General features: G+C 55.0%; 113 protein-coding genes and 1 tRNA gene (2 of these 114 cut by a window edge). 35 read left to right on the forward strand and 79 right to left on the reverse strand.

Annotated features, from left to right (window positions below):
• Window positions 1–241, reverse strand: partial view of a helix-turn-helix domain-containing protein gene (locus D5270_RS04025; protein ID WP_166542882.1) — the 5' portion only. It extends 509 nt beyond the left edge of the window; 241 of the gene's 750 nt are visible here — the first part of the coding sequence; it begins with the start codon at window positions 239–241; the stop codon falls past the left edge of the window.
• Between the two features lie 151 nt (window positions 242–392).
• Between D5270_RS04025 and D5270_RS04030 the strand changes: the two genes are divergently transcribed.
• From D5270_RS04030 to D5270_RS16570, 4 genes are all read left to right on the forward strand, one after another.
• The gene (locus D5270_RS04030; RefSeq protein ID WP_166542883.1) at window positions 393–608 is read left to right on the forward strand and encodes a hypothetical protein; all 216 of its coding nucleotides are present in this window, start codon (window positions 393–395) and stop codon (window positions 606–608) included.
• A gap of 109 nt (window positions 609–717) precedes the next feature.
• Entirely contained in the window at window positions 718–1290 is a 573-nt protein-coding gene (locus tag D5270_RS04035) for a hypothetical protein (RefSeq protein WP_166542884.1), read from the forward strand.
• Window positions 1269–2084, forward strand: a complete 816-nt coding sequence (locus D5270_RS04040; RefSeq protein WP_166543315.1) for a DNA primase family protein — start codon at window positions 1269–1271, stop codon at window positions 2082–2084. Before D5270_RS04035 ends, D5270_RS04040 begins: the two co-directional genes overlap by 22 nt.
• A gap of 368 nt (window positions 2085–2452) precedes the next feature.
• Window positions 2453–2776, forward strand: a complete 324-nt coding sequence (locus D5270_RS16570; RefSeq protein ID WP_207709294.1) for a plasmid mobilization protein — start codon at window positions 2453–2455, stop codon at window positions 2774–2776.
• A 241-nt stretch (window positions 2777–3017) separates the two neighbouring features.
• On the opposite strand, the gene D5270_RS04050 is transcribed toward D5270_RS16570, so the two are convergent.
• From D5270_RS04050 to D5270_RS04070, 5 genes are all read right to left on the reverse strand, one after another.
• Entirely contained in the window at window positions 3018–3587 is a 570-nt protein-coding gene (locus D5270_RS04050) for a hypothetical protein (protein WP_166542885.1), read from the reverse strand.
• 44 nt (window positions 3588–3631) lie between these two features.
• Complete coding sequence (locus tag D5270_RS04055) at window positions 3632–4183, reverse strand: zeta toxin family protein (RefSeq protein WP_166542886.1); 552 nt, start codon at window positions 4181–4183, stop codon at window positions 3632–3634.
• A 30-nt stretch (window positions 4184–4213) separates the two neighbouring features.
• On the reverse strand, window positions 4214–4627 hold the full coding sequence (locus D5270_RS04060; protein ID WP_166542887.1) for a helix-turn-helix domain-containing protein: 414 nt from the start codon (window positions 4625–4627) through the stop codon (window positions 4214–4216).
• 152 nt (window positions 4628–4779) lie between these two features.
• Window positions 4780–5124, reverse strand: coding sequence for a sigma-70 family RNA polymerase sigma factor (locus tag D5270_RS04065; RefSeq protein ID WP_166542888.1), 345 nt, complete (start codon window positions 5122–5124; stop codon window positions 4780–4782).
• A 126-nt stretch (window positions 5125–5250) separates the two neighbouring features.
• The gene (locus D5270_RS04070; RefSeq protein ID WP_166542889.1) at window positions 5251–6645 is read right to left on the reverse strand and encodes an MATE family efflux transporter; all 1395 of its coding nucleotides are present in this window, start codon (window positions 6643–6645) and stop codon (window positions 5251–5253) included.
• Window positions 6646–6884: 239 nt separating this feature from the next.
• Between D5270_RS04070 and D5270_RS04075 the strand changes: the two genes are divergently transcribed.
• The 5 genes from D5270_RS04075 (at window position 6885) to D5270_RS04095 (ending at window position 16383) form a co-directional block, all read left to right on the forward strand.
• Window positions 6885–8630 carry a site-specific DNA-methyltransferase gene (locus D5270_RS04075; protein WP_166542890.1) on the forward strand — a complete coding sequence of 582 codons (1746 nt, stop codon included), beginning with the start codon at window positions 6885–6887 and terminating at the stop codon, window positions 8628–8630.
• 54 nt (window positions 8631–8684) lie between these two features.
• A complete protein-coding gene (locus D5270_RS04080; protein ID WP_166542891.1) occupies window positions 8685–11744 on the forward strand; it encodes a type III restriction-modification system endonuclease in 3060 nt (1019 codons plus the stop codon).
• A 138-nt stretch (window positions 11745–11882) separates the two neighbouring features.
• Window positions 11883–14168 (forward strand): hypothetical protein, encoded by a 2286-nt coding sequence (locus D5270_RS04085; protein WP_166542892.1) that lies wholly within the window; start codon window positions 11883–11885, stop codon window positions 14166–14168.
• Between the two features lie 209 nt (window positions 14169–14377).
• Window positions 14378–15067 carry a response regulator transcription factor gene (locus D5270_RS04090; protein WP_166542893.1) on the forward strand — a complete coding sequence of 230 codons (690 nt, stop codon included), beginning with the start codon at window positions 14378–14380 and terminating at the stop codon, window positions 15065–15067.
• A gap of 17 nt (window positions 15068–15084) precedes the next feature.
• Window positions 15085–16383, forward strand: coding sequence for a sensor histidine kinase (locus tag D5270_RS04095; protein ID WP_166542894.1), 1299 nt, complete (start codon window positions 15085–15087; stop codon window positions 16381–16383).
• A 16-nt stretch (window positions 16384–16399) separates the two neighbouring features.
• Here D5270_RS04095 and D5270_RS04100 read toward each other — a convergent pair whose 3' ends face one another.
• The 6 genes from D5270_RS04100 to D5270_RS04125 form a co-directional block, all read right to left on the reverse strand.
• Window positions 16400–17179 (reverse strand): helix-turn-helix transcriptional regulator, encoded by a 780-nt coding sequence (locus D5270_RS04100; RefSeq protein ID WP_166542895.1) that lies wholly within the window; start codon window positions 17177–17179, stop codon window positions 16400–16402.
• Window positions 17180–17327: 148 nt separating this feature from the next.
• On the reverse strand, window positions 17328–18434 hold the full coding sequence (locus D5270_RS04105) for a Gfo/Idh/MocA family protein (protein WP_166542896.1): 1107 nt from the start codon (window positions 18432–18434) through the stop codon (window positions 17328–17330).
• 50 nt (window positions 18435–18484) lie between these two features.
• A complete protein-coding gene (locus tag D5270_RS04110) occupies window positions 18485–20038 on the reverse strand; it encodes an ABC transporter substrate-binding protein (RefSeq protein WP_166542897.1) in 1554 nt (517 codons plus the stop codon).
• Between the two features lie 83 nt (window positions 20039–20121).
• Complete coding sequence (locus tag D5270_RS04115) at window positions 20122–20967, reverse strand: AraC family transcriptional regulator (protein ID WP_166542898.1); 846 nt, start codon at window positions 20965–20967, stop codon at window positions 20122–20124.
• On the reverse strand, window positions 20967–21851 hold the full coding sequence (locus D5270_RS04120; protein ID WP_166543316.1) for a carbohydrate ABC transporter permease: 885 nt from the start codon (window positions 21849–21851) through the stop codon (window positions 20967–20969). The genes D5270_RS04115 and D5270_RS04120 overlap by 1 nt, the downstream gene beginning before the upstream one ends.
• A 24-nt stretch (window positions 21852–21875) precedes the next feature.
• Window positions 21876–22790: an ABC transporter permease gene (locus D5270_RS04125; RefSeq protein ID WP_442858594.1), complete on the reverse strand. Its 915-nt coding sequence runs from the start codon at window positions 22788–22790 to the stop codon at window positions 21876–21878.
• A gap of 192 nt (window positions 22791–22982) precedes the next feature.
• Between D5270_RS04125 and D5270_RS04130 the strand changes: the two genes are divergently transcribed.
• Both D5270_RS04130 and D5270_RS04135 read left to right on the forward strand, forming a co-directional pair.
• Window positions 22983–24305, forward strand: coding sequence for an MFS transporter (locus D5270_RS04130; protein ID WP_279286466.1), 1323 nt, complete (start codon window positions 22983–22985; stop codon window positions 24303–24305).
• Window positions 24306–24404: 99 nt separating this feature from the next.
• Complete coding sequence (locus D5270_RS04135) at window positions 24405–25337, forward strand: sugar phosphate isomerase/epimerase family protein (RefSeq protein WP_166542900.1); 933 nt, start codon at window positions 24405–24407, stop codon at window positions 25335–25337.
• 125 nt (window positions 25338–25462) lie between these two features.
• Here D5270_RS04135 and D5270_RS04140 read toward each other — a convergent pair whose 3' ends face one another.
• From D5270_RS04140 to D5270_RS04155, 4 genes are all read right to left on the reverse strand, one after another.
• Window positions 25463–25717, reverse strand: a complete 255-nt coding sequence (locus tag D5270_RS04140; protein ID WP_166542901.1) for a hypothetical protein — start codon at window positions 25715–25717, stop codon at window positions 25463–25465.
• Complete coding sequence (locus tag D5270_RS04145; RefSeq protein WP_166542902.1) at window positions 25714–26874, reverse strand: M56 family metallopeptidase; 1161 nt, start codon at window positions 26872–26874, stop codon at window positions 25714–25716. The genes D5270_RS04140 and D5270_RS04145 overlap by 4 nt, the downstream gene beginning before the upstream one ends.
• A 13-nt stretch (window positions 26875–26887) precedes the next feature.
• Window positions 26888–27316 carry a BlaI/MecI/CopY family transcriptional regulator gene (locus D5270_RS04150; RefSeq protein WP_166542903.1) on the reverse strand — a complete coding sequence of 143 codons (429 nt, stop codon included), beginning with the start codon at window positions 27314–27316 and terminating at the stop codon, window positions 26888–26890.
• A 204-nt stretch (window positions 27317–27520) separates the two neighbouring features.
• Window positions 27521–28630 carry a Gfo/Idh/MocA family protein gene (locus tag D5270_RS04155; RefSeq protein WP_166542904.1) on the reverse strand — a complete coding sequence of 370 codons (1110 nt, stop codon included), beginning with the start codon at window positions 28628–28630 and terminating at the stop codon, window positions 27521–27523.
• A gap of 291 nt (window positions 28631–28921) precedes the next feature.
• Here D5270_RS04155 and D5270_RS04160 point away from each other — a divergent pair, with 291 nt between their 5' ends.
• Window positions 28922–30208, forward strand: coding sequence for an MFS transporter (locus D5270_RS04160; protein ID WP_166542905.1), 1287 nt, complete (start codon window positions 28922–28924; stop codon window positions 30206–30208).
• Window positions 30209–30375: 167 nt separating this feature from the next.
• Here D5270_RS04160 and D5270_RS04165 read toward each other — a convergent pair.
• Window positions 30376–30449: transfer RNA gene (locus D5270_RS04165), tRNA-Gly, on the reverse strand.
• 385 nt (window positions 30450–30834) lie between these two features.
• On the opposite strand from D5270_RS04165, the gene D5270_RS04170 reads away from it, so the two are divergent.
• Both D5270_RS04170 and D5270_RS04175 read left to right on the forward strand, forming a co-directional pair.
• Entirely contained in the window at window positions 30835–31194 is a 360-nt protein-coding gene (locus D5270_RS04170) for a BlaI/MecI/CopY family transcriptional regulator (RefSeq protein WP_166542906.1), read from the forward strand.
• The gene (locus D5270_RS04175; protein WP_166542907.1) at window positions 31191–33488 is read left to right on the forward strand and encodes a M56 family metallopeptidase; all 2298 of its coding nucleotides are present in this window, start codon (window positions 31191–31193) and stop codon (window positions 33486–33488) included. Before D5270_RS04170 ends, D5270_RS04175 begins: the two co-directional genes overlap by 4 nt.
• On the opposite strand, the gene D5270_RS04180 is transcribed toward D5270_RS04175, so the two are convergent.
• From D5270_RS04180 to D5270_RS04200, 5 genes are all read right to left on the reverse strand, one after another.
• Entirely contained in the window at window positions 33459–33959 is a 501-nt protein-coding gene (locus D5270_RS04180) for a hypothetical protein (RefSeq protein ID WP_166542908.1), read from the reverse strand. The two genes, D5270_RS04175 and D5270_RS04180, sit on opposite strands and share 30 nt — an antisense overlap.
• Window positions 33960–34064: 105 nt before the next feature.
• A complete protein-coding gene (locus D5270_RS04185) occupies window positions 34065–34562 on the reverse strand; it encodes a hypothetical protein (RefSeq protein ID WP_166542909.1) in 498 nt (165 codons plus the stop codon).
• A 154-nt stretch (window positions 34563–34716) separates the two neighbouring features.
• Complete coding sequence (locus D5270_RS04190; protein WP_166542910.1) at window positions 34717–35265, reverse strand: hypothetical protein; 549 nt, start codon at window positions 35263–35265, stop codon at window positions 34717–34719.
• A 168-nt stretch (window positions 35266–35433) separates the two neighbouring features.
• Window positions 35434–37269 carry an ABC transporter ATP-binding protein gene (locus D5270_RS04195; RefSeq protein WP_166542911.1) on the reverse strand — a complete coding sequence of 612 codons (1836 nt, stop codon included), beginning with the start codon at window positions 37267–37269 and terminating at the stop codon, window positions 35434–35436.
• A gap of 48 nt (window positions 37270–37317) precedes the next feature.
• Entirely contained in the window at window positions 37318–39123 is a 1806-nt protein-coding gene (locus D5270_RS04200; RefSeq protein WP_243150137.1) for an ABC transporter ATP-binding protein, read from the reverse strand.
• Window positions 39124–39469: 346 nt separating this feature from the next.
• Between D5270_RS04200 and trhA the strand changes: the two genes are divergently transcribed.
• Complete coding sequence (trhA, locus tag D5270_RS04205; RefSeq protein WP_243150139.1) at window positions 39470–40159, forward strand: PAQR family membrane homeostasis protein TrhA; 690 nt, start codon at window positions 39470–39472, stop codon at window positions 40157–40159.
• Window positions 40160–40230: 71 nt separating this feature from the next.
• Here the strand turns inward: trhA and D5270_RS17230 are convergent, their stop codons facing one another.
• Window positions 40231–40437 carry a helix-turn-helix domain-containing protein gene (locus D5270_RS17230; protein ID WP_166542912.1) on the reverse strand — a complete coding sequence of 69 codons (207 nt, stop codon included), beginning with the start codon at window positions 40435–40437 and terminating at the stop codon, window positions 40231–40233.
• Between the two features lie 117 nt (window positions 40438–40554).
• Between D5270_RS17230 and D5270_RS04215 the strand changes: the two genes are divergently transcribed.
• Together D5270_RS04215 and D5270_RS04220 are read left to right on the forward strand one after the other, a co-directional pair.
• A complete protein-coding gene (locus D5270_RS04215; protein ID WP_166542913.1) occupies window positions 40555–40842 on the forward strand; it encodes a hypothetical protein in 288 nt (95 codons plus the stop codon).
• Between the two features lie 16 nt (window positions 40843–40858).
• On the forward strand, window positions 40859–41596 hold the full coding sequence (locus D5270_RS04220) for a hypothetical protein (RefSeq protein WP_166542914.1): 738 nt from the start codon (window positions 40859–40861) through the stop codon (window positions 41594–41596).
• A gap of 76 nt (window positions 41597–41672) precedes the next feature.
• On the opposite strand, the gene D5270_RS04225 is transcribed toward D5270_RS04220, so the two are convergent.
• From D5270_RS04225 to D5270_RS04255, 7 genes are all read right to left on the reverse strand, one after another.
• A complete protein-coding gene (locus D5270_RS04225; protein ID WP_330587383.1) occupies window positions 41673–42794 on the reverse strand; it encodes an aldo/keto reductase in 1122 nt (373 codons plus the stop codon).
• A gap of 77 nt (window positions 42795–42871) precedes the next feature.
• Window positions 42872–43969 carry an aldo/keto reductase gene (locus tag D5270_RS04230; protein ID WP_166542915.1) on the reverse strand — a complete coding sequence of 366 codons (1098 nt, stop codon included), beginning with the start codon at window positions 43967–43969 and terminating at the stop codon, window positions 42872–42874.
• Between the two features lie 127 nt (window positions 43970–44096).
• Window positions 44097–44564 carry a hypothetical protein gene (locus D5270_RS04235; RefSeq protein WP_243150141.1) on the reverse strand — a complete coding sequence of 156 codons (468 nt, stop codon included), beginning with the start codon at window positions 44562–44564 and terminating at the stop codon, window positions 44097–44099.
• 34 nt (window positions 44565–44598) lie between these two features.
• The gene (locus tag D5270_RS04240) at window positions 44599–47154 is read right to left on the reverse strand and encodes a hybrid sensor histidine kinase/response regulator (RefSeq protein ID WP_166542916.1); all 2556 of its coding nucleotides are present in this window, start codon (window positions 47152–47154) and stop codon (window positions 44599–44601) included.
• A gap of 98 nt (window positions 47155–47252) precedes the next feature.
• Window positions 47253–48788, reverse strand: a complete 1536-nt coding sequence (locus tag D5270_RS04245) for an ATP-binding cassette domain-containing protein (protein ID WP_166542917.1) — start codon at window positions 48786–48788, stop codon at window positions 47253–47255.
• Between the two features lie 257 nt (window positions 48789–49045).
• Window positions 49046–49291 (reverse strand): helix-turn-helix domain-containing protein, encoded by a 246-nt coding sequence (locus D5270_RS04250; RefSeq protein ID WP_166542918.1) that lies wholly within the window; start codon window positions 49289–49291, stop codon window positions 49046–49048.
• Window positions 49291–49521 carry a helix-turn-helix domain-containing protein gene (locus D5270_RS04255; protein WP_161472697.1) on the reverse strand — a complete coding sequence of 77 codons (231 nt, stop codon included), beginning with the start codon at window positions 49519–49521 and terminating at the stop codon, window positions 49291–49293. Before D5270_RS04255 ends, D5270_RS04250 begins: the two co-directional genes overlap by 1 nt.
• 109 nt (window positions 49522–49630) lie before the next feature.
• Here D5270_RS04255 and D5270_RS17025 point away from each other — a divergent pair, with 109 nt between their 5' ends.
• Window positions 49631–49843 carry a helix-turn-helix domain-containing protein gene (locus D5270_RS17025; RefSeq protein ID WP_161472698.1) on the forward strand — a complete coding sequence of 71 codons (213 nt, stop codon included), beginning with the start codon at window positions 49631–49633 and terminating at the stop codon, window positions 49841–49843.
• Here the strand turns inward: D5270_RS17025 and recD2 are convergent.
• The 6 genes from recD2 to D5270_RS04290 all read right to left on the reverse strand — a co-directional run bounded on the left by recD2 (window position 49840) and on the right by D5270_RS04290 (window position 56891).
• Window positions 49840–52056: an SF1B family DNA helicase RecD2 gene (recD2, locus tag D5270_RS04265; protein WP_243150194.1), complete on the reverse strand. Its 2217-nt coding sequence runs from the start codon at window positions 52054–52056 to the stop codon at window positions 49840–49842. The genes D5270_RS17025 and recD2 overlap by 4 nt on opposite strands.
• 35 nt (window positions 52057–52091) lie before the next feature.
• Window positions 52092–52403, reverse strand: coding sequence for a hypothetical protein (locus D5270_RS04270; RefSeq protein WP_166542920.1), 312 nt, complete (start codon window positions 52401–52403; stop codon window positions 52092–52094).
• Window positions 52404–52476: 73 nt separating this feature from the next.
• Entirely contained in the window at window positions 52477–53184 is a 708-nt protein-coding gene (gene nagB, locus D5270_RS04275; RefSeq protein WP_166542921.1) for a glucosamine-6-phosphate deaminase, read from the reverse strand.
• 51 nt (window positions 53185–53235) lie between these two features.
• Complete coding sequence (locus tag D5270_RS04280; protein WP_166542922.1) at window positions 53236–54165, reverse strand: DMT family transporter; 930 nt, start codon at window positions 54163–54165, stop codon at window positions 53236–53238.
• The gene (locus D5270_RS04285) at window positions 54152–55531 is read right to left on the reverse strand and encodes an MATE family efflux transporter (RefSeq protein ID WP_166542923.1); all 1380 of its coding nucleotides are present in this window, start codon (window positions 55529–55531) and stop codon (window positions 54152–54154) included. The genes D5270_RS04280 and D5270_RS04285 overlap by 14 nt, the downstream gene beginning before the upstream one ends.
• A gap of 37 nt (window positions 55532–55568) precedes the next feature.
• The gene (locus D5270_RS04290; RefSeq protein ID WP_166542924.1) at window positions 55569–56891 is read right to left on the reverse strand and encodes a peptidoglycan-binding protein; all 1323 of its coding nucleotides are present in this window, start codon (window positions 56889–56891) and stop codon (window positions 55569–55571) included.
• Between the two features lie 163 nt (window positions 56892–57054).
• Here D5270_RS04290 and D5270_RS04295 point away from each other — a divergent pair, with 163 nt between their 5' ends.
• Window positions 57055–58317, forward strand: coding sequence for an HlyC/CorC family transporter (locus tag D5270_RS04295; protein ID WP_166542925.1), 1263 nt, complete (start codon window positions 57055–57057; stop codon window positions 58315–58317).
• A gap of 154 nt (window positions 58318–58471) precedes the next feature.
• On the opposite strand, the gene D5270_RS04300 is transcribed toward D5270_RS04295, so the two are convergent.
• The 7 genes from D5270_RS04300 to D5270_RS04330 form a co-directional block, all read right to left on the reverse strand.
• Window positions 58472–59776 (reverse strand): FAD-dependent oxidoreductase, encoded by a 1305-nt coding sequence (locus D5270_RS04300; RefSeq protein WP_166542926.1) that lies wholly within the window; start codon window positions 59774–59776, stop codon window positions 58472–58474.
• Between the two features lie 123 nt (window positions 59777–59899).
• A complete protein-coding gene (locus D5270_RS04305) occupies window positions 59900–61177 on the reverse strand; it encodes a M28 family metallopeptidase (RefSeq protein WP_166542927.1) in 1278 nt (425 codons plus the stop codon).
• Between the two features lie 62 nt (window positions 61178–61239).
• A complete protein-coding gene (gene cysS / locus D5270_RS04310; RefSeq protein WP_166542928.1) occupies window positions 61240–62649 on the reverse strand; it encodes a cysteine--tRNA ligase in 1410 nt (469 codons plus the stop codon).
• A 4-nt stretch (window positions 62650–62653) separates the two neighbouring features.
• Window positions 62654–63307: a serine O-acetyltransferase gene (cysE, locus tag D5270_RS04315; RefSeq protein WP_166543322.1), complete on the reverse strand. Its 654-nt coding sequence runs from the start codon at window positions 63305–63307 to the stop codon at window positions 62654–62656.
• Window positions 63308–63364: 57 nt separating this feature from the next.
• Window positions 63365–64546 (reverse strand): ribose-phosphate pyrophosphokinase, encoded by a 1182-nt coding sequence (locus tag D5270_RS04320; RefSeq protein ID WP_166542929.1) that lies wholly within the window; start codon window positions 64544–64546, stop codon window positions 63365–63367.
• A gap of 198 nt (window positions 64547–64744) precedes the next feature.
• Entirely contained in the window at window positions 64745–66781 is a 2037-nt protein-coding gene (locus D5270_RS04325; RefSeq protein WP_166542930.1) for a beta-galactosidase, read from the reverse strand.
• 33 nt (window positions 66782–66814) lie between these two features.
• The gene (locus D5270_RS04330) at window positions 66815–67597 is read right to left on the reverse strand and encodes a flavodoxin family protein (RefSeq protein WP_166543323.1); all 783 of its coding nucleotides are present in this window, start codon (window positions 67595–67597) and stop codon (window positions 66815–66817) included.
• A 217-nt stretch (window positions 67598–67814) separates the two neighbouring features.
• Between D5270_RS04330 and D5270_RS04335 the strand changes: the two genes are divergently transcribed.
• Window positions 67815–68717: a transglutaminase domain-containing protein gene (locus D5270_RS04335; protein WP_166542931.1), complete on the forward strand. Its 903-nt coding sequence runs from the start codon at window positions 67815–67817 to the stop codon at window positions 68715–68717.
• A 126-nt stretch (window positions 68718–68843) separates the two neighbouring features.
• Window positions 68844–70340, forward strand: coding sequence for a S1C family serine protease (locus D5270_RS04340; protein ID WP_166542932.1), 1497 nt, complete (start codon window positions 68844–68846; stop codon window positions 70338–70340).
• 112 nt (window positions 70341–70452) lie between these two features.
• Here the strand turns inward: D5270_RS04340 and D5270_RS04345 are convergent, their stop codons facing one another.
• The 3 genes from D5270_RS04345 to D5270_RS04355 are packed head-to-tail and all read right to left on the reverse strand — an operon-like array spanning window position 70453 to window position 74445.
• Complete coding sequence (locus D5270_RS04345; protein ID WP_166542933.1) at window positions 70453–71616, reverse strand: MFS transporter; 1164 nt, start codon at window positions 71614–71616, stop codon at window positions 70453–70455.
• A gap of 16 nt (window positions 71617–71632) precedes the next feature.
• The gene (locus tag D5270_RS04350) at window positions 71633–72007 is read right to left on the reverse strand and encodes a hypothetical protein (protein ID WP_166542934.1); all 375 of its coding nucleotides are present in this window, start codon (window positions 72005–72007) and stop codon (window positions 71633–71635) included.
• Window positions 72007–74445 carry a cation-translocating P-type ATPase gene (locus tag D5270_RS04355; protein ID WP_166542935.1) on the reverse strand — a complete coding sequence of 813 codons (2439 nt, stop codon included), beginning with the start codon at window positions 74443–74445 and terminating at the stop codon, window positions 72007–72009. Before D5270_RS04355 ends, D5270_RS04350 begins: the two co-directional genes overlap by 1 nt.
• A 258-nt stretch (window positions 74446–74703) precedes the next feature.
• Here D5270_RS04355 and D5270_RS04360 point away from each other — a divergent pair, with 258 nt between their 5' ends.
• Window positions 74704–75336 carry an RICIN domain-containing protein gene (locus tag D5270_RS04360; protein WP_166542936.1) on the forward strand — a complete coding sequence of 211 codons (633 nt, stop codon included), beginning with the start codon at window positions 74704–74706 and terminating at the stop codon, window positions 75334–75336.
• 57 nt (window positions 75337–75393) lie between these two features.
• On the opposite strand, the gene D5270_RS04365 is transcribed toward D5270_RS04360, so the two are convergent.
• The 8 genes from D5270_RS04365 to D5270_RS04400 form a co-directional block, all read right to left on the reverse strand.
• On the reverse strand, window positions 75394–75549 hold the full coding sequence (locus D5270_RS04365; protein WP_161472153.1) for a rubredoxin: 156 nt from the start codon (window positions 75547–75549) through the stop codon (window positions 75394–75396).
• Between the two features lie 27 nt (window positions 75550–75576).
• On the reverse strand, window positions 75577–75795 hold the full coding sequence (locus D5270_RS04370) for a hypothetical protein (protein ID WP_166542937.1): 219 nt from the start codon (window positions 75793–75795) through the stop codon (window positions 75577–75579).
• The gene (locus tag D5270_RS04375; RefSeq protein WP_166542938.1) at window positions 75795–76334 is read right to left on the reverse strand and encodes an NADH peroxidase; all 540 of its coding nucleotides are present in this window, start codon (window positions 76332–76334) and stop codon (window positions 75795–75797) included. The genes D5270_RS04370 and D5270_RS04375 overlap by 1 nt, the downstream gene beginning before the upstream one ends.
• 76 nt (window positions 76335–76410) lie before the next feature.
• Window positions 76411–76887 carry a GNAT family N-acetyltransferase gene (locus D5270_RS04380; RefSeq protein ID WP_166542939.1) on the reverse strand — a complete coding sequence of 159 codons (477 nt, stop codon included), beginning with the start codon at window positions 76885–76887 and terminating at the stop codon, window positions 76411–76413.
• A complete protein-coding gene (locus D5270_RS04385; protein ID WP_166542940.1) occupies window positions 76877–77299 on the reverse strand; it encodes a Fur family transcriptional regulator in 423 nt (140 codons plus the stop codon). Before D5270_RS04385 ends, D5270_RS04380 begins: the two co-directional genes overlap by 11 nt.
• A 142-nt stretch (window positions 77300–77441) precedes the next feature.
• On the reverse strand, window positions 77442–78104 hold the full coding sequence (locus D5270_RS04390) for a potassium channel family protein (RefSeq protein ID WP_166542941.1): 663 nt from the start codon (window positions 78102–78104) through the stop codon (window positions 77442–77444).
• A complete protein-coding gene (locus tag D5270_RS04395; RefSeq protein WP_166542942.1) occupies window positions 78104–78721 on the reverse strand; it encodes a potassium channel family protein in 618 nt (205 codons plus the stop codon). Before D5270_RS04395 ends, D5270_RS04390 begins: the two co-directional genes overlap by 1 nt.
• A gap of 1 nt (window position 78722) precedes the next feature.
• On the reverse strand, window positions 78723–79310 hold the full coding sequence (locus D5270_RS04400) for an SH3 domain-containing protein (protein ID WP_166542943.1): 588 nt from the start codon (window positions 79308–79310) through the stop codon (window positions 78723–78725).
• A 375-nt stretch (window positions 79311–79685) separates the two neighbouring features.
• On the opposite strand from D5270_RS04400, the gene rpsB reads away from it, so the two are divergent.
• The 3 genes from rpsB to D5270_RS04415 all read left to right on the forward strand — a co-directional run bounded on the left by rpsB (window position 79686) and on the right by D5270_RS04415 (window position 82281).
• Window positions 79686–80441, forward strand: coding sequence for a 30S ribosomal protein S2 (gene rpsB / locus D5270_RS04405; RefSeq protein ID WP_161472147.1), 756 nt, complete (start codon window positions 79686–79688; stop codon window positions 80439–80441).
• Between the two features lie 35 nt (window positions 80442–80476).
• Window positions 80477–81391 carry a translation elongation factor Ts gene (tsf, locus tag D5270_RS04410; RefSeq protein WP_166542944.1) on the forward strand — a complete coding sequence of 305 codons (915 nt, stop codon included), beginning with the start codon at window positions 80477–80479 and terminating at the stop codon, window positions 81389–81391.
• A 65-nt stretch (window positions 81392–81456) separates the two neighbouring features.
• Window positions 81457–82281, forward strand: a complete 825-nt coding sequence (locus D5270_RS04415) for a GNAT family N-acetyltransferase (RefSeq protein WP_166542945.1) — start codon at window positions 81457–81459, stop codon at window positions 82279–82281.
• A 115-nt stretch (window positions 82282–82396) separates the two neighbouring features.
• Here D5270_RS04415 and era read toward each other — a convergent pair whose 3' ends face one another.
• The 8 genes from era to D5270_RS04455 all read right to left on the reverse strand — a co-directional run bounded on the left by era (window position 82397) and on the right by D5270_RS04455 (window position 88476).
• The gene (era, locus tag D5270_RS04420; protein WP_166542946.1) at window positions 82397–83302 is read right to left on the reverse strand and encodes a GTPase Era; all 906 of its coding nucleotides are present in this window, start codon (window positions 83300–83302) and stop codon (window positions 82397–82399) included.
• Window positions 83303–83436: 134 nt separating this feature from the next.
• Window positions 83437–83835 (reverse strand): hypothetical protein, encoded by a 399-nt coding sequence (locus D5270_RS04425; RefSeq protein WP_166542947.1) that lies wholly within the window; start codon window positions 83833–83835, stop codon window positions 83437–83439.
• Window positions 83836–83846: 11 nt separating this feature from the next.
• Window positions 83847–84314, reverse strand: coding sequence for a diacylglycerol kinase family protein (locus D5270_RS04430; protein WP_166542948.1), 468 nt, complete (start codon window positions 84312–84314; stop codon window positions 83847–83849).
• Window positions 84311–84811: an rRNA maturation RNase YbeY gene (ybeY, locus tag D5270_RS04435; RefSeq protein WP_166542949.1), complete on the reverse strand. Its 501-nt coding sequence runs from the start codon at window positions 84809–84811 to the stop codon at window positions 84311–84313. The genes D5270_RS04430 and ybeY overlap by 4 nt, the downstream gene beginning before the upstream one ends.
• Window positions 84812–84856: 45 nt before the next feature.
• Window positions 84857–85816 carry a PhoH family protein gene (locus tag D5270_RS04440; protein ID WP_243150147.1) on the reverse strand — a complete coding sequence of 320 codons (960 nt, stop codon included), beginning with the start codon at window positions 85814–85816 and terminating at the stop codon, window positions 84857–84859.
• A gap of 135 nt (window positions 85817–85951) precedes the next feature.
• Entirely contained in the window at window positions 85952–87148 is a 1197-nt protein-coding gene (locus D5270_RS04445) for a sporulation protein YqfD (protein WP_166542950.1), read from the reverse strand.
• A 10-nt stretch (window positions 87149–87158) separates the two neighbouring features.
• Window positions 87159–87401 carry a YabP/YqfC family sporulation protein gene (locus D5270_RS04450; RefSeq protein ID WP_166542951.1) on the reverse strand — a complete coding sequence of 81 codons (243 nt, stop codon included), beginning with the start codon at window positions 87399–87401 and terminating at the stop codon, window positions 87159–87161.
• Window positions 87391–88476 carry a hypothetical protein gene (locus tag D5270_RS04455; protein WP_166542952.1) on the reverse strand — a complete coding sequence of 362 codons (1086 nt, stop codon included), beginning with the start codon at window positions 88474–88476 and terminating at the stop codon, window positions 87391–87393. Before D5270_RS04455 ends, D5270_RS04450 begins: the two co-directional genes overlap by 11 nt.
• A gap of 137 nt (window positions 88477–88613) precedes the next feature.
• Here D5270_RS04455 and D5270_RS04460 point away from each other — a divergent pair, with 137 nt between their 5' ends.
• A complete protein-coding gene (locus D5270_RS04460) occupies window positions 88614–89033 on the forward strand; it encodes a hypothetical protein (protein ID WP_166542953.1) in 420 nt (139 codons plus the stop codon).
• A gap of 120 nt (window positions 89034–89153) precedes the next feature.
• Here the strand turns inward: D5270_RS04460 and D5270_RS04465 are convergent, their stop codons facing one another.
• Window positions 89154–90500 (reverse strand): MATE family efflux transporter, encoded by a 1347-nt coding sequence (locus D5270_RS04465; RefSeq protein WP_166542954.1) that lies wholly within the window; start codon window positions 90498–90500, stop codon window positions 89154–89156.
• 112 nt (window positions 90501–90612) lie between these two features.
• Between D5270_RS04465 and D5270_RS04470 the strand changes: the two genes are divergently transcribed.
• A complete protein-coding gene (locus D5270_RS04470; protein ID WP_166542955.1) occupies window positions 90613–91527 on the forward strand; it encodes a LysR family transcriptional regulator in 915 nt (304 codons plus the stop codon).
• A gap of 46 nt (window positions 91528–91573) precedes the next feature.
• Here the strand turns inward: D5270_RS04470 and D5270_RS04475 are convergent, their stop codons facing one another.
• The 4 genes from D5270_RS04475 to D5270_RS04490 form a co-directional block, all read right to left on the reverse strand.
• Window positions 91574–92575 (reverse strand): glycoside hydrolase family 18 protein, encoded by a 1002-nt coding sequence (locus D5270_RS04475; protein ID WP_166542956.1) that lies wholly within the window; start codon window positions 92573–92575, stop codon window positions 91574–91576.
• Window positions 92576–92588: 13 nt separating this feature from the next.
• Window positions 92589–94112 carry an arabinosylfuranosidase ArfA gene (gene arfA / locus D5270_RS04480; protein WP_166542957.1) on the reverse strand — a complete coding sequence of 508 codons (1524 nt, stop codon included), beginning with the start codon at window positions 94110–94112 and terminating at the stop codon, window positions 92589–92591.
• A 72-nt stretch (window positions 94113–94184) separates the two neighbouring features.
• Window positions 94185–94955 (reverse strand): heparan-alpha-glucosaminide N-acetyltransferase, encoded by a 771-nt coding sequence (locus D5270_RS04485; RefSeq protein WP_243150149.1) that lies wholly within the window; start codon window positions 94953–94955, stop codon window positions 94185–94187.
• On the reverse strand, window positions 94952–95449 hold the full coding sequence (locus tag D5270_RS04490) for a deoxycytidylate deaminase (RefSeq protein ID WP_166542958.1): 498 nt from the start codon (window positions 95447–95449) through the stop codon (window positions 94952–94954). The genes D5270_RS04485 and D5270_RS04490 overlap by 4 nt, the downstream gene beginning before the upstream one ends.
• Before the next feature lie 121 nt (window positions 95450–95570).
• Here D5270_RS04490 and D5270_RS04495 point away from each other — a divergent pair, with 121 nt between their 5' ends.
• From D5270_RS04495 to D5270_RS04505, 3 genes are read left to right on the forward strand one after another with little or no spacing between them, the layout of a single operon-like run.
• The gene (locus D5270_RS04495) at window positions 95571–97679 is read left to right on the forward strand and encodes a hypothetical protein (RefSeq protein ID WP_166542959.1); all 2109 of its coding nucleotides are present in this window, start codon (window positions 95571–95573) and stop codon (window positions 97677–97679) included.
• A gap of 14 nt (window positions 97680–97693) precedes the next feature.
• The gene (gene rsmA, locus D5270_RS04500) at window positions 97694–98575 is read left to right on the forward strand and encodes a 16S rRNA (adenine(1518)-N(6)/adenine(1519)-N(6))-dimethyltransferase RsmA (RefSeq protein WP_166542960.1); all 882 of its coding nucleotides are present in this window, start codon (window positions 97694–97696) and stop codon (window positions 98573–98575) included.
• The gene (locus D5270_RS04505) at window positions 98568–98750 is read left to right on the forward strand and encodes a hypothetical protein (protein WP_161472129.1); all 183 of its coding nucleotides are present in this window, start codon (window positions 98568–98570) and stop codon (window positions 98748–98750) included. The genes rsmA and D5270_RS04505 overlap by 8 nt, the downstream gene beginning before the upstream one ends.
• Before the next feature lie 46 nt (window positions 98751–98796).
• On the opposite strand, the gene D5270_RS17030 is transcribed toward D5270_RS04505, so the two are convergent.
• From D5270_RS17030 to D5270_RS04535, 6 genes are all read right to left on the reverse strand, one after another.
• Entirely contained in the window at window positions 98797–99792 is a 996-nt protein-coding gene (locus D5270_RS17030; protein ID WP_166542961.1) for a TPM domain-containing protein, read from the reverse strand.
• A gap of 19 nt (window positions 99793–99811) precedes the next feature.
• Window positions 99812–100516: a hypothetical protein gene (locus D5270_RS04515; protein ID WP_166542962.1), complete on the reverse strand. Its 705-nt coding sequence runs from the start codon at window positions 100514–100516 to the stop codon at window positions 99812–99814.
• A gap of 27 nt (window positions 100517–100543) precedes the next feature.
• Window positions 100544–101695 carry a toxic anion resistance protein gene (locus tag D5270_RS04520; RefSeq protein ID WP_166542963.1) on the reverse strand — a complete coding sequence of 384 codons (1152 nt, stop codon included), beginning with the start codon at window positions 101693–101695 and terminating at the stop codon, window positions 100544–100546.
• Between the two features lie 67 nt (window positions 101696–101762).
• Window positions 101763–102371, reverse strand: a complete 609-nt coding sequence (locus D5270_RS04525; protein ID WP_166542964.1) for a GNAT family N-acetyltransferase — start codon at window positions 102369–102371, stop codon at window positions 101763–101765.
• Window positions 102372–102381: 10 nt separating this feature from the next.
• Complete coding sequence (locus tag D5270_RS04530) at window positions 102382–103524, reverse strand: 5-bromo-4-chloroindolyl phosphate hydrolysis family protein (RefSeq protein WP_166542965.1); 1143 nt, start codon at window positions 103522–103524, stop codon at window positions 102382–102384.
• Window positions 103525–103602: 78 nt separating this feature from the next.
• Window positions 103603–104523: a 1-phosphofructokinase family hexose kinase gene (locus D5270_RS04535; RefSeq protein ID WP_166542966.1), complete on the reverse strand. Its 921-nt coding sequence runs from the start codon at window positions 104521–104523 to the stop codon at window positions 103603–103605.
• A gap of 148 nt (window positions 104524–104671) precedes the next feature.
• Here D5270_RS04535 and D5270_RS04540 point away from each other — a divergent pair, with 148 nt between their 5' ends.
• The 5 genes from D5270_RS04540 to D5270_RS04560 all read left to right on the forward strand — a co-directional run bounded on the left by D5270_RS04540 (window position 104672) and on the right by D5270_RS04560 (window position 108442).
• The gene (locus tag D5270_RS04540; RefSeq protein WP_166542967.1) at window positions 104672–105034 is read left to right on the forward strand and encodes a hypothetical protein; all 363 of its coding nucleotides are present in this window, start codon (window positions 104672–104674) and stop codon (window positions 105032–105034) included.
• A 120-nt stretch (window positions 105035–105154) separates the two neighbouring features.
• The gene (locus tag D5270_RS04545) at window positions 105155–106549 is read left to right on the forward strand and encodes an MATE family efflux transporter (RefSeq protein ID WP_166542968.1); all 1395 of its coding nucleotides are present in this window, start codon (window positions 105155–105157) and stop codon (window positions 106547–106549) included.
• Window positions 106550–106570: 21 nt separating this feature from the next.
• The gene (locus D5270_RS04550) at window positions 106571–106852 is read left to right on the forward strand and encodes a DUF1905 domain-containing protein (protein ID WP_166542969.1); all 282 of its coding nucleotides are present in this window, start codon (window positions 106571–106573) and stop codon (window positions 106850–106852) included.
• Between the two features lie 53 nt (window positions 106853–106905).
• A complete protein-coding gene (locus D5270_RS04555) occupies window positions 106906–107631 on the forward strand; it encodes a PHP domain-containing protein (RefSeq protein ID WP_166542970.1) in 726 nt (241 codons plus the stop codon).
• Between the two features lie 139 nt (window positions 107632–107770).
• Window positions 107771–108442, forward strand: a complete 672-nt coding sequence (locus D5270_RS04560) for a hypothetical protein (protein WP_166542971.1) — start codon at window positions 107771–107773, stop codon at window positions 108440–108442.
• A gap of 112 nt (window positions 108443–108554) precedes the next feature.
• Here the strand turns inward: D5270_RS04560 and D5270_RS04565 are convergent, their stop codons facing one another.
• The 6 genes from D5270_RS04565 to D5270_RS04590 all read right to left on the reverse strand — a co-directional run.
• A complete protein-coding gene (locus D5270_RS04565) occupies window positions 108555–109061 on the reverse strand; it encodes a GNAT family N-acetyltransferase (RefSeq protein ID WP_166542972.1) in 507 nt (168 codons plus the stop codon).
• Window positions 109061–111355, reverse strand: a complete 2295-nt coding sequence (locus D5270_RS04570; RefSeq protein WP_166543326.1) for an ATP-dependent Clp protease ATP-binding subunit — start codon at window positions 111353–111355, stop codon at window positions 109061–109063. The genes D5270_RS04565 and D5270_RS04570 overlap by 1 nt, the downstream gene beginning before the upstream one ends.
• Before the next feature lie 114 nt (window positions 111356–111469).
• Window positions 111470–112141 carry a Type 1 glutamine amidotransferase-like domain-containing protein gene (locus D5270_RS04575; protein WP_166542973.1) on the reverse strand — a complete coding sequence of 224 codons (672 nt, stop codon included), beginning with the start codon at window positions 112139–112141 and terminating at the stop codon, window positions 111470–111472.
• A 1-nt stretch (window position 112142) separates the two neighbouring features.
• The gene (locus D5270_RS04580) at window positions 112143–112736 is read right to left on the reverse strand and encodes a CDP-alcohol phosphatidyltransferase family protein (protein ID WP_166542974.1); all 594 of its coding nucleotides are present in this window, start codon (window positions 112734–112736) and stop codon (window positions 112143–112145) included.
• A 93-nt stretch (window positions 112737–112829) separates the two neighbouring features.
• Window positions 112830–113528, reverse strand: coding sequence for a CvpA family protein (locus D5270_RS04585; RefSeq protein ID WP_166542975.1), 699 nt, complete (start codon window positions 113526–113528; stop codon window positions 112830–112832).
• Between the two features lie 191 nt (window positions 113529–113719).
• Window positions 113720–114207, reverse strand: partial view of a DUF5711 family protein gene (locus D5270_RS04590; protein WP_166542976.1) — the end only. 835 nt of this gene lie beyond the right edge of the window; the window shows 488 of its 1323 coding nt (coding positions 836–1323); its start codon lies off the right edge, out of view — the gene reads right to left on this strand; the stop codon is at window positions 113720–113722.

Consider the following 114207-nt stretch of genomic DNA (forward strand, 5'->3'; position numbering starts at 1 on the left):
GATGCTCCGTAAGCCCCAACAGCCAATCAGAGGAAACCTGGTAATACGCGGCTATCTTCCTCAGCCCATTCACATCGGGGTAGCTTTGTCCGGTAGTATATAAACTAATTGTCTGAGGGCGAACTCCTACCGCCTCTGCCAATACCCTTTGGGTCGTCTTCCGTTCTTCCATGAGCTGGCGTAAGCGAGTAGGAAAGACACCTTGCTCAGTAACGCTGGCCGGTTGTTTTTTTCTTGGCATTGACATTCTCCTTCATAAAAAAGTCTGTTTCTGTTGTGCTTTGACTTTGTTAAACTGAAATGCTTGACAAATAGGCGGCTGATGTCTACAATAGAGTGTAGCAAGTAAATAGAATCTTGTCAAGATTAAATCAACAAAAAGGAGGATGCCAATGAACAAAGCTAGTCAGACCAACCAGGAGAAGGGAGCAACGCCATTCATGAAGATTAAGGATGCCTCCCGCGTCACCGGCCGCTCTATGTACTACCTTCGCAATGGCTGTAAGGACGGTACAGTACCTTGCATTAAGAGCGGCACAGTGTATTTCATCAACGTGCCTAAACTTATGGACAAGTTGAATGCCGCAGAAAGCGAGGTGGTGCAATGAGCGCAAAAAGGAAGGCCCTCTCCCGGCGCGGCAACGTCGGAAAAGAGCAAGAGCTTCATTCACAAGCATACTGTAGCATGAGCGGTCATGGAAGTCAAAGGGGGTGCCTATGAGCGAGAAAATGTCGGCTTTAGAAAAGCTAGCGCCCGAAAGCAATCCCCGCTACACCGTGACCGACATCGGCAACAGCAATCTATTTGCCGACTACTACCGGGATATTGCCCGCTATGTCCCCGAGCGGAAGATGTGGTACATCTTCACCGGTAAGCTGTGGGAGCCGGATATAGGTAATCTCCAGGCCATGGAACTGTGCAAAAAGCTGGCCGATGAGCTGGTGATTTACGCCTTATCCCTCCCCGATGGACGTGACCGTAACGAGTACCGCAAGGCTGTGGAGCGCTGGCAGATTCGCCATTATCGGGAGATAATTCTAAAAGACGCAATGGGCATTTACCCGGCAAAACTCAGCGATTTTGACAGCAAACCCTACCTGTTCAACTGCAAAAATGGCACGCTAAACTTACGCACTAGAGAGTTTCATGAGCACGACCCAGCCGATATGCTGGCAACAATTTCCTGCGTGAAGTATGACCCGGACGCTCGTTCCACCCTGTGGGAAAAGACAATTTCTGATGTTATGCAGGGTGACTTAAACCTCTCATCCTACCTCCAAAAGCCCTAGGCTACGGTCTCACTGGAGATACATCAGAGGAGTGTTTCTTCCTACTCTACGGCCCCACGACCCGCAACGGCAAAGGTACGGTTATGGAAACTTATATGAAGATGCTGGGTGGATATGGCAAGGCTGCGCGGCCAGAAACGATAGCTTTACGCCAAAACTACAACGCCAGCGGCCCCTCAGAGGACATAGCAAAGCTGGCCGGAGCGCGGGCCGTGAATATCTCTGAGCCGGATAAACAGATGGTTTTGAGCGCCGCGCTTGTAAAGACTTTGACCGGCAACGACACTATGAGCGCCCGGTTTCTGAATGAAAATAGCTTCGAGTTCAAGCCGCAATTCAAGCTTTTTATCAACACAAATCACCTACCAACGGCCACTGACGTGACGGTTTTCAGCTCCGGGCGAGTGAAAGTGCTGCCATTAAACCGTCATTTTGAGCCTGAGGAGCAGGATAAAACTCTCAAAAAGCGCTTGGAAAAGGAGCTGTCCGGCGTGCTGAACTGGTGCTTAAACGGGCTGTGGCTAATGCAGGAAACCGGTTTCGAGCCGCCCCAATCGGTGCTGAACGCTACCGCGCAGTATCAGCATGACAGCGATAAACTGACCCGGTTCGTGGAGGAAATGCTCACGCCCGACCCGTATGGTGAAGTCCGCACCGAGAACCTTACCGCGAATATCGGGACTGGTGTACGCAAAACGGGCAGTATGCAGACGCTTATCCCACATTCAAACAGGGTATGGAGGGGTACACTCAAATCAGAAAAAGCGTCCAAAGGGAGCCGGAAAATTTGTTAATCCAACGGCTATGTTCTGCGGCGTACAGCTTAAAATAGGTGGTGCTTTCACCCGGCAAACATGAGGGTGTTCCAAGTGTTCCAGGCCAAAACATTACCTCTTACGCGAGAGCAAATATATTTACCCCTATATTCCGTTGGAACACCTCTGTACTTTGACCTTTGAAAACGGCCCCGCAGGGGCCAAGTTCTGAAACTGAGTTTTTACGAGGTTTCAGTACGAGCCAGCATCGCATTTGTCCAGACACCCGTGTGGACACGTGTGAGGACAATACAGCTTGGGCAGGGAGAACCCTGCGACCCCCTTATCTTCAGAGTTATGACATAATGGAAAGGATGATTTTTATAGGCAATCAGAAGAAGTTTGACATGAGGATGACCGAGCAGGACTACAAGCGCCTTACCCGCAAGGCACGCAAATGCGGGCTGACCAGGTCTGGCTACATCCGGTTATTGATTCACGACTACAACCCCCGCGAGACTCCGCCTGCTGACTACTTTGGCATGACCCGGGAGTTGAAGGAGATTGGTAGCAATATGAACCAGATTGCGTTCATGGCTAACGCCACCGGCCTTGTGGACGAGGGAAAGTGTTACGAGGAAGTAATACACCTGCGGGATGCACTGCGTCGGATTGAGCAGGCGGTTACTGGAGTGAAAGATGCTCCAGTTGACTTCGATGAAGAAAGTTAAGGCATGGCACCATGAGCAAGCATATTGTACAAGCTATAAGACGTATGTGTTATTGAAATGGAGGTGCCGCCTTTGCCCAAGAGCCAGTCATTTAAGATTGTTATGCACTATCCCCAGACCGAAGATGGAATGCGCCAGTTGTCCCAGCGAGTAGCCCAGGCCCATGCGGATGTGGTAATACATAAAGTCAACTGCACGCGGGGCTCTGTCAGGGAAAGAATTGAGTTGATGAAAGCAGTAATCAACGCCGCGAAAAGCGAGCGTATCGTTCCTGCAAATGATGAACCAAGTCGCTAACAAAAATTAAAGCTATAACAAACATATAAACACAAATCAAAACAATGATAGGAGAAAATCTGTCCATGAAAAATTTCATACTGCGACTTAATATGTAAAAGTCCCAGAGAGTGTTTCTCTCCGGGACTTTTGCTTTACCGTTACGATTACGGTAAGAGGTCATTTTGGCCCCTTGGCTATCCGTAACGCTCCGGCTATAAGCCCGCTGGCGGCAGGCGCTGCAACAGTAGAGCGCATCTGACCGCTTCGGCGTGAAGACTTTCCCGCAACTCTTGCAGACCTGGTTTTGCCTTTTCTCCAAGCGCCGCTGCTTCAAATCTTTCTGATATCCCCGGTTTCCGCACAGGCCGTAATTGCAATACTTCATGCTGGCGATCTGCGTATAGAATACCCGCCCACAGCCCTTGCAGATGATTTTTCGCACTGCCGAGTCCGGCTTAGCTCCGGAGATCTTTTCCTCATACCACTGCTCCAGCGTCTCTTGATTTTCGTATTCCCAATCACAATTCCACATGGAATTTCCCCTCCTTTCATGAAATGGAGCGGGTCAATTTTTCGTTACAAAAGAGTCACGAGTTCTTTCAGCCACTCCGGCGGACTTTGAGTGATAGCCATCAGCTCTCCGTTCTCATACCGTGCCACCTCTACAAATCCGTTGCCATTGTCGAAGAACCGGGCCTCGTCACAGTAGGGCAGTACCTTTGTCAGAGCCTCAAACCGTCCTGCATACCGCCGCTCCACATCCCGCTGAGGGATATTGTGCCCGCCCTTTTTGACCCGGTTCTCAATGCGCAGCAGGCTTTCTTCCAGGCTGTCCAGGCCAATATAGTAGAGTCGGATAGTGTAGCCCAGCTCCTTAGCCTGCCGGATGGTGCGCTCGGTGCGGGCCCCTGAGAGGGTAGTCTCCTGAGTGAAGTTCAAGCCCTTTGTAAGACACTCGTTTATCTTTTCAACCGCCGCCCGGCCACCGGCCCCATAGTTGCCCAATTTTGCCGAGAGCTTGTCCGGGTCGATGATTATTCCCAAGTCGTCCCGCTCCGCTTTCAAGGCTCCGGTCAGGCTGGACTTTCCGCAGCCGTTTACGCCGCCGATGATGGTGTATAATTTCACAGTGTGTTCCTCCGTCACTCTGACTTTCTTTCATTCTACCACATCTTTTCCAGGATAAAAAGGGGAAAGATATTTTTTTAGCCTCTCCCAACTCTTCTTACTGACCTTCTTCCTCCCCATCTCCCAATCCCGCACTGACTTCTCCACGACTCCCGCCAACTCCGCAAACGCTTTTCGGCTAAGCCCCAACCTCTCCCGAGCGGCGCGTATCTGGTCAATCGGCCCGTCATAGAGGAACCGACTGTACTCATCCAACAAATCCTCAACCGGTACCTGATATAGTGCCGCCAGCTTGTCCACCGCATGAGCCGGGTACTCCTGGCAATCCCCGCGCTCCATTTCCTCGTATAGAGTTTGAGAGATACCCACCTGCTGGGCCACCTCTTTCTGCATTAGCCCCATCCGATACCGGCACCAGTGCAGGCGTTCCGATACGCTGTGCAAGTCCTCATAGGCACAAGAAAACTTCTGTGCATCAGCCGCACAATGGGCCGCTGGCAGGCGAAAGCTAAGAACATAAAGTGGCGCATAAACACCGTTCCGACACATCAGATACCAGCTTCCTCCCAGCGGCACACTCACCCGCCATGCAGAAGTCATGTGAGCATAGGTTTTTCAATACACCTGGAAGCATAGCTCGACAGCCTTATCCCCTTATCCGGGTCAAAGGTGTCCACTGCCTTAATAAGTCCGATTGTCCCGATGGAGATAAGGTCCTCCTGGTCGCTGCCGCCGTAGTATTTTTTGACGATGTGGGCCACCAGCCGCAGGTTATGCTCTATGAGCTTCTGCCGCGCTACTTTATCGCCCTTTGCCATCTCGTCCAGGGCCCGGCGCTCCGCCGCCGCGCTCAGCGCCCGGGGGAAGCTCCCCGCCCCCGCTACGTGCAGCAGCAGGTAGAACGCCTGGGAGAGCATATCTATGAGATTTGCTAAAAACATATGGGTCACTCCTCTATACAGTTAGCCTTTGTGGTTTATGTGTATGAGGAGCGGCGGGGATATTTGCTTGTCTGCTTTGTATTCGGTAAAATGTCCCGGCGGGCATTAAGAGGATTTAAGGAAAACTCAGTCATCCCCCATTTTCTTCGCCCGGTGAATCCACTTGCCGCTTTTCAGCCTGAACACCAGCCATACCGATTTAATGATAAAGTCCACGCGCAGGGCCACCAGCACCAGGGCCGGGGGCAGGTCCAGCACCAGCCCCGCCATGGCTCCCAGGGGTATGGACGCCAGCCACTGGAAGATGATGTCGGCAATCATGAGGAATTTTGTGTCCCCGCCGCCCCGCAGTATCCCCTTTGACAGGGCGCTCTGAATCGCCTGGAAGAATACTATAATGGCGCTTGCCTCCATCATGCTGACAGTTATATCCACCGTGGAGGGCTCTATCTCGTACAGGCCGATGGACCACTCCCCGAGAATTAGCACCAGCACCCCACCGATAACGCCTATTATTGCCGACAGTATGAGGAATGTCCAGCCCTCGGTCTGGGCCCGCTTGAACTCGCCCCTGCCCACGGTCTGCCCGATTACCACACCCGCCGCGCTGGTGGCCCCCTGTATCGCCACAGTCGCCATGCGGTCCATAACCGTGACAATGGCGTATGCCGAGACAATCTCCTTGCCCATATGCCCCAGGATTATGGATATCACGCTTGCGGCAAGGGCCAGCAGTGAGTCGGAGATTATCGCGGGCATACCAAGCCGCCTGAACTCCCCGAACAGCCCCCTGCCCGGAAGCTTGAGCAGGCCTGCCGCCTTATACTTCAGGGTCTTCTCATATTTCAGCAGGTATATGGCGCAGAACAGGAACTCCACCCCCCGGGCTATCAGGGTGCCTACCGCCGCGCCCATCACTCCCAGGGCAGGCGCACCCAGCTTGCCAAAGATAAATATGTAGTTGGCCCCGATATTCACAATAAATGAGGCGATAGAGACGTAAAGCCCAAGCTTTGCGTTTCCGATAGAGCGTATCACATTGGAGACCACCAGGCTGACCCCATGGGGCAGGTAAATAAACGCGGTAATGCGCAGATACTGGGCCCCCAGCTCTATCACGTCCTCCTCGGTGCTGAAAATGCGCATAATCGGCCTTGGCAGCAGGAAGGTTACAATGGCGAAGGCCGCCCCGCCGATAATGACTATCTGCAAAATAAGGTCGAACACCCTGCGCACTGTGCGCAGGTCGTTGGCCCCGAAATACTGGCTGGAGAGCACGAGCCCTGCCGCGCTGATGCCCATACACAGAAATGTAAATATATTATAAAACTGGTTTGCAAGGCTTGAGGCTGAAATAGACGCCTCGCCAAGCTTGCCCACCATCACCGTGTCCATCATGTTTACCCCTTGGTTTATGATGGACTGCAGCACTATTGGAATTAGTATCAGCAGGACGTTTCTGTAAAAGCCTCTGTCCCGCACCCAAAATTTGTCTATCCACTCGTTCTTCCCTGAACCCATCAGCTGTCTTCCTTTCTTGAATTTTATCCTGCATTCTCCGAAGATATCAATGGTATCAGTATAACATAATTTTGACAAATATTCAACTATTCTCCAAGCTTCCACAGGACAATACATTTAGACAGCACCCTTATATCAAATATTTGACCGGTATGCCGGTTTGTGATATAATATGAATCTAAACGCGGGGTTTCAACAGCGGCTGTCGGCGCTCCCGGCGTAATCTGGAGGTAGTAGTGATGGACAAACTAAAAATGCAAACGCCTGACCTGGCCCAAACCAATATTGAGAAGCTTGCCGCCCTGTTCCCCGCCTGTATCACCGAGGCCCGTGGTGAGGACGGCAGGCTGAAAAAGGCCGTCAACTTTGACCTGCTGCGGCAAATGCTGTCTGACGAGGTGCTTGAGGGCGGGGAGGCCTATGAATTTACCTGGGTTGGCAAGAAAGCTGCTTTCGCAGAGGCAAATAAGTCCATCTGCAAGACCCTTCGGCCCTGCCCGGCGGAGAGCACCGACTGGGACTCCACCGAAAACCTATACATCGAGGGCGACAACCTGGAGGTGCTGAAGCTCCTGCAGGAGAGCTATCTGGGCAAGGTGAAGATGATTTATATCGACCCGCCCTATAACACCGGCAGCGACTTTATCTATCAGGATGATTTTGCTATGAGCCGCAGGGAGTACAGCGAGGAGTCCGGGCATGTGGACAGCAACGGCGACCGGATGTTCCGCAACACCGACTCAAACGGGCGGTTCCACTCCGACTGGTGCAGTATGATGTATTCGCGGCTGCTGCTGGCAAGGAACCTGCTCTCTGATGACGGAAGCATTTTTATCAGCATTGACTTTAACGAGATGGCCAGCCTGAGAAAAATAATGGACGAGGTTTTTGGCCCGAAGAACTTCCAGCGGGAAATCATCTGGCGTATCGGGTGGCTTTCCGGTTATAAAACAACGGCCCCCAATTTCATCCGAAACCACGACACCATCCTGTTTTACTCCAAAAATTCCGCTGAGCTTGATTTTATTAAAAAATACATAGAGAATCAGGATTTCAAGCCCCTGGTCAAAAAGGATAAGGCCCTGACAGCCAAGCTCTCCTCCCTTGGACTGGACGCAAAGGGCCAGAAGGAGCTGCTGCATTTTATAAATCATGAAAACCGCCCTGAGCGCTACCCTATGGAGGACACTTGGAACGCCAATGAATATGACGACCTTAACAGCATTGCCATAGTTTCATTTTCCGGGGAAAAAATATCCAAGCTGCTTGAAATTGGGCAGGACTTCAAGGGCCAGAAATCCCTCGGGCTAATGCTGCGGCTGCTTGAGTCCGTGACCCGTCCGGGAGATATCATCCTGGATTTCTTTTCCGGCACAGCCACCACCGCCCACGCCGTCATGGAGTTAAACGCAAAAGACGGCGGGAATCGGAAATTTATCATGGTGCAGCTGCCTGAGCCCTGCGGCGAAAACAGTGAGGCATATAAATCCGGCTACCAAACTATCTGTGAAATCGGCAAGGAGCGCATCCGCCGGGCCGCGGATAAAATAGCCGCGGACAACCCGGGCTGTAAGTTTGACGGCGGGTTCCGCGTTTTCAAGCTGGACGACACCAATATGACCGACGTATACTACTCCGCCGGTGAGTACACCCAGGCAATGCTTGACCAGATGGTAGACAACATCAAGCCCGACCGCACGGATTTGGACTTGCTGTTCAGCTGCCTGCTGGATTGGGGGCTACCAATTTCCATGCCCTACACTTCAGAGCAGCTTGAAGGCTGCACCGTCCACACCTATAACGGGGGGGATTTGATTGCGTGCTTTAAAGAGAACATCCCTGATACGGTGATTAAGGAGATTGCGAAGCGCCAGCCCCTGCGGGCCGTGTTCCGGGACAGCAGCTTTGCAAACAGCCCGGCTAAAATCAATGTGGGTGAAATCTTTAAGATGCTGGCCCCCCATACCAGAGTGAAGGTAATATAACCGACACACTTAATTATAAATTTTAAGTATTTTAACCAAGGAAGTCTCGGATATATGAAACTCCAATTTAAGCACCAGAAATTCCAGGCCGACGCCGCCAAAGCCGTGGTGGATGTTTTCGCCGGGCAGCCCTGCCTGACCCACACCTATATGATGGACAGAGGCGATGGGAGCTATCAGGTAGGCTTCAATGAGGAAAGGAACTTTACAGGGTTCAGCAACCATAAAATTGTGCCGGAGCTTTCCGACAGGCAAATCCTGGAGCAGCTTAATAAAATTCAGCGTGCCAATCAGCTCAAGCCCTCTGAAAGGCTGGAGGGCAGGGAGAACGGCTATAACCTCTCCGTTGAAATGGAAACCGGCGTCGGCAAGACCTACACCTATATAAAGACCATGTTTGAGCTGAATAAGCATTACGGGTGGTGCAAATTCATTGTAGTTGTTCCCAGCGTGGCTATCAGGGAGGGCGTGTATAAATCCTTCGAGATGACTCAGGAGCATTTTGCCGAGGAATATGGGAAGAAGGCGCGCTTCTTTATCTATGACTCCTCCAGGCTGAGCGAAATTGACCGCTTTGCCTCTGACAGCTCCATCAGTGTGATGATTATTAACTCTCAGGCGTTTAACGCCAAGGGCAAGGACGCCCGCAGGATTTATATGAAGCTGGACGACTTCCGCTCGCGCCGGCCCATTGACATTATCGCAAAGACCAACCCCATTCTGATTATAGACGAGCCGCAGTCGGTAGAGGGGAAGCAGACCAAGGAGCGCCTGAAGGGGTTTCATCCGCTTCTTACCCTGCGCTATTCCGCTACCCATAAAAGCGGCAGCGCCTACAACATGGTGTTCCGCCTGGACGCTATGGAGGCCTATAACCGGCGGCTTGTGAAGAAAATCGAGGTAAAGGGGATTGCCCAAAGGGGCAGCACCGCCACCGACAGCTATATCTATCTTGAAAGCATTAACCTCTCTAAAAGCGACCCCACCGCCACCCTGCAGTTTGAGGTCAAGCTGAGCGGCAGCGCGCCCAAGAAAAGGAGCCGCATTGTAAGGGTTGGGGACAATCTTTACGACTGCTCCGGCGGCCTGGAGGAATATAAAGAAGGCTTTGTAATAAAGCAGATTGACGGTCACAATGACTGCGTAGAGTTCCTGAACGGAATCAGGATTTTTGCCGGAGACGTCATAGGTTCTGTGGATGAGGACCAGCTGCGGCGGATACAAATACGCGAGACAATACTCTCACATATTCTGCGGGAGCGCCAGCTGTTTTACAAGGGTGTCAAGGTGCTCTCCCTGTTCTTTATTGACGAGGTTGCAAACTACCGCGAATACGACGGTGCGGGCAAGCCTTCCAACGGCAAATACGCCGTCATGTTCGAGGAGGAATATAATGATGTTATAGCCAATATGCAGCTTGCCGCCGGTGGAGACGCCTATATTAGGTATCTTCAGTCTATCCCCACAGCTAAAACTCACGCCGGATATTTCTCGGTGGACGGCAAGGGAAAAATGGTAAACTCCAAGGTGGGCCGGAAGGAAAACATCTCCGACGATGTGAGCGCATATGAGCTGATTATGAAAAACAAGGAGCTACTGCTCGACTCTAACCCGGAGCGCTCCCCTGTGCGGTTCATCTTTTCCCATTCCGCCCTGCGGGAAGGCTGGGACAATCCCAATGTCTTTCAAATCTGTACCTTGAAGCAGAGCAGCAGCACCCTGCGCAAGCGGCAGGAGGTTGGGCGCGGCCTGCGCCTTTGCGTAAGCCAGAGCGGCGAGCGGATGGACACAAACGCCCTCGGCAATGATGTGCATAACATCAATATCCTCACTGTCATTGCAAACGAAAGCTATGATTCATTTGCAAAGGGCCTGCAGACAGAAATTGCCGAGGCCGTAGCCGACCGTCCCCAGGCCGTTACGGTTGAACTTTTTGTTGGCAAGGTCATTAGCGACGACGCGGGGAATGAGCAGGTGGTTGACTATAATACGGCCTTTGCCATCCAATTCGATATGATTTCCAACGGCTATATTGACCGCAATGGTATGGTAACTGACAAATATTACGAGGACAAGGCAAACGGAAATTTGAAAATAGCGGAAGAAGTCGCGGATTCCGCTGCCTCTGTGTTTGCAATTATCGACTCCATTTATGACCCCCGGAGCTTGCAGCCTGAAAATGCCCGCGGAAATAATGTGGAGCTCCAAATAGACAGGGCCAAGCTGGATATGCCAGAGTTCAAAGAGCTATGGTCAAATATCAAGACAAAAACCGTATATACCGTAGATTTTGACACCGAGGAGCTGATTCAAAAGGCAGTTGCCGCGCTGAACAGCAAACTGTTTGTATCCAAAATCCACTTCCAGGTGGAGAAGGGTGCGATGGACATAATCAGGTCCAAAGAAGAACTGCTCTCCGGGTCATCCTTTGTTAAAGAGGAATCCATCCGCTACAGCGCCGCAATTACTGCAAACTCAAATGTGAAATACGATTTGATTGGAAAGCTGGTAGACGAAACCGGCCTGACCCGTAAAGCCCTCGCCTCCATCCTGAAAGGCCTGCAGCCATCTGTATTCGGCCAGTTCAAGGATAACCCTGAGGAGTTTATTGTGAAAGCCGCCGCACTGATTAACGACGAGAAGGCACTGGCGGTGATTGAGCATATAACCTATGAGGTTCTGGACGACGCCTATAACACGGATATCTTTACCGGCCCGACTATCAAAGGCAGGCTTGACGTAAATGTGATGGAGACCAAAAGGCACCTGTACGACCATATCGTATATGACTCGGCTGTGGAGCGAAATTTTGCCGCCCAGCTTGACGCAAGCACAGATGTGGCGGTCTACGTGAAGCTGCCGGACAGCTTCTATATTGCAACTCCCCTGGGCCGTTATAACCCGGACTGGGCCATCGCGTTTTATAAGGATACCGTAAAGCACGTTTATTTTGTCGCTGAGACAAAGGGCTCCATGCACTCCATGCAGCTACGGCTGATTGAGCAGTCCAAAATTCACTGTGCAAGAGAACACTTCAGGGCCATCTCCGGCGGCAATGTAGTATATGATGTTGTGGACAGCTGCCAATCGCTGCTGGAAAAGGCTATGGGGTAACTGTTGGTTTATGCGGTAGTAGATTTTGTCAAGCTGTCAAAAGCTAAATCCCATTTTCGCTGGAAACCTAAAAATTTTAGAGCCTCCTTAGAGATTAAACTGTTATAATTAAAGTATCAAAAGGAAGGAGGCCTTACCATGAAACATTTTTTCACTAAAGCCATATCCCTGCTGATGGCAGGGCTCATGCTGCTAAGCCTTGCGGCCTGCAGCCCGGACCCGGAGATACAGGGCCCTGAAACAAGTGCCCAGGCCGAGGACCTTGGGGTTTCTGCCGGGCGGGGGAGGTTTGCAGAGTCTGCCCTACAACTGCCGCGGAATACCGGGAGAGTCTACGGCAGCCTTACTGAAGTCGGCGGGAAGCTCCGCTTTGGGAACTATGAATCCGGCGACTGCGGAGAGAGCTGGACAGAGCTGGCGCTTCCTGAGGAGCTGGAAAAGTTGGCGGAGCGGGAGGAATTTCATATTAACATCTCCTGGGGCACGGGAGGCGAAGCTTTTTATGTCTGCAACGAATACGACAGTGAGGATAATAAATTTATTGCCCACTACTATTATGCCGGCTCCGGCGGCGAAGTGCGTAAGCTCGATATAATCATACCCGAGGCCCCGGAGCAAATGGCGGCGAATTCCATATCATTCAACAACTGCCTGCTGCCGGACGGGTCAATAATCGCCCTGGACAGCTACAACTGCCTCATGCACATCGACCAGCACACCGGGGAGATTCTCCGTACCATGTATGATGACTATTTCGGTGATAGGCGCTATAATAACTTTTATATCACAGATGATACCCTCATTCTGAATTTATATTCAGATGATGAACAAGTTATCGAGCTCTACGACCTGGAGACCTGGGAACCCAAGGGCCGGGATGAGGTCCTGAACGGTTTCATAAAAGGGCCTGAGGGCGCTTACTCTGCCGATGAATTTTCCTATGACCCGGACGGCTTACCCGGCAGCTTCAGTGCCTCCATGCAGCACCTTTTCACCTGCCCCGGCGAAGAGGCTGTATATGCGGCCACCAGGCGCGGACTATACAGGCATGTGCTTGGCGGCACGGCTATGGAGCGGGTAATGGACGGCAGCAGGTATTCACTGGGGGACACCAGCCGGTATATAGACAATATTATAAAGACCTCCTCAGGGGATTTTTACGCTTTCTGCACGGATTACGACACTGATGAAAGCTTTCTGCTGCGCTGGCACTATGAGCCTGAACTGCCCGCCGAGCCGGAAACCGAGCTTCAGATATTCGCCATGTACGACAACTCAGAGCTGCGCCGGGCCATATCCCGGTACCAGCGCGATAATCCCGGGGTGGAAATCTCCGTTGAGATAGGCATCGAGAGCCACAGTGAGTGGAGCGAGGCCCAGATTTTCGAGGCTCGCTCAAAGACTCTCCGGGATGGCAGCGGCCCGGATATACTCCTCCTGGACGGTATGCCCTACCGTGAATTTATACGTGATGGGCTTCTGGAGGACATCACCGGCCTCACCGACGGCCTGGGGGTTATTCCAAACCTTATCTCCGCTTTTTGTCAAGAGGACAGAAGCTATGCGGTACCCATGAGATTTTCGGTGCCGGTGCTCATGGGGAACAGTGACGTCCTCGCCCGTATAACGGACCTTGAAAGCTTTGCAGAGCAAGCCGAGGCCATGCTTGAGGACGGCGTGGAAAAGAATATCCTGGGGCTTGACGAGTGGACGCTGCTGGGGAAGATGACCGCCGGGAGCTCTGCGGCGTGGTACCGTGAGGACGGCAGCATTGACCGGGATAAGCTGTCTGAGTTTCTGAAGCTATGCGTCAGGATATATAATGCCGACTTCAGCCGCCCGGACATACCAAAGCCCATGGCCTATTCCCCCGGAGACTGCGGCTCGCTGATAGCCGGCGGCTGGGCCCGCATAACAAAGGATACTGTATGCAACTATATGACCTTTACCAGTATGCTTGCCGTTGATGAAAAGTACAATGTGGGCCATACTCTTGTCAGCGGACAGTCGCCGAAGGTGTTCATCCCCCACTGTCTTCTTGGGATAAGCAGTTCCGGCGGCAGTAAAGAACTGTGCAGGGAATTCCTGCGGTCGGTGCTCTCTGAGGAAAATCAAAATGTGGACCACACCGCCGAAACCCTGCCGGTGAACGAGGCGGCGCTGAGGAAGACCCTTGCCATAGAGCAGATTAGCGCCCATGGCCTTCTCGGTGCCAACGGCAAGCAGATTTTCACCCAGTACCATACTGCCACGGATGAGCAGATAGACGAATTTGTGGACCTCATAGGCACTCTGGAGACCCCCGCCTATGGTAGCGAGGCTCTGTTCCGCGCGCTGAGCAGCATCGGCGCGGACTATCTTAGAGGAGAGATTGAGTTGGAGACGGCGCTGGATGAGATAATCTCGGCGCTGGATTATAGTTAAGGCAGTCCAAAAGAGGTGACGCCTCTTTTGGACTTAGCGGCACGGGTACACCCGCGCCGCTCTGCTTGGAAATCGGTATTTACCGATTTCCAAGTGCCTTTACTATAAGAAAAAGAAAACTTTTGGAGCTCGTGCATTTTATAATTAGATGTGCTATAATAGAATTTAGAAATATAAAATAGCCCCGGACCTAAAGAAAGGAAAATCCCATGCGTATTCTCCTGATTGAGGACGACCCGCGCCTTACCGAATCCCTCAAATATCAGCTGGGAAAGGAGGGCTTTGCCGTGGACGCCTGCTCCGACGCATTTGACGGCCTCCACTATATGACCGCCGGAGGCTATGACCTGGTGCTCCTTGACAGAATGTTGCCTGGGGCGGACGGAATCAGCCTGCTGAGGGACGCAAGGCTCCAGGGGGCCGCCACTCCGGTGATATTCCTCACTGCCATGGGGCAGCTGGACGACAGGATACAGGGGCTCGACGCCGGGGCCGACGACTACATAGTTAAGCCCTTCGCCTTTGGCGAGCTCATGGCCCGTGTCCGCAGCGTCTGCCGCCGCCCCCGTGCCTTGGGCCGGGACGACGGTGTTTCATATGGGGACTTGAGCCTGGAGCCCTCTGAGAAGCGCCTTTTGGGGCCGAAGGGAGAATGTGTGCTGTCAAAGCGGGAGTCGGACCTGCTGGAGGCATTTCTGCGCAGTCCCCGGAAGGTGCTCACCAGGGACGCCCTGTTCCTGAGGGTATGGGGCCCTGCCGCCCTGGTGGAGGACGGCAATCTGGACAACTACATACATTTCCTGCGCCGAAGGCTTAGGGCACTGGGCTCAGAGCTGGGGATATCCACAGTGCGCGGCGTGGGATATATGCTGGCGCCGGACAGAGGGGACGGGCAATGAAGCGGGCCTCTTTCAAAATGCAGTCGGAATTTAAAAAGCTCCGGCGGCAGATGACCTGCTTCTGCACACTTGTCACCGGGGCTATCTTCCTGCTGATGGCTGTATTTTTCCTAAAATTTTCAGAGGACTCCCTTAGAAGAAGCCAGCGCCAGTCCTTTCTCAGCGATGTAAACTCGCTTATATCCCATCTGGAGAGCCAGACGGACCTCTCCGAACAGTGGCTGGCGCGTATGGAGGGCGGCGGCAGGCTGAGGCTGTTCTTATATGACAACTCCGAGCCCCTTTTGCATAACCGGCTCTACAAGGAGGATTCCGCTGGGATGGAGGCCCTGTCCCGGCAGGCCGTCTCCACGGCGTGCAGTGAATACGGCTTGGATATCTTTAAGCCCCTGGACGGTATGCGCACAAAATCCGTGACCTTTACCCTGCTGGATGAATCCGGGCAGGAGCTCTATGCCGCTGCCGCCGTCTTCCCAAGGCCGGGCGGCAGCCTTGCAATGACGGCCATCTACCCACTGGAGGGCCTTGAGCGGCAGTTGTCCGGCCAGCGCTGGGGCTTTGCCCTTATGGGTCTCTCCGGACTGGCGGCCCTTGGTATATTTGCCTGGATATTCAGCGGCAGAATGCTCCGGCCCATTGCCGAAAGCCGCAGAAGCCAGGCCCAGTTTGTTGCCGCTGCCTCCCATGAGCTGCGCTCTCCCCTGGCTGTAATGCTCTCAAACCTATCGGCCCTGGACCTGGCTGGGCCAGAGGAGCAGCGGCGTTTTAAAGAAAATATTCTCTACGAAGGGAAACGGATGTCCCGGCTGATAGACGATATGCTGTACCTTGCCAGCGCCGACAGCCAGTCCTGGAGCCTGCGCCCTGCCCCCACAGAGCTTGACACCCTGGCCCTTGAGCTATACGACCGCTTCCTGGTCAAGGCCGGGGAGCTGGGTATAAAGCTCGACCTTGCTCTGCCGGACGGGGCTATGAAGCCCTGTATCTGCGACGGCTGGCGCATATCCCAGTGCCTGGAGGCGCTGCTGGACAATGCCCTCTGCTACACGCCCAGGGGCGGCAGCGTCCTGCTGTCGGTAGAGGAACTGCCCGGAGGCAAATACCAGTTCATCCTGCTCGACACCGGGCCCGGCGTGCCCAAAGAGGAGCGTGAGCGTATTTTCCAGCGCTTCTACCGGGCCGACCAATCCCGCACCGACAGGGAGCACTTTGGGCTGGGCCTCTCAATTTCCCGCGAAATAGCCAAGCTCCATCGGGGCAAGCTATGGGTACAGGAGGCTCCCGGCGGCGGGGCGGAGTTTCATCTGGTGATATGACTTTGCCGTGTACAGCTTACTTCTTATCCATCCGCGCCTTCCTGCGGAACATCCCGGGCGGCATTCCGTGGCGCTCCTTAAACACCCTGTAAAAGGATTTCTCGCTTTGAAACCCCGACTCCCTCGAGACCGCCGCTACAGGCATGTCTGTACTTTTCAGGAGCTTTTCGGCTCTTTTGAGCCGCATATTGATTACATAGCTGTGAAAGGATACCCCTGTCTCCTTTTTAAACTGGTGGGAGAGGTATGTCCTGTTAAAGCGCAGGGTGTCCGCGCAGCTGTCCAGGCTGATATCCTCCAGATAGTGCGCCGACAGGTACGCCAGAGCTTCGCGCAGCATTCCTGTCTCGCGGTTTGCCATCTTATTGTGTTTTGGAAGATTCCTGTGGGCATAAAGGGCTATGTCTAAAAGAGCCGCCAGGCAAATCTCCCTCCAGCCCGACTGCTTTTCCACGTACTCCCGCCATATATTGCCAACATATCCCCATATGCTTTTCACATCCTCAGCGCCCCAGCTGTCGCTGAAGCCCTCTATCCTGCTAAAAACTCCGGACAGCTCCGGGTCACTCAGCCTCTCGTCATGCAAAAACGCTGTGGAAAAATGTATCGCCAGCCTCTCCGCCTCCATGTCCCCGGGGAGTATGGAGTGGCTCTCCCCGGAGCCTATAATCAGTATCTTTCCGGGGCCAAGAGTCACGCCGCCGTTTCTTATTCCAACGGCTGTCTCACCCTTCAGGCCCAGCAGTATCTCCACTGCTTCATGCCAGTGGTACTGGAAGGCTGCCGAGCCATTCATTACCTTTAAGACAAGAGGAAATGTTTCATCAATGTCTCTCCGCTCATAATTGGACGGTGAGCACCCCGAAGGGGCCTTAGGCATATAAATCACCCCATTCCAGATAGAAAGGAGCCTGACGGCTTACGCCGTCAGGCTTCAATATGTTTTAGAAAACTATTTGCCTGCCTTCCCTTGCCGACTGATAGACCGCGTCAAGTATCTTGGTGACTATAAAGGCCTGCTCCGGCTTAACTACCAGCTCGCTCTTGCCCTCTATCGCGTCAAGCCAGACCTTGCATTCAATGTCCCCCGGCTTTACCGATTTTCCGGGGAAAAGGTCCACGCCTCCGGCGGAGGTATTCACCTCGCTCTGCACCTGCTTGTTCCCCATAATCTGGTTGATATACAGCTTCTGGTCGTTGGCCCCGCCGACTCCGGTGAGCTCCGCTCCGGCCTTCGTCCCGCAGAGAGTGGCTGCGGCACAGCGCTCCTCGGTGGAGTTCAGTATCCAGGTGGCGTCTATGGTTATAAGGGAGCCGTCCTTCATTGTGACAAATGCAAATGCCGCGTCCTCCACCTCATATGCAGCCGGGTCCCAGGCGCCCATGGGGTTCCCCTGCATATTCTTTGGCAGGGTGGGCCCCAGCTTTGCAAAGGTCACGCCGGTCACGGCGGCGGGCTCATAGTTGTTCATAAACCATAGGGTGAGGTCTAAGGAGTGGGTGCCTATATCAATCAGCGGGCCCCCGCCCTGCTTGGACTTGTCCGTGAACACCCCCCAGGTGGGGACTCCCCGCCTGCGCAGGGCATGTGCCTGGGCATAGTATATACCGCCTAAGGCCCCTTCGTCACAGAGGGTTTTCAGGGTCTGGCTGTCCGGGCGGTAGCGGTTCTGGTAGCCTATGGTAAACAGCCTGCCGCTTTTCTTATAGGCGTCCATCATGCGCTGAGCGTCGAACACGTTTGCAGCCATGGGCTTTTCGCAGAGCACATGCTTGCCCGCCTCCAGTGCCGCCACGGAAATCTCGCAGTGGGCCACATTCGGCGTCAGGACATAGACAATTTCAACGTCCGGATTACTGATAAGGTCATGGTAGTCGGTGTACACCTTCGCGTCCGGCTCCCCAACCTCTTGCACGGCCTTTTCAGCCCTTTCAGGTATAATATCGCAGAGGGCGATTACCTCCACCCTGTCCTTCACATTGTTCAGCGCGGGGAAATGCTTCTGGTGGGCAATACCGCCGCAGCCGACAATACCTATTTTATGCTTCATATTATGTTTTATCCTTTCCAAGTTATTTTGGTTTTATATTATCTAACCTGTTACTTTTTATCACTCCACGCGTCCAGCTGTGCCTGCTTCTCATCCAAAACCTTCTGCAGTCCGGCTTCATAAAGTGCGTCGTTGAACTCCTTGATGGCGGCATCCAAATCCGGCATGGTCCCAAAGCCCACCGTCTTATTGTACTTGTCGTAAACAGTCTGCAGTGTAGCCATTTCTGTTGCAACCGACATGGAGTTAAAGGCAAAGCCAAAAGCTGCCGACTCCTTTAAAGTTGAGTGCCAGGTCTCGTACTGCTCCCACTGGTCCTTTGGTGCGCCTGCCCACAGTGTACCGTTGAACTGGTTTGGATAGGAGAAGCCCTTGTCGTTGTGATAGCCCACTGTCGCCGCGGTTATCCCCTCGGGATAATCCGCCTGTCCGTCCTCGTTCAGCACCCAGTCCGTCCCGGGCACGCCCCAGTTGATAAGGTCCGTAAATTCCCCGCTCTTATATGTCCAGTCCAGGAACTCCGCGGCCTTTTCAGGATTTTCAGAGGAATTTGCAATGCTCCACAGGCGGGTGTTTACGTTATAGCTTGTCTTCGGCGCCTCGACCAGCTGTATCATCTCCACCTCGTAGCCGGTCTGGGACTTTTTCTCAATCTCAACGCCGGGCTTCCAGCTCTGGAAATAGGAGAAGCAGTTCCCGCCCTTCATCTTCACATCGCCGCCGTCTGTGTTCACGGCGATATCCTTGGAGCTGTACCCCTTGGTGTACCAGTCCGCGGCAATCTCGCAGAGACGGCGGTACATGTCGGTCTCAAACCAGTTCACCACGGTTGTGCTGTCAGGAGTCTCGAGAACGCCGAAGGAGCTTGACAGGTTGTCCACAAAGCAGAACGCGCAGGAGGCCGGGACAGCCGTGCCGTCAAAGCATATTATATCCGGGTATTTTTCCTTCACCTTGGCATACATTTCCGTTATCTGGTCCCAGACGCCCATATCCGGGAGCGTATAATCAAAGTCCTCTTTTTTGAAGCCCAGCTCGTCAAAAATGTCCTTGCGCACAACCATAGCTCCCGGAGTTGCGCGCTCAGCCATTGAGCCAAAGCCCGCAAGGAAATCGCCTATGTAGCAGGCCTGGATATCATCCCCCAGGGCGGCCTTGGCGTTTTCCATTTTATCAAGATATGGGGTGCAGTCCAGTATGTACTGGGACTCAATAAATGTGCCGACTTCTGAGGCGCGGCTGATAAATACGTCCATGGGCTCCCCCGCCGCCAGCATCATTGGAATCTGCTGGTGGTAAGTGCCCGAAGTCAGCGCCTGAAGGTCCACCTTCATATTCAGCTCATTCATGGTAAGCTCATTGACAGCATCTGAAAGGGCGCCCATATTGGGGCTTTCCTTTGCTATATAATAGGCGAAATGCACCGTATACGGCTCCTCGTCTGTCTTATCCTTTGCGGCATCGCTGCTCTGGGGTTCCGAAGCAGAGCTGCTGCTCTCCGGCTGGGAGCTTTCTGGTTTGGAGCTTTCCTGCTTCCCGCAGCCCGCAAAACATGAAGCTAAAAGCGCGAGGGCTAACACCAGACTTAAAATTTTCTTGCTCATTGAGAGTTCCTCCTGTTTTCATAGTTAAATCTGATTTTCGTCTGACCATATTTACAGAGCGGCCTCTGCATCTCCTATGGGTATCACCCCCCTTCCGTATAGTCGTCCCTGGAATCCTCCAGGGCTGTGCGCCGAAATTCTATTGGGGACATCCCATAAAACTTCCTGAAGACCCGGTAAAAGGTCTTCTCGTTTTGAAAGCCGGATTTATCCACAACCGCCGCTATCGGCTCAGAGGTGTACAGCAGCAGCCACTCTGCTTTTGAGAGCCGCAGCCTTAAAATGGTCTCGTGAAAGGATTCACCGGTCTCCTTCTTAAAAAGGTGTGAAAAATACGACCGGCCGAAATTCATGCTGTCCGCGCAGCTCCCCAGGGTAATCGGCTCAAGATAGTGCTCGGACATATATCTCAGTATCTCCGCCCCCTTGTTTCCAATCTGCCTGTAGTCCAGCTCGAGGCACTCCGGGAATGCCCTTATCAGCAGCGCCTGGATTTTCAGGAGCATTGACACTACAGCCATCCTGTATCCGCATTTCCTCTGGGTATACTCCCTATAGATGTTCAGAATATAGGACTTTACCTCTTCCCTCAGCTCCTCAGGCCAGCCGGCGCTATGCCTTTCCGGCAGCCTAAAGCTGAACTGCTCCGTGGCAGCCAGAAAATGCAGGATACCGGGGTCGAACACCATTGAGTAATAGCTTATGGGACATATAACCGAGTTGAAATTGTGGCTTTCACAGCAGCCTATGACAATGATGTCGCCCTTTTGCATTTGGTATACTGCGTCCTCTGACTGTATGGAAAAGCTGCCGTCCACGCAGTATACTATTTCGACACTGGGGTGCCAGTGCGTGACAAAGGGCATGATCCTATGTGTCGCGTAGGCCATCAGAAAGCTGTCCCTCTCCAAGCGAAGCGGCGATTTCATTATCCCTTTACCGCCCCCAGCATAATGCCGCTGGCAAAGTACCTCTGTAAAAACGGGAATACCAGCAGAATCGGAAGCACCGCCACAAATGAGATTGCCATACGGATGGAGACCTGGGGTATTGCCAGCACGTCCGTGCCCGAGGCTGAGCCGGCGTTGGCGTTAAGGGCCTGGATGTCCAGAATCATCCTGTTCAGCAGCGCCTGTATGCTCAGCATTTCAGACTTGTTTATGTAGTAGAGCCCGTTAGTCCAGTCATTCCAGTAATGCAGCCCGGTAAAGAGCCCCACTGTCACGATTATCGGCTTTCCCAGCGGCAGCACCATCTTCCAGTATATCTTCAGGTAGCCTGCTCCGTCTATTTTAGCCGCCTCGTAGATATCCTCGGGAATCGAGCTCTTGAAATAGGTGCGGGCGAGGATAATATTAAAGGCACCTAAAAGCAGGTTTGGTAAGACATAGGCCCATATGGTATTTTTGATGTGAAAGCTGTTTGTCCACATGATATATGAGGGCACAAGCCCGCCGTTGAAAAGCATTGTGAAGAGCACGTAAAAATTTAAAAGCCTCTTACCCGGCAGCTCCTTCAGCGAAAGGGGGTATGCAAGCATAGTCACCAGCACAATGCTCGCCGAGGTCCCGATTATGGTGACAAGGATGGTAATGCCGTATGCCCTGAAAATCGTCATATAGTTCTGCAGGATATAGCGGTAGGCATACAAGCTGAACTTCTCCGGAAAGAAGGAGTATCCGTTTGCAATAAGTATGTTTTCATCTGTAATCGACGACATAAATAGCAGCACCAGCGGCAGTATCATTACCAGCGCCACCAGGAGCAGTATGACATTTATAACAATCTGATAGGCCCTGCGGCCATTGGACATAATCACGGAAATTCCCCCTTTAATTTAGAATATTGCGTTCTCGGAGCTTATGCGGCGTACAACCAGGTTTGAGACCATAACCAGCACGAAGCCCACCACAGATTGGATGATACCGGCTGCAGCGCTGCGGCCTATCCCTCCTGCCGCCATCAGCGCTCTATAGACGTAAGTGTCTATGGTATTTGTCACATTGTAGATTGCGCCGGAATTTTGGGGCACCTGGTAAAACAGCCCAAAGTCGGAGTAGAATATTTTCCCTATATGCAGGATAAGGAGGGTGACTATAGATGGGACCAGGCAGGGCAGGGTTATCCTGGTAATCTGCTGCCACTTGCTGGCCCCGTCCAGCTCCGCGGCCTCGTAAAATGCCTTATCAATTCCGGCTATGCCGGCAATATAAATCAGCGTCCCATACCCCACACCCTTCCAGCAGTTGGTGATTATCAGGATTGCGGGCCATGGTTTTTCGTCAAGGTACCACTGGACAGGCTCTCTCCCGAAAAGCGGCAGCAGGGAGTTATTCAGCATACCATTTTCGTGGCTTAAAAGGGCAAATACAATATAGCTTACCACGACAATGGAGATTAGATAGGGAAGCAGTATTGAGCTCTGGTAGAGCTTTTGCAGGCCTTTATTTTTAACGTCAGTTATGAAGATAGCCAGCATTACGCCTATCACCATATTCGTGATTATAAACGCGACGTTATACAGCAGGGTATTCCGGATAATGACAGCGGCGTCGCTGGTAGAGAAGAGGTATTCAAAGTTCTCGGCCCCATTCCATGGGCTTTTGAATATGCCGTCATTCACGTTGTACTTTTTGAAGGCAACAACGATTCCCGCCATTGGTATATAGTTGTTGATAAAAAGATAGACGACCCCCGGCAGCATCATCAAATAAAGAGGCAGAAACTGCACCCATTTTCGTACTTGACCCACTCTCTTCAAAATGTTTCCCTCCAGTCACAGATTTGATTTCTTGATGGATGTTGCATAGCCTTGCGGCTAAATTTTCAAATATTTTAGCATATTTTCCCGAGCAATGATACCTCAAACCGTCGGGAAAACATCTCAAAATGTTGGCTTTTTGGTCTGTTTGCTTACTTTTTGTCAGTTTCTGCCGGCCTGTTAATGAGAAAAACAAAATTTTTGAGAGTTTTATATGACGTTTTGATGTGTAAATTACAGCCGTGTTTTGTTAAGATGAATAAAAGCATTTTATTTGAAAGGAATGGGTGTATGAACAGAACGCAGAAAACCGCGCAAAACATGGGCAGGCTCTGGAACCGCGATTTTGTACTGGCAATGCTGGTCTCTTTTATTGTCGCCATGGCAAACGGGATGTTTAACCCTGTGCTTCCGGTTTACGCGGAGGGCTTCGGAATTGGCACCGACCTTATCGGCGCCATTGTAGCCGTTGCAACTTTTTTCTCCATGATAGCGCGCGCAGTTGTGGGGTGGCTCTCCGACAGCAGGAGCAAGAAAATGCTCATAGGGGTCTCACTTATCTGTATGATAGCCGCCTATGCCCTGTATCTACCGGCGAACGGCCCATGGCTTATCACCGGGGCGCGCATATTGCAGGGCGTGGGGCACGGCGCCCTCACTACGGTCCTTAGCACTCTGGCTATAGAGTACCTGCCGCCAAAGCGCATGGGCGAGGGCATAGGGATGTACAGCCTGGCGGGCTCCCTGGCCCAATGTATTGCCCCTGTGCTTGGGACCCAGTTTGCAAAGCATTCACAGTACCGCCCGGCGTTTATTCTGGCTCTGGCTACTATTATCGGGGCTTTTGCCGCTTTGCAGCTTATTAAGGACGCCCCAAGGCCCCTGGCGTCAGCTGAAAAAGTACCGGCCGTGGAATTAATGGGGCAAAACCCTATAATAAGATTCATCAATATGTTTATATATAAGGACGCCCTACTTGGGGCCATGCTGCTTTTATTTATGGGCATATTACACAGCGCCATCTCAAACTATCTTGCAATCTATGGCTTTAAGCAGGATTTAACACAGATAGGCCTCTTTTTTACGGTGAACTCTGTTGTGCTGATTCTCTTCCGGCCTGTACTTGGCAGGCTTGCGGACAAGACGCACCCAAGCCTGCTTATAGTCCCGGGCCTGGTATTTATGGGGCTGGTCTTTCTTATGCTCGGCAATCTGACGTCTGTGTGGCAGATATTTGCAGGGGGAACACTCTACGGCGCAGGCTTCGGCGCTGTCATGTCCATGAGCCAGATGATATCTGTAAAATCTGCCCCGCCTGAAAAAAGAGGTGTTGCCAACGGCACCTACTACGTTTTCGGGGATATCGGGCTATCTCTGGGTGCATATATTTCCGGGCTGCTCGCCAAGGAAATCGGTTATGGTGGGATGTTTCTTGTTATGGCAGGGGTAACTTCCTTTGCCATCGCCTTTTATCTCATATTCTCAAAAAAGCGCCAGCCAACATAATGAGAGTTTTACACCACCCTATGGGGTTGTTTCTCAATTTTAACGATGATATACTTTTTAATATAAAGCCCGTAATATGCAAAAGGAGGATTTGACAAAATGATTAAAGTAGGATTGATTCTGTACTCCGTCCGGGAGGAAATGGCTAAGGACCCTATAGCCACCGTTGAAAAGGTGGGGGCGCTGGGCTACAAAAATATTGAGGTCTGCAACCACAATGCCATCAGGGATTCCGGCTGCGGCTTCAATGTCCCCGCCGAGACGCTTAAATCTACCTTCGACAAGTTCGGCTCAAAGGTTGTGAGCGCCCATATCTTCCCCATGGAAAAGGCCAACCTGCCGGAGGTCATCGCCTATAACGAAACCTTGGGCAACCACAATATCGTGTGCCCCAACGGACGGTTTACAACATACGACGACCTGATGTACCAGTGCGAGCGCTTCAACAAGACCGGCAGGCTCTGCAAGGAGGCCGGTATGACCTATCTGTATCATAACCATTATCACGAGTTCTATACAATTAACGGCAGAACCATAATGGACCTGATGATGGAGAATACCGACCCCGAGTACCTCTCCCTTGAGCTTGACACCTTCTGGGTAATGCGGGCCGGCCTCGACCCGGTGGAGCAGCTCAAGCACTTCGGGAAGCGGGTAAAGCTGCTCCATCAGAAGGACTTCGCCTGGGACAGCATGGAGCCCCTCAATATGCGCGGGCTCACCCCTGAGGAGTGCATTCTGCCCGCTGAGGGGGCCGGTACTGACGGCGAAAGTGTATATGCGAAGACCGGCAGGCATGTTGACGCTGACGAGGCCGCAAAAAAGGCCCGTCGCATCCGCAACACCGCCTTTACGGAAATCGGCATGGGCATTATGAATATTCAGGATATCATCAACGCCGCAAATACATATACGGACGCCGAGTACATTATTCTTGAGCAGGATGCCACCAGGCTGGAGAGCCAGCTTGTAAGCGTTGAAAAGAGCATGGAGGCCTTTAGAAAGTACGACGGAATAAGCTGGGACAACTGACAGCGCACAAAAAATACACCCCCTGGTAAAACAGGGGGTGTATTTTTATATAAGCCATGAGAAAACAAAAAAACAGGCAATGCCTACATCGCGGCATTTGCCTGTTTATAATAGATAGTATAACATTACATATCAATCCAATCGGGGTCAACCCAGTAGGCCCTTGTTGCGTTCCAGCGTCTATACTGTTTTACTCCATTATGAGTCCTTACATATATAAGAATATGGTCTGCATATGGAACTGCTTCTGATTCTCCTGCACGTAATACAACCGCTTGTTGCTCTGATGGCGCAGCTGCCTTTGCTGGAGTTGCAAAGCCTGCTGTCAAAACTAATGCCATCATTAACACTGAAAGTACTTTGCAAATACGCAATTTCATTCTATCAATTCCTCTCTACAATCTATTCCCATCGATATAAAAACTTCCGCAGTTTCTTCCTTGATTTTGTACGGCTTCTCTCCAGGTGAATGTAAGATATAATCTCCGTTTATAGTTTTCACGATGAAACTCTCTATTACATACTCGGCAGTTCCATCCCCAGATACTATGTCTGTTTCTTGGGGATAATATATGGGCTGAATCACTGCCATATATGACATTCCGAAAGCAATCAAATACAGCGTCACTATCACCGGCAAAACCCATTTATGTACGCTTTGCGGCGGTTTCATCACCACTTGAAACCGCTCAACCAATGACTTGTTATTTCTAAGCTTAATCATACCCAACGCCCCGATAATTTTAAACTGCGGGCCATTTCCCTGGTCTTTCAGGAGATTCAGTATGATTCCCAGATATTCCTCTTTCTTGCGGTGGCTGAAATTCTGAGTTGCCGCCAGGTCACACTTTATTTCCAGAATCTGGGATATATCCCTAAGCAGCAGATAGGCGGCGGGATTCCACCAGAATATACAGCAGAATACGATTACGAGGAATTTCACGGTCAAGTCGCGGTTGTAGAAATGCGTATACTCGTGCTTTATGATATAGTAAAGCTCCTGGTCTGAGAATTTGCCGTATGGCAGCAGTATCCTCTTTTTCCACAGTCCAATTCCCATCGGTACTGCGGTTTCCGGGCAAATGAAAGCTTCGGCCTTTATCCTCCGCGGGTATTCAGACTGCACTTGGCTGAGTATGCGCTCAATTCTTTCTGAGGTGCATGTGGAGTATCTGCTAATCCTCAATAAATACAGACCATACTGGACAGCAAATATAATCACCAACAGCAGCGAAGCCGAACACCATACGCCAAGGAAAAGGGAGAAGTACGATGTTTCTTTCGACATGACATAGATGGGTTCGATGTAAACTTTCTCATAAAACCCATTAACAAGTTTTGGCAGTTCAATCGTCCTGGTAAAAGAAAACTCCGGGGTAAACAACATGCGCAGCAGGCAGAGCAAGTAGCCTATCAGCACGGACTTTACGCCGAATTTTCTTATGAAGCTTGGGTTCTTCCTGAGAAGGTGTACAGAAACGAGGATAAAAGTGCTAAAGATGAAAGCCGTAATAAAGGAGAAAATAGTAAAAGACATTTCGAGCATCTCCTTACTTCGAGTTCTTCAGTGAACTATCATCCTCCGATTCATCAGAAAACTCCTGTAGCATCTGCTCAAGTTGTTGAATCAATTCCTTCCTGTCATTGTCGCTTTCCCTGGCAAGCATTGTGACCGCGGCCTTGAAGAACATCCTTTTATTAAGATTCTTCCCCGCGGCTAAATTGACGAAGTATTCCTCCTTGGAAACAGTCGGCATAAACTGCCTGGCATACTGCTTTACATACCGCACTGTGCCAACCTCCTTTATCAGCCCCTTGCCCAGCAGGGAGCGGAGCATAATCTGGAGGTAGTTCTCTTTCCAGGAATGGGAAGTGCTGAGCTCAAGTATGTCGTTACAGGTAACAGGCTCGCCGTGCTCCCACATGAAATCCATCAATTCTTCCTCGCGCTTAGTCAGTTTGACTCCGTTTTGCACCATATCTCACCCCCTTCCGCTATTCATCGCTGTGTAATGCTATCATCTAACTCTTTGTGTTGTTGCTAGTTTATCACATATATTTCTAAATGTCAATAAATTTTTTCTCTCTAGGGAAATAAAATTAGTTTCGGTCAGCCCCGGGGAATTTATATATGAAAGTACGCCGGTGTCACATGTCACCGGCGTACTTCCCTACTCCGCTTATCAGAACTTAATCTCTTTGCCCTGGGCCGCGGACTGATAAATGCTGTCCAGAATCTTTGTGACGGTGAAAGCCTGCTCGGGTTTTACCAGGGGCTCGCCGTCATTTATAATGGCCTCAAGCCACTGCTTGCACTCCAGGTCCTTGGGGCTTTCAGAACTGGCGTGGAAGTAGGCTATGCTGCCTGCTGAGGAGAGGCTCTCCTCGGTGAGCTGGCCGTAATCGGTCTTATTGATTACCAGGTCATACTCCCCCGGGCCCTTACTCAGTCCGCCGATTATCTCAGCTCCCGCCTTTGTGCCGCAGAGGGTTGTAGCCGCCTCTCGGGACTCCTTCATATTTATTGCCCAGGCGGATTCCAGGAATATTGTAGCGCCGTTCTTCATCTTGATGAAGCCGAAGGCGGAGTCCTCCACCTCGTACTTCTCCGGGTCCCAGGGGCCGAACATGTTGCCTACGGTGGCCTCGGGCAGGTGGCCCAGCTTCTCAAACACGGAGCCGGTGACGCTCTCCACCTCATAGTTGTCCATCATCCACAGGGTGATGTCCAGGGCGTGGGTGCCGATGTCGATGAGGGGCCCGCCTCCCTGCTTGGACTTGTCCGGGAATACGCCCCAGGTGGGCACGGCACGGCGGCGGATGGCGTGGGCCTTGGCAAAGTAGATGTCTCCCAGGGCGCCCTCCCGGCAGGCCTTGTAGAGGGTCTGGGTGTCCCGGCGGAAACGGTTCTGATAACCGATGGTGAACTTTTTGCCGGACTTCTTCCAGGCGTCCATCATGAGCTTTGCGTCCTCGGTAGTGGCAGCCATGGGCTTCTCGCACATGACATGCTTGCCCGCTTCAAACGCCGCTATTGTGATGGGGCAGTGGGCCACGTTGGGGGTTAGCACATGTACCACGTCTATTGAGGAATCCTTAAGGAGCTCGTGGTAGTCCTCGTACACCTTTGCTCCATCAATGCCGTACTCAGCCGCGGCCTTCTGTGCCCGCTCCGGGATGATGTCACAGAAGGCCACCATCTCGCACTTGTCGTTCTGGGATTTAAGGGCCGGCATATGCTTTGAGTTTGCAATGCCGCCGCAGCCGATGATTCCGACTTTTAATTTTTCCATCTTTGTCCCTCCTGAGATGTTAATTGGGTTTAACAAAATTATACTACTTTTCCCATATATGTCAAGTGTGAATGCCGCCCTTGACATATCATAAATTGACATGCTATAATTTGCATGTAATAATTTAACCTGGAGGGTATCATGCAGAATATTTCACTTCCGCTATGTATTGCCTCCGCTCCATGCAGGGCTTGAGGACAATGCATGGAGCATAGAGGCTAAGGGCCCCCGCCCTGTAAGTCCTCGGGCTTTGCAAATTTGATAATATAAATATCAAAGGAGCGAAGTCTAATGAAAAAGTATAAAACATATAAGGTCCTGCGCCCGTACCTTTTGCTGTGGGGCACCCAGTCCCTCTCGTCCCTTGGCAGTTCCATGACCGGCTACGGGCTGATATTGTGGCTCTACCGGCAGAACGGCTCCGCGCTGGAGACCGCCATGCTCTCTATCTGTTCCTACGCGCCGTATGTGCTTGTGAGCATTTTCGCCGGGGCGCTCAGCGACCGCTGGAACAAAAAGCGCATAATGCTCGTGTGCGACCTGCTGGCGGCTCTCAGCACTGTCGTAGTGTTGATGCTGCTGAGAAGCGGCCTGCTGGTGCCATGGCATATTTACGTTCTCAATGCCATAAACGGCCTGATGAACACTGTCCAGCAGCCTGCAGGCGATGTGGCCGCCACGCTGCTTGTCCCTAAGGAGTATTACCAGAAGACCAGCGGCCTGAGGTCCTTCTCCCTGTCGCTGAACACCATACTGCACCCGGTGATAGCCTCAGCACTCTTTGCCTTTTTCGGCATGGATCTGGTGATTGCCGTTGATTTGGCTACCTTCGCCGTGGCCTTTGTCACACTTCTGTTTTTTATCCGTATCCCTGAAATCCCCCGGGAGAACAGGCCCCGGGAGAAGCTTCTAGCGGCTGCAAGGTCGGGGCTGGACTGGATTCGGGCCAACCGGCTGATTCTGGACCTTATTCTCTTTCTGGCGTTTATAAACCTGGTGGCGTCGGCCTATAATGCCGCCCTGCCCGCCATGCTGCTCAGCCGTGAAAACGGCGGCGAGACTGTGCTGGGCCTGTTGAACGCCGTGACCGGAGCCGCGTCCATGGCAGGGGGGCTTATAACCACCCTGATGCCCGAGCCAAAAAACCGGGTGCGGACCATCTGCCTCTCGCTGATGATGTCCATGGGCACGGAAAATTTCCTGCTGGCCTTTGGGCGCACGCCGCTAATATGGTGTTTGGGCTCCGTCTTGGGCTGGCTGCCAATTCCCCTGATGAATGCCAATATGGACGTTATCTTCCGCTCCACCATCCCCACGGACTTGCAGGGAAGGGTGTATTCCTGCCGCAATACGCTGCAGTTTTTCACCATCCCTGTGGGATATTTCCTTGGCGGCCTGCTTGTGGACCGGGTTTTTGAGCCCCTGATGGCTGCCGCTTCTCCGGAGAGCGCGCTGGTGTTTTTATTTGGCGCTGGGAAGGGCTCAGGGGCTGCGGCGATGTTTTTTGTGCTGGGAGTTGCTGGGGTTTTGGTTTGCTTGAGGTTTTATTGGGGGTTGCGTAGGTTTATGAAAAATTGAATATTTGGGATAGAAAAAATCCTTCGGAGTTTTCCGGAGGATTTTTTTGCGGATATTTTGTCGGGATGTATTGGGATGAGGATGGATATAGAAGGGGAGTGGGTGATGCGGGCAAAAGTGCACGCACTCGGCGTTGCCGAGTGCGCGGATTGGTTGTATAGAAAAGTTGGAGCGGGCGAAGGGAATCGAACCCTCGTATTCAGCTTGGGAAGCTGATGTTCTACCATTGAACTACGCCCGCAATTTTCTTTATTATACTCCTATAAATCAAAAATGTCAATGGGCAAATGAATTTTTTTCATGACTCCAACCGTCCTTGTGAACATCCGGTGCAATGGGCACTAACCCAGCAAGCGTTGAGGGTGCGGAATTACTCTCTACGCCTGTTTATTTTCTTGGTTTCTGTCGGGGCAAAACTACGCGTCCCGAAAAATCTTACCTGTTTTTTCAAAGCAGAGTCAGTGTCTAAGTGTCTGTCAGCCTGTAGTACCCGTTTGTAAAAAACTGCCGGTTGTTCACAAACTCTTTACATATAAACTACCGGAATAGTGTTGACACGCTTGCACTACTGTGATAGTATAGATGTATAAACTATTGCAGTAGTTTCAAAGAAAGGATTGAACTGCATGAAATTATTCGATTCTGAGCTCAAAGTGATGAATGTACTCTGGAGCAAGGGCAGCCGCACCGCCAAGGAGATTTCCGATATCCTAAAGGCCGAGACTGGCTGGAACATGAACACCACCTACACCGTAATCAAAAAGTGTATTGCCAAAGGTGCCATAGAACGCAGTGAGCCCGGTTTTCTCTGCCGCGCCCTCATACCAAAAGAGGCCGTGCAGGAGGCTGAGACTGACGAGCTCATTGGCAAGCTATACGACGGCTCAGTGGATAAGCTGTTTGCGTCACTTCTAGGGCGTAAAAAGCTTTCGGCAGAGCAGATTACCCGGCTGAAACAGCTGGTCGAAGGGGAGGTCGAGCAATGAACCTGCTGCAGATGAGCATTTCCGGCGGAGCCATGGCTGCAGCCGTCCTGCTGGTTCGGGCGCTGGCTCTGCACCGGCTGCCTAAACGCCTATTCCCCGCACTGTGGGCCATTGTTATGGTTCGTCTGCTTGTTCCCTTTTCACTGCCTGCATCGTGCAGCGTGTACTCCCTTTTGAGCAGGCCGACGCCGGTTGTAGTCTATAGCCCCCGCCCCACAAGCATACCTCTCTATCCGTCTGCTTTGGAGGAAGAAATTACTGAAGTGTCCGTTCTCACAGGCGGTGCTGCCCACTCGGCGAATCCATGGCACATGATTTGGCTGACAGGCTTGCTGGTATTTGCCGGATATTTTGCGATGGCCTACATCAAATGCCGCCTTGAGTTTCGGGAGGCTCTGCCAGTTCGCAACGCCTATATAGAGAATTGGCTGCTTGTGCACCAGCTGCTCCGCCCTATCGCGGTACGGCGGTCAGACAAAATAAGTGCGCCCCTAACCTACGGGATACTGCGTCCGGTTATACTTCTGCCAAAGTCAACTGACTGGACGGACATAGCGGCCCTTGGCTATGTGCTGGCCCACGAATGGACACATATACGCCGTTTTGACAGCCTGTTCAAGCTTATTTTGACCGCCGGGCTATGTGTGCACTGGTTCAATCCGCTGGTGTGGGTCATGGTATTTTTTGCCAACCGTGACATAGAGCTGGCCTGCGATGAGTCTGTACTCAGTCAGCTCGGCAGGGACACCAGGTCCGGGTACGCCATGGCACTTATCCATATGGAGGAGGCCAAAAGCGGGCTGGCTATGATGGGCAGTCATTTCAGCAAAACACCTATTGAAGAAAGGATAAAGTCAATCATGAAGATGAAACGAAATTCTATTGCCGCACTGGCTTTAGCTGTCAGCCTGATTGGTGGTACTGCCGCACTATTTGCTACCTCGGCTAAAGCGGAAGCCCCTGAAGAAGTTGCGCATGAATCCACTTATGACCTGGTAGACAAGGACTCACTTGTGTCATATACAGGCGCTGATGGTGTCCCCCGCTATAGCTGGGACGGTGGCGAAACCTGGAAGGCCATGACCGATGAGGAGTTCACCGCGGCCTTCCCCGGCACGGACGTGGAATGGTGGACTGCAGAAGAATATGCCGCCTGGCTGGAAGAGGAGAAAAAGAGCCTCCAGGACATAATCGGCTCCAAGGGCTGGACTCCCAGTACCGGATGGTTTACCTGGACACAGGAGATGGTGGCGGAAGCTATCTCCGAATATGAGGAGATACTTGCAATGATAGAGGACGGCTATCTGGTGTCCAAAACTGTGGACGGTGCGGAGGACACTATGTTGGTAATGAATCCCCTTGACAGGGTAGTTGGCAGCGCAGACTGGGAGGGCGTCATAGAAGAAAAGGAAGATTCCAATTCTTATGCCAATGATTTTGACTACACAAGCCTTTTCGACGACTATATGAGTTGCGGGCTGGATTTTAATAATAGTGACGGCAGCCTGTACTGGAGGGGCCAGCGCGTGAGAATCTTTGTAGACGGCGCAAAGTGCGGCGAGGGCTTTGTCTCAGTCTATGAGCACTATGACCCTGATGGCGCGATTGATGTGCACGCGGTCCGGGAGCGGGTAGATAACGGGGACGGCAGTTACAGTCTGATGGGGCCCTTGGTGCGGCTGGAGGAGTTCACTCCTGACCGGATGTTTTTGGACGCATTGGAGGGGCAAAAATATGTAGGCGCTGAAATCCAGTATGAGGCCGAGCAAACCGCTATTAGGCTGGAGCCCTACATTCCCTATGGCCTGACATACAAAACCGACACACGCACGGGAGAACTGGCTATGGAGTGGAACGGTAAGCCTGTGCGCAGCCTTTTTGACGCGGAGCGCCAGCTTTGGACTGCCAACAGCCTGGGCGGGAATGGCCTGAACCTGGAGGCGGTATATGAAAACGGCATGCTCACCGGCCTGAGGGAGAGTGAGGAGAAGGGCTTTGTTGAGAGTGGTGTAGCCATACATGCTGAAGCTGCCGCCGCTGAAGGTAGCGGTGGCAGCTCCGGGGAAACTATTGCCGGGCGTATGGAGCAGTATGCCCCATTTGGCGTGAGCTATAAGGAGCAGAACAGCAGGAAAACCATAGGCTTTAAGGGGCAGGCTGTCAATAGCTTTGCCGATATACGGCCTGACGGCAGTGTGTTTTCGGTGGAGGCTGATGATGGCGGAGAGATTGATTTAGTGACGGTTTATGACCGGCATGGCCGGCTAAGTGGGATAAAGGCAGCAGAGGCTTAGGGTGTAAATAAATTCACGCAGACGGTCGAAATATTCCCGGTCTCCGTAGTACCATATATTATTAACCAGCATACGATTATACGCGAAACATATTGTTACTGAGCTTTCATCAGCCCGTGGCTCTTTGAAATATATATGTATTATGTTGTACCAGCCTATCGGCAGAGCACTTTCGCCGTCTGGCTCAGGCAAACAATAATGGCATGTAAATGAATTTAGAAATTCGACAATCTCAGAAATCTCGTCATTGGATGAAAGCACATTCCAATGGGGGTCATACTCTTTTAGGCTGTTGATTTTAATCTCATATATCTGCCCCACATCGAAATTGAAACACCTGCCGGACATAAGTCCATACGTCAAATATGGAGCCTCAACTCTTTCCATTATGAACCTTACTTTCGATGCCAGGAAAAGGGTTATAGCGATGGTGAGAATTGAAAGTGCAGTGATAATCGTTTTATTTTTCATTTAAATTTTGAAAACAAATAATATTTTTATGAGATGACGGTGGGTTGTATGACACTATATTGGCTATACCTTATCACGCTCATGCCGGCTTTCAGCGCGCCTGGCCTACTCACCATACAACATAGTGAGAACAGCTTTTTGCGCCAGCCCTAACGTCCATTCAGCCCCTCTTACATACACCCAATACTCACCGCCCGGCCGGATACTCTCCACCAGGAGCTGCAGTGATTCCTCATCGCTGATATACCACACTCCATCTGCCAGAATACTGTCCGGGCCGAATCCATATCCGATGACCCCATCTTCACCAAATGAATTGGAATAAAGGGCTATCCCATAACCGCACCCCATCAAATCAGGGTCTCTAGGATGAGAAGCAGTGTATTCGAAATTATTGAGGATATCAATAATTTCAGCAATTTTCTCAGGGTCTTCGATTTCCTCTACTCGCCCACCGTCGCCGTCATCTAATCGGACTTTTGTTATCTCTGATTTATCGAAGTTGAATAGGCGGTTATTTGCGGCGATGGGCGTTATGGGGATTGCAAGAATCATTACAATGACGGCTGTTATCGAAAAAAGATATCGTGTTTTTCTACTCATTTTATTCAGTGCACCTCCTCGTATCTGTCTTTACTCAAACAGTTCATCAAAATACCAATATATTGTCACCTGTTTTCTTGCACGAGCAGGGACAACCCAGCGTGAAAAAACCGTTTAATTTTATCATATATTCTCTTCGCAATACCTACGACTTCTATTTTATCAGGTATTCCTCTGTAATGTATTTGTCTGTCCAAAGCTGTGCTTCTACATAATGCCTGCCCATCGCTTCCATAAAAGCATCAAAATCGTTATCATACTTCAGCAGTTGCTTCTTTATATCCTCCATTGTCAGTAATTTTATATTTCCGTATTTCTTGTAATCTGCCCCACTGTCCCCTATTGTGAAACTAATATGACAGGGCAGAATATCCCTCAAACGCAATCTTGATTCTATCACTTTTCCAAACCAATCAAGAAGATAATCGCTCCCTTCTATTACAAAAGAGAGTGGATGTTTTTCTTCCGGCGTACCACCTAACTCAATGAATCGTGAATATAAATATTCATCCTGGCTTTTTCGTAATTCATAATAATTTTCAAAATCTGCAAACCGATAAAAAGCTGTAGTTTCCGGATGTGATTCTGCAAATACGGAAGCCAACGCAAAGGCTTCTTTTTGTGGAAGCCTCATTATATTCTTTAGTGGAATACAATCCGGATAACAATAATTCACCAGAATTAGCTCCTCAAATGTCTTCACTCGTATCCTCCATAAAATACCGATTTGCTTATCTAATTATATCACTTTATAGTATTCTACCACGTTCGGCCATTATTGTCAATAGTTGCATTGTATCTTTGAAAAAATATATGCAATATAACTTTAAATTCAAAACCAAAGGGCCGCCTTCCGGCGGCCCTCAATTATTTATCCATTGAACACACTCTCCGCAGTCTCTGTCTCGAACTGCTTATTATAAAGGTCGGCATAGTACCCGCCCTGCTCCATGAGCTCGCTGTGGGTGCCGCGCTGGATTATCCTGCCGTCACGCACCACCAATATCATGTCGGCCTTGCGTATGGTGGACAGTCGGTGGGCGATGAGGAAGGAGGTGCGGCCCTCAAGCAGCGTGGAGATTGCCTCCTGTATCAGCGCCTCAGTCTTTGTGTCGATGGAGGCCGTGGCCTCGTCCAGCACGAATATCCTGGGGTCAGCCAGCACAGCCCTTGCGAAGCTTATGAGCTGCTTCTCACCTGTGGAAAGCTGTCCGCCGCCCTCGCCCACGTCGCTGTCATAGCCCTTCTCCATCCTCATGATGAAGTCGTGGGCGTTTACCAGCTTCGCGGCGGCCTCTATCTCCTTGTCTGTGGCGTCAAGCCTGCCGTAGCGTATATTGTCCTTGACGGAGCCCGAGAACAGGTGCGGCGTCTGCAATACGTAGCCTATGCTGGTGTGCAGCCAGAGCATACTGCGCTCCTTATAGTCCCTGCCGTCTATCAGTATACGACCGCCTGTGGGCTCGAAGAACCGGCAGGCGAGGTTTACCAGGGTGGACTTCCCCGCCCCGGTCTCGCCCACTATAGCCACCGTCGACCCCGCGGGCACCTGCAGGTTGAAGTGCTCCAGCACATTTTCGTCGCCGTCCGGGTACATGAAGGTCACATCTTCAAAGGTGATATCTCCGTTGATTGACTCCCAGTTTTCTTTCCTTGGCTCAAGGGAGGTGCCGTACTTCTCTATTACCTCGGGGGCGTCGGTTATCTCCGGCTCCAGCTCAAGGAGCTCTGTCACCCGCTCCACATTGGCCTGGGTTGAAACAAAGCGCGTGGCCTGATATGCCAGGCCCTGCACAGGGTCGGATATCCTCAGAGCGAAGTTTACAAAGATTGTGAGCTGGCCTATGCTTATGCCCCCCAACATAGCCATATTGCCCCCGCCGGTTATGACGAATGACACCGCCAGCGCCGTCAGGAAGCTTATCACCGGGATGTATATTGCGTCCAGCATAACGGCCTTAATGCTGGTGCGGCACATGCGCCCGCTTACCTCTTTGAAGGTATCCAGGTTTTTGTCCTCAATAACCAGGGTCTTTGAGGTCTTTGCCCCGGAGATACCCTCGTTATAATGCCTTGTGACCTCGGCGTTTATCTTTCTTGCCTTGCGGTTTACTTTAAGTATGCGCTTTTCAAAATACACAGTGAATGCCGCAATAAAGGGCACCACCGCCAGTACCATAAGCCCCAGCTTCCAGTTTATCACCATCATGGCTATAAGGCAGCCGATGATGTACACCCCGCAGTACACGCCGTCCACCATCATCCATGGGATACTCTCGGCAATGCGCGCCGGGTCGTTGAGAGCCCGGGCAACTATAGTGCCAACAGGCGTCTGGTTATAGTATGAGAAGCTGAGCGTTTGCAGGTGCACAAACAGGTCCCTCTTTAAGTCCCTGCCAACGTACATCTCCAGCCTTAGGGCCAGAGTTCCCAGCACTATCTGCACCAAAGTCCGCATAACTGTCATGCCTGCATATAGAACCACGAAGACGGATATCCCCTGGTGTGTACGCTGGGCAATGAAGCGGTCTACCACATAACCGGCAATAAGCGTGTCCATTACGGCAATAAAGGCTTCTACAAGCATCGCCGCCGCTATTGCCGCAACCCACTTGCGGTACGGCTTTATGTATGGGAGCATCTTCCCCCACACTTTAAACGTATGGAAGCGCTCCTTTGGTATGTTTTCAGTCCTATTTATATCCATATTTCACCTTGCCTTTGCTTTGGAAGAATTAACCTGTATATTTCATAATTAACTCTTCTGCATATCGTAAATACGCCTGTAAATGCCCTCCTGGGAAATAAGCTCCTGATGTGTCCCCAGCTGGGCTACCCTGCCCTTCTCCAGCACCAGTATGCAGTCGGCGTTCATCAGCGTGGTAATCCGGTGGGCTATAAGTATTGTGGTGCCGTGCACGTTCTCCTTTATGGACTGGCGTATTTTAGCGTCTGTCTCCATATCCACCGCGGAGAGCGAATCGTCGAACACCTTTATAGGCGTGTCCTGCATGAGCATGCGGGCAATAGCCACCCGCTGCTTCTGGCCTCCTGAAATCGTCACGCCACGCTCACCTATGGGGGTCTCATATCCCTGGGAGAAGCCCTCGATGGCGTCGTCAATAACCGCCATCCTTGCATACCTTCTGACGGTCTCCAAATCCTGCCGTCCGGAGCCGTCGGCAATGCTCTCCCGGAAGGTCTTGCTGAACAGGAATGGCTCCTGGAGCACCATGCCTATACCGTGGCGCAGGTGGGACAGCTTGATGTCCCGGATATCCACGCCGCCCACGGTTATCCTTCCCTGGCCCTCGGGCAGCTCATAGAGCCTGTCCAGCAGGTACATCAGGGTCGACTTGCCGCTGCCTGTGGCCCCCAGAATACCGAAGGTGCTGCCGGACTTTATGGTGAAGCTCACATCATTGAGCACCCCGGGCTCGCTGCCGTAGCCGAAGCTCACGTGGTCGAAGACGATATCCCCATCCATGGGAGGGGTGCGGGGGTGCTCCCGGTCCTGCTCCTCCCTGGCGTCCAGTATGTCGAAAAGCCTGGTGGAGCTGATTGACGTCTTGCTGAGCTCGCTTAGAACACGCCCAAGCTGGGCCACGGGCCAGGCCAGCATGGCGTTATAGGCGGTGAAGGCCAGGAACTCACCCTCAGTGAGGGAGCCTCCCTCCACAAAGAAAACGCCTATCACCATTATGAGCAGGGCCTGCAGCCCCGCGAACAGCTCCCCAAGGCCCCAGTCAACGCCCAGTATCTTCCCCAGGTGGGACCATAAATCCGCAAATTCCTGGTTTTTCTTATTAAACCTGTCAATCTCAAAGCGCTCCCGCCCGAAGGCCCGGACGACCCGCACGCCTGTCAGGTTTTCCTGTACCAGGGCCGTGAGCTGCCCCTCGGTCTGGTCGGCCTGGTCGAACTTCTTGCCCACCAGGACGAAGAATATCATGGAGTACCCCAGCACCAGGGGGATGAACCCCAGCACTACCAGAGATAGCTGCACGTTCATCATAAACATGAGCGTAAGGGAGATAATTATGGCTAGGAGCGTGCGTATTACTGTCATAAGCTGCTCGTTTACAAAGCGGCGTATAAGCTCCACGTCCTGGGTGCAGCGCTGGATAATATCGCCGGTCTGGTGGGAGTTATGCCAGGCGTATGGCAGGCGCTGGATATGCCCAAACAGGGTATTGCGCATACACTCCACCGTGCCCTCGCAGCCCTTTGCCAGGTTCATCCTGGAGGCATAGTTTGCAGCGCCGGATATCACCGCGAACAGCAGCGCCGCCCCCGCGCAGACTATAATATGGGAGCGCAGGGCCTCCCGCCCGCCGAAGCTGTCTATCCACGACAGCACAAAGCCCGGCAGGGAGAAGGGCTCGTCGTTTATCACCGAGTCCACCGTGACCCGGATTATCTGCGGGGTCATATAGCTTGCCGCCGAGGAGATTATCACCGTGAGCATGGCAAGCAGCAGGTTTCCGCGAAAGCCCTTTGTGAAGGGGTAAAACCGCAGGATGCTTGATTTTTTCTTTTTGCTTTTGTCTTTTTTCATCATAAGAAGTACCTCGTTAAGTGCTTAAAAATAGCGCAGCACGTCCCGGCCGGCAGGAGCCCTGGACACGGCGGGCTCTCTGGAAACTGGGGCGGTACTGCGCCTGAATCCGCGCAACGTACACGGACAGGGGCATATATTCCTAATTTTTTATGTAATGACGGTTGCTGGTATCATATCATAGGGCAAGTTAAAAGTCAAGGGATATCCGGATTTTTGTGAATTATTTGTGTCCAGGCGGTAAAAAATATTAGATACCCTATTGCATTTCAAACTCTCACGGTGTATAATATCGTTAGAAACGGTTTTTAAAACTATGTATGCAGTACGAGCGAAAGGAGCGTGTCATATGGAAAACACTATGCGTCTGAAAGCCGACCGACGGCGGGACCTCTGCGAGAGGATGGGCCTGCCAAGGTACTCCCTGGGTGAGGAGATATTCTCCTCGGTGTCCCACGGGGTGTCCGCGCTTATAGCTGTGGGGATACTGGCGCTGCTGCTGGTATTCGGTGGGAAGACCCCAATGAAGACAGCGTCAGTTGCCGTATACGGCGGGACCATGGTGGCGCTCTACGCCATATCCTCCATATACCACGGCCTGGGGCTCGGCAGGGCCAAGATAGTCTTCCGCTCCCTGGACCACTGCACCATCTTCCTGCTGATAGCCGGGACCTATACCCCCATAACCCTGGTGTGTATAGGCGGGCGGCAGGGCCTGTCTATGCTTATAGGCGTCTGGGCCGCGGCTGTGGTGGGCGTGATTCTCAACGCTATCAGCGTGGAGCGCTTTAAGGTGGTGTCCATGGTCTGCTATATAGCCATGGGCTGGGTTGTGGTGCTCTGCATGGGCACCCTGCGGCAAAACCTCAGCGGCGCCGGATTCTGGTGCTTATTGCTGGGCGGCATACTATACACCGTGGGCGCGGTGCTGTACGGCCTGGGGAAGCGGGTGCCCTATATGCACGCGGTGTTCCATCTGTTTGTGCTTATGGGGAGTGTGCTCCATGCGGCCTGTGTGTATCAGATAGTTGCCGGGTAGAGTTTTACCGTGAAAGCGTTCGGCTAAAAGCCGGGCGCTTTTTCTTTCATGAATTGTCTTATTCCCAGCTACTATTCTATTTTGATAAGGTCCCCTATCTCACAGTCTAGGGCATCACATATTCGCAATAGTAATTCACTGTCGTAACGTACGACTTTATTTTTATAGTATTTATCTATTATGTTATACTGTATACCTGTTCGCTTTGATAATTCATACCGTGTAATGCCATAGTTTGCCAATAGACTGTCCAGGTTTAGCCTAATACTCCTTTTCACGTTGTCACCTCCACTTAAAACTATAAAAGTAGTGAAAGGTCTTGACAATCTATCTATATAAGTATATACTTATATAGATAGATAACGGAGGTGAGAAAAGTGAAGCCACAATCCCCAATGGAAGAGTTTGAACAGCGAAAGCGGAAAATAACGCTTATAGGCCTGGGAATAATTGCCGCCCTGCTGGTAGCAGTGGTTGCAGCGGCCTCTGCAAAATCCGACCCATACTCTGAGTACAGCCACTTTAAATCTTTAAGAGACAGTTACTTAGGCGAGCTGGAGCAGGTCAATACAGATATGGAGCTTGTGCAATCTGAGCTTGAAGCGGTGCTTGACGATATAGCGCGCGCAGAGGAAGAATTGGAACAGCTCAGGGAGGCAATCAGTACAGCTACAGATAGCTGAGAAGGAAGGTGAGATTATGCAGAATGAATTTTTAGTCCGTCTGGAAATGAAAAAGGCTTTAAACCGCCGAAAGCTGCTGCTGGCAATTCCCATAGCAATGCTCATTTGCGCCGTTGTATCCAACCTTAATGAGATGGGCTCTGCCAGCTACAGCGCCGCACAAATGAAGGTGCAGGCGGACAATACCTGCTCACAGCTTGATGAAGCCAGGCAGGATTACGAGGAGACTTTAAGCCTGATAGATGAGAAGAAAGGCTACCTTGCCAGCTGCCAGAAAGAGATTGCAGCTATGCCGACATCCAGTCCTGAGGACATGGTGAAGGTGTATGACATGGACGTGACATATGAGCAGCTAAAACGCAGCCCCTCAGAGTATATTGGGAAAAAGCTAGCTTTTCTGGGGACTGTGGGCTTTGAAAGCGTAAGCTCTTGGAATCGTATAAGCAGCGATTACCCAGGCAGGATGTTTGGCCTATATATAAACGGTTTAGCAGGTGAGAGCATATTGGTTCACTATAATGATGATGGCGGCAGGGTTGTAAACGGGGACGTTGTAATTGTATACGCCACAGCGACAGAAGACCCTCAAGGCGATATTATTCTGATTGCTGACAGTATAGCCCTTCCGTCAGAAGATAAGATACAGGATTGGATTATCGACCGTGCTTATGGGGACAGTCCCCGTGGTGACGAATTACGTGACGCTCTTGGACAGTGGCAGAAAGGCCTGGAGGAAATAACCGGTCAGCCTTGATTTTTATACGTTATCCGGCAATAAGAACATAATTAAGAGCGGCAGGGCCTCAAACCCCGCCGCTCTTTCTTTACGCTCAGTGGTCAAAATGCGCTGAAACTTCCTTCAGCTTCTCAATTATCGGCAGATGCTGTGGACACATCTCCTCGCACTGCCCGCACTCAACACAGTCGCGGGCCGCGCCGAACTTCTCTGTCAGGAGCCGGTAGTTGGTAAAATTCACCGTCCAGCCCTTTTCCTCCAAATGCTCCCGCATGTCCTCGTTATACAGGGAGAAATACTGGGGTATCGCTATCTTCTGGGGGCAGCCCTCGGTGCAGTAGGAGCAGCCTGTGCAGGGCACAGCTGTCTGGCTGTTTATAATCTCCCCGGCCTTGAAGGCTATGGCCTTCTCCTCCTCTGTGAGTGGCTTGAAGTCCTCCATGAAGCTCAGGTTGTCCTCCATCTGCTCAAGGCTGCTCATGCCGGAGAGCACCATCTTCACCTCAGGCAGGCTGGCGGCAAAGCGTATGGCCCAGCTTGCCGGGGAGGCATTGGGGTCGTGGGCCTTAAAGAGCTCCTCCGCCTCTGCTGGCACTCGGGCCAGCGTGCCGCCCTTGACGGGCTCCATGACTATCACCCATTTGCCGTGCTTTACGGCTACATCATAGCAGGCCTTTGACTGTATCCACTGGCTGTCCCAGTCCAGATAGTTTATCTGGAGTTGGACAAATTCAATGAAGGGGTGCTTTGTGAGAATCTCGTCCAGCAGCTCAGCGGTGGCGTGGAAGGAAATTCCCGGCGTCTTCACCAGGCCCTTCTCCTTTTTTTCCCTCAGCCAGCTAAAGCAGTCGAACTGCTCATATTTGGGGTAGCTGCCGGCCTCTATGCCGTGGAGCATGTAGTAGTCGAAATACTCCACGCCGGTCTTATTTATCTGCTCGTTAAAGACCGCGTCCCGCTCCCCAAGGGAGTTGAAGAAGCCGCTGTGCAGCTTGCTTGCCAGGGTATATTTATCCCTGGGGTAGCGGCTGGTGAGGACTTCTTTCACCGTAGGCTCGCTCTGGAAGCCGCAGTACATCCAGGCGGTGTCAAAGTAAGTAAAGCCCTTCTCAATGAACAGGTCCACCATCTTCTTGACCTGCTCCACGTCGATGGCCCCGGCATTTGCGGGGTCGGTGGTGGGCAGGCGCATTAAGCCGAATCCAAAATTTTTCACGCTGTATTCTTCCTTTCACGTTTTTTCCCATTATACTAGTTGGAGCGCACTCCATGTCAAGCGTTTTTAGGAAGGCCCTATCTGCCGAAATAGGCGGCAATCTCCTCCAGCCTTGCCTCCTGCTTCACATGGAAGGGGCAGCGGCTCTCACAGTGTCCGCATTTAAGGCAGTCGGAGGCGTGGAGGTCCAGCTTCTCGTAGTGCCCCTTCGCAAGCTCATCCCCGGCTTGGGCCAGGTCGTAGTATTTATTGATTAGGGCCACGTTCAGCCCCGCGGGACAGGGCTGGCAGTGGTTGCAGTAGACGCAGACGCCCTCGGCGCTCTTGGGGGTGAACTCGCCGATAACAGAGTAATCCCGCTCATCGGGGGTGGCGCTTACATAGTGCAGGGCCACCTGCAGGTCCTCAAGGCTGCGCACACCTGGCAGCACGGTCATAACGGCGGGCTTGTCCAGGGCGTACTGTATGCACTGGGTATGGGTCAGCGCCCGGCCGAAGATAGAGGTCTTCCCATCTAAAAGCTGTCCCCCGGCGAAGGGCTTCATCACCGAGATTCCTACGCCTGCCTTCTCGCAGTCCCGATAGAGCTCCATGCGCTCCGCCACTCCGCCCCTAGCGTGCTCGCCGCCCTTCTGGTAGTCGTAGGCGGGGTTTATGCTGAACATGAATAGGTCCACCAGGCCTGTCTCAATCAGCCTGCGCGCGATACCGGGCTCGTGAGAGGAGAAGCCCAGGTGCCGGATTTTGCCCTCGGCTTTCAGGGACTTCATATAGTCCCAGACCCCGCCCGGGGCCAGGGACCTGTCCAAATCCTCGTGGGTGTCAATACAGTGGAGGAACCCGAAATCCGTATAGTCTATGCCGAAGGTCTCAAAGTTCCACGCTGCCTGCTCCTTTATCTTACCAAGGTCCTGGGTCCAGCCGTACTTGCCGTCTCCGTACACCGCGCCAAAGTGCACCTGGGTGAGCACCTTGTCCCTGCGGCCCTCAAAGGCCTTTTTAAAGGCGTAGAGGGGGGGCTTGATAGCCGTTGCCATGTCGAAGAAGTTCACGCCGCTGTCAATAGCCGCGCTGATTATCTCCTCCGACTTTTCTATGTCCTCGGGCAGGCTCCCTGACCCAAGGCCTATTACGCTGATTTTTTCATCCCCGCAGGGCAGCTTCCTATATTCCATAGCAACCTCCCTGGTGCTCTATTTCGTTTTATTTTATCAGGCCCCCAGCCCTATGTCAAATGCCTATATAGTATAGCTCCTATGCCGAAAAGACATAGGAGCCGATAAATTCAGTATATTGCTTCCCTTAAAGGGGCTTCAGTCCATCAAAGAGCTCATCAAAGGATTTCATCTCCCGGCACCGTCCGAAGGAGAGCTCCTTATCCCCACCGAAGGCCACAAGCCAACACTTTGTGAGCTCCTCAACGGTTATCTCCAGGTGCTCCATAAACTGCCTGTACACGGCCCTGTACTCCGGCGTGCCCTCCTCATATTGGGAGAGTATCAGCCCCTCGGTAAGCTGGTCCAGGGGGTACATTTTAAGGTGCATAAGCTCATGGCAGATAACCTCCTCGGGGTTTTCCCTCCGTGGGTTTTGGGCATTGAGCATCAGTATGGCCTTGCGGTCGTTGGGGTCTATTTTAAAGTCCCCGGTCTTTCTGAACTCCGGGTCGTCTATAAGCTCCAGACGCACGTCCCAGCTTTCCCTAAGCCTTAAAAGCCCCCTCCACTTCTCGAATATGGGGGCAAGGGTCTCCATGCTATACTTGTACATAGATTTCACCTCTTCCCGGGTTTATACATAAATTTCATTTTTTCTCGGGCATATACCGCTCCAGAAGCATAGCCACCGTCTTCACGTCAATAGGCTTTGCCGAGTGTGCATTCATCCCGCAGTCAAGACACCTTTGAACGTCCTCAGCAAAGGCGTCGGCGCTCATGGCTATTATAGCTATGGTCTTAGCGTCCGGGCGGTCCATGGCGCGTATAACTCTGCTGGCCTCATACCCGGTCATCTCGGGCATACGGAGGTCCATTAAAATGCCGTCGTACTCCCCGGGCTCCGATTTTCCGAACAGCTCCACGCACACCCTTCCGTTCTCCGCCCTCACCAGCTCCAGGCCCAGCTCCGATAGGAGCTCCTCGGCTATCTCCCAGTTCAGGTCGTTGTCCTCTGCGATTATCACCCGGCGCCCGGCAAGGTCATGCTCTTCCTCGGCCTCCTCCTCACCGGAGGGCTCAGCCTCGGGGCTGTCACCCATGTATTTCATAAGGCCATAGTACAGCGTGGACTTAAAGAGCGGCTTTGCAATCTCCCCGTCTATCCGGCAGTCCTTGGCCGCGTCCTCCATGTCGTCCTTGTCATAGGCAGAGGTGAGCAGGATTCGCACATTGTCCCCGGCAATCTCCCGCAGCTCTCTGGCCACCTCAATGCCGTCGGCCCCGGGCATATGCCAGTCTACAAGGTAGAGCCTGTATGCCCCGCTGCTGTTTTTTTGCTTTTCAGCCATCTCAAGGGCCTCATTAGGGTCGGTGGTCCAGTCGGCGTGCACCCCAAGGCTCTTGAGGGTAGCCGCTGCGCTCATGCACAGGGACTCGTCGTCGTCCACCACCAGCATTGGCCAGTTGGGAAGGTGCATATCGCTCTCTGAAACCGCCGCCTTCTCCATGTCCAGTATAACATCCACCTCAGTGCCAACACCTACCTGGCTCTTAACCCTGATGGCCCCGCCCATGGCATCCACTATATGCTTTGTGATTGCCATGCCCACGCCGGCCCCCTGGGCCTTATGCACCCTGGCGCTGTCCTCCCTGACAAAGGACTCGAAGATATGGGAAACAAACTCCTCGCTCATACCCACGCCGTTGTCCTTCACCTGTAAATGGGAGCGGATATATCCGTCGCCCTTTGGGGACGGTGACTCATAGAGGGTTACCTTTATGTTCCCGCCCTCGGGGGTAAACTTTATGGCATTTGACAGAAGGTTCAGGAATATCTGATTTAACCTGACGCTGTCGCAGCACACGTCCTCAACGCTGATATTGTCGATATACACATCAAAGCTCTGACTCTTGAGCTTCACCTGCTGCTGGACTATAGTCACCAGCTCCTGCATGACCTCCCTAAGGGACACCTGCTCCATATTGAGGGTCATGCGCCCGCTGTCTATCTTCGCCATGTCCAGTATATCGTTGATAAGCCCCAGAAGGTGGCGGCTGGAGGAGGTTATCTTGCTCAGGCACCGGGTCATTACCTCCGGGTCGTCGGTGTTGCTCCTGGCGATAGCAGTCATGCCAACTATGCCGTTTAGCGGCGTGCGTATGTCGTGGCTCATATTCGAAAGGAACTGGCTCTTTGCCTGGCTCGCCTCCTCAGCGGCCCTGCGGGCTTCCTCCAGGTCATGGAGCTGCCGCCTTGTGACGGCGATGTACCAGCCAAACACCGTGAGCAGCGCTATAAGTATCACCGCGCAGCCCCCGAAGGCTGTAGAAGTCCAGCTACTGCCAAGGCCGTCGATACCGCTGTTTACCGGCCCATAGGAGGTGTTAAGCAGCAGATACCAGCTTGAGGCCGGCACTGGCCCGCAGTACACGTGGTTTGCCTCGCCGCTCTCTGTAGTCAGCGGGAAGGAGAACTCCCCGCCCTCCTCCATGGCCTTTTGAAGCTCCGAGGCAATATCCCCGCCGTTCTCCCTGCCGCGCAGCCAGGCAAGGAAGTCCGGTCCCTCTGACACATGAAAGCCCGGTGCCCTACCGACGATACCTCCGTCCGCGCGTATCACCGCCCAGGACTCCACCATCCCGGCCTCCAGCTCGTGCTGCAGGTTTTCGTCTATATAGCTGGACCATACCCCGGCAACGAGCCCGGTGCCGGTCCTGCCGTCCACGGTAATCTCCCCGGAGGCGGGGGCGGATATGAGTATTATCCGTCCGTCAAGCTGGTCCCGGCCCATGTCTATGCGGTCCTCTCCGGCCTCCATATGGTTTTTCAGGCCCTCCGGGTCATCAGGCACGAGCCTGCTGCCCAAAATCGGGTAGAGGGTCTCCTCCGGGGGCATATCAGGCTGGTACAGGGCAAGATAGTCAAACTGCCTGGCTCTTGCCGAGGTTCTGAGCTGCTCCGCGCTCAGGCTCCTGGCCTCCTCCACCATGTCGCTGACCTGGTCTATCCGCAGGTCAAGAGTAGCCCCCAGGTGCATGGTGACCTGACGGCTCATAGAGGACATATAGCTCTCCCCGATATAGCGGATGGTCTCGGCGCCCTTCTCCTGCATATGCTCCGTCACCACTGAGAATACAACCACACAGAGCGCCGCTATACCTACAAGGCTGCAGACCAGCATGCGCATGGGCCTATGCTTCATCCTCACTACCTCCATATTTTACCGCAGACAAAATTTTTGCCCACAGGGATTCTCTATCATATTATTATAGAATCCCCGAGGGCAAATGTCAATATTTTTTATATTTTTACCAGTCCATTTTCGGTGAGCTCATACACGTTTTCGCCCACCTCTTCAATAAACCGCCGGTCATGGGAAACGCTTATTATGCAGCCGGGAAAATCCTTCAGCATTCCGCGGATAACAGGCCCTGAGAGCGGGCTGAAGTTCCGGGTGGGCTCATCCAGGACCAGCACATTATTGCTGTCCAGTATCATCTTCAGCAGGAAGAGCTTGGCCTTCTGCCCACCTGAGAGCCCACTTATACTGTGGCTGCACTCCTCGGGGGTGTACTTCATGCTGCCAAGATAGGTCTTGGCCCGGGTCAAGACTGCCTTTTCGCCGCTGCCGCCGGTTAAGAACTCTACCGGGGTCAGGCTCTGGTCCACTGTCTCGGCGTAGCTCTGGGGCATATATCCCGCACGGATATCGCCTCTTGGAAGCAGCAGGGCGGCTATCTTTCTCAGCAGGGTGGTCTTCCCCGCGCCGTTCCTGCCGGTTATGCAGATATGCTCCGGCCCGCGCACATTGAGCTGTATGCCCTCAGACAGCAGCGCGCCGTCCTCTGTGCGCAGCTCCGGCAGCTCCAGCTCCAGCACCGTCTTCCCGGCTGGTATGCCCACCTCCGGGCCGAAGCCCACCAAAATAGCCTCCTCGGTTTCCGGGAGCTCGGTCATGTCCCCCCGCTCACGCTCAAAGCGGTGCTCCATGGACTTTACGGACTTCATCTTCTTTTTCAGCAGCCTGGCGCCAGAGGGGTTCTGGCGGCTGATGGTGTCCAGGTCGTGCTGGACCTGCTGCTCCATTTTCAGTATCTTCTCCTGGCGCTTACGGTCCTCCTCACGCTCCTTGCGGGCAAGCTGGGCCTGCTTTTCCATGCGGCCCAGGCGCTCCTCCACATACTGCCTGTAGCCCATTTTTGCCACGGTCCACCGGGGGAGGGTCTTTCTTCTAAGCTGCTCGATATGCAGCACTACATTCGCGGTGTTCTCCAGCAGCGCCTCGTCGTGGGAGATATACATAACCGGCTTGCCGCAGTTTAGGATAAACTCCTCCAGCCACTCCAGGGTCTCCACGTCCAAATCATTGCTGGGCTCGTCTAAAAGGTACACATCCGGCCTCCTGAGGGTCAGGAGTGCCATTCTGAGCTTTACCTTCTCACCCCCTGATAGAGTGCCCACCGGCCTATCCGTGTAGAAAAGCTCCACAGGCACCCCCAGCTTCCCGGCCGCAAGTGCCAGCTCACCCGGGGAGCTCTCCAGAAACGCGGGCTCCTTACAGCAGAACTCGTACCCGGAGAGGGCTCCGTCTCCGGGCCCCACCTCCTGCTCAAGATACCCCAGCAGCAGGCCGTCTCTCAGCACCTGCCCGCTCCACTCGGCGTAGCCCTCGACCATCTCCGCGTCATAAATGACCTTGAGGAGCGTAGACTTGCCGTCCCCCTCCTCACCCACTACAGCCACCCTGTCCCCGGGATTCAGGGCAAAGCTAAACCCCTCAATGAGCGGGCGCAGGTCCTTCCTCATACTTATGCTCAAGTCTCTTATTTGCAGCAATGCGCATACCTCCAATCCCAACGCCGGGTTTGGACGTATGCGCACAGAACGTCCCCTAAAGAGGACGCAAAAACCAAAAAAAAGACGCGCAACAAGCCCAAGACCCAGCAAAAACCAGCCCCGGGCCATAACCCGGCGCGCCAATAATGCCTAGCCGTTTGAGCTTATTTCAACATCTTTTCAACTCCGTTCCTGTTTTTCTGGGATTATGATAGCATAACGGGAGGGGGTTGTCAAGGGGGAATTTTACGCGTACCTCAGCCTCCCTTTCCCATCTTCTCCATCTCTTCCTCAATAAGCACTACCAGCTCGCTGGGACGCATATCCAGTGCGTCAGCTATTCGCCATATTGTGTACATATTCGGAATCCTGCCCCCTGTTTCCACCATACCTAAATGCGAACGTTCCATCCCGGCAAGCCCGCTGAGAACTTCCTGAGAGAGCTTTCTCTTTTTCCTCAGCCGACGGATAACTATAGCCATTGCCTCTGCTCGAAACTCCATTAACTTTTATTCTCCGGGGGCACAAACTCCAGCAGTTCACCTATCCCGCACTCCATCACTGTACATATCCTTGCCAGCACGTCCACATCAAGCCTGGTGACGGTGCCGTTGCAGTAATGGTTTAGCTGAGTACGCTGAAGCTCCGCACGGTGGCTGAGTTTGTTCTTGCTCATGCCGCTTTGCTCTAATAATTCGGCAAGATGTATCTTTATCGTACCATATTCGCCCATATTTTCCCCACCTTTAAAGCAAAAGAAATTGACAAATATAGTATAGCCGTGTTACAATAAAGATACCAGTTCTAAAAATTTAGATATAACTTCACAAGGGAGGAATCTTATGTCCGACTTTCGACAGGGGTTTACTTGCAAACTGCGCTCCGCCCGCAAAGCCGCCGAACTCACTCAGAGAGAAATGGCCGATAAACTCTCCATCTCCCGCCCAGCGTACACCTACTACGAAACAGGCCGTATCCAGCCCACCCTTGAATGCCTTGCAAAAATCTGCCAGATACTGGGCGTGTCCGCAGACTTCCTGCTGGGCCTCTGCTAAATCACAGCCCCGCTCTCCCGCTCCAAAAAGTGCCTCAGCCCGGTTATTCTCAGGCACTTCCTGTCATTTTCCACCATCCTGCGCACCATCCCGGCCTCGCCTACCAGGATAAGCAGCTTCTTCGCCCTGGTGACTGCCGTGTAGAAAAGGTTGCGGTAGCAGAGCTGGTTTGGCACCTTCATCACCGGGATTATCACGGCGGTGAACTCGTTGCCCTGGCTCTTGTGGACGGTGACGGCGTAGGAGGGCTCGAGCTCGTACTCGGCCTTATCGAAGTCGTAAATTACCAGCTTATCGTCTATCTTCACCTCGATGGCCCCGCCGGGCTTGTCTATGCGCTGGATAACGCCCATGTCGCCGTTATAGACCCCCTGGCCCTCGGTGTCGTCCTCCCGGGTCCAGGGAAGCTGGTAGTCGTTGTGCACGTGCATGACCTTGTCGCCCTCCCTGAAAAGCTGGCCCCCTATCTTAACCTGTGGCCTGCCCTCTGCAGGAGGGTTCACAGCTTCTCTCAAAAGCTTATTCAGCTCCACCGTGCCAAGCTCCCCCTTCCTGCTGGGGCAGAGCACCTGGATGTCCTCGAGGGGGGAGTAGCCGTAGCTGCCGGGGAGCCGCCTGCTGCACAGGGCCGCCACCAGCTCCCTCGCCTCCTCAGCCCCCTTGGCCGGCAGGAAGAAAAAGTCGTTGTCCCGGCGCCTGAGCTCGGGCATATTCCCCGCCACTATCCTGTGGGCGTTGGAGATAATAAGGCTCTGCATGGACTGCCTGAATACCTCCTTCAGCTGCACTGTTGGGAAAAGCCCAGAGGCGATAAGGTCCCCCAGCACGTTCCCCGCCCCAACAGACGGAAGCTGGTCGCTGTCCCCCACAAGGATGAGCCTGCACCCCAGGGGCAGCGCCCGCAGCACGCTCTCGAATACATAGGCGTCCACCATGGACATTTCGTCTATCACCAGGCACTCGCACTCCAGAGGGTTCCTCTCGTTGCGGGTGAAGATGGGGCGGTCCAGCTCGTCCCAGTCCACCTGCAGCATACGGTGGATGGTCTTCGCCTCCTCGCCGGTAAGCTCGCTCATCCTCTTTGCCGCCCTGCCGGTGGGCGCGGCTAGCAAGACCCTCTCCCCGGCCTGTTTCAGTATGCGGATTATGGCGTTAAGCGTAGTTGTCTTGCCGGTGCCGGGGCCTCCTGTAAGTATCAGCACCCCCTGCTCCATGGCGGCCTTTATGGCCTCTCGCTGTTTCCCGGCGTACTCTATGCCCTCCCGCTCCTCTATAACGGCAATCTGCATGTCCGCGCCGCCCAGGGCCCGGTCCGAGGCCCCCAGCATGGCCTTCATGCGCCCGGCTATGTACTGCTCGTAGAGGTGCTGCTGCTGTAAGAAGACATACTTGCGCCCTAAAAACTCCTCGCTCATAAGCTGGAACTGCCCGCAGAGCTCGGCTACCGCCTCCTCCGCCAGCTCCTGCTCCACCCCCAGCAGCCGGGCTGAGACACGCACCAGGGCGTCCCTGGGCACACAGGTGTGCCCGTTGTCCACATTGTGCCGGAGGGTATACACCACCCCCGCCTGCACCCGGCTTATGTCGTCCTGGGGGCGCTCATGGGCCTGGGCTATCTGGTCCGCCACCTGGAAGCTTACGCCTATGTCCGGGTCGCAGAGGGAGTAGGGGTCGCCCTGTATGCAGTCAAAGGACTCGTCGCCGAACTTCTTCCACACCAGCATGGCGTACTCCGGCTGTACCCCGAAGCCCCCGAGGAAGGTCATCAGCTCCTGGAGCCCCTTAATGCGGTTATACTCCTCGCTTATCTCCCCTGCCTTCTCCCTTGAAATTCCCTTTACCTGGGCCAGTCTGTCCGGGTCGCTTTCTATCACCTCCAGGGCCTGCACCCCAAAGGTGTCGATAATGCGCCCGGCAAGAGCCCTGCCCACGCCCCTCACCCTGCCGGAGGAGAGATACCTAAGCATCCCTTCCTCGGTGACAGGGCGCCGGTGCTCCACGGCCTCGGCCCTGAACTGGGGCCCGTAGCTGGAGTTATTCTCCCAGCGTCCGTAGACCAGGAGCTCCTCCCCCTCGCTCACAAGGGGGATTATGCCGACCACCGTGGCCTCCTCGCCGTCATCCTCCCGCTGGAGCACAAGCACTGTATACTGGTTTTTCTCGTTCCTGAATACCACATTTAGCACCTGCCCCTGCAGCTGCTCCAGCTCCATCCCCTCCAAGGTATCCCGCCTCCCCCTTATGAGTTTTAGGGGCCAAGGAGCCTCTCCAGCTCCTCCGGCCCGCAGACCTCCAGCATTTTATAGCGCTCCCGAAGCCTTCCGGCTATCTCCCGGCTCTCCCGGTCCTTCACAACGCATAGGGCTTTATAGCCGTCAAAGCGGGCCGCTGCCTGGCGTATGAGCCCCTCGCAGTCCTCCGGGCTTCCCGGCAGCAGCAGAAGCACTGTTCTGCCCGGGCAGCACTCCGACCTGAAGGCCCGCTCCCCGGCCCAGCGTATCAGCTCGCCGGCGCCTACAGCCATAAGTAAAAGCGCCAAAATCAAAACTACTACATTCACAGACACCGCCTCCCTCGCCACATTCTATGCGGCAGCCGGAGGCGGTGCCAATACTTTCATATCTTAACTTATCTTATGCCCTGCTGAAAATCACGGTGGCGTCCCTGTGCAGCTGCAGGATAGACGCAGGCACCTGGGGGGTCACCGGGCCCCTGAAGGCCCGCTCCACAATTTCGGCCTTATCCGCGCCCGCTATAAGCAGCACCCTTTTTGCCTTCATAATGGCCCCAATGCCCATGGTAATTGCGTGGGTAGGCACGTCCTCGGGCTTGTCAAACAGCCGGGAGTTGGCCTTGATGGTGCTCTCGGTGAGCTTCACCGTGTGGACCTTGGTGGGGAAAGTGTCCTCGGGCTCATTAAAGCCGATATGCCCGTTCTGGCCTATGCCCAGAAGCTGTAAATCAGGCCAGCCCAAAGCCTCCACCAGGGCCTCGTAGCGCTCGCTCTCGGCCTCCATATCCCCTGCGGAGCCGTCGGGCAGGTTGGTGTTCTCCTTCTTCACATTCACCTTATTGAACAGGTTCGTGTCCATAAAGTACCGGTAGCTCTGGGGGTCGTCGCCCTTGAGCCCGCAGTATTCGTCCAGGTTCACCGTGCGCACCCGGGAGAAGTCCAGGAGCCCAGCCTCATAGCGCTTCACAAGGTTTGAGTAGGTCCCCAAAGGCGAGGAGCCTGTGGCAAGGCCCAGCACGCAGTCGGGCTTTATGAGCACCTGTGCGCCGATAATATCCGCCGCAAGAGCGCTGAGCTTTTCGTAGCTTTCAACCTCGATGATTCTCATGATTCTTTTCCTTTCATGATAAAATAATATTTTTTTGGGAGTCCCCCAAATTTACCTGTTTCCCGCCGCTTTTCTTCCCGGAAGCTGGGCCAGTATGACCCCCGCGAACACCAGGGCGCAGCCTGCAAGCTCCCGCCCAGAAAGGGGCTGGCTCAGCACGAGCCAGCCGGATATGGCTGCAAACACCGACTCCAAGCTCATGATAAGGGAGGCCACCGCCGGATTCAGCCCCGCCTGGCCCACTATCTGCAAAGTATAGGCGACCCCGCTGGATAATACCCCCACATAGAGCAGCGGGCCCCAGGAGGCCAGCAGTCCGCTTAAGGTGAAGCTGTCCCGCTCCAGAATTGCCGCGCATATTACGGATATTATGCCCGCCACCAGGAACTGGATGCAGGAGAGCTGTATTCCGTTTACCTTTGGGGATACCCGGTCTATTACCATTATGTGCAGGGAGAATATCACAGCGCATATCATCACCAGGCTATCGCCCAGGCCTATGGAGAAGCCCCCGCCGCCCGCTACGCTCAAGAGGTATGCCCCTGCCAGTGCCAGCACTACCGCCGCCCAGACCTTGCCGCCGGCCTTGCGGCCCAGGAATATGCCCAGTACGGGGACTATTACTATGTATAGGGAGGTTAGGAAGCCTGCCTTTCCGGCGGTGGTGTATTGCAGGCTTGCCTGTTGGAGCAGGCTTGCTCCTGCCAGCAACACTCCGCACGCGGCGCCGCCCAGCCATAGTACCTTGGAGCTCTGACTCTGCAGTGGAGCGCTGCCCCCCTGACCCTTTCCCGCTCCCCGCAGTCTCCTGCCAGCTGCGATTACCGGCAGCAGGACTATGCACCCTACAAAGCTCCTCGCGCCGTTAAAGGCGCAGGGGCCGATATGCTCCATTCCAAGGCTCTGTGCCACAAATGCCGTCCCCCATATGAACGCCGCCAGCGCCAGCATACCGCCATGGGTCAAATCACGCCTGTCCATCAGTTGCCTCCAGACTGTCCCTTGTCAAATTTTTCATCCAGTTAAACCTGTTTATCTTCACTACCGCCACAAAGCACTTGAGTATCTGGTCGCACTTCAGGGCCGCGAACACCACCCAGGCCGGCGCGCCCAGCCACTGGCAAATTATTGCAGACGGCAGCACCACTAAAAACACAAATATCGTGTCGTTCTTAAACACAAAGCTGATATCGCCGCCGGATTTCACCAGCCCGAAGAGGCAAGCCGCCTGATAGCAGGTGCCGACTATGGTCACGGATATCACGTTGATAAACTCCCTGGAGAAGCTGAGCGCCTCAGGGGTCACGTCATAAAGGGACACAAACCCATCCCTTGCAAGGAGCACTATCCCTCCCGACAGCACTCCCACCATCAGGAATATTATCTGCACTGTCCTGGCGTACTCCTTCATCTTTTCATACTGCCCGGCCCCCACGGTCTTGCCGGTGATTATGCCCACCGCCGAGCTCAGGCCGTTCATCCACACATATATCAGGTTGTGGAGCATACCGGTTATGCTTACCGCGGCCATTACTCCGGCGCTGTACACGCCCATTATCTTGGTGTTAGCCAGCATATTTACCGACCACACCACCTGCCCGCCTATAATCGGCAGGCCGTACTTTATAAAGTCCCGCAATAGCTGCCTGTCTGTGCGCAGCAGGTCCTTCAGCCCAAGCTTCAGCTTCCTGTCCGCTATAAACACGTATCCCACGCTCACCGAAGCCTCCAGCACCCGGGAGATAAGCGTGGCAACAGCCGCGCCCCTCACCCCCAGCGCCGGCAGGCCCAGCTTGCCGAAGATTAGCACGTAGTTCAGCCCCACGTTTACTATTAGGGCCATTATTGATATGTACAGGCCGATTTTCGCCGTCTCTACGCTTCGCATTGACGCTATCATCACCTGTGAAACGCTGAAGAAGAGATATGTAAAGCCCACTATCTGTAAGTAAACCGTGCCCTCGGCGATTACACCGGCCTCCCTGGTAAAGAGGCCGATAATAAACCCGGGGAACAAAACTGTCACCAGGCTGAACGCAAAGCCCACCGCCGCCGCAAGCTTTACCCCAATGCTCACCACACGGCGTATGCTCTCGGTATCCTTCTTCCCCCAATACTGGGCGGCAAGTATCAGTATGGCGCCCTCAACGCCGCCAATGAACATCTGCACAACCGTCTGTACCTGCCCGCCCACGTATACGCCGGAGATGGCGTTGTCACCCAGCCTGCCTATCATCAGGTTGTCTGCAAAGCCCACCGCGAAGGTGATTAGGTTCTGCAGGGAAATCGGTATCGCCAGGGCGATAAGCGTCCTGTAAAACGAACGGTCTCTGGTTAAAAGCCTCATTTTCCAATCCTCTCTATCCTATCCCTCAGGCAGGACTCTAGCCCTCGCTGCTGCTCCCGTCACCGTCTTCGCTGCTGCTACTGCTGCTGTTATCGCCGCTGTTCGGCCCCATGGTGGGCGCGTTTTCAATGGCGGGCACCTTGCCGTCCTTGTCCTTTGCAAGGGTGGAGTACAGCCGCTTCAATGTGTCCACATCCGCAACGCCGGTCTGCTCCAGGCCGTTCACCCTCTGGAACTCCTTCACGCACTCGCCGGTATGCTCGCCGTAGTAGCCGTCGTACTCTGTGTCAAGATATCCCAGCTCCTCCAGGCGCTCCTGCATTTTATATACTTCCTCGCTCTGGTCCTCCGGGCTCAGCTGCTCATACTCCGGGGCGCTGCTGTCCTCGGGCCGTGCGCTGGCAAGAGCCGAGCTCACGTTGTCCTCTATCTTGCTGGTGGGGTCGGTATTCTCCCCTATAGATGTCTCCTCAAGCATCTCAGGGTATGCCCCGCCGCTTATGGCTATGGCGGCGTTTATAACCGTGCGCCCCTGCCACTCCACCTCACTGGGCTCAAGCTCCACAATATTCCCCTCTCTCACAGCCATCAGGTTATTATACCTGCTGTCGTTCCTCAGCTCCTCTGTAAGCCCCGGGCGGCAGAAGATAACGGTGGGGTTTGAGACTCTCAGGTCGTCCTCGCTATACTGCCCGCCTGAGAGGCTGCTGAAGATATTCGTCACCCCGCAGTAGGTCATAATTGTACTGGTAAGGGTATCCCCGGTAACGGCTGAGCCGTTCAGGTCATATAAATAACATGCGGTGGTAACGGTATCCTGCTGTGGCACCAGCCTGTTGATATCGTCCAGCACCCCAAAGATATCCTGGGCGCACTCTATGCCCTTGTCGTATCCGGGTCCGCCTCCGCAGAGGGCCGATGAAACCTGGGAGTACAGCCGCTCAAAATCCTCCCTATTAACAGCGGGCGCTATGTTCAGGACTGTGAAGCCCGCCTCTTTAAGGGCCTGCTCAGCCCCGGCGCAGCCCGGGTCCAGCAGTATAAGGTCCGGGTTTACCGCGGAGATTGCCTGTACGTCCCCCGGGTCCACCTTCGTCAGGGAGGCAAGCCCGCCCTGGGTGCACGCCCCGGAGCAGGCCGCCAGCTGGGTCTCGCACCCTAAGGCCAGCACCACGTCCGCAAGGCTTGGGGAGAGCACCGCAACCTTGGAAGGCCTCCCTCCTATGGTAACGTCATTTATCGTTACAGGGAACTCTCCGGCCGCCACTCCCGATACCAGGTCCGACACATTGGAGCACCCAGCCATTCCCGCAAGCACAAGGCCCGCGCAAAGTATAACCGCCAAAAGCTTTTTAATCATAGTTTTAGTACCTCACTTGGGTTTTAATAGGGCAATATATAGGCCATTATATCAAAAACCGGGGAGTTATGCAAGGGGGTCTGCCGGATAATAGCTTGCATTTTCCTGAGCTCTATGTTATAATGTACGAAATTTTACAGTAAAGGTGTTGGTTTTTCCCCCCATGGACAGTCACAGTACCACGTTAATAATCGTTCTAATCCTGCTGATAGCGGGCTCCGCCTACTTCTCGGCAACAGAGACGGCCTTTTCCTCCCTGAACCGCATCCGGCTCAAGAGCCTGATGAACGCGGGGAACAAGCGCGCGAAGCTCACCTTTGAACTTTCTGAGAACTACGACGAGCTGCTCTCCACTATCCTAGTTGGCAACAACCTGGTGAACATTGCCAGCACGACCATCTCTACCCTGCTCTTTGTCAAGGCCCTGGGCGACGCCAGCGGGCCCACTGTGTCAACTATAGTCATGACGATAGTTGTCCTGGTCTTTGGTGAGGTCTCCCCCAAGAGCCTGGCAAAGGAGAACGCGGAGGCCTTCGCCATGATTTCGGCGCCCTTTATCAGGCTGCTGATAGTGCTTCTAAAGCCGGTGAACTTCCTATTCTCACAGCTTAAAAAGGGCCTTTCAAAGCTCGTGCGCCCCGCCCCCGAGAGGGGGGTCACCGGCGACGAGCTGCTCACCCTGGTTGAGGAGGCCGAGCAGGACGGCGGCATTGACAAGAGCGAGAGCGCCATGCTCCGCAACGTGATAGAGTTTGACGATATCCAGGCCATAGAGATAATGACCCCCCGGGTTGATGTGGAGGCCGTGCCCAGGGACTGCACGCCCGACGAGGCCTCGGCGGTGTTCCGGGAGACGGGCTACTCCCGCCTGCCGGTGTATGACGACACCATTGACAGCATCATCGGCGTGATACATGAAAAGGATTTCTTCTCGAAAATCTGGGTCAACGACAGGGACATAACGAGCATTTTAAAGCCTGCCGAGTTTATACCGCCCTCCATGAAAATATCAGACCTGCTGCGGCTTTTGCAGCAGCGCAAGCAGCATATGGCGGTAATTGTGGATGAGTTCGGCGGCACAGAGGGCATTGTGACCCTGGAGGACATCATTGAGGAGCTGGTTGGCGAAATCTGGGATGAACACGATGACGTGGTGCAGGAGGGTATCCTGCCCATCGGCGAGGGCTTCTACCGGGTGTACGGCTCTGCTGACACCGACGACCTTTTCCAGCTTCTGGGCATAAAATGCGAGACCGACGCTTCAACGGTCAACGGCTGGCTAGCTGAAAAGCTTGACCGCATACCTCAGGTGGGCGACAGCCTGCAGTTTGAGAACGTGCAGTTCCTTGTGACAAAGGCCGGCGGGAACCGTGCCGAGGAAATCCGGGTGACGGTGCTGCCGGGCTCCGCAAAGGCCGATGATTAAAATTATAGTATTAAATAATTAAGGCACTAACCCAATATAGGCCCTTGATACCTTTATTTCTTGAGTTTGTGTTAAACCAAGAGAAACTAGGAGTATCAAGGGCCTTTTTATTTTTGTCTCGTAATATTATTATATGACTATATTTTATTATAAACTATTTTCTGTCATCTGTTGCGGGATTGTCGATAAGCCTGCCGTCCTCTCCAAACCTGGAGCCGTGGCAGGGGCAGTCCCAGCTGTGCTCGGCGGCGTTGTACTTTAATGCGCACCCCATATGGGGACAGCGGGGCACAGTCGGCGTCAGCAGCCCGACTGCGGCCTCGAAAACATTTACCGCCAGCTGTGGGTGCAAAATGCTTCTGGAGGGGTCGGATACCCCCTCAAAGGGATTCTCCCTGCCAAGCACAAGGTCCGTCAGCAGGTTTGCCGCAGCCATGGAGGAGGTCATGCCCCACTTGTTGAAGCCGGTGGCGGTGTACAGGCCCTCTGTGCCCCGGGAGTACCGCCCGATATACGGCATACCGTCAAGGCTCATACAGTCCTGGGTAGCCCAGCGGGCGGTTATTTTCGCCTGGGGATAGTATTCTTTGGCGAAGGCCTCCAGGCCCTGCCAGCCTCCGGGCTTGCCTGTGCGGTGGCTCCCGCCGCCCAGCAGGAGATTGTCTTTATGGCTTCTGAGGCTGAGCCCCTGCGCGCTCCCGTCCACGTACATTCCCCTAAGGCCCTGCCCCTCATTTATAGCGCCCTGAAGGGCAAGTACATAGGAGCGTTCCTGGTATAGTTTCACAAAATATCCACCGTGCTTATTGAGTATGGGGAAGTGGGTGGCTATTATTATTTTGTCAGCCTTTATAGTCCCCCTATTGGTGACTGCCTGCCCCGGGCCCAGCTCCAGCACCTTTGTGTGCTCATATATACAAAGCCCCTTGGTGACAGCCGCCAGGAATTTCAGCGGATGGAACTGGGCCTGCTTGGGAAAGCGCACCGCCCCCGCCGTCTTAAATGGCAGCGGCAGCTCTGTCTCCTCGGCAGCGTCAAAGCCCAGCAGCCGCAGCGCCTCCACTTCCCGCCTGATTTTCTCCGGGTCGTCCAGTGAATACACAAACGAGTCCAGCTCCTCATAATCGCAGTCTATATCCCGGCAGAGCTCCCTGTAGCGCTCCCCGGCCTCCAGATTCGCCCTCAGGTACAGCCCCGCAGTCTCCTCGCCATATTTGCTTACGAGCTTGTCGTATATCAGCCCGTGCTGGGCGGTTATTTTAGCGGTGGTATTCTTTGTGATTCCTCCACCTATGCGGTCCGCCTCCACCAGCACGCAGTCTGCCCCCGCCCGGGCCAGCTGCCAGGTGCAGAGCACTCCCGCCATTCCCCCGCCGACTATCAGCACGCCGGTCTCAATGTCCCCCTCCAGAGCGGGGAACTCAGGGAGGCTCGCGGTTTTTGTCCAGAGTGAGTCCATATTATCACCTCGCTGTAGTAGGGTGGCTGTATAACCTTGGTTTTATGCGCAGGAAAAAGATAAGGGCTCCCCCTATAGGAGAGCCCTTATCTTTTTATTATTTCTTCACGATAGTTATAGCCCTTACTTATTCTCCTCAGCCTCAGCCAGTTCCTTCTTGTAGAGATATTTCTCGACTTCCTCTACAATATTCTTCGGTATCTCCCGCTTCACCGGGAAGGCCGCGGCGTTCACCATCTCCCTTGAGAATGCCAGCACATAGTTTCCGGTCTTCTCCAGGGCCTCTGCTGAGAGAAAATCCAGGGTGTCGAAGCGGTCGTGTATATACGCCGCGCCCGGGGCCCCAAAGCGGCAGAAGTTCACCGCAGGTACGCCGCTGTCCGCAAAGGGAATGGAGTCGCTGGAATAGATTCGCTGTTCTATTTTAGCTGAGTAGCCGTGTATCTTTGAGGCGTAGTCCACGTACTTAACCAAATCCTCCTCAGCCATAACAGCCACAGAGTCCCGGCCCAGAATTGGCCCGCCCACGTCCACGTTTATCATCAGCAGGTGGTCCTTGAGCTCGTCCTTATGCGCCTTAACATAGGCCCAGCTGCCCTCAAGGCCTATCTCCTCGGAGCCGTACCACATGAACTTCACCGTGCGCTTCGGGGGGTTCTCCTTAAAGTACCGCAGGAGCTCCATATTTATAACAGAGCCTGCGCCGTTGTCATAGACCCCCTTTGAAAAATCCACGGAATCATAGTGCGCGCCGAAGGAGATTATCTCCTCGGGCCTCTCAGTGCCGGTTATGGTGGCTATCACGTTGTGGGAGGTCCTCTCCACAGTCTCGTTCTTCAGCACCAGCCTGGCTTTGCAGGCTCCCCTGCGCACCATATCTATGGCGTCCAGCACCCTGGTATGCACCATGGGCACGCTGCCGAAGGCCCTAAGGGTCCTTCTCAGCTTCCTGGTGGAGAGGTCCGTGCCCTCGCGGTCGTCCCGGAGCTGCCCCTCCATAGTGACTATCCCCGCCACTCCCGCCTTTATCAGCCGGCGGTATACTGGGACCCTCAGAAAGCCGTTTATAAGGACTATCTTGCCCTCTGCCTTTGCAAGGTCTACCTCGTTGCCGTCCTCAACGTACAGGAAATCGGCCTCAAGCCCCCCCTGATAGGTATTCTTCGCGCATTTATAGCCGGTCACCGGATACTCGGCCCTATAGGGCTCAGTAATTTCCAGCGTCGCCGTCTCTATCTCAGCATCCTCTATCTCAAAGCTCTGGAGCTCGGCGGCCACGCCTATGGCCTCGCATTCGGCCTTCAGTATCTCCGCGGCCTTCAGCTCCTCGGGGGAGCCCGCCACTCTGGTAAAGCCAATTTTTTCCAGCAGGGCCATAGCCCGCCTTCCTGATATCTGCATTTTGACAACCTTCTTTCTTGGGGCGCCGCCCCAGACACTGAGTTATCTCAAAGTATAACCCGTCAGCTTTCTATATGCCACTTAACGCCCTCGGGCGTATCCTTTATGACAACCCGCCTTGCCGCAAGCTCATCCCTGATAGCGTCCGCCGCCGCCCAGTCCTTATTCTTCCGGGCCTGTGCGCGCCTGGCTATCAGCTCCTCTATCTCCCCTGCCAGCTCACCGTCCACCGGCTCCGAAGCCTCCGCGCCCTTACCGGCAAGCAGGTCCAGCCCCAGCACCTTGTCAAAGTCTCCCGCAAGCCAGCGCTTCGTGCTGTCGCTCAAGTCAGACTTCAGCATATCATACAGCACCGTCAGCGCCTGGGATGTGTTCAGGTCGTTTCCAAGGGCCTCCCTGAACTGCTCACGGTATATCTTTGCCCCAACCATATCCGGCTCCCCATCCTTGGAGAGGGCCGTTACCCGGGCCGTCAGCTTCTGATAGGCCTGGGCCGCGTTGTCAAGGCTCTCGAAGGAGAAGGTCAGGGGCTTCCTATAGTGGGACTGAAGGTTAAAGAGCCTGTATACCAGCGGGTCATAGCCCTTCTCCTCAAGCAACGAGACCGTCAGCTTAGCCCCCTTGGATTTGCTTATCTTGCCCCCCGCGTCGTTCAGGTGCAGCACATGGAACCAGTGCCGGCACCAGGGATGCCCCAGATACGCCTCGCTCTGGGCTATCTCGTTGGTGTGGTGCGGGAAGGCATTGTCAATGCCTCCGCAGTGCAGGTCCAGGTACTCTCCCAGGTTCTTAACGCTGATTGCCGAGCACTCGATATGCCATCCCGGGTAACCAACTCCCCAGGGGCTGTCCCACTTGAGCTCCTGGTCCTCAAACTTGGACTTTGTGAACCACAGCACAAAATCCGTCTTATTGCGCTTGTTCTCGTCGGCCTCAACGCTGTCCCGCACGCCCACCGCCAAATCCTCGGCGTTCTGATTGCCGAAAACGTAGTAATGCTCCAGCCTGGACGTGTCAAAGTACACATTGCCCCCGGCTATATACGCGCAGCCCTTGTCCAGCAGGGCCTGCACCATCTCGATAAAGTCGCCTATGCAGGTAGTTGCCGGCACGACCGTTCCGGGCTTTCTGATATTGAGCTTCGCGCAGTCCTCAAAGAAGGCCTTTGTATACATGTCCGCCAGCTCCAGCACGGATTTATGCTCCTGCCTGGCCCCCTTGAGCATCTTGTCCTCCCCGGTGTCCGCGTCCGAGGTCAGGTGGCCTACGTCGGTAATATTCATCACCCTGTCCACCCGGTATCCATCGTACTCCAGGGCCTTTTCCAGCACGTCCTCCATGATATAGGAGCGCAGGTTGCCTATATGCGCCCGCCCGTAGACCGTGGGCCCGCAGGTGTACATCTTCACGACGCCCGGCTCATAGGTGGCAAAATCTTCCTTCTTCATGGTAAGGGTATTCGTCAGCTTCATACTTTTACTGTCCTTTCAGCTCGTTGACTTTCTTCTCAAGCCGCTCCAGCTCCCCGCGCAGGCGGCACAGCTCCATGGAAACCGGGTCGGCCACGTGTATCTGGTCCAGCATCTTGCTGGGCTTCGGGTCCGGCACACGCTCGCCGTTTATGCGCACTACCCTTGCGGGTACGCCCACAGCCGTGGCCCCCTCGGGCACCGCATCCAGCACCACCGCTCCCGCCGCCACCCGGGCATTGTCCCCCACGGTAAACGGCCCCAGCACCTTTGCCCCGGCGCCTATAAGCACGTTATTGCCAAGGGTCGGGTGCCGCTTGCCCTGGTCCTTGCCGGTGCCCCCAAGGGTCACGTTCTGATATATGGTGCAGTTGTCCCCTATCTCCGTGGTCTCCCCTATGACGACCCCCATGCCGTGGTCTATGAAGAGCCCGCGGCCTATTGTGGCCCCCGGGTGTATCTCAATCCCGGTCCTTCTTCTGGAGTGCTGGGAGATGGCCCGGGCTATGAACTTCATGCCGTGGCGCTGGAACCAGTTGGCCCTTCTGTAGGCCCTCACAGCCTTGAAGCCCGAGTAGAGGAAATACACCTCTAGCCTGGACCTCGCCGCCGGGTCACGGTCCATTACTGCGTCGATATCCTCTTTGAGCCTGTTGAACAAAGCTCTCACCTCTGTACGGTTAATTTACGCCATCCTATTCCCCGGGCCGGCCTGTGGTTACTGGAACTTCAGCTGCTCATGCTGGCTTTTGCGGTACTCCTCCCGCCTCTTTTCAAGCAAGGCCACCATCTTGGCATGGGGGTCTATGAGCTGGCTGGTGGATATGTCGTGATTCAGGGCCGACACATAGTAGGATATGTACTTGGACACGTCCACCTCATAAAACCAGGGCCTGTTCTTCAGCTCCTCGGTGCGGTATGTAAGGTTTGTCCCGAACACCCCGTCCAATAAGCCCTCCCTGTGAGCCTTGTCAAAGCTGTCAAGGCCCTTGGCAAAGATGGCAAATGTGGCAAAGCAGAAGAAGCGCCTTGCTCCCCTCTCCTTCACGTTATAGGCTATGTCCAGCATGGACTCGCCGGAGGAGATAATGTCGTCGGCAACGAATACGTCCTTGCCCTTTACGTCCGAGCCCAGGTACTCGTGGGCAACTATTGGGTTGCGTCCGTCAACCACCCGGGAGTAGTCGCGGCGCTTATAGAACATGCCCATCTCCACACCCATTACGGAGGCGTAGAACATATTGCGGTCCAGGGCCCCCTCGTCCGGGCTTATGACCATGAATTCGTCCCTGTCTATCACCATGTCCGGGAAGCTTCTGAGCATCTTTTTGAGCACCTGATAGGAAGGCCTCAGGTTGTCAAAGCCCATCAGGGGCACGGCGTTCTGTACCCTGGGGTCGTGGGCGTCGAAGGTCACCACGTTCTGGACCCCCATATTCTGCAGCTCCTGCAGAGCGAAGGCGCAGTCCAAGGACTCCCGGTAGTTCCTGCGGTGCTGCCTGCCGCCGTAGAGCACCGGCATTATCACGTTCAGCCTGTGGGCCTTTCCGCTGGCGGCCTGGATAATACGCTTGAGATTTTGGAAGTGGTCGTCCGGGGACATGTGGTTCTCCATGCCGAAATATGGGTATGTGGGGCTGTAATTGCCCACATCCACCACGATGTACAGGTCGTACCCTCTTACGGTCTGCTCGATAAGGCCTTTTGCGTCCCCGGTGCCGAAGCGGGGGCAGCTGCAGCTTAACATGAAGCTGTCTACATCCATGCCCGCGGCTTTGGCCCAGCGTACCAGGTGCGCGTCAATCTTTTCACCCAGCTCCTCCGCGCCCTCCAGGGCTATTATCCCCAGGGGGGCCACGCGGTCCTCAAGACTGAATAACGATTGGGCTCTCTCTTCCATAAATTTGCCTTCCCTTTCTGCGGCGCAGCCTCTTAACCGCGTCCGCCTCAACATAGTTTCCTCAGGGGGTATTATAGCATATACCGCCTATCCCTGCCAATCCAATTTTGAGAAACATAACCGGTTTTGAATATTTACTCCAAAACTGACCAGACCGCTGCAAAAATGTTAAAACTTTTGCAGCGGTCTCCATATGGTTTATTCTATTGCCTTGGCTATTGTCACAGAATCATACCCGCGAAGCTCCAATTTTCCCGCAGCCTCACCGGTGCGCAGGTCTATATAACCCTCGGGGAGGGCTACTGTCTTGGGCTCGCCTGTGAAGTTTTGCAGGAATACAAAGCGCTCCGTATCCGTCTCCCGCAGGCAGGCCTCAACGCCGAAGGGCACTTCCCCGGGCAGGGCACGCTTGCAGTCCAGGCCGGGTATGAGGGTGCCGAGGAAGTCGGAGTAGAAGTCCACACCGGCCCTTGCCGCCACATAGTAGGCCTTGCCCTTACCGTACTCCGCCACTGTCCAGGCGGGCTGTCCCTTATAGAAATCGCTGCCATAGGTGCCGATAACCTCAGCCTCCTCTGCATGTATCAGCTCACAGAGCTCTGTGACCCTGTAGCTCCTGCCGTCCTTAGTAATAATGGAGTTCTCCTCACCGTCCCAGAGGCCGTCTATCTCCTCGTTCCATATGCCGTAGAGCTCACGGAGCCCGCCGGCGGGCCAGCCCCCCAGATAGCAAAGGTCGTTCTCGTTTACAAGGCCGGTATGGTATGTGCCCACCAGGGTGCCGCCGTCCTTTACAAAGGCCTTCAGCTTCTCCTCAAAGCCTGCCCTGAGCATATAGAGCATGGGGGCCAGCACCAGCTTATACTTTGAGATATCGCACTCCTCGTCGACTATGTCCACGGGCACGCCCATCTGCCAGAGGGCCCTGTACTGGTCCCTGACGGCCTCGGCGTAGTGTATGCCGCAGTTGCGAGGGCCCTGGGCGTGTTCCATTGCCCAGCGGTTTTCCGTGTCGAAGACTATTGCCACGTCGGGCTTCACCTCGCTGTTATAGAGGGCCCTGTCAAGAAGCTCCAGGCGCTCGCCCACCTGGGCAACGTCCTTAAATGCCCGGGTCTCCCCATGGCCCACATGGTCCACCACGGCCCCGTGGAACTTCTCGCTGGAGCCCCGGCTCTTCCTGAACTGGAAATACTGCACGGAGTTTGAGCCGTGGCCCACAGCGGACATGCTTGCCGCCAGCTGCATCCCCGGCCGCTTGAGCCTGGAGACCGGCTGCCAGTTGGTGGCGCTGGGGCAGGACTCCATCAGCAAGAAGGGCTTCTGCTTTAAGGAGCGCATTACATCGTGCCAGAGGGCGTGGTTCTGGGCCTCCTCAACGTCTGCCGCTGCGCTGCCCCTCCAGACAGGGTAGGAGTCCCAGGAGACAACATCCAGGATGTCCTTCCACTTAAAGTAGTTATAGCAGATAAAGTCATACATAAGGTTAGCCGTAACAGGCACAGAGGGGTCCACAGCCTTTACTGCGTCCCGCTCCATTTTGATAAAGTCCCCGACCTGGTCGGTGGTAAAGCGCATCCAGTCAAGGAACAGACCGTGCACGCTGCGGGAGCCGTTGGGGGCCGGAGCCTGGACTTCCTCAAAGGAGTTATATGTCTGGGCCCAGAAGTCGGTCCAATACTGCCGGTTCAGCGCGTCTATAGTGCCGTACTTCTTTTTCAGCCATTCCCTGAAGGCCTCCTGGCATTTATCGCAGTAGCAGATACCGCCGTACTCATTGGAGAGGTGCCAGAGTATGACTCCGGGATGCTTTGCGAAGCGCTCTGCAAGAGACGTGTCCATTGCCTTCACCTTCTCCCTGTATACAGGAGAGGTATAGCAGTGGTTATGCCTCTCGCCGGAGAGGTCCCTTACCCCCTCTTTCGAGACCCGGCGTATCTCCGGGTACTTCTCGCTCATCCACCGGGGCTTTGCCCCCGAGGGCGTGGCAAGGACAGTATAGATACCGTTTTCATAGAGGTTGTTTATGACATCCTCCAGCCAGCCGAACTCATACCGGCCCTCCTCAGGCTCCAGCTTGGCCCAGGCAAAGATAGCCACGGACACACAGTTGATATGCGCGGCCTTCATCAGCTCGATATCCTTTTTGAGGATATCGGGGCTATTAAGCCACTGGTCCGGGTTATAGTCGCCGCCGTGGAGCATATGGGGGAACTTGGGTGTGACAGAAGACATGATATTGCCCCTTTCAGATTATAAATTACAGGTTTATTTCCTGTATGTGACTGTAGTTGATTTCAAGAGCCTGCGTCCGGCCTGGTATATCAGCCAGCCCAGAAGCTTCTTCCCGGGTGTAAGCGGTATCCCCGGCGCGTATCTCATGCCCGCATATTTGGGCCAGAAGCTGTTGTCCTCGGTGGGGTAGTCCGTTTCGGCGGCTGTCATGGCCTGGAACAAATTAAAGGGTATGAGCACCCCCGCGCCCGGGACGTGCAGCTTCCCGGAGCTTATGTCCGCATAGAACTTTCCTGCTATATCATGGGTCCTTTTTAAATCCTTTGCCGACGGCCTGTAGTCGTTCCAGCTCAGGGCCATTATCGGAAGCTGATAGCACTTATTGAAACCCCAGCCAGAGAGGACTGCCGCCATAGCTTTTGTTGTGCTCCGGGCCGATACTCCCCCGGTGGTGGTGATAACAAGGGCTTTCTTTGTGAAATACCTGGGGCGGTGCAGCATGAACGCCATATGGTCGGTAAAGTTCTTCAGTATACCCGGCAGGTGCCCCTGAAAGCACGGCACGGAGAAAATAACGCCGTCGCTGTCCTCAATCATATCCATGACCGGCTGAACTTTTTCGCTGTGGGGGCAAGTCCAATGCCCTCTGCGAAAGCAGCTGCTACAGCCTGTGCAGAAGGGCAGGCCTATATCTGACAGGTGTACTTCCGAAAATATAATATCCCCGTCTATGTCCGTCAAAAACCTTTTGGCTTCCTCTGTCAAGAGCCATGTATTGCCTTTATGGGGCCCGCCGTTTACAATAAGTATTTTTATTGCTCCACACCCCTATCTTATTTTTTATTTCATTATACCCCTTTTACTCCGGAAGGTCAATAAGCCCCGCGGACAAAAGAGAACTTTATTTGACAGTCTCGGGCTATTGACAGATTTTTTTATATTTAGTATGATGGACTTGCCAAGCTTGGACCAGGCCCTGCAATTCAAAAGAATATTTTCCCATTGACAGAACCCATAGAAATGAGGTATCATAATGACAGAAGCAATGCACAAGCACTACCTTGAGTACGGTCCCTTCACCTATCCCGGGCTTTACGCAGACTATTTCCGTTCGCTCCCGGAGGACCCCAGCGAGCTGGGGCACCTGATATCCCACCAGATAATCCACCGGGTCACCCTGAGAGAGGGCAATAAAAACGCCAACTTCGACCTGCGCTATGGCGACATGACCCGCTGGCCATGGTACCGTTCTCAGTGCCAGGATGATATCTACCTGACCGCCCCGGCTATAGCCGCCGGGCTCTTCCGCTTGGACGAGCGGGGCTTCGTGCCCGACAGGGCGGTGGAGCACAAGCTGGTGCTCACCTGTCGGTTTGTGTCGGTGCTGGTATCGTCTATATACAAGTCCAAGGGCATACCATGCCGCAGCAGGGCGGGCTTCGCGCCATACCTTAACCCGGACGCCAGCATGGACCACTGGATAAACGAAATTTGGCTTGATAGAGAGGGCCGCTGGCTCACCTTCGACGCCGACGGCTTCTACGAGGGCTTGCCGGTGCCTGTGGCCCAGTACGACATAAAGCCCGGGGAGTTCGACTGGCCTGCGGACGCGTGGCTCTCTATACGCCGGGGCGAAACCGACGGCTCCCGCTTCCTCTATGCCGACGGCCTTGGGACCAACGGCCTGCGTTCTGTGGGCAGATACCTTGTGTATGACTTCCATGCCCTGATGAACCATGAGATATCCTATGTCTTCCAGCCCAGGTTTATGGAGCCGCTGCTCTTTAGGGGCGAGGCACTGTCCCAGGAGGACATGGCCCTTCTGGACCGCCTGGCGGAGCTTCTTTTAGAGCCCGACCTGAACTTCCCTAAGCTTCTCAATATGTGGAACAGCGAGAGAAAGCTGAGGGACCTTTCAAGCCCCTTGGTGGGCTAAAAATTTCGCAACAATTTTTTCAGCTCATTCTCCCCCAGACTTCACACAGATTTCACAATCGTAGGGCATAATATAGCCACAGTAAGCAAACAACCTATAGCGAAACGCGAAAGGAGCGGCTATTTTATGAACACCTATGATAACGACAATAAAAACACCAACGAAGGCGGGAACACCCCCGAGCAGAAGCCCGCGGCTCCCCAGTACGGCACAGGCTCCGGCAGCACCGGCTCCTACCCTTACACCACTCAGACCGCAGGCCCCGGCTATACCGGCAGCCAGTACCCACAGTACCAGGCCCCGCCCTCCTACCAGACGCCGGCCCAGCCCCAACAGCAGCAGAACAGCTATAGCTGGGGCCCGGGCGCCCCTCAGGGCTACTACCAGCAGCCCAAGCCCGCTTCCCCTCAGAAGAAGCGCCGGGGCGGGAGGTTCTTTATAAAAACCCTGGCGGCGGTGCTGGCCTGCGCTGTAGTTTCACTGGGCTCTGTTGGAGTCTTCGCGGCCATGATACAAAACGGGGTCGTAAATATTGAGAGCCCCGATGACGCCACAGAGACCGCCGCCTTCACTCTCTATAAGAGGGCGGATACCGGCGACTCCGGCACCACGCCCACCTCCACAAAGGGCGGCATGACTACCCAGCAGGTGGCCCAGAAGGTGATACCCTCCGTGGTCTGCGTGCAGAACTACCAGATAGTCCAGCAGCAGAACAGCTTCTTCGGCAACTTCTTCATGGGCGGCGGGTCAGAGGAAAACTCCGGTGAGCTTACCCCTGCTGGAGAGGGTTCGGGCATTATCATTTCTGAAGACGGCTATATCGTCACAAACCAGCATGTTATTGCCGGGGCGGACCATATCTCTGTAGTCACCTCCGACGGCACCAGCTACGACGCCCAGCTCGTCGGCGAGGACTCCCAGACGGATTTGGCTGTCATTAAGGTGGACACCGAGGATAAGCTTACCCCCGCCGAGTTCGGCAGCTCAGACGACCTCCAGGTCACCGACCAGGTGCTGGCGGTGGGAAACCCCGGGGGCCTGCAGTTCAACTCCAGCGTCACCATCGGCTATATCTCGGCCCTTAACAGGCCTGTGACCAACAGCGAGACCGGCTTTGTTGTAAACTGCATCCAGACCGACGCGGCTATAAACCCCGGCAACTCCGGCGGCGCGCTGGTAAACTCCGACGGCCTGGTGGTCGGCATCAACTCCTCGAAGATTGCCGCAACCGATTACGAGGGCATGGGCTTTGCGATACCTTCAACGGTGGTCCAGCCTATAGTCAGCGATTTGATAGAGTACGGCTATGTTCAGGACAGGGCCATGCTGGGCATTACCGGGGCCTTTGTGAACAGGGCTATGTCAAACTTCTACGGCCTGCCCCAGGGGTACTGCGTGGGAGAGACCGTCACCGAGAATGCCAGGTCCTCAGGGCTTAAAACCAATGATATCATAACCGCTATCGACGATACGCAAATCGTCGCGGAGAATACAGTTTCCTCCTATCTCGCCACCAAGAAGCCCGGCGACAAGGTGACCCTCACCATCGACCGGCCCCTTACAGGCGAAAGCGGTATTAAAATAGAGCTGATTCTCTCAGCAAATACAGGCTCTTCCAACTAATTTCGAGTACAAGTTTTCTTTTTCATAATCTCCTTTTTCAAGCGGAAAGCCCGGGGCATTTGCCCTGGGCTTTCTGCCTTTCATTGGGATTATTTGTCAGCGTCCTGCGGGTTTAACTAAATACCGTTTCTGTATTGCGCACCCGCAGAAACATTGTGAGCAAAAGCCCTGCCCCGCAGCACCCCGCAAGGAAAAGGTACATCGTGCCAATGCCCCATCCCCCTGCAAGCCAGCCGCAGATATTCTGCATTACGATTCCGGCCAGGCTGTTCACCGCCCCTACTACCGCAAGCCCAGTGGTAGTCAGCCCCGCGGGCACCAGGCACCTCACCATCTTTAGGGTTAGCATCATATAAAGGGTGGAGGTAACCGCCTTGAGCAGCACTATAACCGCCATCACGACCCCCGGCGACTTCGCTGTGCCATACACCAGGAACTGCCCGATGGCCAGCACAAAGCAGGTCGCTGTCAGCACCTTCCCCGAGAGCCTGTCCATGAATTTATGGGAGAACAAAAACAGGGGTATCTCCACCACCGTGCTGACGGAGAGCACTGTCCCCACTATCCCGGTGGATACGCCCATGCCAGTTAAAAGCACCGGCGAATAATTCATGTTCACCCCGGAGCACCCAGAGAATATGAAGGCCGCCATAAGGAACAGAAAGAACTGCGGACTCTCAAGCAGCGCTCTGAGCCTTGGCTTCTCCTCACGACCTTCAGCGCCCCTTACCGCATGGGGCTGAAGCTCCACTCCCAGCAGCCCCAGAAGGCTTAGCCCGCAGGCGGCTGCCGTCAGCAGGAACATGGCATAGCCCGGCAGCAGTTCCATTGCCAGGCCCGCCCCCTGGACCCCTGTGGCGTACCCGATGGTGCCCCAGACCCGCAGGGTGCCGTACCTGAACCGGCTCTCCCCCGCCAGCCGCTCGCAGATAGAGGAAAGGCCGTTGAGGGCGGACATTATTAGTCCGTTCAGCACAAATAAAATGCCAAGCCCGTTCATCCCGGCAAAGACCATCCCCAGCAGCCCTATTGCAGCCAGCAGAGCTGCCGCCACAAGCTTCTGGTTTCTGGCCCTGTCTGTTATGTAGCCCAGCACCGGACCTATGGCAAGGGAGAAAAGCCCCGCCGCAGAGAGTATCAGAGACATCTCCCGGTCGTCCTTGCCAATGCCTGTGAGGTATACCGCCAGCACCGCGCTATAGGCCGCGAAAGCCAGGTAAAACCCCACATACATCAGCACAAAGCTGAAATAACTGTTTTTATATTTTCTCAGCATATCCCCATACCTATATCTATACCCGGATAAAATTCATCACCAAAACCAGCACAAACGCCAGTCTCGAAATATGGTGCGACAGGTGGAAGAGCCTCTTATCCCCGGCCTCCTTCATTGCCCGGCGGCCGTTATAAAAGGCCGCGCCACAGACTGTTCCACCGCCAGCCGCCATCAATATGGCGTCCAGATTCCCCGGCCATCCAAGGATACAGGCCGGTACTGCCGCCAACGTGATAAGGCAACCTATGAGCATTACTGTCTGCCAGGGCCTGTATCCCTTGACCATGGCGCTTATACAGGCGATAAGGTGCAAAAGGCCAAACACCAGCGCTAAAGCGCATACCGTTAAGGTCCAGACTACCAAAAATAACAAATCATTTTCAGGCAGCATTATCTCTTCCTCCTTCTCATCCTTGCCCTGACCCTATACGGGTACACCGGGCTCTGGGAGTTTGCTATCACATGGTCCACAAGGTGGAGCATTGCCAGCATAAACACTATGGCAAATATAAGCAGCGGCATAAGGGCGATAAGCATGGGCAGAGTCAGCTCAGCCAGCTGGAAGAGGCTCCCAAGAAAGCTGTATGCCAGTATGAACGCCGTCAGCAGCCCGAAGAATAGCGTGCCTCTAAGTGCATTAAATGGGGCGCTCACTTTAAAGAGCATGATAAAGCCGGTCATGGCGGTCATTATCACCGCCATTGTGGAGGTCTCCTCAGGGGTCAGTCCAAGAGGCGCTGCCAGGGCACAGAGGGCCACTATGTTGGCGGTCATTGTCAGCGCCGCGGGAATGCACATGCGTATCACGTTGTTTATAAACTTGCCCCGAAGCCTGTCGTTATTGGGCTCCAGCGCCAGTATGAACGAGGGCACGCCTATTGTCAGCGAGCTTATCAGGGTCTGCTGTATGGGCTGGAAGGGATAGGAGTAGTTTATAAAGATGAACAGCACGCCTATAAGGGCCGAGAAAATAGTCTTTACCAGGAACAGGGAACTGGAGCGCTGCAGGTTGTTGATAGACCTGCGCCCCTCCTGCACCACCACCGGCATGGACGCAAAGTTCGAGTCCAGCAGCACCAGGTTAGATACGGTCCTTGCCGCGTCGCTGCCCGAGGCCATGGCTATGGAACAGTCAGCCTCCTTTAGCGCCAGCACGTCGTTTACGCCGTCGCCGGTCATGGCGACAGTGTGCCCGTCCTCCTTCAGCGCCTTTACAAATGCCAGCTTCTGCTGGGGCGTCACCCGCCCGAACACCGCGTACTCCTTCACCGCCCGCTTTATGTCCTCCTCACTGTGGAGGGTGGTGGCGTCCACATATTTGCCGGCGTTGTCAAGGCCCGCCTTTCTGGCGATGTTCGCCACGGTCACGGCGTTGTCGCCGGATATCACCTTCAGGTCAACCCCCTGGTCCGCGAAGAAGCGCAGAGTTCGGGGGGCTTCCTTCCTTATCTTGTCGCTTATGAGCACCAGGCCCATGGCCTTCAGCCCCTCGGGCAGGGCCTTATCGTCAAAGCTCAGGTCCGCCCTTGCAATCAGCAGCACCCTCTGTCCGTTCTTTGAGTAGCCCTCGGCCCTCCTCTTATACGGCCCGAAGCCATCGCCCAGGATAAACTCACCCGCACCCATCACATAGCAGCCCCGCCCGGAGAAATACACGCCGCTCCACTTGCGCGCAGAGGAGAAGGGCACGGCCTCCGCCGCTCTCCAGGCCGTGCTATTAGGGAGCCAGTCTTTCAGGGCCATAAATGTCGGGTTGCTGTCTGTAAGGGTGTTCACAAGGGCCGTGAGCGCCTCTTTCATCTGCTCCTCTGTGAAGCCCTCAAAGGGCACGATTTCGTCCACCTGCATGGAGCCCTCGGTTATAGTCCCGGTCTTGTCAAGGCAGAGGGTGTCCACCCTCGCCAGGGTCTCAACACAGTACATGTCCTGCACCAGCGTCTTTCTTGCCGAGAGCTTTATAACGCTCACCGCAAAGGCCAGGCTTATCAGCAGCACCAGCCCCTCGGGTATCATGCCCACCATGGCGGCAACGGTGCTCACCACGGAGTTTTTCAGGGTGTCTCCCAGCACAAAGAACTGCTTCCAGAACAGCACCCCGCCTACAGGAAGTATTGCAAAGCCGATTATCTTAACAATTAAATCTATGGAGTCCATAATCTCGGAGCTGCGCTTTTTCATATAGCTGGCGTCTCCGGCTATCTTATTGGCGTAGCTCTCCGCACCCACATGCTCCACCTGGGCCGAGCATGTGCCGCTCACCACAAAGCTCCCCGAGAGCAGCGGGTCCCCCGGCTGCTTCACCACCGGGTCCGACTCGCCGGTAAGCAGGGACTCGTTCACCTCGCACTCCCCGCCCACCACTACGGCATCCGCACAAATCTGGTTGCCCGCTCCGAAAATCAGCACGTCGTCCAGCACCACGTCCTCCACCCGGACATTATACCTCTGCCCTCCCCTTAAAGCCACGGCTTTCGGGGCGGATATCAGGGAAAGCTTGTCTATGGTGCGCTTGGCCTTTATCCCCTGGAATGAGCCTATCACTATGTTTGAGAGTATTACACCCATAAAAAGCGCGTTCTGTGGGGAGCCCACCAGCAAAACCGCCAGGGCCAGGGCAAAGTTCAACAGGTTGAAAAATGTAAATACGTTCTCTCTTATTATCTGCCCCTCGCTTTTTGAGCGCACCCCCGAGTCGCCGTTGTGCAGGCCCTCGCGCATCCGCTGCTCCACCTGCTGTGGCGAGAGCCCCTCGCCGGGGTCGGGGTAGAATCTTTTTACGCCCCGGGTGCTCTGCTCCCCCGGGGGTGGGGGAGTTTTTGAGTGCTTCATATCCATTGTACCTCGCAGTTATTTGTTGGTAGAGCCTTGCTCTGCTATTAAGTATACACCTAATAGCCGCTGTTTCCAAGTAAAATCAGTTGATAAAGTCCAAAAATTTTTCTTACGGATATCTTAATTCATAATTTTGTAAGGAAATGATTGACATAAGGGGGCTGAGCCGCTATAATATATTGTATAAAAGCTTATCAGGCAAATAATTGAACCGCATATATTGTGTGAAAATGCGGAGGAAAGGAAGAATTTTGTATGGCTGCTAGGGAGAAACGCGAGGAAATTATGATAGTCAACCGCAGGACGGGTAAGGCTCTGCAGAGCACCGGTCCCGACAACGGCCAAATAGTGGAGCAGGCCACACCCAACGGCAGCGACGCCCAGCTTTGGACTCCTGTAAAGGCGCCGGGGCGCGCCTTCAAGCTCGTAAACAAACAGAACGGAAAGGTGCTGGACGTTACCCACGGCAGCACGGAAGCCGGCACCTGGGCCCAGACCTGGGAGGACGTGGCTGACGGCGAGAGCCAGGTCTGGAAGTGGGAGAAGGTCACCTCCACCTACAAGAAATTGATGAACGTCCAGTCCGGTAAAGTTCTGGACATTGTGGAAATGCGCGAGGACGACGGCGCTCCCGCCCAGATATGGGACGACGTGGAGGGCATAGGCCAGCAGTGGAAGCTGGTCTCCGCCGAAACCGATAGCGCCCCTGCCGCTGAGCAGGCTCCCACTGAGAAGGAGCCCGCTCCCAAGAAGGCTGCCGCCCGCAAGCCCCGGGCTGCAAGGGCCGCCGTTAAGGAGGAGGCCCCTAAAGCTGAGGCCGCTGAAGTAAAGCCCGCACCCAAGGCTCCCGCAAAGCGCGGGCGTAAGAGCACCAAGACCGAGAAATAAATTAAAATGATATAAAAACAGCCCACGCTTTTGCGTGGGCTGTTTTTATATCATTTCTTATTCCTTCTCAAAGGCGTCCTTGCCCAGCCCGCAGGTAGGGCAGGTCCAGTCCTCGGGCACCTGCTCCCAGGGAGTGCCGGGGGCTACGCCGTTGTCGGGGTCGCCAACCTCGGGGTCATATACATAGCCGCAGGGGCATACATACTTGTCCATAGTTTTACCTCCTGTATGATTATAGGCTTACTTCTTTCCCAGCAGCCCGCCGATGAAATCGCCGGCCTTGTCCAGGTTTATCTTGGCCTTCAGGCCCTCGGCAAGCTGCTTTAGCTGCTCCTCAGGCAAATCTACGCCGAGAAGCTTCTCTAGGGTCGGGATGGGCTCCTTTAAGAAGCCCTCCCTAAGGTCGCTGTCGTTTTTGATTTTTTCCGCCAGCTCCTCTATCTTCTTTTTGATGTCCATTACTTAAAGTACCTCTCCAGGAGCCCCTTGAAGGCCTTGCCGTGGCGGGCCTCGTCCCGGGCCATCTCGTGGACGGTGTCGTGGATAGCGTCAAGGCCCTGCTCCTTGGCGAGCTTAGCCAGCTGGGTCTTGCCGTCGGTAGCGCCGTTCTCGGCCTCTACGCGCATTTCAAGGTTCTTCTTGGTGCTGTCGGTGACGACCTCGCCCAGCAGCTCGGCAAACTTGGCGGCGTGCTCGGCCTCCTCATAGGCTGCCTTTTCCCAGTACATGCCTATCTCAGGATAGCCCTCGCGGTAGGCGACCCTGGCCATAGCCAGATACATGCCAACCTCTGTGCACTCGCCCTGGAAGTTGGCGTGCAGGCCGTCCAGAATCTCCTGGCTCACGCCCTTGGCAACGCCTACCACATGCTCGGCGGCCCAGGCCATATCACCGGACTGAGCGTTGAACTTGCTGGCGGGGGCGCCGCAGACAGGGCACTTCTCGGGGGCGCTGTCGCCCTCATGGACATAACCGCATACACTGCAAACATACTTCATAGTAAAATTCCTCCTGGTTTTGAATATATTATGTGATATTTAAAAGCGCCTATGCGTTTCGCATCCCGCGCTTTTTTTACAGATCAAGGACGGCCACTGTCTCGTCGCCGCACATCTCCCCGTTCTCCACAAAGCCAAACCTGTGGTAAAGCTCCCTGGCGGCGGTGTTCTCCGGCTCATAGCTCAGCCACACTCTGTCTCCCGGGCCCAGCGGCCTTGTGCGAAGGTACTCAAGGCAGAGCTCCATGGCCCTTTTCCCAAGCCCCCTGCCCTGGTGCTCCTTATCTATCATGAACCGCCACAGGCAGTAGTTCCCCGCGGCTACAGGCGGGTCGTCGGTATCGCCCAGGCTGTCATGGCCGAACATCACGAAGCCCACCGGCTCGTCCTCCTCGTACAGCCCAAAGGGCTGGGCCGCAAAGCCGTTGCTGACCGCCACGAACGCCGCCGCCAAGCTCCCCATATTGGAGGCCACAAATCCCCGCTGGGACTCCCGCACGGAAAGCCCCGTGATCTGCCCCATGTTCCCGAAGTCGATCCTTCTAAGCTCCATCCCCATCCTCCTTTGCGCACTTTCCGCAGATACCCCGAAAGGTCACGCTGGCCGACTGGACTATGCAGCCGCTGAGTCTGGATATCCGCTCAAGCTCCCCGGGCTCCGGCAGCCCTCCGTACACGTCCACCACCGCGCCGCAGCGCTCGCAGACCAGATGGGCGTGGCGCGAGGTGTCCCCGTCAAACCGCTCATGTCCGCCGATGACCCCCAGGCTCACGGCCTGCCCCGCCTCCTGGAACCTGCCCAGGTTGCGGTACACCGTGCCAAGGCTCAGGTCCGGGTACTCCGGCTTCAGCCGCCGGTAGACCCACTCGGCAGTGGGGTGCGCGTCCGTATTTCGCAGGGCGTTCAGGATTGCCTCCCGCTTCCTGCTGAAATTTTCCCGACCCTTGGGCGACCGCTCCGGCACTGGTATCACTCTCCTTCCCCGGTGGATATAATCTTACCACAGTTTCCAGGATTTGTAAAGTAGTAATCGTTATTATTTTTGATTTTATTTTAAAATCTTCAAAGAGGGCGGGCCCCACAAAGTCTAATGCTCCCACTTACGCTTATTTCACCGCTCCCAGCACCTTATGCAGGGCCTTCCTGCTCCTGTCCTCAGCCACTGCCACCAGCTCGTCCCCGGCATGGAGCACCGTTGAGCCGTTAGGGATGGTGAGCTCGTTCCCTCTTATGAGGGATATCACCAGGGTGCCCCTGGGGAAGTCCACGTCCTTAAGGGCCGTGCCCTCCCAGGCGGTGTTATAGGGGAGGGTCATGGAGCATATCTCCCCCTTGCCCTCGTTCAGGCTTGCAATTAGGTGCATATGGGCGCTGTCGGCCTCCTGCTCAATGAGCTGCACCACAAGCTCCGTGCTGCTCACCACATCCTTAATTCCCAGGGCCCTGAACGTCCCGGCGTTCCTAGGGTCGTTCACCCGTGCTATCACCTTTTTGGCCCCGAAATGCCCCCCTGCCAGCTGGGCCACCACAAGGTTTACCTGGTCCACCCCGGTGACTGCCATAACGCAGTCTGCATTCCTCGCCCCGGCGGCCTCCAGCACCGACACGGTGCTCCCGTCACCGGGGAAAACCGCCGCGTCCAGCTCGTCGGCAAGCTTCCGGCAGCGGCTCTGGTCCTTCTCAATCAGGCAGACCTCATGCCGCCGCTCCAACAGCAGGCGGGCGAGGCTCCGCCCGGCCTGCCCGCCGCCAACTACTATCATGCGCATTAGTCTATCCTCCTGCTTATCACCATTACGTCCCCTTCGGAGAGGGCTATGCCCCCGGCTGTCTCTTTCAGCACAAACTCACCGTCCGGCCTTATCACCGCGAAAATACCGCAGCCGGGCAGGTCCACATTGTTTGTGGACTGCCCAAAGTACCGCCTCTCCACCGGGCGCAGCTCCAGGGCGACTGTGGCGTTGCCGAAATTCACCTGCTTATTCTCCCTTGGGGACAGCAGCTCGGTCACAAGCTTGTCGCAGGCCATATTCGTGGGGCATACCGTGCGCACGTCCCCGTCGAAGATGTCCTCCCGTTCCGGGTCCGCAACCCTTGCAGCCACACGCTCCACCTTAAACAGGCGCTTGGCTATCTGGCCCACGGCGATATTTAAGTTATCGTCACCGGTAGTTACCGCCACGGCGTCGCAGCTGCCTATGCCGGCCCGCCTGAGGACGTTCAGGTCCATGGGGAAGCCCGCAAAGGTCACCCCGCCGAAGTCCCGGGGCAAAAGCTCAAGATTCTCCGCGCTCTCGTCCACCACCACAACGCCGTGCCCCAGGCTGTCAAGGCGCTCAGCCACAGCCCGGCCTAAAAGACCGCTGCCAACTATCAGCACATCCATCTTACTCGCCGTCCTCACCGTCGGAGCTGGCGTTATTTCCCGCCTGGCTGCCGGTGTTATTCCCCGGTGCCGGTGTAGGCGTTGCCTCTGGGTCAGCAGAGGGCTCGGGGGTGGGGGTAGGCACGCTGCTGCTCTTCAGGTCGTTATACCGCTCAACAGTCACATCTATGACCTTTACAAACTCGGCAGCAACATAGCCCGTACCGCCGTTATAGGACACCTGGTACCAGCCGCTCTGCTCTGTATCCGTGAGAAGGGCCAGCTCGTCGCCGTTTTTGACGGTGCCCAGAATATTCGAATCCGTAGACCCGCTCTCACGCACGTTAAGAGAGTCGTCCACCTCTACCTTCACGGCCTTCGCGGTGGGCTGAGGCGTGGGGGACGGGGTATTAAGGGGTATCACAGAGGAAGTGCCCGAAGCCCCTGTGCCGCTGCTGTCCTTATCCTTGTCCTTGTCTTTATCGTTTCCGCAGGCCGTCAAAGCACAGGTGAGCACACATCCGGCGAAAAGCAATGCCAGGCCCCTCCTTATCACTATGCTGCCGGGCCTCCTGCCGTTCTCCCTTTCCATTCCGACCGAACTTTTCATTTCATTCCCGCCTTTCCCAATATTATATTATTATAAATTAGCCGCTTTTCAGCGCTGACGTTCTTAAACTATTAGACGCCGGGCCCCTCCCCAAGGTAAGCCCGCCATATAAAAAACTCCCGCCCCCTTTTGCAAAATTCTTAATCATATATATTCTAACATAAATTGCGAAAAAGTCTACCTGTATTTTCAAAAAACTGGTGGTTTCCGGCAACTTTTTTCAGGACGCAAAATCCATTGACAAATTCCCAGGTTTTGTGGTATAATATCAGGCGCCAAAACACACGCAGGAGAACGGCTCTGGTCCGGGGGTAAACTCCCGGCGCTGCCGGAAAATTTCTCTCCTGCGGAGGAAAAACCAGGAGGTAATTTTAAATGGCAGTAGTATCTATGAAGCAGCTGCTGGAGGCCGGCGTACACTTCGGCCACCAGACCCGCCGCTGGAACCCCAAGATGGCCCCTTATATCTTCACCGAGCGCAATGGTATCTATATCATTGACCTGCAGAAGACTGTGCGCAAGCTGGAGGAGGCCTATAACTTCGTGCGCGACCTGTCCGCAGACGGCAAGAACATCCTGTTCGTGGGCACCAAGAAGCAGGCCCAGGAGAGCGTGAAGGAGGAGGCCGTAAGAGCCGGGGCATACTATGTGAACGCCCGCTGGCTGGGCGGCATGCTCACCAACTTCTCCACTATCCGCACCCGCATCCAGCGCCTTATGCAGCTGCGCAAGATGGAAGAGGACGGCACCTTTGAGCTGCTCCCCAAGAAGGAAGTCACCAAGCTTCAGCTGGAGATAGAGAAGCTGGAGAAGTACCTGGGCGGCATCAAGGACATGAAGAGCTACCCCGGTGCCCTGTTCATCGTCGACCCCCGTAAGGAGCGCATAGCCGTCTCCGAGGCCCGCAAGCTGGGCATTCCGATTGTGGCTATTGTTGACACCAACTGCGACCCGGACGAAATTGACTATGTTATCCCCGGCAATGACGACGCTATCCGCGCCGTTAAGCTCATTGCCAGCGCCATGGCTGACGCCGTTATCGAGGGCCGTGAGGGCCAGATGGGCGCTGCAGCCCGCCAGAACGACGCCGGCGAGTCTGAGGAAGCTCCCGAGGAGAATACCGAGGAATAATTATAAACGCATATAAACAGGAAGGATGTTTTCCCATGAATTTTACCGCTAAAGACGTAGCCAATCTCCGCGAGAAGACCGGCTGCGGCATGATGGACTGCAAAAAAGCCCTGACCGAGGCCGAAGGCAACATGGAGAAGGCTATTGACCTTCTGCGCGAGAAGGGCCTTGCCGCCTCCGTGAAGAAGGCCGGGCGCATTGCCGCCGAGGGCGTGGCCTTTGCAGAGGTCAGCGAGTGCGGCAAGGTTGCCGTAGCTGTCGAGGTCAACGCCGAGACCGACTTCGTTGCCAAGAACGCCGAGTTCCAGGCCTTTGTCAAGACCTGCGCCGACACCGTTATTTACGAAAACCCCGCCGACGTTGAGGCCCTGCTTGCCGCCAAAGCTCACGGCAGCGACATGACCGTTGACGCCCTTCTGAAGGACAAGATTCTCACCATCGGCGAGAACATCAAGGTCCGCCGCTTCGCCCGCTACGAGGGTGCAGTGACCTCCTATGTCCATGCCGGAGGCCGTATCGGCGTTATCGTGAAGTTTGCCGTTGACGATTCTATCGCCGCCACCGACGGCTTTAAGACCTATGCCCATAATGTAGCAATGCAGATAGCCGCCCTGAACCCCGAGTATCTGGACGAGGCCTCTGTGCCCGCTGAGCGCGTGGAGAAGGAGAAGGAGATTCTCACCCAGCAGATTGTCGACGAGGGCAAGCCTGCCAATATTGCAGAGAAGATTGTCGCCGGACGCATGGGCAAGTTCTTCAAGGAAATTTGCCTTGTGGACCAGGCCTATGTACAGGACGGCAACATGAGCGTCAAGCAGTACACTGAGAGCGTCGCCAAGGAGCTGGGCGGCGACATCAAAATCGAGGCGTTCACCCGCTTCGAGAAGGGCGAGGGCCTTGAGAAGCGCGAGGACAACTTCGCCGAGGAAATCGCCAGCATGGTGAAGTAAGAAGCTTATACTGAGGGATGCCGTGGGGCGTCCCTCTTTTGTTTTAAGAATTTTAGGAGTTTTTTATGAGAGAGTATTATGAGCTTTATATGCGGTGCTTCCCGGACTATCCCACCACCCCGGAGAATTTTAGTACATTGCTGCGTCCGGAGCTGGCGCATATTGTGGAGCGCCGGGAGGATGGCAGGCTGCTGGGCTATGCGCTGGTGCATGACGGTTCCATACCTGTGCTATGTGTGGACGAGGCCTATAGGGGGCGGGGTATAGGGTCTGGAATACTGGAAGACAGTGAGGGCTATCTTCGCGGGCAGGGAGCTGAAAAGATAGTCCTTGGCTGTGGGGAGCATTATATGCTCCAAGGCGTGCCTGAGGGTCCGGCTGTGCAATTCTTTGAAAAGCACGGCTACTCTGCCGGCTGGACCAGCATAAACATGGCACTGGAGCTCAGCGAATTTGATTCTGATAAGCTGGACATCCCGCCTGCCCCTGATGGAGTAGGTTACCGCTTCGCGAAAAAGCAGGATATTTCCTCGCTTCTTACGGCAGTGGAAGCGGCAGAAGCGGGATGGGTTAATATCTTCAGTGACTGCTCCGACCCGGTTCTTTTGGCCGAGCTGGACGGCACAATAGCCGGGTTTGAGGTACTCTCCACAGACGGTGGGTACTTTACCGCCCCAAACCAATTGGTTGGCAGCGTGGGATGTGTTGGAGTGGTTCCTCACATGCGCGAGCGTGGGATTGGACTGGAGATGGTGTCCCATGGTGTGCAGTGGCTTAAAGAGCAGGGGTGCGATGTAGTTGAGCTAAGGTATACGTGGCTGGAGAGCTGGTATGGCAAGCTGGGATTCAAGACTGTTTCTCGGCAGTGGATGGGTGAGAAAACTTTGTAAAGTTAAGGGCTTTCCCTTTGGAAAGCCCTTAATTTATTTATTATGTTTGGGCGCAAGGTCTTGGGGCTCTGCCCCAAACCCTGCCACCTTTGTAAAGGTGGACGAAACTTTCGCGTTATAGCTCCAAGTCCCTTAGTGAGAAGCCCATGCCCTGGAGTGTTTCCGGTCTCTGCCGCCAGTCCTCCTTTACCTTTACCCAAAGCTGAAGGTTCACCTTACATCCAAAGAACTCTTCCATATCCTGCCGCGCCGCCTTGCCAATCCTCTTGAGCATTTCTCCGCCCTTGCCAATCAGCATTCCCTTATGATTGGCCTTCTCGCAGTACAGCGTCACGTAGATTTCCAGCATATTCCCCCGTTCAGTCATATGCTCCGTCACCGCCGCAACTCCATGGGGCACCTCCTGCTCCAAAAGCCCCAGCACCTTCTCCCGCACCAGCTCCGCCGCCAGCACCGGCTCCGTCTGGTCCGTCAGGGTGTCCTCGTCAAACAGCCATCCCCCCGGCAATGTGAGCCCCTGCAGTTCCTCCAGCAGCGCCTCCATGCCGTCCCCCTTCTCTCCGGACACCGGCACCACCGCCTCGAAGCCATACATCTCCGAGTAGGCCGCTATCTGCTCCATCAGCCTGCTCTTGTCCCATAGGAGGTCTATCTTATTTATAGCCAGCACTGCCGGCACATGTCCCTTCTTAAACCGCCCGATAAGCTCCTCGTCGGCCTTTGATACCGGCGCGCCCGCCTGGGTCACCAGCAAACAGGCGTCAACGCCATCTACTGCCGCCGTCACCGACCGCACCATATAGTCCCCCAGCGGGTTCTTGGGCTTCAGAAGTCCGGGCGTATCCAGAAACACCAGCTGGTCCTCCCCCTTTGTGAGCACGCCCATTATCCTGGTGCGGGTGGTCTGGGGCTTCTTTGACACAATGGCGATTTTCTCCCCAATTAGCTTATTCAGTATCGTGGATTTCCCCACATTGGGCCGCCCCACGATGGCGATGTAAGCTGATTTTTGATTGTCCATAGTTTCCCTTTTTCTAAAATTTTAATTTTATCTTATTTCACGCTGTCAAAAGCCTTCATTCCCAGCACGCATACTGCTATAATAGCTATTTTCTTTTTCAATGCTAAGTCCCTTCCGAGACCTGTTATCTCCCATCATTCAGCCTTTTGTCCCAATGAAATAATTTCACACAAATCGCTCCGTTCCCATTTTAACACCGCATGGATATCACCATTCGAGCATTTCTCAGACTCCCTTATCTTCAAAGTTACGCCGGCGTAAACATCCCCCGGCGAAACCTTATCGTAAATATCCTGCTCAGTCTTAAAAGAAATTCTATCATAAGATAAATTGAAATCTTCTATAAGCCAATCCTCTAAAGCAACAGTCAGGTAATACTCATCATTATTATGAAACTTTTCAGCAATACTCTCAATGGAAAGAACCGCTATTGCCTCATGCTCATTCTTTCCCTCACTGCCCACCATAACAAGGCACCCGGTGCCAAATAGAATACAGGCTAGTGCGATAACAGCGATACCTATCTTTTTCACAAGAATTCCCCTCACCTCTTAACCGGCACCCCAAAAATCAAAACCAAGCTGACCGCCGCCGAGCACCCAAAGGCGCCCAGCTTCCAGCTTGTCCCAACTATATCCATAACTGCCGCCCACAGCTCCGGGCGCAGGAAAAGTACCCCGCCCGTGAGCGCGGCGAAAATCGCGCACAACAGCACTGCCCCGGCTGCCAAGTCCTTGACCCTGCCTATCTCCGGGTTACGCTCGCCGCACACATGGTCGCAGAGTTTCTCCAAAGCGGTATTCATGGCCTCTGCCCCTGTTACAAGCCCAATAGCCAGCAGCAGGCAGGCCAGCTCTCCCGGGGGGAGCTTCATTTTCAGCGCAAAGAACAGCACATATCCGCAGGCTGCCGCGTGTATGCGCATGTTTCTCTCAGAGCAAAGGCAGAGCCACACCCCTCTCAGGGCGTCCCTAAAGCTGTGCAGTAAGCTTCGTCTTTTCAGAGGCCTCATTCTTCCGGGGCGTAGCTCCCGCTGGCAGGCAGGCCCAGCTCACGCATGACCCGCTCCTCCTTCTCCCGCATACGCACCCGGGCCATACCGCCCTCCTCGTGGTCGTAGCCCAGAAGGTGCAGCATGGAGTGGGCGGTTAAAAAGCCTATCTCCCGCTCAAAGGTATGCCCATAGGTCTTGGCCTGCTCCATGGCCTTCGGGACGGATATGACAATATCCCCCAGAATTTTTGCGCCGGTCTCATGGTTTACGTCGTAGTGGCCCTCCTCGCCCATGGGGAACGACAGCACGTCCGTAACGGAGTCCTTCTCCCTGTACTGACGGTTCATCTCCCTTATCTGGTCGTTGTCCACAAAGCTCACGCTTATCTCCGCCGGGTCCGGGAAGTCCTCCATCTGGAGCACCGCGTGACAGCACCTCCGGATCAGCATACGCACCCCGGTGGGCACCCTGACCTGTTTCTGCCGGTTTGAAATGATGACCCTTATCTTCTCCATATTACTCTATCCTTTCCCCGGCAGCCGCCGGCGATTTTTTGTGCCCTACTGTTTTGCCCGACCCGCACGTTCATAAGCCCTGATTATATCCTGCACCAGCTTATGGCGCACAACGTCCTTCTCTGTAAACTTAAATATAGCGATATCGTCCACGCCTCGCAGTACCCGCACAGCCTCTTTAAGCCCGCTGCGCTTGCCGTCCGGCAGGTCTATCTGGGTAACGTCTCCGGTTATCACCATCTTCGAGTTAAACCCCAGGCGGGTGAGGAACATCTTCATCTGCTCCCCGGTGGTGTTCTGCGCCTCGTCAAGGATGATAAAGCTGTCGTCCAGGGTGCGCCCGCGCATATAGGCTAGGGGAGCCACCTCGATATTTCCCCGCTCCACGTACCGCCCATAGGTCTCCGCCCCGAGCATGTCGAAAAGCGCGTCATATAGCGGGCGCAGATATGGGTCCACCTTCTGCTGCAAATCGCCTGGAAGGAACCCCAGCTTCTCCCCAGCCTCAACAGCCGGGCGGGTGAGGATAATCCTGTTTACCTGCTGCGCCCTGAACGCCGTCACAGCCATGGCTACCGCAAGATAGGTCTTGCCTGTGCCCGCCGGCCCCACGCCAATGGTCACGGTATTGTCCCTGATATTATCGCAGTAGGTCCTCTGGCCCACAGTCTTCGGCTTTATTGGCTTGCCCTTTGCGGTAATGCAGATACAGTCCCCGGCAAGCTTCGCCACCTTCTCCTCGCTGTCCTCAGCCACCATGCTCATGCAGTACCGCACATTTTGCTCGCTAAGGCTCTCGCCCCCGCCTATCAGGGTGATAAGGCTGCGAAGGGCCCTTGCCGCCCGGTCGACCCTCTCCGGGTCCGGGCCGCTCACCTTCAGCTCCGAGTCGCGGAATACCACCGCAACGCCGTACTCCTGCTCAATGAGCCGCATATTGCCGTCGAAGCTGCCGAAAAGCTCCTCGGCCTGCTCAATCCTGTCTACGCTTATTTTTATTTCCAATTCGTGTAAATACCTCTCGCGGTCCGTTTTTTGTCTGGCGTCTTTCCTGATTTAATGTATTATACCATAAACTGCCCCCAAAGTTCAAGCCCAAACTATATGAAAATGCCCCAAAATTTCATTAAATTGTTTGGGCTATTCCACCAGGATTTTCTGCACCAGCCCTATCTCCTCCCAGCAGCGGCACCGGGCGGACAGTATGCAGAGCCCATCGGAGAAGTGAAATTCCAGTTCCTCCTCCTTCACACTGCTCCCCTTTGGCAGCTCTGTCCTCTGGGCCTCCCGGAGCTTTCTCAGAGCCGCGGCCCTGAGCTCCTCCTCATTGAGCATCCGCCTCCCAATTTCAAGGAAGGCCTCTGTGCGGCGCTCCACAGTTATGGGCAGGGGGGTCCCAAGTACATTGGCCTGCCACCTGTCATACCATACCCTCATATCCCCCTGGCTTTTGGCCGTAAGTCCCAGGGGCATCCGCACCCCCAGCACCTCCAGCCATAGCGACGACCTGCGCCCGGTCTCAACCGGCTCCTCTATAGTGCCGCTCACCTGCACGGTGAACTCCCTGACGGTCTCGGCAATGACGCTTCCCCTGGCGGCCCCGGCCCTTCTGTATGGCTCAGTCCTGGAGCCCCAGGGGTCCAGCTCCTCCTCATAGAGCCCGGCTATAAGCAGCTGCCCCGGGGTGACCGGCTCCCCCAGCTTCACCTCCGGCCGGCCCTCCCTGGCCTCAATTTTAACTATTTTGCCGGCTCTCAGCGCCACTATATTTGATAGCTCCTCCTTGTCCTCAATCTCTGGCTTCTTTGTGCCCTCCTTCACCGCCACCTCTGCAAAGCACCCATCTGTGTTCACGCTCACCCAGCTTAGCTCCGGCAGCAGGGTCTGTATTATCCCCTCAGGATTCCCGGCCCGCATTGACTCCCTGTCTGCTCCAACATATACTCCCCCTTCCATGGCTGCCTCCAGGACCTGGCTTGGCAGCAGGTCCTCTATGCCTGAAACGGATACCCCCCATACAAACCCCGACAGAAACCGAAAAAGGGCTATGCCCAGAAACGCCCCCAGTATCAGTCCCTTCCGCGCCCAAAGGCGCATAAGCTGAAACGGCAGCCCCCTCTTCCTGGTTATCCTCCCCGAGGCCCCGCAGCGCCTGAACAGGGGCCGGAGCCGTTTATATCCACCGGGCTTTACCCGGGCCACAGCCTTCCCCTGGCGCCTGCCAAAGCCCCACAGCCCCATGCCCCGCTTTGCCGCCATAGTAAACAGCCTTGCGCCGTCTCCCTCCACCCAGAATTCCACATAGCCCGACAGCCAGTGGTATATACGCTCTATCATCACACCACCCCTAGTAACTGTACTCCAGTCCCATTATCACGCCCTCTATCATGGCAGAGCTCTGGGTGAGCTTTGTGAGCCGCAGCCTGCGGCCTGTAATGCGCACGGTCAGCCGCCCGGTGCGCAGCACCACCCGCTCCTCGTCGTAGTCCACAATGCCGTCACATCCGTCCACTACCGCGCTGCGGTTGCCGGTGACGGATATGACCGCCCCGCCTGTGGGCCTATGCTCCCTGCCCTCATTAATCTCCATTCTGGCACCCCCTTCCGGCCCTGCCCCCGGCTATCAGCAGGAACGCCGCACACATCAACAGCAACGAAGCTCCACCCATCCAACCGCCTGGACTCAGCGCCGCTTTATAGGCCCCTGCCATGGTCTCAACCGCGCCCCCGGGCATGATTTTTCCTAAAAGCTCAAAGCATACGACTGCCAGCAGGCCGTGGATAAACCGGTAGAGGAAGAATACCGGCAGCTTCACCGGCAGCTCCCGAAACAGGGAGAATACCTGAATATGCACGCAGAGCCCCCCGAAGGCCAGCCCGAAGGCGAAGAACCCTGCCCCCACTCCCAGCGCCCGGGCGTCCCCTGTGCCGCCGGTGACCTCCAGCAGAAACGACAGCGACGCCGCCCACTGCTGGGGGGTGAATATCCCCACTCTTGTAAGCATCTTCACTGCCTGCTGGAATATCCCTCCGGCATGGAGCACCGCTGTAAACCCGGCGAACAGCACTATGCATGCGCACATAATAAGCACGCTTTTAGAAGCGTCCGCTACCGAGCGGGTCAGCGCATGGGAGCCGCCTGGCACGCCCCCATGCTCCTCCTGCTTTTGCGGTACCGGAGCGCGCAGACCTGTGAGCACTCCCATAAGTATTGCCGGTATTGTAACCGAAAGGAACAGCCGCCAGCCTATACCGGTGCTCCCAAACACCCCCAGTCCCAGATACGTCACCGTAAAGGCCAGCCCGGGATTCACACAGAACAAGAGCATTCTCCCCGCCTGGGGCCCTGTAATCCTGCCCTCCGACAAGAGCAGTGAGGCCCCCTTTGCCCCGGCAGGGTATCCGCCTATAAGACTCATAAGCACCGGCACGGCACAGCATCCCGGCAGCTTGAACACATGCCTGGTCACAAGGTCCAGGGGCCTGCCCAGAGTCACCGCCGCCCTGGAGCTCACGGCATAGCTGGTAAGGGCCATAAAGGGGAACAGCGACGGCACCAGCACTGTCAGGCAGTATGTGACAGAGGACGCCACAGAGGACTGGACGGCCCCGGGGTACAGCAGCAGGCAGAGCATAAGGGCGATAAAGGCTACGGCGCTGAGCATACGGCGGCTCCTTTCGTCTGGTTATTCTCCAAAATCATATGAAACGCGCCATCAGTATATGACCTCAAAAAGCCCTTGCAAAACCCATTGCCTTGCTGTATACTATAAATCAAAGCGTCTCCAAAGGAATGATGAATTTGAGCAAGAAAGACACGCCGCTATTCGGCTCCGGCGTTACGCCTTCATGCGAATACTGCGAGCATAACCTCTCCCCAGGCGGCCCCCCTGCCTGCCGCCTGGGTCTTCTGCCCGAGGACGGCATAGACGAGGCCGCCTTCGACGCCGCCTTCGACCAGTCCTACGACAGGGGCACCCTGTACTCACGCAACAGCGCCGAGGAAAATTCCGGCAAAGTGAAAAAGGAAAAGCCCAAGAGCAAATTTCAGCAGAAGGCTGAGCAGAGGGCCAAGGATAAGGCCCGGGAGAAGGCAAAGCGCCAGCGAAAGCGCATGGTGGTGAACGGCCCCTGCAAGTCCTTTAAGTATGACCCCTTCCTGCGCAAGCCCCATGCACCCCCTTCCCTGCCGGAGTTTGATCCGGATGAGTTTAAGCTATAAATAATAAGAATCCCCCGGTTTTACCGGGGGATTCTTATTATTTATCCGTCACTTTTATGTCAATGATGCCCAGGTCTGCAAATAGCGCATCGCCACTGGAAGTGACATTATAATTCATGCTTATATTACCTTCATATCCCGCCATTTACCTCCCCGCCAGCGCATGGCATAGACCACGGCCCGGAATCCCCAGTCCAGCATAGCCATGGATATCCAGATACCGACGGCGCCCAGCTCCAGCACTGTCGACAGCAGGTAGGCCCCGCCGAACCTGAACACCCACATGGAGACGACGGACATTATCATCGGGTATTTCACGTCCCCAGCGGCGCGAAGGGCCGCCGCCTGTACAAAGGACAGGGGCCAGAATGTGACGGCGCCGATAGTATGCCAAAGGAACATGGAGCCGATTAAGGCGGTGGTTTCAGCGCTCAGGGCGTAGAGCCCCAGAATCAGCGGCAGGCCCAGGTACATGAGGGCTCCCAGCCCAAGGTTTGCCAGCATGGTAAACAGGATAAGCCTGCGGTTATAGTATCTGGCCTGCTCAAACTCGCCGGCCCCCACACACCGGGCTATCACTGTAACGATAGCAAGCTGCATCGCGCCGCCGGGGATGACCTCGATAATGGCAAGGGTCTGGGTTACTGCGTTAGCGGTAATTGCCGTGGTGCCGAAGGTTGCCGCAAGTCCCAGCAGGACGATTTTCCCCAGCTGGAATATGCCGTTTTCAATGCCGCCGGGAATGCCCACCCGGGCAATCTGCTTTACCATCCGCCAGTCAAACCTGTGGAAAAAGGAGCGCTTTATGGACAGCTCCTGCCTCTGGTCCAGCAGCAGGGCGATGATGAGAATAGCCGCCACCCATCTGGCCGCCAGCGTGGAGATAGCCGCCCCCGCCGCGCCCATAGAAAAGCCGTAAATCAGCAGGGCGTTGCCGGCGCAGTTTAGGGCGTTCATCAGCAGCGATATCTTCGTGGTGGTCTTCGTGTCGCCTATGGTGCGGAAAACAGCGGTCCCGGCATTAAAAATGGCGATAGCCGGTATGGAAAAGGCGGTGTAAAAAAGGTAATCCCGGGCGGAAGCCGCCACGTCAGCCGCAATCTCACCGAACAGCCTGCCCACAATCCAGCCGGACATTGCAAACACCAGCACAGTCACCGCCGCCGAGATAAGCCCATTTATCCAGACCAGTTCTCCTGCGGCCCGCTTTGCGCTCTCCCTGTCGCCAATGCCCAGGTACTGCCCGGCTACCACCGCGCCCCCTGCCGCCATAGCGGAGAATATGTAGATAATCAGCGCCATCACCGTGTCGATTAGGGATACCCCGGACACCGCCGCCTCACCCGCGCTGGACACCATCACCGAGTCTATCATGCCCACTATCAGGGAGAGCGCGCTCTCAATGACAAGGGGGATTATAAGGGCCAGCAGCGCCCTGTTTGTAAACAGCCGTTTCTCTTTCTCCATTTTAATCTGCCTCCCATGCTTTCTGTGTTTAATTATAGCCCAGTCTTCCTTGACATGGAAGTTTCCTTTTGGTACAATACTTGAAACAAAAAGTTTCAGCAAGAGGGATTTTATGGTGGATAAGGCACTGGAAATCTTTAGGGTAACCGCAGACTGCGGCAGCTTTTCCAAGGCTGCCGTGAAGCTGTATATCACCCATACGGCGGTTATAAAGCAGTTAAATAATCTGGAGGAGCGCATTGGCGTCCGACTTTTTGAGCGCTCCACCCATGGGGTAAGGCTGACTCCCGCCGGAGAGGTTTTTTACCGTGAGTCAGTGGAGCTGACGCGGCTCTCCCAGGAGGCGGTGAAGCGTGTCCGCGCGGCGGGCCAGCCGGAGCAGGCGGTCCTTCGGGTGGGCACCTCGGCACTGTCCCCATGCCGGGATTTTCTGGAATTTTGGCAGGGGCACGAGGGCGGTACAGTCCGGTTTCACTTCCAGATAATCCCATTCTCCGACGACCGCAGGCGCTATGAGCACCTAGGCCGGGACTTTGACTTTCTTGTTGGGCCGCACGATTACCCTGCAATAGACGGCAGATACCGGTTTACTCCAGTCGGACACTATAGGTTTTCCCTGCTTATGGACCGCGGGCACCCGCTGGCAAAGAGAAGGTCCCTGAAATTCAGGGACCTTGCCGGTGAGACTGTAATGATTATGAAGCCTGGCACAAGCCCTGTAAACGACAGTATGCGGGCGGCGCTGACGGCTGAGCTGCCCCAGGCAGCCATTGAGGACATCCAGCCTATCTACAATATGGACACCTTTAACCTCTGTGCGGAAAGCGGCGCGCTGCTGCTTGCCCCGGAGTGCTGGAGGCATACCCATCCCGCGCTGGCGGCTGTGCCGCTGGAGGAGGATTTTTCCATTGAGTATGGGGTAATTGCCTGCCGGGCGCCGGGCGGGGATATGGAAAGGTTTTTGGAAGACCTTGAAGATAAGCTTCTGTCCTGCAATTCACCCGGCCCGCAAAATCCAACTCCTTGACAGTCTCCGGCTCGTCAATGCCCCAAAAGCTCTCATTGGCGGGGAGCTAGCCAAGCTCCCGCCCAATCACCTCAACCAGGGTGTGGGTTTTGTCACATCCGTGCTCCCAGTACATTATGCCTCCGAGCCCCGCCTCCTTCACATAACGGCACTTTAAGGCGATAGCCTCCGGATCCTCATAGCTTATAAACGTGCTGCCGTTCCACAGATACGCGGCTCCTGCCTGCTCGTCCCAATACTTCTTATAGCCGCCCTCAGCAATGAACTCCTCAGTTATATCGCTGTAGCCGGGACCGCCCTGGCCTGTGGTAGAGGCGTGCTGGAGCAGGCCGTTGTTTTCGTCCTCTACGCCGTCCCACTTTCGGGAGTAGAACGCCGCGCCGATAATAAGCTTCTCAAGGGGCACGCCCGCCTTATGGAACAGCTCCACCATATCCACAGTGGAGAGCCCGCTGCTGTCCCCCGCGCCGGGGCGCAGGGCCGCATGGTGCCCGGCTTCGTTCATAAAGCCGTTTCGCATATCGTAGGTCATAATCTGCACATAGTCCACGATATCCGCTACTTCTGCCAGTTCTGTACCCTCTATAAAATACTCACCGGCCCCTGCAGCTATGGAGAGGCTGCAGCTGCCCAGACGCTCCCTCAGCGCCTTCAGCAGCAGGGTGAAATTTTCCCTGTCCTTGGGGTCGGAGTCTATCCCCGCCTGGCTGCTGCATGGGTACTCCCAGTCGATGTCAATGCCGTCCAGCCCGAAGCGCTCCACGGCCTCCAGGCAGGACCCCGCAAAGCTCTCCCGCCCCTTTTGGGTCATGGACATCTCGGAAAACCCTCCCGCGCCCCAGCCGCCCACGGAGAGTATGATTTTCATTTCGGGCCTCCACTGCCGGAATTTTTCAGTCAGGCCGATATTTGTGAGCATAGATATATCCAGCTCATTCCCCTTCACCAGCCCGAAGGCCAGGTTGATGTGGGTGAGGCAGTTTAGGTCCTCCTTGGTGAACACAGGCAGTGAGTCGTTCATGGCGTAGGCCAATGCGTATTTTTGCATTTTGCTTTCTCCTTTATTTGCTCTTCCTCAGCCTGATAACATTCCATGAGGCCGCGCCCAGCCGGGACTTCAGCATTCCGCCGTCCAGCTCGTCCTGACCGGAGGCGGCATGTGGGGCGACAGTCTCGCCTGCCGCTGAGTTCACGGCCTTGAAGTCGCCGTGCTCCAGCGCGATATGCTCTATAAGCTCATAGCCTACGAAGCCGCGCAGGTCGGTCTCAAGGGTAATCTCGCCGGTGAGGTCACGGTTCACGGCGAAGATTGTGAGCTCATCTTCTTCGTCGTTCCATACGGCGGCGGCCTCCACATCGGTCACGTCGGTGAACTCCTTGGTGTCGTGCTTTGACGACCGCAGGGCGGTGTTCAGGGCCACGCCCCTGCCGTACTTTGAGGCGTGAAGGTAGGGATAGTAGATAGTCTGCCGCCAGGCGGGGCCGTTTTCCTCGGTCATAATGGGGGCGATAACATTCACCAGCTGTGCCAGGCAGGCCATGCGCACGCGGTCCGAGTGCTTTATCAGGGTGATTAGCATGAGGCCCACTAAGAGGGCGTCCTCAAAGTTGTACTGGTCCTCCAAAAGGTGTGGGGCCACGGACCAGGGCCTGTTGCCCATGGTGTCGCTGTCTGCGGCGTCGCTGTGGAACCAGACATTCCACTCGTCGAAGCTGAGCATTATGTCCTTCTTCGCCCGCTTCTTGGCCTTGACGAAATCGCAGGTGGAGACGACGGTTTTTATAAAGCGGTCCATATCGTCCGAATAGGCCAGGAAATTGGCTGTGTCATTCAGGCGGTTTCCGTAGTAAGTATGCAGGGAGATATAGTCCACGCTGTTGTACGCCTCCTCAAGCACCGTGGCCTCCCACTGAGGATAGGTCGGCATTCCGGTGTTTGAGCTGCCGCAGACCACCAGCTCTATGGATGGGTCAATCTGACGCAGGGCCTTAGCCGTCTCGTCCGCCAGGCGCCCATACTCCCGGGCGGTCTTATGGCCCACCTGCCAGGGGCCGTCCATCTCGTTTCCAAGGCACCAGGTCTTGATATCGTGTGGCTCCTTCACGCCGTGGGCGGCGCGCAGGTCACTGTACTTGGTGCCGGATGGGTGGTTGCAGTATTCCAGCAGATTGCAGGCCGCCTCAATGCCCCTGGTGCCAAGGTTCACTGCCATCATCAGGTCCGTACCCGCTTTCTTGGCCCAGCGGGCAAATTCGTTTACGCCTACCTCATTTGTCTCGGTGCTGCGCCAGGCCAGCTCCAGGCGGCGTGGACGCTCTGCCACCGGGCCCACGCTGTCCTCCCAGTAGAAGTTGGAGACAAAATTTCCGCCGGGGTAGCGGACAATGGGCACCTGGAGCTCCCGCACCAGGTCCAGCACATCCCGGCGGAAACCCTCCTCGTCGGCGCTGGCATGTCCAGGCTGGTACACGCCGCCGTACACTGCGCGGCCCAGGTGCTCCACAAAGGAGCCGTAGACACGCTTATCTATACGGCTGATTTGAAAATCCGGGTCCAGAGTCAGGCGGGCAAATTTTTTATCCATAAGACAATACCTCCAATTTTTGATTGTATTATACACAACTGGATGGAGAAAGGCAATAGAAACCTGAGGATTTCACAGTGCAATTCCCATAGCCAGCTGCGCGGCTGTGAATATTCCCATAAGCACAGGCTGGTGCAAAAGATATATTACCAGGCTGTGCCGCCCCACAAAGGCCAGCGGCCTGACCCCAGGCCTCAGCCTGTCCATAACTTTCCGGCGGGACCCTATGAGCCGCCACAGAAAATAGCCGCAGAGGTACAGGCATAGCCACGGTATCAGCGGGAAATAGTCCGACGACCAGAAGCCCGGGCCGGGCAGGCCCAGGACTGCCAAAAGGTCCCATTGATAGAGCCATGGGGGAAGCGGGCAGAGCCTCAGGCCCTCGAAGCCGATATAGCCGGATGGGACCTCCCGGGTGAGGAAGAAGGCCAGCGCGGAGAGGGCAAGGCCCAGGCCCGCAGGGAATGGCGGCAGGTCCAGCCTGCTCCACAGGGCCCATACCGCGCACTGCACCAGGGCGCTGAGCCCCAGCAGGTAGAGCACCCCGAATATAATGCGCTCTGAGGGCATTGCGAGGGCCGTTGCCAGGGTCACCAAAATTCCCGCGCCCAAAACCGTCAGACCGTGGCGAAGGGGCCGCCTTGAGAGGCGGAAGCAGAAGCCTGAGAGCAGTATAAAGCCCCAGCAGATGCTCTGCTGCCAGATATAGCCAACAGGACCGGTGTACCAGCTTATGGGTATGCCCATTATGTGCACCACATCGTATATTGCGTGGTACAGTATCATGTTTATTATGAGCACCCCTCTCACGCTATCGAGGAGGTTGTATCTCTCCCGGCTCAATAGCCCAGCTCCCCTCTCAGGGACTCATCGTCCTCAACCCAGCTTTTAACGTCTATGACCCTATAGCTGTCCCTGTCGTCCCGGACGATGACCCGGGCTATCCCGGCGTTTATCACCAGGCGCTTGCACATTGAGCAGCAGACGGCGCTCTTTATGTAGCTGCCGTCCCGGACCTCCATGCCAGTGAGATACAGGTCCGCGCCTATCATATCCTTTCGGGAGGCGCTGATTATGGCGTTGGCCTCGGCGTGTACCGAGCGGCAGAGCTCATAGCGCTGCCCCCTTGGTATATCCAACTTCTGGCGCAGGCAGTAGCCCAGGTCCGAGCAGTTGGCCCGGCCCCTTGGCGCCCCTACATAGCCTGTAGACACCACCTCGTCGTCCTTTACAATCACCGCGCCATAGTGGTGCCGCAGGCAGGTGCACCGCTGGGCCACGGTCTCAGCCAGGTCCAAATAGTAGTTTATTTTATCCCGGCGCTCAAATGCTTCCATATTTCTCCCTCCCTAAACAGGTTTTCGTATATTTTATCATATATGAAGGAGAAAGGCAACTTTACTTTTCTGCCGGAAGATGGTAAAATATCAGAAGTAAGTTTTTGTGGGGTGAGGATATTTGTACGGCTCCTTTGCGGGCGGCTTAGCCGCCGTCAGCTTTATCTGCTTTTTTCAGCTCTGCGGCCTGTGCCTAAGCGCTGTTATATTTACCCGTGAGTCCCCGGGGCCCAGGGTACTCCTTGGCAGCGTGCTCGGAAGCGTCTGTATGCAGTGGCTCCCGGCGCTCACAGGCTTTGCCCTTGGCTTCACCCGGGCAGGGCATATAGCCGCCGCTGTTATAGCCGCGCTTATCACCTGCGGTGCGCTAATATGGGCCAAGAAATCAGGCCGGGCTGGGGCTCTAGGCGTCAAGGAGGTTCCCGGCGCTTTTCTCAGGCATAAGTTTTTATTTTTTGTGCTGGCCCTCTCTGTAGTGTACTGCATTCTCGTCCCACGCTCCTTTTACTGGCAGGACAATATAATCTACAGCAGCCAGGCCACCTACGGCGACATGTCCATGCACCTGAGCTTTATCACCAGCCTCGCACGCCAGGGGACCTTCCCGCCCAACTACTCCCTGTTGCCCGGGACGCGGCTGAGCTACCCCTTCCTCTCCGACAGCATTTCCTCCAGCCTCTACCTCCTTGGGGCCTCCCTCAGGCTCTCCTACTGCCTGCCCATGCTCCTTGCCGGCTGCCAGGTGTTCTTCGGGGGCTGGCTGTTCCTCCGCACGCTCTTAAACAGTGATAAAAAGACCGGGCTGGCCTTTACCTTCTTCTTTCTCAACGGCGGGCTGGGACTGATGTACTTTCTTGGTGGCGGGGAGGGTAATTTCTCCCGGATATTCTACGCCTACTATGAGACCCCGACCAACTATACCGCAGAAAATATCCGCTGGGTCAATGTGATAGCCGACATGATGCTCCCCCAGCGGGCGACACTGTTTGGCTGGACCCTGCTGTTCCCGGCCCTATATCTGCTTACAAGGGCCGTCTTCCACCACAGGCGGCGGTACTACCTCTATGCCGGGCTCATGGCCGGGGCCATGCCCATGATACACACCCACTCGTTCCTGGCCCTGGGGCTGGTCTGCGGCGCCTGGCTCACGGCGCGGCTGTTCCGGGATAACGGGCTTTCCAGCCTGGCTGTGCGCATTGGGAAGCTGCTGATACCCTTGGGGCTCATAGCCATGGTGATAATGCAGGCCATACTCTCCCCGGAAGACCGTAATAACTCCGACAGGCTTTTAGGGCTGTTCTTCTCTGTGTTCTCTCTCTGGGCGGTGACGCTTCTGCTGCTCATGATAAACTCCCTGCGCAGGCGAAAGCTGAAGCCTATTATATTCACCTGGGGCGTGCTATTGCTGGCGGCCTTGCTGCTGGCCCTGCCCCAGCTTTTCACCTGGACCTTCAGGCAGGTGTCAAGCGGCGGCATGGTCCGGGGGCACTTCGGCTGGGTCATTGGGGATGACAACTATCTCTGGTTCTATCTGAAGAATATCGGACTTGTGTGGGTCTTCGCTCTCCTGGGGCTGCTGGCGGCTGATAAAAGGTCCTTCGCCCAGTACTGCCCCTGTATGGCAATATGGTTCGTGGCGGAGCTTGTGGAGTTCCAGCCAAATGATTATGACAATAACAAGCTTTTATATGTGGGCTTCCTGTTCCTCTGCTGCGCGGCGGCTGACTGGCTTTGGGGCGTCCTTGAGCTTATACCCAAGCGCACGGCACAGTATGCCCCGGCAGTGCTCCTGGCTGTGATACTGGCTGCTCCGGCGGCGCTGACCTTAGGCCGGGAGTTCATGGCCCGGTATGAGATATACGGCACCGGGGCCATGGGCCTGAGCCTGTTTATAGACGACCAGCTTCCAAAGGACGCCGTTATAATGACCGACCAGCGGCACAATAACGAAGCAGCGGCCCTGAGCGGCAGGAATATCGTCTGCGGCTCCCCCATCTACCTCTACTACCACGGCCTCAACTACTACCAGCGGGAGCAGGACCTGCGGCCCATGTATGAGGCCCCGGGGGAAAACCTCTCCCTCTTTGAAAAATATAAGGTAGACTACGTGCTCATAAGCGACTTTGAGCGCAGCTCATATAAGGTGGACACCGCCTGGTTTGAGGAGAATTTCTTCAAGGTATTCGACGACGGCGGCAGGGCCCTCTATGGGGTGAGGGCCGAATCATGAAAGGATGTGTGAATATGACCGCTTCACTCTCGGACCCGGGGGCTTTGCGTGAGCTTCTCCAGCGCCACGGCCTGCGCATGTCAAAGGCCTTGGGCCAGAACTTTCTCATAAACCCTTCCGTCTGCCCGCGGATGGCAGAGGCCTGCGGAGCCGAGGGCTGCGCGGGGGTACTGGAGGTCGGCCCGGGGGTTGGGGTACTCACCAGGGAGCTGTCCCTGGCGGCACGGAAGGTGGTCTCTGTGGAGCTGGACCATAGGCTGCTGCCTATTCTTGAGGAAACTCTTTCCGGGCATGACAATGTTGAGATAGTACAGGGGGATATACTCAGGCTGGACCTTCACAGGCTTATAGAGGAAAAATTTGGCGGGCCCATATGCGTCTGCGCAAACCTTCCCTATTATATCACGTCGCCGGTAATAATGGCGCTTCTGGAGGGCAACCTTCCCCTAAAATCCGTGACCGTCATGGTCCAGAGAGAGGCGGCCCAGCGGCTCTGCGCGCCGCCGGGGGTGCGTGAGTGCGGGGCGGTGAGCGTGAGCGTCCACTACCGCAGCCGCCCCCAGGTGCTCTTTGGAGTGGGCCGTGGGAGCTTTATGCCGCCGCCCAAGGTGGACTCCTCGGTCATACGCTTTGACATCCTTGAGGAGCCGCCGGTGAAGATCCGGGATGAGGGGGTATTTTTCCGGGTCGCAAGGTCTGCCTTTGCCCAGCGGAGAAAGACCGCCGCCAACTCTCTTTCTGGGGCCCTGCGGCTTCCCAAGGCGCTTATAGAGGGGCGCCTGCATGAAGCGGGGCTTCCACAGAATGTCCGGGCCGAACAGCTGACCTTGGAGCAGTTCGGGGCCCTGGCGGACGCGCTTACCGATGATATGCTTGGGGGTGAAGGGAATGAGTGAGCTTGAACGGAAGCTGTACCGCTTCCTCCTACTGGTTGACGGGTCGGCAATACTTGTCAGCATGGTGGCCGGTCCCCTGAGGCACACCTCCTTGGCTATAGGCGCGGCAGCGTCCGCGGCGCTGATATCTGTCTGCCTAATACTCTACGGGCTGCATTTCTGGCCCCGCCAGTGAAAGTAAAAAGAGGTCCGGGGAGAATACCCCGGGCCTCTCTTTTTATTTAGTGCCGTCCGGCGCCGCCGCCATGTGAGCCGCCCCCGCCGTGGAAACCTCCTCCACCGCCGAAGCCGCGGCCCGCGCCGCCTCCGTGGGACCTGCCGCCTTGGCTGAAGCCGCCCCGGTGTCCTCCTCCAAAGCCGCCCCTCGGACCGCCGAAACCTCCGAAGCCTCCAGGCCTGTGGCCCGGCGGTGGCGGCGGGGGTGGGCCCCAGTAGGTCCTGCGGCGGTTATTCATCATGCTTCCAAGCCACATGCCCCGCCAGAAGCCACCGCCTCCGCCTCCTCCGGGACCGCCTCCGCGCGGGCCCCTAAAGAAGCTGAATATGAACAGGATTATTGCCACTACGACCACCACCCTGATAATGGCGAAGGCTATGGTCTTTATTGTGCGGAAGGGGTTCCAACCGCCGCTGAAATAGCCGTCATCATTCCAGTTATCATCGCTGTACTCATAGTCCGGCTCGGGGAGTGAGTCGTCCCTGCCGGGGCCGTCCTTATAGTAGGAGCTCATCTCTGAGAGCATTACATCGAAGGTTTTTTCCACTCCCTCTTCGTAGTCCTCCTTTGCAAAGTCCGGCTCCAGGTATTCGGTTAATATATCATCCAGTCTTGTTTCGCTAAAATAGTCGTCAATGCCGTAGCCTGCCTGGGCATAGTAGTTCTCCTCGCCTATGGCAAGCACCAGGAGCAGTCCGTTGTTCCGCTCTGTGGAGCCGATACCCCAGGAATTGAACAGCCTGTAGGCGTAGTCTTCAATGCTCTCTCCCCCCAGGAAATCCACGGCAACTATTACTATCTCGGCGCCGCAGTCCTCGAAAAGCTCCTGGTTCTCTGAGATTATCCTGCGCTCAGTGCTGCTTGAGAGCACCCCGGCAGAGTCCAGCACATACTGGTTCTCAGGCCTGTCAGGTACGGCGGCAAGGGCTCCGGGAGCCAGGGCTATAGAGAATATCAGTGCAAAAATCAGGCTTAAAACAGATACAGCGTGTCTTTTCATTAAGCTGCCGTTTCCTTTCTCAGTCAAACATGCTGTCTATCATACCGCTCATGCCGTCCACGAAGCCGTCCACGCCCTCTTCAACGGCGCTGCCAAAGTCATCGGCCCACTGCTCCGCCGCGTCCTGAAGCTCAGTCCTATCGGAAGTCCCGGCCTTGGCCTCCTCAACAGAGGAGGTATTCCCGTGGAACACCGCCATTCTTGACACCATCGCCATAGGCCGCAGGCGGTCCACCTTGCGGTTGAACTCAATAGCGTCGTCGTTATAGCTGCTGCGGTTTATCTTGTCCTGCTCGGACCTCATCTGCAGAATGAGCTGGTCCGGGTATTTCTTATCCTTCTCGCTGAGCCCGGCCTTATTCAGCGCCGCCGCCAGTTCCTCTGCCGGGGCGTCCAGAGCGCTGTTTGCCGCTGCCTCCGATAAAAAGGTGCCGTCCCCTGACCAGGTGTTCTCAGAGAGCCTCACCTGGTAGTCCAGCTCGTCTATCAGCTCCGCAAGCTCCGGGGAGCTGTCGCTGTAGCGCCCGGCAAGGGTGAGCAGGTCCTTGGCGGCGGCCCGGCGCTCCTCAAGGCCATCACAGATAGAATACCCCGCCTTGTCGTAGTAAAATGAGCCGCTCATATCCTCCCTAAGCCGCCCAAGGGAGCGGTTTATCCCAATGGGTATGGAGACAGCTATAGCCGCGCCCATAAATATCCCCGCCACCACGTTCCTTTTCTTCATTAAATTTCACCCTTTCCAGTCTTATTCTCAGGTATGGATGTCAAGAAGCTTCTGCTTGAGCTCGCCCTCAAGACGGCCTATCTCGGCCTCTGCAGCACGGCGCTTCTGCCTGCCCTCGTCCTGTATTTTTACTACCTCGTCCAGGGTCTGTATCAGGGACATATTGGTGTGCCTCAGAGTCTCCATATCCACTACGCCGCGCTCGGTCTCCCTGGCGGTCTCGATGGTGCTCATCTTCAGTTTGTCGGCGTTGCGCCTTAACAGCTCGTTTGTCATGTCGGTGACCTCACGCTGGGCTCTTACGGCCTGCTCGGAGTGGGCAAGCCCCAGGGCCAGCACCATCTGGCTCTTCCAGAGGGGTATAGTATTCACCAAGGTCGACTGTATCTTGTCGCTCATGAGCTTGTCGTTATTCTGTACGAGCCTTATCTGGGGCGACATCTGCACACTCACCATGCGGGTGAGCTCCAGGTCGTGGAGCTTTTTCTCAAAGCTGTCGCACTGCTGGGCAAAGTCGTTTGCTGCCTGGGCGTCCTCTGCCAGCCCGCTCCGGCGGGCCTTGTTCTGCATTTCTACCAGGGTCGTCGAGCGCTCAAGGTTCAGCTTTTTCTTGCCCGCTATAATGTACATAGTGAGCTCTTTATGGTAGTTGAGGTTCATGTCATAGAGCTTATCCAGCATCACCACGTCCTTCATAAGCTGAACCTGGTGGCTCTCAAGGGCCGCGGCTATCTTGTTCACATTGGTCTCGGCGCTGTCATACCGGGACTTCATAGCCAGTATTTTGTTTCCGGTATTTTTAAAGCGCCCGAAGAAGCCCTTCTTCTCCTCCTCATCAATGTCAAAGCCCTTGAGCTCAACCACCAGGCTGGATATCTGGTTGCCCACCTCGCCCAGGTCCTTTGTGCGCACATTATTCAGGGCCGTGTCCGAAAAGCTTGCTATCTTTTTCTGGGCCGCGGAGCCGTACTGCATAACGATGGTGCTGTTGTGCAGGTCTATCTTCTGGGAGAAATCCTCCACCATCTTGCGCTCCTCGTCGCTGAGCATACTCTCGTCCAGGGCCTGCGCCTCAGCCTCGGCTTGCTGAGGCTGCTCGGGCTCAGCCACGCCCTCAAGAGTAAGTGACGGAGCCTGTGGAGCCTCCTGCTCAAGGGTCAGTTTTATTTCGTTTTCCATCCTAATGCACTCCTCTTTCTTTATGATAATTTTATTCCGGGCTCTTTACAGCTTATGGTATATTTCCTTAATTTTCCTTTAATTTTCCAAGCTCCAGCCGCATCGCCACCGAGCCGTCCCTGCACAGGCCGCCGCGCCTAAAGCCCATCCTCTCGTACATGGCCGCCGGGCCCATAAAGTCCTCGGCTATGCTGATAAACTTCCGCCTTGGGTAGCCCTCCACGGCGCTATAGCCCTCGGCCCTCGCGTCGGAGCAGACCCGCTCCAGGAGCTTCGTCGCAATGCCCTCTCTCTGGAACTGAGGCGCTATAACGAAGCAGAACACCGACTTGACTTTCATATCCGGCGCGTCCACCGGCACATCCCCCATGGAGCGCAGCCAGCTCTCGCAGCGAAGGCAGTCTCCTTTGGTGTTGGCATTGCACCAGCCTACAGGCCTGCCGTCAAGATACGCCAGGTATCCCTGCAGCTTCCCCTCGCGGATATACCGTCCCGCCGCCTCCCGGCGCTTTTCCACGGTGGAGAAGTCCGGGTGCTCTGTGGCGTGGTCGGCGCTGCTCCAGCATATGCAGTAACACTTATGCTCGTCTATCCCGTCGTCGTGGGGAGTCTCGTCAAAGAAGCGCAGATAATCCTCTGCAAGCTCCGGGGTCAGCTTTTTTATTTCAAACTCCATAATCTCCTCCTCATCCCAGCTTCGTCCCCTTTTCCTCCACAAACCCCTCCTGCTTGAGCATAGTCTCAAACACGGTGATATCCGCCGAGATATCCATGGCCTCGTCGGTAAACAGGGAGTCAAGCTGCTTCTCAAATGCGTCGGCTACGGTGTGCATCATGCCGGCGATATTGAACATGGTCGAGGTGATGTTCTCCCCCTTCACAGACTGCTTTGAGAGGTGCTCATAGCTGCCCAGCAGCTTCAGGGTGGTGGGCAGGTAGTAGTTCATGAACTTGCGTATCTGCGGGGCCTTCTCTGGGTGCTTTGCTATATAGTTGAAGATATCGGCGGAAGCCCGCTCCATGCGGTCGATGTCCGCAGAAAGGGCCTCGTCGGGGATGGCGTCGTTGGCGGCGCGAAGCTGGCGCAGGTAACCGTAGCCGTCATCGATTATCTTGTCCACCTCGGGGTTGCCGGTGCGGGACTTCTTCTCGGGCTCCGGCTCCTTCTTCGGCTCGGGGACAGTCTCCGGCTTTGGCTGGGGCTTCTCGGCCTCTATGGGCACGAACTGCTTCTTTCCCTTAAAGAGCGCTCCTGAGAGGAAGAACACCAGGGCTATCACGATGGCGAATACTGCGAAGTTGGCAGGCTCCGTCATGGGGCCGTTCAGGGCATACAGCAGCGCCGCTATGCCAGTGATATAATATTTTGCAGGGCTTCCCGTGCGCACCAGCTTCATCTGGGGCTGGGGCTGCTGTGGCATTTTCGGCGGCGGCACAGGCGTCACCCCCTGGGGAGGACGGTAATGCCCCTGCTGGGTATAGGCCTGCTGCTGTGGGGAAGGCCTCACCTGCTGCGGAGGCCTTGTCTGCGTTGTGCTCTGAGCATTCGGGGGCGGCGCATTCTTCCCCTGGTACCGGTAGGTATATCGGTAGCTGCCGTCTGGCGGCTGGTTCTGCTGGGACTGGGCGCGCCTTACCTCCTCCTGGACGGTCCGGGCGGCGGACTGCACCGCCGGGCCCACTGTGTTCAGCGCCTGGTCAAGCCCTGCCGCCGCCTTTCCCAGGCCCTCAGCCAGCTTGTCGGCGCCAGGTATATTTGCCCCGCTCAGGGTCTTGTACATTTGGGAGGAGCGGTATTCGTTCTCCACGGGCCTATTATTCTGATTCATCAGGGTCTCCTTTCGGTTTGGAAACTTCCCGGACATTTCACCATTATTATTTTACGTTCTATTGAGCCCCGTGTCAACTTAATTTTCTATTAAGATATGCTGTGAATGGAGCTTTTTCACCGCCTCACCCTTTGCTATCCCCACTGAGAAGGCTGTGGCGGCCCCTGCGGACATGGCCCAGCCCAAGGCCCCTGTAAGGTCCCCCTCCAGTATGAGGCCGTAAATAAATCCGGCAACGAAGGAATCCCCCGCCCCGACAGAGGATATCTCCTCCCCCGGTATAGCTTCACGCTCCACGGCCCGGCCCTCCTCGGTGAGCAGCAGCGCCCCGCCGCCCCCGAGCGTGACAGCCACGTTTCTGGCTCCCATAGCCTGTAGCTTCCTGCCGTATTCTATGGCGCCCCCTGCCTCTCTAATCTCTACGCCAAAGACCTCCCCCAGCTCCTCCAGGTTGGGCTTTATGAGGAAGGGCCCCCTGCGCACCGCCTCGGTGAGCGCCGGACCGGAGGTATCCACTACTATCTTCACTCCGGCGGGGGCAGAGTCCATTAGCTTGGCATATACGTTATCGGGCAGGGCGCCGGGCACGCTGCCCGCCAGCACCAGGAAATCCCCCTGGCTGAGCTCTGAGATATTCTTCGCCAGCGGCTCCAGGTCACTGAGGGCCATATCGGGCCCGCCGCCGTTCAGGGCAGTCTCCGGCTGGCTGCCGGGGAGAATCTTCACATTCACCCGGGTGAGCCCATCCTTTAGCTCCACGAAGTCTGTCCTGCAGCCCTCGCGCTCCAGCAGTGCGGCAAGCTCCCGCCCGGTGAAGCCCGCGGATATACCCGCGGCTGTCGTGTCTATGCCCAGGCTTTTTAGCATGAGGGACACGTTTATTCCCTTACCCCCAGGGATAAATTCCGGGCTGCTGTAGCGGCAGACGCCGCCGGGCTCGAATCTGCCGGGGCGCAGGAACATGTCCAGGGCCGGGTTTAGGGTCACGGTGTATACCAAGGTCATTACCCCCCTTATACTTATAGCTATAATATAGTATTTTAACATGTAAAAAAACTTTTTGCAATCGCGTCATATATGTATTTTTCCCGGACTTGCGGGCCACACTATCAGGGAACAAAAACCTTACGGAAGAAAGGGATAAGCTATGAAAACAAAAAGTTTTTTGATTTTTTCCACCTGCTGCCTTATGGCCCTGATGCTCACCGGCTGCGGCAACGGCAAGGTAGAGAGCGCGGCCTCCAAGCTTGGGGACGATATAAGCAATACCGTCAGCCGGGTTGAGTCGGCCCTGGACCCGGACCATGACGATAACTCTAGCGGCTTCCCCTACGAGGATGAAAAGAGCAGCATGCCCGACTACTCCAGCAGCCAGGGCGGCGGTATCAACAGCGGGGACGACGATATCGAGAACGGCACAGAGAGCGACGGCCAGGTGAGCAGCGATGTGAGCGGCCTTGACGACGACAGCAGCGCCGATTCCAGCAGTGAGCGGACAAAGGATTTATAAGCTATATCGGGCGCCCCGGGCGCCCTTTTCTTTTTTCTTATTCTGAAAACTCCCTTGAATCTCTTATCAATACGTGCTATAATATCTAAATTCGACACATCTTTTCGGAGGTTTATTCCCATGCAGTACATAAAGAAATTTATAGGCACAAAGGCCTTTTACATGTCGGTCATAGCTCTGCTGGTGCCAATGGTGATACAGCAGGGCATCACCCAGTTTGTAAACCTTTTGGACAATGTGATGGTGGGCAGGCTCGGCACAGAGCCTATGTCCGGCGTGGCGATTGTAAACCAGATTATCTTTATCTTCAACCTGACTATTTTCGGCGGCATGTCAGGGGCATCTATTTTCGGGGCCCAGTATTACGGCAAGGGGGACATGGACGGCCTCAGGCATACCCTGCGCTTCCGGCTCATATTCGCCGTGGCTATGGGAGGGCTGGGAATATTGGCGCTGATATTCTTCGGAGAGAGCTTCTTCATGCTGTTCCTGCACAGCGAGGCCTCAACGCCCCAGGAGATAGCCTCCACCCTCAGCTATGCCAGGAGCTATATGTGGATAATGCTCTGGGGTCTCCTTCCCTTTGCCGTGTCCAACTGCTATGCAAGCGTCCTGAAGGACACCGGCGAGACCTTTATACCAATGGTGGCAAGCGTTATCTCCATAGCCGTAAACCTGGTGCTGAACTATCTGCTTATCTTCGGCAGCTTCGGCTTTCCAAAGATGGGCGTTGCAGGCGCGGCGCTGGCTACGGTGATAGCCAGGTATATAGAGATGGGATATCTTATCCTTGAGAGTGTGCGGCACAAAAAGAAGTTCCCCTTTATGGACGGCGCCCTCAGGAGCCTTAAAGTGCCCCTGCCCCTTGTTAAGCGCATAGTTATCACCGGCACACCCTTAATGCTCAACGAGAGCCTCTGGTCCATGGGTATCTCCATGATAACCGCCTGCTATGCCACCCGCGGCCTGGCGGCTGTGGCTGCCAGCAATATCAACGGCACTGCCTTTAACCTGTTCTCTATGCTCCTCATGTCCATGGGCGGCGCTGTTGCCATTATCTGCGGGCAGCAGCTCGGGGCCAATGACATAGAGGGGGCGAAGGACTCTGTGCGCAAGCTTACGGCCTTTGGCGTAGCCCTAAACATAGTGATGGGCCTGCTGCTAATAGCCAGTTCCGGGGTGATACCCATGATATACAATACCGAGGCGAATGTGCGCGAGCTTGCCGCCCAAATGCTCATAATATCCGGAGCCTTCCTGCCCCTGGGGGCTGTCACCAACTGCTCATACTTTGCCATACGCTCCGGCGGGCGCACCTTCATCACCTTCCTTTTCGACTGCGCCTACACCTGGGTGGTCTGCCTTCCTGTGGCATTTTTGCTCAGCCGCTTTACGTCACTCAGCCTTCCCTGGATGTTCTTCCTGGTGCAGTGCGTGGACTCCGGGCTTAAGGCAGTCATATCGCTCATTATGCTCAAGTCTGGAATCTGGGCCAAGAACGTGGTCAATGCCTGAGAAAGGAAATTTACGCTTACTATGGCAAAGGAATATACTTTTGACGCGGTCATCCATGAGATACCTGAGAAGGGCGGCGCGTACGTGGTCTTCCCCTGGGATATCCGCCAGGAGTTTGGGAAGGGGCGCGTAAAGGTGCACGCTGAGTTTGACGGCATTGCGTACGACGGAAGCATTGTAAATATGGGCGTGAAGGACGAGCAGGGAAATATCTGCTATATCATCGGGGTCTTAAAGTCCATACGCAGGAGCCTTGGCAAATCGGAGGGCGATACCGTACATGTGACCTTATCTGAAAGATAGCCCCGGCTTCTGCCGGGAAGCCGTGAAGTTTATATTTTGCCGGAGGGATAAAAATGAGAGACGAAAAGTATCCGTATCTTTACGAGACCCACTGCCACACCTGCTGGGGGAGCGGCTGCGGGGTGAGCACGCCCTATGAGATGGCCGGGGCCTACTATGAGGCCGGGTACGCCGGGATGGTGTTCACCGACCACTTCCTTTTGGGCAATTCTGCCGTCCCAAAGGAATGGACCTGGAGGGAGAAGATGGAGCGGTATTATTCCGTGTATCTTGCTGCCCGGGAGTGGGCCCAGGGAAAGGACTTCGACGTGCTCTTTGGCATTGAGCATAACTACGGTCACGGTAAGGAAGTGCTGACCTATGGCATTGACCTTGACTTTCTGCTGAGTAATCCCGATATACACCTTCTGCCCCTGTCGGAGTATTCCAGACTGGTCCACCAGTGGGGAGGTTTTATCTCCATGGCCCACCCCTTCAGGGACAGGGACTATATAGACATGGACGTGGGGCCCGAGCCGGAGTATCTGGACGCCCTGGAGGTCTATAACTACCATAACTACCCCAAGGAAAATGAACAGGCTGTGGAGCTGGCGAGAGCAGCCGGCCTGCCGGGGACTTCGGGCGGGGACGTGCATATCTATACCGACGGCGGCATCAAAAACGCAGGGATAGCCCTGCCCAGAAGGGCCCGCACCGGGAAGGAGCTGGCGGATATACTGCGCTCCCGGGATTACCGAATCATCTATAACGGAGAGCTTATTGACTGCAATTTCTCATGAGGGGCCTGCTTCAAAAGTACCGCTTTGGCTTTGAGGCCTGAGGTATTCCGGCTGGGCAACAAGCATGATGAAACAGTCTCAACTTTATCATAAATAGCAATATAATAAATTTGAAACAGAAATCAAAAGGTCAATAAATATGAAAATTCAAATCAGTGACAATATTATTAAGCATTACCTGAGCAATGTTTACTTTATCAACGGGCACAGCTATGCAGGGAAATCCACAATGGTGAAAATGCTGGCTGAACGGTATGACATGGTGCCCTGCGGCGAGAACTACCACGACGCATTTCCGCGGGAAAAGCTGTCGCGGTGGAAGCAGCCCGGGCTATCCTATTTTGACACAATGAGCGGTTGGGAAGAATGGCTGAACATGACGCCTGAGGAGCACTGGAACTGGGTACATCATGTATCGCAGGAGTGTGTTGAAATTGAAATAATGGAGCTGGTAAAGCTATCTGCCAAGGGGAAGAATATCATCGTTGATACAAACATCCCGCCAGATGTTTTGCGGGAGATTTCCGACTACGGCCATGTAGCGATTATGCTCTGCGACCCGCCCGACATCTGCGCAACGCGTTTTTTTGAGCGCGACGACCCCGACAAAAAATTCATGATGGACCAGATTAAGCTCTGCCGTGACCCTGACGCAACTCTGAAAAATTTCAATTCGTGGGCTCTATACCATCCTCCAATGGAAACCGACTGGCAGCATACCGGCTTTTTTACATATACCCGCTCTGATTTTGAAAATGACACACAAGAAGAAACGCTCGCGGCATTGGCTAAGCATTTTAACCTGGAATAATTTAGAAAATATCTACCATGCCCACAGAAATAGAGAGCGTCGTATTACATCGTTAAAACTAAAAGTCCGCACCCTTTTTGGGGTGCGGACTTCGTTTACGTATACATCTATCTTACTCAAGTATACACTCATACGCCAGCCGCTCGCTGCCGTCCTCTACGTGTATCACGCCCCTAAGCTCCAGGCTGTTTTTAGCCATAACCCTCTGCATAGGGAGGTTGAGCCGGTGGGTGTCGCCGCGGATGATTTTTATGCCTCGCTCCTTCGCCTGGCGCTTGAGCTCGCTGAAGAATATCCCAGCCGCGCCACGGCCCTTGAGCGCCGGGTCCACGGCTACTCTGTGCAGAAAGCCGTATTCGCCCTCTCCCAGCCAGGCGCCGTCCTCAATAATATTATATGTGGGCTCGACCCCGAACGCCAGGCATGCGAAAGCCGCCACCCTTCCATTCTCTGTGAGCACATAGCCGTGCCCCGCCCTGATATCGCCAAGCGCGTCCTCACCGTTTGGGTAGCCGTCCTGCCACTGGGGCACTCCGGCGTCCCTCAGAGAGGCCCGGGCCAAATCATAGAGCCGGGCTATCTGCGGCACATCACTCTCTGCAGCCAGTCTCAGCTCCATCAAAGCGCCTCCACCTTCAGTTCCTTATCCTTGGCTGTGAGGCCCACAGCGCTGATACTGCCGCCGCGCTCTATCAGAAGGGAGGCTATCTTATCCTCCACGTCCCGGCGTATGGCGTTGCGCAGGTCCCTGGCCCCTGACTTGCCGTTATGTGACTTCTCAGCCAGGGCCTGGCAGGCGGCTTCGTCATACCTGAACGCTATACCCTTCTCCTTTAATGAGCCCACGTATTCCTCAAGCATGAGCCCCGCAATGGACACATAGTCCTCTTTTGTCAGAGGCTTGAAGATTACCACCTCGTCAATGCGGCTCAAAAACTCCGGGCGCAGGAATTCAGACAGGGACTTCATCGCCTTCTCCCTGCTGATATCCTCAGCAGTCTTTGCAAAGCCCAGTGAGCCCTCCTTACGCTCGCTGCCCGCATTGGAGGTCATGACTATCACTGTGTTCTCAAAATTCACCCTGCGTCCGTGGGCGTCGGTAATATGCCCCTCGTCCAGTATCTGCAGGAGTATATTCATAACTTCCGGATGGGCCTTTTCTATCTCGTCAAAGAGCAGCACTGAGTATGGCCTGCGCCGCACCTTCTCTGTAAGCTGCCCGGCCTCGTCGTAGCCCACGTAGCCGGGGGGCGAGCCGATTATCTTGGAGACGGAGTGCTTCTCCATAAACTCGGACATGTCAAGACGTATCATGGTTTCAGTTGCGTCAAAAAGCTCCTCAGACAGCACCCGCACCAGCTCCGTCTTGCCGGTGCCCGTGGGCCCCACAAAGATAAACGACGCCGGGCGCCTTCTCGGGCTTATCTGCACCCGGCTGCGCCTCACCGCCGCCGACACAGCCTTTATAGCCTCCTCCTGGCCGATTATGCGCTTCCTGAGCACGTCTTCAAGGCCGCTGAGCTTCTGAAGGTCTCCAGCCTCCACCTTTGAGGCGGGTATGCCGGTCCAGAGCTCTATCACATATGCCAGGTCCTGCTCCTCCACCGGGGAGAAGATTCCCTCGCTCCTAAGCTTATCCAGGCCCTCCTCCAGGGTGGCTATCCTGTAGTGGGTCTTCGCCAGCTCCTCATAGTCTACGGTGGCGCTGCCCGGGTCTGACAGGGCCTGCTCCCTTGAGCGCTCCTTATAAAGGCTCAGCTTCATTGCGTCATACTCTTCAAGGCGCTTATTCCGAAGGGCCGCGCAGGCACAGGCCTCGTCCAGCAGGTCTATGGCCTTGTCGGGCAGATACCTGTCGTTGATGTACCGCTCAGAGAGCACCACTATCCGCCGGGCTATATAGTCGGAAACCGTCACCCTATGGTAGTTTTCATAGTATTTCTTAATTCCAAGTATTACATTAACTGCATCGTCTATGGAGGGCTCCGTCACCGTGACCGGCTGGAAGCGCCGCTCCAGTGCCGCGTCCTTTTCAATGTACTTTCTGTACTCGTTGAAGGTGGTGGCCCCTATAACCTGTATCTCGCCCCTTGAGAGGGCGGGCTTCAGTATATTTGCGGCGTTCATGCTCCCCTCAGCGTCGCCAGTGCCCACAAGGTTATGGACCTCGTCGATAAAGAGTATCACATTTCCGTCGGCCTTCACCTCGTCCACAAGGCCCTTTATCCTGCTCTCAAACTGCCCCCTGAACTGTGTGCCCGCTACAAGGGCCGTCAGGTCCAAAAGCTGTATCTCCTTGTCCCTGAGCTTTGCGGGCACCTTTCCCCCGGCTATGCGCAGAGCCAGGCCCTCCGCAACGGCTGTCTTTCCCACGCCGGGCTCCCCTATAAGACAGGGGTTATTCTTTGTGCGGCGGGAGAGTATCTGTATTATCCGCTCTATCTCCTTCTCCCGGCCCACTATATTGTCCAGCTCGCCCTTTCTGGCCCGCCCGGTCAAATCCGTGCAGTAGTTCTGGATATGCTTGCGCTTCTTCTTGTGCACGCTCTCCTTCTTATCCCGCACCTGGCCATAGCCGCTGCCATGGGCGGGCCGACCCAGCAGCATGTCTGCGGGAAGGGTCGCCGCGCCTCCCGGAGAGAAATCGTCCTCATCCTCCTCCAACTCCTCACCGGCCTCCGCCGCGTCCATGCGCATCATCTGGGCCATCTGCTCGGTGGCCTCCTGGAACTCCTCGTCGGTTATACCGGTCTGCTGCTTGAGTGTGTTCATCATATTGTCCATTATGTCGTTCACCGGCTTAATGCCAAGCTCCTTGGCGCAGACAAAGCAGTAGCCCCTTATGTCCTTGCCGTCGGCGGACTGGGACACAAACACCGTTGCCGGCCTCTTATGACATCTTGTACATAGCATCATCATATATAATCCTCCCCCCCTCTCGGGACTTGGTCGGTCCTGTTCACCGCAGTATTATATCACGAAACCCCGGGGATTTCATTAACAAGCTTTTAACTTTTGCGCCCGTGGTTAATTCTTTCCAGGAATTTTAAGTTTTTCCGGCGAAAAGGGGCTGTATGCGCCCCTCTCTATCCAGTGTATCTGCCCTGTAAAAGATATGCCGCCCTCCTCAACAAATATTGCGCTGTTATCTTCCATGGCGCAGATAGGCAGCTCGTCCGAAATTCTCATAAGGGCCGAGAGCACCCCCTCATATCCGGGCTCAAAATGGGGCTTTACCGTAATGTCAGCCAGTCCCAGCCCTTCATATGGCACCGGCGACTCCTTGGTGTCCAGGGAGCGAAGGGCCATATTTATGGCACCGGCGCTGACTCCCAGCACCACCCCGCCGGATTCCCTCACAGCCTCCGCCAGCCCCATATCCTGTATCATGGAGAGCTGCAGCCCTGGGTGCCCGCCCATTAAAAAAATACAGGAGGCCTCCCTGATTTCCTTCGCAGCTTCACAGGCCTCAGCGCGGCTGTCGATTACCCTATGCCGCCTAAAGTCCATGCCCTGCTCCGTGAACATCTCATACATGCCCTCAAGGTCGCTGTCGTTGCGCTCGTAGTCCTCGGGCCAGGCGCTCACAAAGACTATGCTCTCCCGCTCTGCCAGTTCACTCTTTAATTTTTCTGCAATCTCAAAAGGAAAGTGGTGGCTCGGAAAGCCGCTGAAAAATCCCAGCATCCTCTGCCTCATGCTATTTCTCCCCCTTTTCCTCCGGCTCCCTTAGTATAGCCAGGAATATCTGAAAATACTTCACAGCGGCATAGGCCATCATAATGCCTGTGAGCCCCAGCATCACAAATGCCGCTATATTCTGTTTGTCCGGCCCCATTATACCAAGGCCGTCCAGCAGCACTATTGCGGAAACCGACATATAGAACATCACCGTAGCCACTTTGCCGTACCACTTCGCCGCGCAGGGGCGCTTATGCTTTTTTAGGAGCACTACGGCGCAGCTAAGCATTAAAAGCTCCTTCAGTATAAACAGCAGCAGTAAGGGCCGTATGGACGGAAACCGGATGGCTATGCACAGGGCCACCACGCCCTGGGTCAGCTTATCGGCAAAGGGGTCCAGCATTTTGCCAAGGTCTGTTATCTGGTTGAAGCGCCGGGCTATAAGGCCGTCCAGCATATCCGTAACGCCGGATATCACCAGCGTTGTCACCGCCGCCGGCAAGTTGCCATTAAGATAAAACGCGGCAAATACAGGCACCAGCAGTATGCGCAGGACCGACATCCCGTTGGGCACTGTTATAATACGGCTTGCGTTTGCTTTATTTTGGGGCATTGACTGTCCCCTTTCTCTTCTGTCTTTTCTTTCTTTTCCCAAGTTTTTACTCATTGTCCCGGTTTTATCCAATTCCTGTCTCCTTTTCCCCGCTTACTGGAACATGCCCCTTAGAGGGTTCATATTTACAAGCACTCCTGTGAGCAGCGAGCCGTCCAGCGCCTCCTGCACCTGCTGCTGTGTCCCGGAGTCCAGCATAGGCATGAACACCATGACTCCGGCTACAACTACCCATACGCTCACCATGGCCAATAGGAATCCGAAGACGCCGCCCAACAGGCCGTCCACTTCCTTTAGTATCGGCAGGCGCAGAATATCCCCCACCAACGCCGCCAGAAGCCTTACAATAGTCATGAACAGGAAGAAAAGGACTATTACTGCCAGCACCTTCAGGAAGTTTACAAACACCGGGGAGAGGTAGTCTACTACCATACCCGCCGCGCCGCTGGTCTGGCTGTTTATAGCGTGGCTCACGGTTTCCAGGGTGACCCCCGCTTCCTCCAGGGCGCGCACCAGAAAGTCCGGCAGGGAGGCTAGGACCTGGCTCGCGGCGGCTGCGGCGTTGTCCGCGCCCAGTGTCTGCAGGGAGGAGTTGATTTTTTCTACCATCGCCCCCCGGAACATGGTGTCAAACAGCCACTGGGCCAGGACGCCGCCCAAGGCCGGGGCTAAGAGCGCGGCGATTATTGAGCCCAGAAAACGTACTACCGAGTGGATGAAGCCGCGCTTTACGCCTATAAGTACGCAGAGCAGGCAGATAAGTAAGATTATTCCGTCTAAAATGTAGCCCATGATACTCTCCTTTTTCCTTTTGGGTACTTGTCGGTTTTGATATTATAGCACAAGTTATGGTTTTTCTCAAGTGTAAGACCCTTACAGTTATCTTTCATTATTGGGCGCTTCGCGCTCCTTTGGGACCGTGGGGCGCTGCCCCACACCCTGCAAGGGGGCCCCGCCCCCTTGACCCCTTCGCGCTTCGCGTCTTAGCTTATCTCTGCTGTGCGTATTTCACTTACACCCAGTATGTACGCCCGGCGTTCGCTGCCAAGGGCTATGCCGTTGGCGTCCTCTCCGGCCTCTGTGCGCCCGAGCTCCATGCCGGTGATGTAGTCCAGGAATACGGCCTCTCCTCCCATCAGCACCCCGACCGTCCCGCCGGACGTGGATATGGCCTCAACTCTTGCCTCCATTTCGACCCTCACCGGGTTCTTTTCCCCTATCTTTTCGCCTCCGTTAAACACCAGCAGCGTGCTTGTCCCGCCGTGCTCATAGGCGGATACAGAGAGAAACGCCCGCCCCGAGCTCAAGCTGAACGCCGTGAGCTGCCGCCCCTGATAGCCGTACTCCGAAAATTCATAGCTTCCGGACAGTCCGCATACCAGCGCCGCGTCCCCAACGCCGTATATTGAGCCGTTTTCCGCCCAGTACGCCCCAAAAAGGAAGTTCTCCCTGGTCTCATACTCTGCAACCG

It is taken from the genome of Acutalibacter sp. 1XD8-36, assembly GCF_009917525.1.
GTDB lineage: Bacteria > Bacillota > Clostridia > Oscillospirales > Acutalibacteraceae > Acutalibacter.

Excerpts from the sequence above, each read along its gene's own strand:
- D5270_RS04400 (WP_166542943.1), bottom strand. The coding sequence starts at position 79,310 with ATGAAAAGTTCGGTCGGAATGGAAAGGGAGAACGGCAGGAGGCCCGGC.
- D5270_RS04415 (WP_166542945.1), top strand. The coding sequence starts at position 81,457 with ATGAGAGAGTATTATGAGCTTTATATGCGGTGCTTCCCGGACTATCCC.
- D5270_RS04355 (WP_166542935.1), bottom strand. The coding sequence starts at position 74,445 with ATGAAGCACTCAAAAACTCCCCCACCCCCGGGGGAGCAGAGCACCCGG.
- D5270_RS04570 (WP_166543326.1), bottom strand. The coding sequence starts at position 111,355 with ATGCTATGTACAAGATGTCATAAGAGGCCGGCAACGGTGTTTGTGTCC.
- D5270_RS04455 (WP_166542952.1), bottom strand. The coding sequence starts at position 88,476 with ATGCTCAGCGCCGTAGCCTTTATCGCCCTTATGCTCTGCCTGCTGCTG.
- D5270_RS04160 (WP_166542905.1), top strand. The coding sequence starts at position 28,922 with ATGAAAAAGTATAAAACATATAAGGTCCTGCGCCCGTACCTTTTGCTG.
- D5270_RS04530 (WP_166542965.1), bottom strand. The coding sequence starts at position 103,524 with ATGAATCAGAATAATAGGCCCGTGGAGAACGAATACCGCTCCTCCCAA.
- D5270_RS17030 (WP_166542961.1), bottom strand. The coding sequence starts at position 99,792 with ATGAAAAGACACGCTGTATCTGTTTTAAGCCTGATTTTTGCACTGATA.
- D5270_RS04585 (WP_166542975.1), bottom strand. The coding sequence starts at position 113,528 with ATGGGCTACATTTTAGACGGAATAATCTTACTTATCTGCCTGCTCTGC.
- D5270_RS04430 (WP_166542948.1), bottom strand. The coding sequence starts at position 84,314 with ATGAGGCCTCTGAAAAGACGAAGCTTACTGCACAGCTTTAGGGACGCC.
- D5270_RS04255 (WP_161472697.1), bottom strand. The coding sequence starts at position 49,521 with ATGGGCGAATATGGTACGATAAAGATACATCTTGCCGAATTATTAGAG.
- D5270_RS04065 (WP_166542888.1), bottom strand. The coding sequence starts at position 5,124 with ATGTTTTTAGCAAATCTCATAGATATGCTCTCCCAGGCGTTCTACCTG.
- D5270_RS04145 (WP_166542902.1), bottom strand. The coding sequence starts at position 26,874 with ATGTCTTTTACTATTTTCTCCTTTATTACGGCTTTCATCTTTAGCACT.
- D5270_RS04175 (WP_166542907.1), top strand. The coding sequence starts at position 31,191 with ATGAACCTGCTGCAGATGAGCATTTCCGGCGGAGCCATGGCTGCAGCC.
- D5270_RS04050 (WP_166542885.1), bottom strand. The coding sequence starts at position 3,587 with ATGTGGAATTGTGATTGGGAATACGAAAATCAAGAGACGCTGGAGCAG.
- D5270_RS04465 (WP_166542954.1), bottom strand. The coding sequence starts at position 90,500 with ATGGAGAAAGAGAAACGGCTGTTTACAAACAGGGCGCTGCTGGCCCTT.
- D5270_RS04555 (WP_166542970.1), top strand. The coding sequence starts at position 106,906 with ATGAGAGACGAAAAGTATCCGTATCTTTACGAGACCCACTGCCACACC.
- D5270_RS04085 (WP_166542892.1), top strand. The coding sequence starts at position 11,883 with ATGAAACATTTTTTCACTAAAGCCATATCCCTGCTGATGGCAGGGCTC.
- D5270_RS04100 (WP_166542895.1), bottom strand. The coding sequence starts at position 17,179 with ATGAATGGCTCGGCAGCCTTCCAGTACCACTGGCATGAAGCAGTGGAG.
- D5270_RS04235 (WP_243150141.1), bottom strand. The coding sequence starts at position 44,564 with ATGTACAAGTATAGCATGGAGACCCTTGCCCCCATATTCGAGAAGTGG.
- D5270_RS04370 (WP_166542937.1), bottom strand. The coding sequence starts at position 75,795 with ATGGACATCAAAAAGAAGATAGAGGAGCTGGCGGAAAAAATCAAAAAC.
- D5270_RS04200 (WP_243150137.1), bottom strand. The coding sequence starts at position 39,123 with ATGATGAAAAAAGACAAAAGCAAAAAGAAAAAATCAAGCATCCTGCGG.
- D5270_RS04140 (WP_166542901.1), bottom strand. The coding sequence starts at position 25,717 with ATGAAATTGCGTATTTGCAAAGTACTTTCAGTGTTAATGATGGCATTA.
- D5270_RS04345 (WP_166542933.1), bottom strand. The coding sequence starts at position 71,616 with ATGCTGAGAAAATATAAAAACAGTTATTTCAGCTTTGTGCTGATGTAT.
- D5270_RS04150 (WP_166542903.1), bottom strand. The coding sequence starts at position 27,316 with ATGGTGCAAAACGGAGTCAAACTGACTAAGCGCGAGGAAGAATTGATG.
- D5270_RS04240 (WP_166542916.1), bottom strand. The coding sequence starts at position 47,154 with ATGAAGCATAGGCCCATGCGCATGCTGGTCTGCAGCCTTGTAGGTATA.
- D5270_RS04335 (WP_166542931.1), top strand. The coding sequence starts at position 67,815 with ATGACAGAAGCAATGCACAAGCACTACCTTGAGTACGGTCCCTTCACC.
- tsf (WP_166542944.1), top strand. The coding sequence starts at position 80,477 with ATGAATTTTACCGCTAAAGACGTAGCCAATCTCCGCGAGAAGACCGGC.
- D5270_RS04340 (WP_166542932.1), top strand. The coding sequence starts at position 68,844 with ATGAACACCTATGATAACGACAATAAAAACACCAACGAAGGCGGGAAC.
- D5270_RS04120 (WP_166543316.1), bottom strand. The coding sequence starts at position 21,851 with ATGTCCAATGGCCGCAGGGCCTATCAGATTGTTATAAATGTCATACTG.
- D5270_RS04030 (WP_166542883.1), top strand. The coding sequence starts at position 393 with ATGAACAAAGCTAGTCAGACCAACCAGGAGAAGGGAGCAACGCCATTC.
- ybeY (WP_166542949.1), bottom strand. The coding sequence starts at position 84,811 with ATGGAGAAGATAAGGGTCATCATTTCAAACCGGCAGAAACAGGTCAGG.
- D5270_RS04305 (WP_166542927.1), bottom strand. The coding sequence starts at position 61,177 with ATGCAGATATCAGGAAGGCGGGCTATGGCCCTGCTGGAAAAAATTGGC.
- D5270_RS04550 (WP_166542969.1), top strand. The coding sequence starts at position 106,571 with ATGGCAAAGGAATATACTTTTGACGCGGTCATCCATGAGATACCTGAG.
- D5270_RS04475 (WP_166542956.1), bottom strand. The coding sequence starts at position 92,575 with ATGCAAAAATACGCATTGGCCTACGCCATGAACGACTCACTGCCTGTG.
- arfA (WP_166542957.1), bottom strand. The coding sequence starts at position 94,112 with ATGGATAAAAAATTTGCCCGCCTGACTCTGGACCCGGATTTTCAAATC.
- D5270_RS04445 (WP_166542950.1), bottom strand. The coding sequence starts at position 87,148 with ATGATAGAGCGTATATACCACTGGCTGTCGGGCTATGTGGAATTCTGG.
- rpsB (WP_161472147.1), top strand. The coding sequence starts at position 79,686 with ATGGCAGTAGTATCTATGAAGCAGCTGCTGGAGGCCGGCGTACACTTC.
- D5270_RS04095 (WP_166542894.1), top strand. The coding sequence starts at position 15,085 with ATGCAGTCGGAATTTAAAAAGCTCCGGCGGCAGATGACCTGCTTCTGC.
- D5270_RS04525 (WP_166542964.1), bottom strand. The coding sequence starts at position 102,371 with ATGGAGTTTGAAATAAAAAAGCTGACCCCGGAGCTTGCAGAGGATTAT.
- D5270_RS04285 (WP_166542923.1), bottom strand. The coding sequence starts at position 55,531 with ATGAGGCTTTTAACCAGAGACCGTTCGTTTTACAGGACGCTTATCGCC.
- recD2 (WP_243150194.1), bottom strand. The coding sequence starts at position 52,056 with ATGGAGCTGGAGCAGCTGCAGGGGCAGGTGCTAAATGTGGTATTCAGG.
- D5270_RS04470 (WP_166542955.1), top strand. The coding sequence starts at position 90,613 with ATGGTGGATAAGGCACTGGAAATCTTTAGGGTAACCGCAGACTGCGGC.
- D5270_RS04515 (WP_166542962.1), bottom strand. The coding sequence starts at position 100,516 with ATGAAGAAAAGGAACGTGGTGGCGGGGATATTTATGGGCGCGGCTATA.
- D5270_RS04375 (WP_166542938.1), bottom strand. The coding sequence starts at position 76,334 with ATGAAGTATGTTTGCAGTGTATGCGGTTATGTCCATGAGGGCGACAGC.
- D5270_RS04075 (WP_166542890.1), top strand. The coding sequence starts at position 6,885 with ATGGACAAACTAAAAATGCAAACGCCTGACCTGGCCCAAACCAATATT.
- D5270_RS04390 (WP_166542941.1), bottom strand. The coding sequence starts at position 78,104 with ATGCGCATGATAGTAGTTGGCGGCGGGCAGGCCGGGCGGAGCCTCGCC.
- D5270_RS04560 (WP_166542971.1), top strand. The coding sequence starts at position 107,771 with ATGAAAATTCAAATCAGTGACAATATTATTAAGCATTACCTGAGCAAT.
- D5270_RS04230 (WP_166542915.1), bottom strand. The coding sequence starts at position 43,969 with ATGGAATATAGGAAGCTGCCCTGCGGGGATGAAAAAATCAGCGTAATA.
- D5270_RS04300 (WP_166542926.1), bottom strand. The coding sequence starts at position 59,776 with ATGGACTCACTCTGGACAAAAACCGCGAGCCTCCCTGAGTTCCCCGCT.
- nagB (WP_166542921.1), bottom strand. The coding sequence starts at position 53,184 with ATGAGAATCATCGAGGTTGAAAGCTACGAAAAGCTCAGCGCTCTTGCG.
- D5270_RS04130 (WP_279286466.1), top strand. The coding sequence starts at position 22,983 with ATGAGAAAAACAAAATTTTTGAGAGTTTTATATGACGTTTTGATGTGT.
- D5270_RS04105 (WP_166542896.1), bottom strand. The coding sequence starts at position 18,434 with ATGAAGCATAAAATAGGTATTGTCGGCTGCGGCGGTATTGCCCACCAG.
- D5270_RS04110 (WP_166542897.1), bottom strand. The coding sequence starts at position 20,038 with ATGAGCAAGAAAATTTTAAGTCTGGTGTTAGCCCTCGCGCTTTTAGCT.
- D5270_RS04090 (WP_166542893.1), top strand. The coding sequence starts at position 14,378 with ATGCGTATTCTCCTGATTGAGGACGACCCGCGCCTTACCGAATCCCTC.
- D5270_RS04545 (WP_166542968.1), top strand. The coding sequence starts at position 105,155 with ATGCAGTACATAAAGAAATTTATAGGCACAAAGGCCTTTTACATGTCG.
- D5270_RS04490 (WP_166542958.1), bottom strand. The coding sequence starts at position 95,449 with ATGGAAGCATTTGAGCGCCGGGATAAAATAAACTACTATTTGGACCTG.
- D5270_RS04365 (WP_161472153.1), bottom strand. The coding sequence starts at position 75,549 with ATGGACAAGTATGTATGCCCCTGCGGCTATGTATATGACCCCGAGGTT.
- D5270_RS04180 (WP_166542908.1), bottom strand. The coding sequence starts at position 33,959 with ATGAAAAATAAAACGATTATCACTGCACTTTCAATTCTCACCATCGCT.
- D5270_RS04185 (WP_166542909.1), bottom strand. The coding sequence starts at position 34,562 with ATGAGTAGAAAAACACGATATCTTTTTTCGATAACAGCCGTCATTGTA.
- D5270_RS04520 (WP_166542963.1), bottom strand. The coding sequence starts at position 101,695 with ATGGAAAACGAAATAAAACTGACCCTTGAGCAGGAGGCTCCACAGGCT.
- D5270_RS04195 (WP_166542911.1), bottom strand. The coding sequence starts at position 37,269 with ATGGATATAAATAGGACTGAAAACATACCAAAGGAGCGCTTCCATACG.
- D5270_RS04565 (WP_166542972.1), bottom strand. The coding sequence starts at position 109,061 with ATGGAGCTGAGACTGGCTGCAGAGAGTGATGTGCCGCAGATAGCCCGG.
- D5270_RS04170 (WP_166542906.1), top strand. The coding sequence starts at position 30,835 with ATGAAATTATTCGATTCTGAGCTCAAAGTGATGAATGTACTCTGGAGC.
- D5270_RS04395 (WP_166542942.1), bottom strand. The coding sequence starts at position 78,721 with ATGGATGTGCTGATAGTTGGCAGCGGTCTTTTAGGCCGGGCTGTGGCT.
- D5270_RS04580 (WP_166542974.1), bottom strand. The coding sequence starts at position 112,736 with ATGCCCCAAAATAAAGCAAACGCAAGCCGTATTATAACAGTGCCCAAC.
- D5270_RS04380 (WP_166542939.1), bottom strand. The coding sequence starts at position 76,887 with ATGGAGCTTAGAAGGATCGACTTCGGGAACATGGGGCAGATCACGGGG.
- D5270_RS04575 (WP_166542973.1), bottom strand. The coding sequence starts at position 112,141 with ATGAGGCAGAGGATGCTGGGATTTTTCAGCGGCTTTCCGAGCCACCAC.
- D5270_RS17025 (WP_161472698.1), top strand. The coding sequence starts at position 49,631 with ATGTCCGACTTTCGACAGGGGTTTACTTGCAAACTGCGCTCCGCCCGC.
- D5270_RS16570 (WP_207709294.1), top strand. The coding sequence starts at position 2,453 with ATGAGGATGACCGAGCAGGACTACAAGCGCCTTACCCGCAAGGCACGC.
- D5270_RS04290 (WP_166542924.1), bottom strand. The coding sequence starts at position 56,891 with ATGATTAAAAAGCTTTTGGCGGTTATACTTTGCGCGGGCCTTGTGCTT.
- D5270_RS04505 (WP_161472129.1), top strand. The coding sequence starts at position 98,568 with ATGAGTGAGCTTGAACGGAAGCTGTACCGCTTCCTCCTACTGGTTGAC.
- D5270_RS04540 (WP_166542967.1), top strand. The coding sequence starts at position 104,672 with ATGAAAACAAAAAGTTTTTTGATTTTTTCCACCTGCTGCCTTATGGCC.
- D5270_RS04155 (WP_166542904.1), bottom strand. The coding sequence starts at position 28,630 with ATGGAAAAATTAAAAGTCGGAATCATCGGCTGCGGCGGCATTGCAAAC.
- D5270_RS04035 (WP_166542884.1), top strand. The coding sequence starts at position 718 with ATGAGCGAGAAAATGTCGGCTTTAGAAAAGCTAGCGCCCGAAAGCAAT.
- D5270_RS04295 (WP_166542925.1), top strand. The coding sequence starts at position 57,055 with ATGGACAGTCACAGTACCACGTTAATAATCGTTCTAATCCTGCTGATA.
- cysS (WP_166542928.1), bottom strand. The coding sequence starts at position 62,649 with ATGAAGCTGACGAATACCCTTACCATGAAGAAGGAAGATTTTGCCACC.
- D5270_RS04325 (WP_166542930.1), bottom strand. The coding sequence starts at position 66,781 with ATGTCTTCTGTCACACCCAAGTTCCCCCATATGCTCCACGGCGGCGAC.
- D5270_RS04360 (WP_166542936.1), top strand. The coding sequence starts at position 74,704 with ATGGCTGCTAGGGAGAAACGCGAGGAAATTATGATAGTCAACCGCAGG.
- rsmA (WP_166542960.1), top strand. The coding sequence starts at position 97,694 with ATGACCGCTTCACTCTCGGACCCGGGGGCTTTGCGTGAGCTTCTCCAG.
- D5270_RS04070 (WP_166542889.1), bottom strand. The coding sequence starts at position 6,645 with ATGGGTTCAGGGAAGAACGAGTGGATAGACAAATTTTGGGTGCGGGAC.
- D5270_RS04280 (WP_166542922.1), bottom strand. The coding sequence starts at position 54,165 with ATGGACAGGCGTGATTTGACCCATGGCGGTATGCTGGCGCTGGCGGCG.
- trhA (WP_243150139.1), top strand. The coding sequence starts at position 39,470 with ATGGAAAACACTATGCGTCTGAAAGCCGACCGACGGCGGGACCTCTGC.
- D5270_RS04215 (WP_166542913.1), top strand. The coding sequence starts at position 40,555 with ATGGAAGAGTTTGAACAGCGAAAGCGGAAAATAACGCTTATAGGCCTG.
- D5270_RS04250 (WP_166542918.1), bottom strand. The coding sequence starts at position 49,291 with ATGGAGTTTCGAGCAGAGGCAATGGCTATAGTTATCCGTCGGCTGAGG.
- D5270_RS04115 (WP_166542898.1), bottom strand. The coding sequence starts at position 20,967 with ATGAAATCGCCGCTTCGCTTGGAGAGGGACAGCTTTCTGATGGCCTAC.
- D5270_RS04450 (WP_166542951.1), bottom strand. The coding sequence starts at position 87,401 with ATGGAGATTAATGAGGGCAGGGAGCATAGGCCCACAGGCGGGGCGGTC.
- D5270_RS04135 (WP_166542900.1), top strand. The coding sequence starts at position 24,405 with ATGATTAAAGTAGGATTGATTCTGTACTCCGTCCGGGAGGAAATGGCT.
- D5270_RS04350 (WP_166542934.1), bottom strand. The coding sequence starts at position 72,007 with ATGCTGCCTGAAAATGATTTGTTATTTTTGGTAGTCTGGACCTTAACG.
- era (WP_166542946.1), bottom strand. The coding sequence starts at position 83,302 with ATGGACAATCAAAAATCAGCTTACATCGCCATCGTGGGGCGGCCCAAT.
- D5270_RS04220 (WP_166542914.1), top strand. The coding sequence starts at position 40,859 with ATGCAGAATGAATTTTTAGTCCGTCTGGAAATGAAAAAGGCTTTAAAC.
- D5270_RS04320 (WP_166542929.1), bottom strand. The coding sequence starts at position 64,546 with ATGGAAGAGAGAGCCCAATCGTTATTCAGTCTTGAGGACCGCGTGGCC.
- D5270_RS04080 (WP_166542891.1), top strand. The coding sequence starts at position 8,685 with ATGAAACTCCAATTTAAGCACCAGAAATTCCAGGCCGACGCCGCCAAA.